This window comes from Algoriphagus sp. (assembly GCF_024305035.1).
Lineage (GTDB): Bacteria > Bacteroidota > Bacteroidia > Cytophagales > Cyclobacteriaceae > Algoriphagus.
Window position 1 is genome coordinate 1 of the sequence record NZ_JAMWZB010000012.1, and the last position, 115343, is coordinate 115343.

Consider the following 115343-nt stretch of genomic DNA (forward strand, 5'->3'; position numbering starts at 1 on the left):
CGATTAGATTCATGATTTTGAGTATTTTCCAGAAAGAAAACCTATCTTTAACTATTCTACAAGTTATTGACACAAATTGTCTTTATTTGGCTACGTGCAGTCAAACGGATACACATATAAAAAATTGATGTTCTTCAAAAAACCCCGCTATCAGCCTTCAATAATCCGATTTTTAACAGCTTTCTGCACCGCTTCGAGTTTGTTGTGGACTTGGAGTTTTTGGTAAATATTCTCGGTATGCTTGCGGACAGTTTTGGGAGAAATAAAGAGGTTTTCGGAGATTTGTTGATAGGTGAGGCCTTTCGAGGTTTGCTCTAATATTTCGATTTCTCTTTTGGTTAATTTGATTTCCTCTTTTGGCTCTTCGAAGCGAGGTGGATTACGCAGGAGCTTGAGTGTCTTCAGTGCAATCGACGGAGTCATTGCCGCTCCACCGTCAAGTGTATCCAAAATGCCTTGATACAGCTCAGGTGGGCTGACCTCTTTGAGAAAGTAGCCATTTGCTCCGGCCTGGATAGCCCTGAAAATATGTTCGTCGTTGTCAAACACCGTAAGCATGATCGTCTTGATTTGAGGATACTTTTTAGTGACTTCAGCGACTGTTTCAATCCCATTCATTTTAGGCATTTCAATGTCCATCAAGATCAAGTGGATATTGGGATCTGCCTGAAGTTTTTCCAAAAAGTCCTGCCCATTTAAAGCATAAAATTTTACTTCCAAATCCGGATAAATCGCGAGTTTCTCTACTATCGCTTTGAGCAAAAATGAGTTGTCTTCCGCTATTGCGATTTTAATCGACATGCTTTTTTAGGTTTAAATGATACTGATTTCAGTGCCACGATCCGGCGTACTCAAAATTTGTAAATTTCTTCCGATCCGCTCTGCTCGGATTTTCATATTTCCAAGACCATTTCCCAATGACTTTTGCTCAGAAATTCCCCTTCCGTCATCTTTAATTTGGACTAATAGCTTTTGTCCTTCACAAGTGATTAGAATTTTTATTTCCTTGGCGGCGGAATGTTTGATCGCATTATTTACTGCTTCTTGAATAATTCTAAAGTAATTTATTCCCTCCATTGAGTTCAGTGACAGCTCTTGCAATTCTACTTTTGGATCGACTTCAAGCGCAAATTTAGTGGCGGGGCAGGCTGAATTTGCTTTCTCAATCAATCCATAAATTCTCATTTGCAAATCTTCCAAATTAATCGTCTCCTTATTCATCGCCCAGATGGTATCCCTCAGTTCGTTTACCGTCTCTACCGTAAATTCGGAGATTTGATCCAGCTTTTCTGCAATTTTCTCTTTTGAAAGATCCGTGTACTTGAGATTTTTTAAGGTAGAAACAATAAAAGTCAACTGCGCGCCGATATTATCATGCAGGTCAGAGGAAATCCTACTCCGCTGTTCTTGAAGTTTTCGCTGGGTCTGCTGCTCGGCAAAAATGGTTTGCAACTTTGCCTCTTGCTCTAGATGCCGCGTTTTATTTTTTTGGCGGTAATAAATGAAAAAGCCAAGTCCCAAAGAAATCAAAAGGAAAAGCAGCAAAAGTAAAAGTTGATTATTTCGGCTTTCGACGACTAGTTCATTTTCGGCCAACCTCGCTCTCGACTCTGCTAATTGCCGCTCTTTTTGCTCCACCTCATAAATTGCTTCCAACTCCCCAATGGTTTTGATACGCTCAGCTTTAAAAATCGTGTCCTTTAAAGCAGCATATTGCTCCAGGTAATCCATGGCAGAGGATAACTCTCCCTTTGCTTTTCGAAAGCGGTATTCCTCATAGAGGTAATCTCGCTTTTTCTCGGTGGATTCACTTTTTTCTACAAAATATTGGGCACTATCGAGCATAAGCCTAGCTTTTTCCCACTGATTCTGATTATAGGCGATAGTGGCTAGATTGGTATAATTCGCTGCCAATCCATAGGAATTTTGCCGGTTTTTTTGATTAATCCTTTTGGCGATCTGCAACCATTTCTCCGCCTCTGGATACTTTTTTTGTTTGAGCAGTGTATTTCCGATATTGTTCCAAACAAAAAAGACACGAGTACTGTCCAATTCGCTCATCAAATCCAATACCTGAAAATGGTACTTTAGCGCGCTATCCAGTTTGCTCCAATCGTCAAAATTGATTCCAATGGCATTCAAGGCTATGGATTGATAGTAAGGATCAGGATTTTGGCTGGCATTTAATAATTCCAGCGCCTTCTTTCCATATTCTACACCAAGCTCAAAGTTCTCCATGTCATGATGAATCACTGAAATATCGGTCAAGTGGAAGGCCATCTTTGCCGTATCAGAAATGGATCGAGCAAAATCCAATCCTTGTTGAGCAAAATTTAGCGCTTGGTCAAAAAGTCCACTTGACTGATCCATTCGAGTCAATCGAATGTAAGTGACCGACCGAAGAGAGGGTATTTCATCGGTATAGTAGGGTAGAGCTTCCAAAAACAAGCGTCGGGATTCCTGAGTGTGATCTTTTAGATTTTGGTACTCTGCAACATAAAAGCGATAAACCCCAGAATCTGTAGGGGAGTATAACTTTTGCTTGGCTTCGGTCAAATAAAATTCTCCTGAGTCCAAATTGGAATACATCCTTCCCAGCTCTTGAATCAAGTCTTGAGAAAAGGCTTGCACTGATAAAATAAGGAGAAAAAAAACTGAATAGAAGCAGCGTTTCATATTGACTCTTGATGAAATCAGATTAAAAATATAAAATTCTTTCATCCAAAATTTAGAAACCTAGGGCATATCCCAAAAAACTTTCCAATTCTACCTATAAATGGAAAAGAGCCCTTGATTAGCAATCAAGAGCTCAATTTTAAAATTTTATTCGGAAAATTACCCGTAAATCTCTTCTAAAATCTGAGCAAGTCGAACACTCGCTGCAATCATCCGCTCCTCGGCTACTTTATAGTTGTTGTACATGTATTCGTAACTCAACCTTCTGTTTTCTGGCAAATCATAAACAATGGGACGTAAACTGACCGCTTCTTTTAACCAATCCTGCATAGACGCTGCCCGGTATTCTTTTTGTAGTTCGGGAGTAACCCGACGGTAAAGTTCGTCAGCTAGTTCTGAATAACTCATTCCCTGTCTTCCAATCATTCCACTATCCCAAAGGGCATGAAGGTTGGTCGGGTTTCCAAAAAATTCAATTTTTACATCATTTCCTCCACGATCTTCTCCCGTTCCCACATGCAGCGGCTGATGAATATCTTCCACCATATGAATGAGCATCTTAAGTTTTTCTGCTTCCTCCACCGCAGACAAACCTCCTGCTTTTAATTCCGCTTTCAATCGCAAAATAGCCTCATAAGCATCGCCTTCTTCTTCCTGATGCGCAGGGTCATATTCGCCATCTTTACTTGTAAGGTAATGCCATGTGGTGGCATAATCGTAGGCACGATCGGAGCGAACTTCATCCATCCAAGTCCCACTTCTGCCCAGAGACATCGGTTGGATTACTTTTTCTACTTTCTTCAAAGTAGATTTTTTCATTTGGCGTTCTGCCATCAGTCCGATAAGGTAATGGCCCAATTGTCCCCAAGCAAAGGATTGGGTTACAATCATGGTGAGGAAAAAAGCCGAGGCAAGAAATTTAAATTTTTTCATGTGTTTATAATTGTCTTTTAACGGTCACATGAAATACCCTGGATAATCATTCTCCTGTGTGTCGACTATTCGACATGGGTATTTCATGAGTTAATTTGGATACGAAAATAGGTGAGAATTTTTAAAGGGAGATTAGGAAATTATTATGCTTTCTCCAGCTCAGATACTGCCAACCAGGCCATCAATCCAGCACCGATTTCCAAGGCATCCTCATCGATATCGAAAGTTGGAGTATGGACACTGGAAACGATTCCCTTTTCTTCATTTCGGGTACCGAGACGATAAAAACATCCATCAATTTCCTGAGAATAATAGGCAAAATCCTCTGCTGCCATCCAAATATCCAAATCCAAAACATTTTCTTCCCCAAGGTATTCTTTGGCAGCGAGCGTCGCTCGAGCGGTCAATTCGGGATCATTTTGAAGAAAAGGATAGCCTTTTCGAATTTCAAAATCCACCTCTCCGCCCATTCCTTCTACCAGGCCTTTTGCTATTTGAAGCATTTTTTGATGAGCCTGAGCCCTCCAATCTTCATTTAAAGTTCTGAACGTACCTTGAATTTTTACTTCATTTGGAATCACATTAGTCGCTCCCAAAGCTTCTACTCGCCCAAAAGATAATACAGAAGGCACTTTGGGATTGGCTGCTCGACTAACCACCTGCTGCAAAGCGACGATCAAATGAGACGATATCAATACTGGATCAATCAAGGTCTCTGGCATAGCGCCATGACCTCCTTTTCCTTTGACTGTGATGTACAGTTCATCTGCACTTGCCATATAGATACCCTGTCTAAAGCCCACTTTTCCAGCAGGAATAAAAGGCATCACATGCTGTCCGATGATTCCACTTGGTCTAGGATTTTCCAAAGCACCATCTTTGATCATATAGGAAGCTCCACCTGGTGCGACTTCCTCTCCAGGTTGAAAAATAAGCTTGATCGTTCCTTCAAATTGATCTTTGACTGAATGTAAAATTTTGGCAGCACCTAGAAGTGACGCTGTATGGGCATCATGTCCACAGGCATGCATCACTCCATTTTTTTTGGATTTGTAGGAAACTTCGTTTGCCTCAATGATGGGTAAAGCATCCATATCTGCCCGGAGGGCGATGATTCGTTTAGTTGGGTTTTTACCTTCGATCAACGCTGTCCATCCCGTGGTTGCTTTTTGCTCCACCTGGCTGACTCCTATCTCAGCTAACTTTTGCCTAACAAATTCTGCTGTTTCAAATTCTTGGTAGGAAAGCTCTGGGTTGGCATGCAGATGCCTACGATTTGAAATAACTTCAGATTTTAATTCTTTGGCTAAGCCTTTAATTTTCTCCTTCAACATCGATCTCTTCTTGGCTTGGCACAGAAAATTCTTTTCTCAATATTCGATCTTGAATGATCCGGGCCGTGGGAAATTCTTCTTTTACTAAATTAAAATATTTTAAGGCCTCCACCTTGTAAGCATACCGACCAATTTTGACTAAGTAACGCGGTTGTTGGTATTGAATATCGGCCTTGATTTCTGGAAAAAGCTCTTCCAAATTATCCATGGTATCAAACGCTTGCTTCCGATCCAAACCAGAATAAACCAATACTTTATATCCATTGAAGTAGGGGTCCGATTTTCTTTTGTCGTATTCCTGCTTTGCCAGCTGGCTGAGCTGATCATCAATGGAGGTAGGCGAAACCTCTTCCTCTAAATTATCCGATTGGCTGATTCGCTCCTTATAACTGGGATAATTAGGCAAGAAAGTACTCAGGTTTTCGCTATAATTATCATAAGCTGCCGATTTATCCACAGCCGGACCGGAGCTTTTGCAAGCTCCAATGAAAATGACAAGTAAACTTATCCAAAGTACCCTCATGATTTAATTTTCAATGATTACACATTTCCCATCTTGGACGTCCTGCTCAATACTTTTGTACTTCACATCGTTTTTGACTGTCCCGTTGGTGTATTGAACGGAAACTTTGTCATTTCGTCCGTAGGTTTTCTCAGATTTTCGTGGGGCCACAACTGCTTGTTGTGCGGCTCTTCCTGCAGAGGCTGCAGCCGCCGCAGCTCGATTAGCTCCTGGGTTTAAAGAACTGGAAACCTCAGCTTTTGAAGCTTGAACCTTTGGCTCTGATTGGGGCCTTGGGGCTTGGGCAGCACTGACTTGATTGGGATCCTGTTTGGGCAAATCAGCTCGACTCAAGAAGGAAATCATATCCTCATTCAGCTTGCCAATAAAGCGCTTAAACATCTCAAAGGCCTCAAACTTATAAATCAATAGCGGATCTTTTTGCTCATAAACAGCATTTTGGACGGACTGCTTCAAATCATCCATGTCCCGGAGATGCTCTTTCCAGTTTTGATCAATAATGGCGAGCGTGACACTTTTTTCAAGAGATCGAATCAATTCTTTCCCCTCAGTTTCGAGCATTTTCTCTAGATTCACAACCACACCTATCTGCTTAATTCCATCAGAAATCGGCACCATGATATCCTTAACTGTAGCTCCACGTTCGGCGTGTACCCGTTGTAATATAGGAATGGCAGTCTGCGTGATTTTTTCATTTTTGGCCTTATAGGATTTAAAAGCCTCCGCATAAAGTTCCTCTGTTAATTTTTGGCTCTCTTTGCTCTTTAAATCATCAGCTGAAATCTGATAATCCAAGCCGAGCGAAGTGAAAATATTCATTCTGATATTTTCAATGTCCTCGGTGGATTTACCCATATCCACGATGCTTTCGCAGACATCGTACATAATATTGAGAATGTCCAGCTCTAATCGTTCACCTTTCAAGGCATTCCTTCGACGCTTGTAAACTACCTCCCGCTGGGAGTTCATCACATCATCATATTCCAGCAATCGCTTACGGGTGCCAAAGTTGTTTTCTTCCACTTTTCGCTGCGCCCGTTCAATGGATTTGGTAATCATGGAGTGCTGAATTACTTCTCCCTCTTCCAAGCCCATTCGGTCCATTAGTTTGGCGATTCGGTCTGAGCCAAAAAGTCGCATTAAACTATCCTCAAGCGAAACAAAAAACTGAGACGAACCCACGTCCCCTTGTCTACCGGCACGACCTCTCAGCTGACGGTCAACCCGTCGGGATTCATGTCTTTCAGTACCAATGATTGCCAATCCTCCAGCCTGTTTGGACTCAGGAGTCAGCTTGATATCGGTACCCCGACCGGCCATGTTCGTCGCAATAGTCACCGTACCCGGCTTTCCTGCTTCTGCAACAACATCGGCTTCCCGAGCGTGTTGTTTTGCATTCAATACCTGATGCGGAATTTTTTTCAAGGTCAGCATTCGGCTGAGCACCTCGGATATTTCCACCGAGGTAGTACCCACCAGCACAGGCCTTCCAGCAGCGACCAATTCATTGATTTCATCCACTACTGCATTGAACTTTTCCCGGACGGTTTTATAAACTTTATCTTCTCTATCGTCACGTTGAATCGGTCTATTCGTTGGGATCACCACCACATCTAGCTTGTAAATTTCCCAGAATTCGCCGGCTTCGGTTTCTGCAGTACCGGTCATGCCGGCAAGCTTGTGATACATCCGAAAATAATTCTGTAGCGTAATCGTCGCATAGGTCTGTGTCGCATCTTCGACCTTCACATTTTCTTTCGCTTCGATCGCCTGATGCAAACCATCCGAATAGCGACGTCCTTCCATCACACGGCCAGTTTGCTCATCGACAATTTTAACTTTTCCATCGACAATTATATATTCCGTATCCCGCTCAAACATACAATAGGCTTTGAGTAACTGATTGACCGTATGAATTCGCTGAGCTTTGACGCCGTAATCTTTAATGACTTCTTCTTTGCGCACCAATTTTTCTTTCTCGTCAAGTGTCTCATTCTTTTCGAGTTCTGCAATTTCCACACCGATATCGGGCATGATAAAAAAGCTCGGATCCTCGTTTTTGGTCGTCATCGTTTCGATTCCCCGATCAGTTAGATCGACCACATTGCTTTTTTCTTCAATCGTAAACAATAGTGGTTCGTCTGCCTCAGGCATGTTTCGCTTGTTATCCTGTAAGTAAAAGTTCTCCGTTTTTTGAAGGATCACCCGGATACCAGGTTCGGAAAGATACTTGATCAAGGGCTTGTATTTGGGCATGCCCCGATAGGCTCTGAAAAGTGCCAAGCCTCCCTCTTTTTCATTTCCTTCCGCAATTTGCTTCTTGGCAGTAGATAAAAATCCCTGAACTAATTTACGCTGCTCTTCCACTAAAGTAGAAACTCGCGGCTTCATCTGATCAAACTCGTGAACATCTCCTTTGGGAACCGGACCTGAAATAATTAAAGGTGTCCGCGCATCATCAATCAATACCGAATCGACCTCATCGACCATGGCAAAGTGATGCTTACCCTGAACCAAATCTCCGGATTCACGGGCCATATTGTCTCTCAAATAGTCAAAACCAAACTCATTGTTGGTACCATATACAATGTCACACCCATATGCTTTTTTCCTGCCGGGGGAATTGGGTTGATATTTATCAATACAGTCCACAGTCAATCCATGGAATTCAAAAAGTGGTGCATTCCACTCGGAGTCCCGCTTAGCCAAGTAATCATTGACCGTAACGATGTGGACGCCTCGCCCTGCAAGTGCATTGAGGTAGGCGGGAAGGGTAGACACCAAGGTTTTCCCTTCACCTGTAGCCATCTCGGCGATTTTTCCTTTGTGCAAAACCATCCCACCGATCAACTGCACATCGTAGTGGACCATATCCCAAACCACTTCGTTTCCTGCAGCTAGCCACTTATTGTGCCACGTTGCCCTTTCTCCATCGATATCCACATGAGGCTTTACGGCAGCCATTTCTTTGTCTTTTAGCGTGGCCGAAACAGTCAATTTCCCATTTTCTTTAAATCGTCGGGCCGTTTCTTTTACCACCGCAAACGCTTTAGGCATGACTGTTTCCAGGACTTCCTCCAGCGCTTGATCCCGGTCTTTTTCTACTTTTTCGATTTGAGTGAAAAGCTGGTCCTTTTCGTGGATTGCCTCAGAAGGAAGTTGTTCGATTTCTGCACGAAAAGATGAAATTTGATCGTCAAAACTCTTGAGATGGGCATTGATTACGGATTTAATTTCTCCGGTCTGCGCCCTCAGCTCATCATCACTCAGGGATTTAAACCCCTCAAAAATCTCATTGATTTCTTTTACTTTGGGAAGTAAGTCCTTTATATCTCGATCGGATTTAGTACCAAAAACTTTGGCCAATCCTTTAGCAATAAAATCTAGCATGTCTGTATTTTGATTCTGAAATCAGGGTTAAAATTAAGCCCTTTTTATTACAATTGATAATTAATGAAAGTACACCGTTTATCTAGGGGTTTAAAGGTCAATTTGACCGGCAAATACTTGCTTGGCAGGACCTATCAACCAAATGTCTTGGAAAGACCCATTGGCCTTCTTTCGAAAACGTACGGATAAATTCCCTCCAAGGGTTTTTATTTTCACCTTTGCTTCTTCCTCATCTTTTGCAAAGGCAAGAGCTGCTGCTGTCACACCGGTACCACAGGAAAGTGTTTCGTCCTCTACCCCTCGCTCGTATGTTCGAACAAAAATTTCGTCTGAATCCATCGCTTGAATAAAGTTGACATTGGTTCCCCCTGGTGCATAGTGCTGATCGTATCTGATTTTTCTTCCTTCAGCCACCACAGGGTATTTTTCGATCTGCTCAACAAAACGGATATGATGGGGCGAACCGGTATTCACAAAACAGTCTGAATTAACCTGATCTACGCCGGAAACATCTCCCATTTTCAATTCCACCAAATCTTCTTTAATACGAGCTTCATGTTCGCCATCAATGGCAAGAAAGTTCGTTTTTTCCCCAATAATCCCCAAAAAGGCTGCAAAAGCCACGGCACATCGGGCCCCGTTTCCACACATACTCTGCGATCCGTCTGCATTGAAATAAATCATCTCAAAATCAAACTGAGTATGGTTTCTGATCAGTATCAAACCATCAGCACCAATCCCAAATTTGCGGTCACAAAGCTGGGAAACCAAGGCTAAATTCTGATCATCAAAGCGGTTCTCCCGATCATCGATCATCACAAAGTCATTTCCAGTTCCCTGATATTTATAAAATCTCATTCCTTCTTCTTCGTTTTAAAATTTCTTGGGTTCAAAAACTTGTCCAAGCCATTCTCAAGCTACAAACTTAACCAAACTGGCAGAAATTCGGACGTATTGTCCGCCTTCAATTCCTATTTACTAATAGATTGATTATTTTGAGCTTTAATTTCTAATCGAAATCAAACGAAACCTTATTTTATTATGAAACTATCCCATGAATTGATATCCCGTCGCTCATTTCTTGCCACTAGTTCCAAAGCCAGTCTGGCCATGGGCTTAGTCGGTACCGGTGTCTTATCTGCCTGCAGCAATGATGCAAAAGGCGATGCCCAATCTATACTGGCTACTAGTTTTACCCAGACTCCGCTTAGTTTTGATTTCTCCGCACTGGAGCCGCATATTGATGCGATGACCATGGAGATCCACTTTACCAAGCATGCAGCAGGATATGCCAAAAACCTCAATGATGCTATCGGAGAAGAAAATGTGGACACCAATAAGCCACTAGAAGACGTTTTGGCAAATATTTCCCAGTACAGCACCAAAATGCGTAACAATGGTGGAGGGCATTACAATCACGAATTGTTTTGGCAAATCATGACTCCAGATGCAGCAGAAAGACCTGAGGGAGATTTGTCCGCTGCTATTGATGAAAGCTTTGGAAGTTTTGAGGCTTTTGTTCAGGAATTTGAAAAAGCTGCTGCCACCCGCTTTGGATCAGGCTGGGCATGGCTGGTAGTCGGTTCAGACAATAAACTTATGATCGGCTCCACTCCAAATCAGGACAATCCCCTTATGGATATTTCGGATTTCAAAGGAACCCCGCTTCTCGGGCTAGACGTTTGGGAACATGCTTACTACTTGAACTACCAAAACCGCAGAGCAGATTACATTTCAGCTTTTTGGAATATTATCAACTGGAACAAGGTCGCTGAGCGTTTCTCTGCATCGATGTAATTGGATTTTTGGAAAAAAAATCAAAAAAATTTCGTCCCCTTAAATCGCCTAAAAATGTAAGATTATCTAAGTCCTTATTAATCAACTTAAAAAACGAATCGCCTCTTTGGAAATTGAGGCGATTTTTTTTGCCTTTCACCTTCCCAGACCATTCGGATTTTGGCAAATGAAAACTTCAAAATATCCTATTGGCATGCAGATTGGACCGTTTGGGGTAAACCAATTTATTATTTACTATGAAAAAGCACCTTTTAACCCCCACATTATTGGCCTTAGTTGCCGGGACGGTATTGATCTCCTGCTCGGAAGATTCCGATCCACAGCCAGCCGATGGCAATGCAAATTCCCGTGTCTTTGCTACCGCTAGCGGAGGTTCCTCTGAATCTGCCAATGCCCGGGTAATCGTTAATGGATTTTCCTCTTCGGAATTTACCGTAGCCACCGGAGAAATGGAGTTTCGGTACGCAGCAAAAGCAGATATCGAAACCGGAATTGACCTAGGAAGCATCTCGCTGAAAACCAACCTCAACTCCAGCCTTCAGACTTCCGCATCTGAAACTAACTCATTGGCCTTAATCGCAAGTGGAGATAGTCAAGCTGCCTTAATTGCCGAGGGAGAAACTCCGGAGGGGAATTATACTGAAGCTGAGTTTTTGCTCCAGCAAAATACTGAAGTAGACTCCTCCGATCCCAAGTATAACAAAAGTCTCTGGATCGAAGGAGAAATCGAAGGAAGTCAAACCATCATCTGGTCCGAAACGGAAAAAGCAATCCAAGCCATGGCCGAGTCAAGCAATGGAGTGGTAGTAGAAGGACAAAGCGATATGATGCTAGAGTTTGATATGGAAAAACTATTCGAAGGAGTGAACTTTTCCCTCGCTGGAGATGGGAATGCTGATGGTACAATCGAAATCGGTCCGGATGGAGAAGATGGAAATGCACTCCTCTACAGTCGAATCATGAGCAATATTGAGTCGGCAGTTACCCTCAAAAGCAGAAACTAAAACCTATTCATTTCTTTCCTGATCAAAAGGCCGGATTTTCCGGTCTTTTTTCTTTATTTCAAGGTTCAAAAATAATAAACCATGCAGGATCCAAAATCACTCACTTCAGTGGCACTTTTTCACCAAACATTTAAACATCCCGTGCTTCCCAGCCCTCAAATTCCGGATGAGACCCGCTGTAATCTCCGCGTGTCGCTTTTATCAGAAGAGCTCAAGGAACTCGAAGAGGCAATTAAGGAAAAGGACCTGGTGGAGATTGCGGATGCCCTTTGTGATTTGCAATATGTGCTTTCCGGTGCAATTTTGGAGTTTGGCTTAGGCGAAAAGTTCAAAGATCTCTTTGATGAAGTGCAGCGCTCCAATATGAGCAAGGCTTGCCTCACCGAAGCAGAAGCTAAAGCAACAGTTGCCCACTACAAACTCAAAGGGACTGATTGTTTTTATGAAAAAGAGGGTGACTTGTATTTGGTTTTTCGGGAAGGTGACCGCAAAACCCTCAAGTCTGTCAATTATTCTCCGGCAGACTTGAAGGGAATATTGGAAAAATAAATTTACTCGCGGCGAAAAGGCTTATCCTGGTAATTTTTGAGTTCGATGATTTTGGAGGGAAGGTTAAAGCCCTCTGCTGAAAGTCGCTCCAAAACGCCGATGATGACTTCGCTTTTTACTTCCAAATCAGGAATTTCCCGATTAAAGGTATCCACCCAAAATGCTACCTGAATATTCAGTGTGCTTTCGCCTAGGTTTTCCACCCAGGTGCTGGGCTTTTTGAATTCCTTCAAAACACCCTTGATATTAACTATCTCGTCCAGAATGACACGCATGGCTTTTCTGTAATCGGACCCATAATCCAGTCCTATCGTAAATTGATAGCGTAGAAAGCCATCAATGGTGAAGTTGGTCAGTGGATTTTTGATAATGGAAGCGTTGGGAATAAATACATCTTTGCCGTCCGGTGTTTTGACTTGCGTATCCCGGAGATTGAGCATGATGACTTTCCCATTAATCCCATTAATATCCACGATATCGCCCACTCGAAAAGGCCGCTTAAAGGCGAGTAATATTCCTGCCAGAAAATTTTCCCCGATGTCTTTTAGGGCAAAGCCGATTACAAAAGCGGTGATTCCCGCACCTGCCAAAAGACCCGATACTACTCCAGTCAATCCGACAACACGGAAGACAATCATAAACCCGATCAGCAAAATAATCAGTCTAAAAATCACAGACAGAAAATTGGCCAAAAGAGGGTCATCCATTCGCTTGACCAGTTTGGATTTGAAGAATTTCTGAAAGTAATTGGCGATAAAAAAGAAAGCCAATAGGATCAGGATGGCAATACTAGTGATTTTAAGTAGCTCCTGAATTCTCAGCCAGTCAATATTCATCCTTGTCAAAAATTCCACGGAAAAGATGTTTAGTAGAATTCTAACATACGAAAACCACTGGAAATTTGCGAATTCAGAGAGATCTCACTTTTCTTATTGCGTAAAAATCTTCATTAGATTTCACTCTTTAGTTCCTTTACCCTCGATTTGGCCCAGAAGAATCAAAAGGCTAGAGTCCGATTGCCATTGAATCTGTTTATGCGCTTAGGTCGATAGAAGCGTGTATTTTAGTGGCTGAGGTGCATTTATTTCCGTCACAAAAATGAGCAGGCTAGGTTGCCGAGAAACGGTCTATTGAGAAAGGGGCCATTGGCATATGGCAATCAGTTTGTTACCTTGTGATTTTAGAACTTTGCCATAGGCCATTAGTCATAAATTAATGGTATTAAAATACAAGCGTATGCTGAATCTGCATGGCAAGCTTTACTCCGTGTTTCTTTCTCCCTGTCCATTCGTCCATCAGGTCTCCCGTGATAAGGCAACCCACCTTCACTCCATGTCCCCGTCTCATTTACACTCCGATGCCCGTGTAAACTTTGGAATTTGACCTGTTTTGCAGTCTTATCCCCTCTATGCTTGAAGAAGTTCGTGTCCCTCAGGTCAGCGCTTTGTTGCCGGCTTCCTTCAGATTCCACTTCACGATGGACGTCCTTGCTCTTGGCTAGTGGTTGGCCATTACAAACCCCCACAGTGGACTTCTACCATCTAGTTGGTTACCAGAAACGGCACAGAAAAGAAAAAAGCTTCCTTTTTGAGGAAACCTTTAATTGCTGATAATCAGCGGGACTTGAACCGCTACCTTGCATTGGGGCTGTTGAAAGAAAAACTTAGCTATTCCCATGAGGTGGCAGATCGTCAACTTGCCCACGTACCAAAAAGCAGTGTTGACCGTGCATATGATCGCGCTCAGTTTTTTCCTCAAAGAATAGAAATGATGCAACAGCAACGCTATGCGTACTACATTGATTCCGTGTACCTTGAGGGAATTCAAAAGATCCAATTTGAGGATCAAGGGAAGCGATCAAGTTAAGTTCGAATGGCCGAAGATCATTATTAATGCGGTGAATATTCCCGGTATTCACCGCATTTTTTGCGATATTTATATTGACGATGCGGTGAATAACTGATATATTTACCGTAAATCATGCGGTGAATAATGAATATATACCAACACAAGAAATGGCCGAAGTTCACATGGGATGTTAGCAAACTAGCTTCCTTATTGGCATCTGTACGCCACAAGCAGGGAAAACTTACTGGCCGGATGATCAGCCTAGGTTTTGACCTTCAAGAAGAGGCTATGCTGCAAACGATTACCCAAGACGTGCTTAAGACAAGTGAAATCGAGGGCGAACACCTCAATGTTGATCAGGTTCGTTCATCTGTCGCCCGAAAACTGGGTATGGATATCGGTGGATCAATTCCGGCTGATCGCCATGTGGAAGGGGTCGTTGATATGCTCTTGGATGCCACCCAGCATTACGAGAGTCCAATTAATGATGAACGTTTATTTGGTTGGCATGCGGCCATGTTTCCAGCAGGAAGAAGCGGTATGCATAAAATTACCGTTGGATCATGGCGAACACCAGAAACAGGTGCGATGCAAGTCGTTTCCGGTGCCATGGGAAAAGAGCGTGTGCATTTCGAAGCGCCACAATCAGAAATCGTTGCTCAAGAAATGGAAGCCTTTTTCAGCTGGTTCAATTCTGAAGTAGATATAGATCCCGTACTAAAAGCGGCTATTGCTCATTTGTGGTTTGTAACGGTTCACCCGTTTGATGATGGAAATGGGCGTATAGCACGAGCCGTGACAGATTTGCAGTTAGCACGATCAGATGAAAGTAAGCAACGCTTTTACAGCATGTCTGCTCAGATCCAAAAAGAAAGAAAACAGTATTACGAGATTTTGGAAAAAACTCAAAAAGGAGATCTTGATATCACTAAATGGTTGCTTTGGTTCCTATCCTGTCTTGGGCGAGCATTAGTCCAGGCAGAAGAAACTCTAAACTCTGTCCTTAATAAGGCGAATTACTGGAATTTCTTAAATACCAAATCACTCAATGAACGTCAGAAGCTGATGATGAACAAACTACTGGATGGATTTGATGGGAAGCTCACTACCTCAAAATGGGCTAAAATCACCAAGGTTTCGACAGACACTGCGCTAAGAGATATTCAAAATCTTGAAGAGCAAGGGGTACTTGTGAAACAACTAGGTGGTGGAAGAAGCACTAGCTATGAATTGGGAAGTTTAAGTTAAGAGGGGAAGCTTATTTACACAACTGTATATAGTTCTTAGTTTAGACTAGAAGGTTTTCCAGAGTTTTTTTCTTAGAACACTTGAATAGAATCCTTATCGTCCAGAATGATCCGCTTCTCAGGTTGGGTAAAGCGTATTCTTCCTTCAAGACGCCATTTCTGCAAAGTGCTTCTACCGGATATCCCCAGCTTTCGCATCGCCGCATTCGTGCTGATCCAGTTATCTTCCTGAATGCCTTGCGTCTCTTTGATCCGATTGACCACCGTTTCGCCTAGGGCATAAAAAGTCTACTCAAGTAGACAGATGACATTCAAGGTACTGGTGATTAGCTAGAAAACTATGAGAGAAATCTTTACTAAAATTTACACGATGGGTAATTAAATAAGATTCATAAACCGTACGAATGGCACAAGCTTCATTATAGGCGTCAGAAAAAATTTCTTTGTTGTACCTATGTTGTACCCATGATTTTAAAAGTAAGAGCTTCCTCGAAAGGGAAGCTCTAAATCGCTGATTATCAGCTGTACCAGGAGCGGGACTTGAACCCGCACGTCCAAACGGACACAAGATTTTAAGTCTTGCGTGTCTACCAATTCCACCATCCCGGCTTCACTGCGGTTTGAACCGAAGCTACTTGAAACAACAAAGCCCTTCTGCAAGGGCTTGATTGGAGCGAGAGACGAGATTCGAACTCGCGACCCCGACCTTGGCAAGGTCGTGCTCTACCAACTGAGCTACTCTCGCTTATATCAAAACTCAAATCTTCTTTTGAGTCATTTGTGGATGCAAAGGTAAGGTCCTCTTTGATTTTTACAATGATTCAGTGAGGAAAATTTTATAAAAAATATTCTTCTCTTCCAGTTCACTGATTTTCAATCTCCTTTAAAAATCATAGGACGCTATTATTTTGACCATTTCAGCGGTACTTCTTGCTCCCAGTTTTTTCAAAATATTCTTTCGATGGGTGGAAACTGTATTAATCGATATATTTAAAGCCTCGCTGATTTCTTTGGATCCTTGCCCCTCAAGAATCATGTTAACCACTTCTTTTTCCTTTTTAGTGAGTTTTACCTCTCGTCTACCGGGGGAGTTCTTACTAACCAATACACGGCCCCCTTCATCCTTGGTATAAGAATAGGTCCAGTCATACCCCTTAACCTTAGGAGGAGTCAACAGCTGCACAATGATGTGAAGATCCATCGCAAAATTTCCTTTCTCATCAATAAAATAGGGACGAACCTTACCCATCACCCAGATGATTTCTCGTGTCGTACGATGAACCCATCGGGTAGTGTAGGAAAACTCAAAGGTATGTCGCTCCGAAAGGCTGAGCTGATGAAAAGCTTCAAAAACCACTTTTTGAAAAAGGAAAAGCTCCTTGCGATCCTCCTCATGGATCATGGTAAAAGCAGCCTCCATTCCCTTTTTTCGAAAAACAGACTCCGGATACCCTGTTAGACTTTCAACTTCTCCGGTAAAAAATGCCAAACTCAAATTCCGATAATCAAAACAACAAATAAGCAAGCCTTCTCTCATTCCAATATTTTGGCTGAGAACTTCAAGATTATCGATTAACTTCTTTTCATTGGGATGAGCTTTAAATTCCTGTTTTGCCCAGTCACTAAAAAACTTGGTGTATTTATCCTGCTTTCGAAGATCCTTCAGTAAAACCTTATCCATTCAATTCTATACTTATTCGGCGATAATTTACAGATAAAATCCAATTTTCATCATTCAAGTTTCTTTTTGATCTCATGGAGCTTCAACAGCGCCTCAATCGGTGAAATGGCGTTGATATCGATTTGCTCGATCAACTCTTTAGCCTCGGTAAACTTTGGATCCATCTCAAACAAACTAAGTTGGTAATTGTTTTTTGGAATAGATTTGACGGACTCTTTTCCTTCCTGCATGGCTTTATCTTTTTCAAGGTGAGCCATTATTTCTGCGGCTCGGAGCACCACCGGATTGGGCATTCCAGCCATCTGTGCCACATGAATACCAAAACTATGTTCACTTCCTCCTTCTTTCAGCTTCCGCATAAAAATCACCTTGTTGCCTACCTCTTTTACTGCTACGTTGAAATTTTTAATTCGCGGAAAATCCTGCGTCAATTGATTCAGTTCATGATAATGCGTAGCAAAAAGTGTCTTTGCCTTAAAAGTGGGATGATTGTGTAAAAACTCCACAATCGACCAAGCAATTGAAATTCCATCGTATGTGGAAGTCCCGCGGCCAATCTCATCCATCAGCACCAAACTTCGATCGGAAAGATTGTTTAGAATACTTGCCGTCTCGGTCATTTCCACCATAAAAGTGGACTCTCCACGGGAAAGATTATCCGAAGCACCCACCCGCGTAAAAACCTTGTCAATAATCCCCACTCGGGCAAATGAGGCTGGTACAAAACTCCCCATCTGAGCCATCAATACGATCAGTGCAGTCTGACGCAAAAGCGCCGATTTACCAGCCATATTGGGCCCTGTGATAATCATAATCTGCTGACTATCGTGATCCAGGTAGATATCGTTGGGAATGTATTCCTCACCGGGCGGCAATTGCTTTTCAATCACTGGATGTCTGCCATCCTTGATTTCCAAACTTTCAGTATCGGAGACTTTCGGGCGGCAGTAATTATTAGACAAGGCGACTTTGGCAAAAGATAGCAAGACATCCAAGGTTCCAATAATTCGAGCATTTTGCTGAATTTCAGTAACGTATTTGGCAGCCTCTAGGACTAGCTCTTGAAAAAATTTCTGCTCCAATACAATCATTCGTTCCTCGGCATGAAGGATTTTTTCTTCGTAATCTTTCAATTCTGGGGTAATGTATCGCTCTGCATTCACCAAAGTCTGCTTTCTGATCCAATCCTGAGGCACTTTGTCTTTGTGCGCATGCGTGACTTCAAGGTAGTACCCAAATACTTTGTTAAATGCGATTTTTAGCGAAGAAATCCCGGTTTTTTGAACTTCTCGCTGCTGAATTTGCACCAAAAAATCTTTTCCCGAATTGGCCAAACCGCGGTATTCATCCAACTCAGCATCTACTCCGTCTTGGATAACGCCTCCCTGATGAACCAGCATCGGAGCATCTTCCTGCAACTCTTTTTCAATTTTTTCAAGCAGCTGCTCACAGGGATTTATTTGATCCGCTAGCTGTTTTAGCGTTGGGTTCTCCTGCTTTTTGAGCAATTCTTTGATAGGCAAAACAGATTTCAATGCCCGACGAATTTGATTCATTTCCCGAGGATTGGCCCGGCCGACGACGACTTTAGAAATCAGTCGCTCCAAATCGCCGATATGTCTAAGTTGGGCAATTATTTCCTCAATCAAGTCTTGATTTTCATAGAAAAACGCTACCACACGGAGCCGCTCCTCGATTTGTGATTTCACTTTTAGGGGCAAAACCATCCACTTTTTCATCATCCGCGATCCCATCGGTGTAACCGTCTGATCCAAAATCTGAATCAATGGAACCCCTCCCTCATGCTGAGCAAATACCAATTCGAGATTTCGAATCGTAAACTTGTCCAACCAAACGTATTTCTCCTCCGCAATTCGTGAAATTCCAGAAATATGCTGAACTTCCCGATGCTCAGTTTCCTCTAAATAATGCAAAATGGCTCCTGCAGCGGTGATCCCCAATTCCAACTCCTCAATCCCAAAACCTTTGAGGTTTGCGGTTTTGAAATGATTTTTCAACTTTTCGTAAGCAAAATCAAACTGATACACCCAATCCTCACAGGGAAAGGTGTTGAAGTCATTTTTGATCAGTTCTGCAGCAGTTTTTTTGGCTGCTTTGGAAAAAATAAGTTCGGCTGGCGCAAAACTCTGCAGCAGTTTTTCCAGGTAAGAGGCATTTCCCTCGGCGCACATGTATTCCCCAGTAGACACATCCAAAAAAGCGATCCCATGGTTTTCCTTCCCGAAATGAATGGAAGCCAAATAATTGTTTTTTCGGGTATCCAGTACCTGATCATTGTAGGATAAGCCCGGCGTAACCAGTTCGGTAACGCCCCGCTTCACGATTCCTTTCACTGATTTGGGATCTTCGAGTTGGTCACATATGGCCACCCGATTTCCCGCCCGAACTAATTTTGGCAAATAAGTATCCAAGGAATGATGGGGAAAACCCGCCAATTCAATATGCGAAGCCGCTCCATTGGCACGCTTGGTGAGTACGATGTCTAGCACCTTTGAAGCTTTGATCGCATCCTCTCCAAAAGTCTCATAAAAATCCCCCACGCGAAACAGCAGTAAAGCTCCAGGATGCTTTGCTTTAATCGCATTGTACTGCTTCATCAGTGGAGTTTCTTTTCCATCTTTGGACTTACTCATAGGTCGGATATATTTCTGTTAAATTTGGGGCTGTGAATAAAGTCTGAAAATAACCCATAAGCAAGGTAGATCAAAAAAGGATGAAGAAATTAAGCATGGACGAGCTTGAAAGGCTCTCAATTGAGGAATTCAAATCAGAACAAAAATCGCCAATTGTATTGGTTTTGGACAACGTCCGAAGTCTCAATAATGTGGGCTCAGCATTTCGCACAGCAGATGCCTTTCGGATCGAGAAAATATACCTTTGCGGGATCACCGGCACACCTCCACATCGGGATATTCAAAAAACCGCACTCGGCGCAACCGAGTCGGTTGATTGGGAATATTGCTTAAATACCATAGAAGCTGTTCAAAAACTCAAATCCGAAAATTACCAACTCTGTGCTTTGGAGCAAGTAGATCAATCCATTATGCTCCATGATTTTACACCGAGCAAGAATAAAAAGTTTGCTTTAATTTTTGGAAATGAAGTTTTTGGGGTGGAGCAAGCTGTTTTGCAAGAATGCGACCAAGTGCTTGAAATCCCTCAACTTGGGACAAAGCACTCGCTCAACATCTCTGTTTCCCTGGGAATTGCCGTCTGGGATTTGATGGTCAAACTTGAGCAATTCTAATCCAATTTATTCCTTGAGAAATCGATAGCGAATCCCAAAAGAACCTCGGAAGAGTAGCCCGTCATTGAATCCAATAATTGGAGCAGCTTCCATGTGAAAACCAAAGTCTTTTTTGGCAAAGGGATAATAATTGATTCCCAAAGGAACGACTACTCCATCCAGTAAATTGACACGAGCTCCCAATCCTAAATAGATCTGCTTGTCTTCATCAGACTTGACCATGTAGTTTCCTACCAGTTCCAAACTCAAATTCTCCACAAAATTATCGGTTCCAACCCGAAGTTCGGGAATCCAACGCTCTCCCAACTGCCTATTGACGCCAATAAAGGGCAAATTACTTTGGTGAAATGAAACAGTTGTCTGGGCAAAACCCGCCAACGAAATCAAACCTAAAACAGCGAGAAGTAATCCTTTTTTCATAGAATAAAATAAAATTGTTTAAAATAGATTAAAAGCCTAATTCACTTAACTTCAGGTGGGTTTTGATCATATTGCTGCTGGCTTTAGCAACAATTTTCCCAGATTTTTTAGTGATTACGGATTCCCAATGATTTAGGTTGCTTCCAGATCGTATTAATTTTGCCGAAACTTCCAATTCGTCTCCAATCTGGGCTGAAGACAAAAAATCAACCGAAAGATTGATACTAGTCATCAGATACTCTGATCCCGATACAAAATTGGCCATGCCAATTACATCATCCATCATCAGCGAAGCCACCCCTCCATGAAGGATTTTAGCAGGATTACACATTTCCGGCCTAACAAGGTATTCGACTTTGATACCTCCAATTTCTATCTCCACCAATTTTCCTGCTAGCCAATTTCCCGCTGCAGATGGGGTTTTATCTAAGGTTTTCCCGAGTAGTGATTTGAAAAAATCTAATTGGTTTGTTGACATTTGATTGTTTATTCATCCTGAAGTAACCTAAAATAATCCTCTAAAGTGGATTTCAGTGCCTCTTTTTCGGATTTAGATTGCCAAAGCGGTATTTTTTGATTTTTGATAACTAGTTCCAATTCTTCTCCATTTTCAATCCAAGGTTTCAAGGCTTCCACCTGCCGGAGATGATCAAATTTATTTCCATCAACCAGAGTCAGGATCGAAGAATCTTCGCCTGATTTTTGAATGGAAAAAGGAAAATCCAACTTAACTGGCTTCAAGTACAGGTAAGCTTCTCCTTGGTTGGGATTAAGAATAATCATCAAATGCAGGTCAGCTTCCTTCCTTTCATCCTGAAAACCTCCGTGCCGAAATAAAGTCATTCCGGCGTCGGATCGTACTTCCCGCTCATAATTAATAGCCTTGAGGTTCAGAAAAAACAGTCGAGCCGAATCGCTGATGCGAAAAGTCAAATCTTCACCCGAATTTGATGCTCGATGTGTATCGAAAAAAGATAAAATTAAGACCAATACCACAGACGCCAATCCGAAAATCTTTAAAATTTTAAGTAATTCCGGAGTAAGAATAGAATCTTTTGCAGCCATACTTAGGTTCTTTGCTCTTTGAGGAGCTTTTCTCGTTCCTCTAAAAGCAAACGCCAGGCCGATTGGATATGTTTTTCTTCCACATCAGTTTGACCGATTACCCAGCGAATAACAAATTTACCCTCGAGTTTGGTATGTGAAAAAAACACTTTTCCGGTGGAATTAACACGATTCATCCAATTTTCATTGAGTTGATTTTGCTTTTCCTCAGGATGATTTTCCAAGTTCATGCGAAAACAAATGGTATTGAAGTTAACTGGAGCCAAAATTTCCAATCCCAATTCGTTTTCTATCCAATTTTTCGCCTTTTGTGTCAAGTCTAAATGATTCCTAAGTTTTTCACGGATTCCTTCCAATCCGTAAGTCCGAATTACGAACCAAAGCTTTAGCGCCCGAAATCTCCGACCCAGTTGAATTCCCCAATCCCGATAATTATTAACCTGATCATCGAGTTGAGTTTTAAGGTATTCGGGAGTTAGGGAAAAAGTATTGACCAGATACTGGGGTTCTCGAATGAAAAACACGGTACAATCAAAATTGGTAAACATCCATTTATGTGGATTGAATACGTAGGAATCAGCACGCTGATGTCCTTTGATTAGATGCTGAAATTCAGGCAAAAGCAAAGCTGTGCCAGCAAATGCAGCATCAATATGATGCCAAAGACCATATTTTTGAGTGATTTGGGTGATTTCCTCAATTGGATCTACCGCAGTAGAGCTCGTGGTGCCCAAGGCAGAAACGACACAGAGGGGAATAAATCCTGCTTCTTGATCAGCTAAAATAGCACGATCAAGTTCGGAGGGAATCATAGCAAAATTTTCGTCAACCGAAATTCGAACCAAATTTTGAATACCAATCCCGGCTATTTTCACCGCCTTGTCGATCGAGGAGTGGACATGAGAAGAAGAATAAACCCGAAAAACCTGTCCTCCTGAAAATCCCTGTTCGTTGATTTGAAACTGGGTAATCCGCTCACGAGCGGTCAAAATCGCACTTAAAGTTGCTGTACTTGCCGTATCATGAATGACTCCTTTCCAAGAGGAATCGATTCCCTTTGCATCGCGAAGCCAATCACAGACGCGCTCCTCAAGCTCAGTGGCAGCCGGAGAGGTTAGCCAGGACATGCACTGTGCCCCTAAGGTAGACATGAGCATTTCAGCTAAAATCGATGGTTCCGAATTATTGGCTGGGAAATAGGCAAAAAAGGAGGGGTGTTGCCAATGCGTCATTCCCGGTAAAATAATTTTTTGAAAATCCTCCAAAATCTGATCGAAGGATTCCGGTTTTTCTGGAGCAGATTTTGGAAGGTGATTAAAGATTTCCTTGGGTTTTACTCCCGGAGTGACTGGATAATTTTCCTTTTCCTCCAAGTAATCGGCCATCCAATCCACCAAGCGATGGGCTTGTTTTCGAAATTCCTCTTTTGTCATGTTATCTTACGTAGGAGCCCGCATTCATATCAATGGATGTACCCGTGGCATGATCGGCCAATCCCGAACAGAGTAAAGCTACCATTGGGGCTATGTCCTCAGGTGTGGTTAATTGATTAAGCGCAATATCATTGAGTGCAAAGTCTTCTCCGTATTCAGCTAATATTTGCTCAGCCATATCTGTTCGTGTGAATCCCGGTGCGATCAAAAAGGCTTTGATTCCCTGCTTTCCGTAATGCCTGGCGATGGAGCGCGTCAAGCTGACCAAGGCCCCCTTTGAAGCAGCATAAGCCAAATAATCAGTCGTATCGCCACGAAAAGCCGCCCGAGAGGAAATCGTCACAATTCTCCCTTGATTATGGGTTTTTGCCTGATCAACAAATTCTTTGCAGAGAATTCCCACAGCAGTGGCATTTACGGCCATGGTTTTTTCCCAAATTTTCAACCAATCGGAAGTGGAAAGCGAATCTGGAGCGGCAGGTGAAATTCCAGCATTATTTACCAATCCCGTTAAAGGACCATATTGTTGTGTCAATTTGGGGATAAAGCCGACGACCTCTTGAGCTAAAGCAAGGTCACATGACTCAATAAAAGCCGGGTTTTTTAATTGACCCAAAAGCGTTTCTGCCTCATAGCGGTTAGAATTGTAGTGAATAATCACCTCAGCTCCAGAATCAGATAGCTGTCGGGCGATGGCTCTGCCTATTCCACGTGATGCTCCAGTAACTAAAATCCGCTGATTTTTTAGAGAAATTTGCATAAGAAAATGAGCTTACTGAGTCAACCAGTTGTTCCGAAGGGCCAAGTGCTGAATATGCGCCAAATGATGAATTCCATGCCAACTATATAAATGGGTAACTTCAGAAAGTGTGGGCGAGTTATTGTTTTCAGGATGATAGTAGGTCCGATCAAAGTCTTTAGCACTCATATTTTCCAAAAGGAAGGTCCATTTAAAATGAGTGCATTTCACGATTTCCAAACTGGGTAGAATTTGAAGCTGACTATCTGGCAAACTCGCCCAAGCTGCTTCATTATACGGTTTGATTTGGGGATTTTCTTCTGTGAGTGCAAGTTTAAATCTGATGTAGGCATTCATATGACTGTCTGCCAAATGATGAACTACCTGTCTGACAGTCCATCCTCCGGGTCGGTAGGGGGTATCCAATTTTGAATCGTCCAAAGCAATGACCGCTTCTTCAAGTAAATTGGGTAGGGTCTGAATCGTCTCTATGGCTTCCTTGAGCGTCTCATCGGTGGGATGGGTGGGAAGCTTAAATTTTCCGATGGGGTATTTTAGAAATTCGATATCTGTCATAATTCTATTCGATTCGCTAACAACGACGATGATGATCAAATCTACGTTTTTTGCTCCATAAGCCAAAAGGATATTTCCCCCAGTGTAAAGCCTCATTTTCGTCGAATCTTACCCATTTACTCAAAGAATATGTTTTTTCCAAATAGAATTCTTAGCCTAAATATCAAATTTTTATGAGCTAGAAATCAATTGATCCAATGGGAATAATTGAATTAAAACAAAGCATATAGTCAACCGCTAAATTCAGATTTTGGTTGGGGCCTTTACTAATTTGTCCAATTAAAATCACAGGCCAGTAGCTTCCTTTTCATTTCATAAAACAGATCCGGTTTTCATTTTTGCCCAAAGCCTGCCTACGCAGAGATGAACTAAAACGATTACCGTACACGATTCCCAGGTCTGGTCAAATTCTACCCTTGAGCAACAGGCAACTTTCTGAGTTTGATTTAAAATAAAGCTCATCGTCTTTGGGCTGGAAATAATGACGGGTAACGGGAAAAATTCCATGGCAGACCGTACAGAGCGAATCCTCAAAATCCAAAAGCGCAGCTTGACCAAGGCGACGTTCGACAGGAAAGATTAAATCCAAAAAATCTTTCAGCAAAAGTAAACGCATAGCCTAAATTATCTGTTATTCAATCTGCTGGTTTTTAAGCAGTATATTTGCACCAACTATTTCCTAAACAATTATATTGATGAATTCAATTGCCAAGTTCAACGATTACAGAACCAAGATGAATGAAAAAATCATGGCTGCTGACAATAAGGTCATTAAGCGTTTTTTCAACCTAGACACCAACGCTTATGCTGAGGGTGAATTGGATGTTAAAAGCAAGGAAATGATTGGCTTAGCTTGCTCCATGGTTTTGCGCTGTGATGATTGCATTAAGTATCACTTAGGCAAATGCTACGAAGTGGGTTTGACTAGCAAAGAAATTTATGAAGTATTTTCCATCGCCACTTTGATCGGAGGATCAATTGTCATTCCACATCTAAGAAGAGCTGCAGAATACTGGGAAGAGCTTGAAAATCAATAGGCCATCATGTTTAAAAGAGATCTGGAGCTAGAGAAGCGATGGGGCCGATTATTGGAAGGTCTGGAAGAAACCATTGGAAAAAAACCAAAGGATCTAAATGGCGTATTGTTTCTTATTGGGGTACAGGAACTTGGAAAAGGAATCAAGACATTTTCCAAAGAACAAAAACAAGATTTAATGCATATTGCCATTTGCAAAGTATTGAGCTTGGCAGGATTCTATGAGTTGGAATACATTGATCAAGAGGGATGGCCCCATTGGAAACTCATTGATGAGCTTCCTCACTTTGATATTCTGGAACAGGAGAAATTATTAAAAATCCAAATCTTAGAATATTTTGAAAAAGAATACCAAATAGAGATAAATTAATTCATGAAAATCATTTCATATAATGTCAATGGAATCCGGGCAGCCATCAACAAAGGTTTTGTAGATTGGCTTCAAAAAGAAAGCCCTGATATCATTGGTATTCAAGAACTTAAAGCAGATATTTCACAAATAGATCGTACCTTATTTGAAGACTTAGGTTATGAATTACATTGGTTTCCAGCGGTGAAAAAAGGTTACTCAGGAGTGGCAATCTTCACCAAAATCAAACCAAAATCCATCAAAGTAGGGATGGGCCTTTCCAAATATGACGACGAAGGCCGACTTATTCAAGCTGATTTTGATGGGTTTTCTTTTTTATCTGCCTATTTTCCATCCGGTACCACGGGGGATATCAGACAGGATTTCAAATATGAATTTTTGGATGATATGTATGGGTACATGCAAGATTTGAGAAAAACAAATCCCCATTTAATCCTAAGCGGAGATTACAATATTTGCCACAAACCAATCGATATTCATAATCCGGTATCCAATAAAAATTCTTCTGGATTTTTACCCGAAGAACGAGCGTGGATGGACAAGTTTACTGAATCAGGATTTATCGATACGTTTCGACATTTTAATCCAGAGCTTCCACACCAATATTCTTGGTGGAGCTATCGTGCCAATGCCCGGACAAAAAATCTCGGCTGGAGAATCGATTATCACATGGCTACATCAACCATGAAGGATAAATTAAAAAGTGCTTTAATTTTGCCTGATGTGATTCATTCGGATCATTGCCCCATCGTTTTAGATATCCATGAATAAAGACAAATGCATCTGACCCATAGATAATAATACTAATGAATTCTATAAAAATTTCTATTCCTTCCTTGATCGAGAATATAAAAATCATTGAAAGCTTCATCGACAATGCACGTGAGAAGTTTGAGATCAATGATGACATCTATGGGAATATTATGATTTCTGTAACAGAATGCATCAGCAACGCCATTATTCACGGAAATAAAAATGATAAGGAAAAACTGGTGCATTTGGAATTAAGGGCCGAAAAAGACCAATTACAATTTGTCATCGAGGATGAAGGATCAGGCTTTGATTTGGAGCGCTTACCGGATCCAACGGCTCCAGAAAACATATCCAACCCTGGAGGAAGAGGAATTTTCCTGATCAAACATTTGACTGACGAAGTCAAATTTGAAAACGATGGAAAAAAAACCATCCTGTCATTTTACATGGATTAATCATGGCCATTCTTTTCTTTGTCGAAGATTGCAAGTTTGATCTCAGCAAAAAGCTCAAACGTAAAAAATGGCTGAATACCATTGCCGAAGCGGAAGGATTTAAAATAAAAGAGTTGAATTTTATCTTTTGCTCCGATGAATACCTTTACCAGATCAACGTCAACTATCTCCAACACGATACCTATACGGATATCATCACCTTCGACAATTCGGAAAAAGAAAACGAAATAGAAGGAGACATATTCATCAGCATAGATCGGGTTCAAGAAAATGCTGCTCAATTTAACATTTCGGAAGAAGAGGAATTAAACCGCGTATTGAGTCACGGATTATTTCACCTTCTGGGATATCAGGATAAGAAAAAAACTGATGCTAAAATCATGCGAAGCAAAGAGCAATTAGCAATAAATTTATTTGAACAACTGTAATGTTCCACGTGGAACAGCAAATCAAGCATTCTTGATTCAAGCAAAGTTTCACGTGGAACATCTAAAAAAAATAATCATGTTTCCAAAATATGATGTCATTGTAGTAGGAGCAGGACATGCAGGTTGTGAAGCCGCCCACGCAGCAGCGAAAATGGGTTCATCGGTTTTACTATGCACAATGAATATGAATACCATTGCGCAGATGTCTTGTAATCCAGCCATGGGTGGCGTAGCCAAAGGCCAAATCGTACGAGAAATCGATGCCCTAGGAGGGATGTCTGGAATTATTTCTGATAAATCCATGATTCAATTCAGAATGCTCAATCGATCCAAAGGACCGGCAATGTGGTCTCCACGCTCCCAGAACGATCGAATGCGGTTTGCTGAGGAATGGCGTTTGGCTCTAGAAGAAACACCTAAAGTCGATTTTTGGCAAGAAATGATTACCGGACTTCTCATTAAAGACAAGCGGGTGATGGGAGTCAAGACAGGAATTGGGATAGAAATAGCAGCAGAAACAGTTGTGCTAACCAATGGAACCTTTCTAAATGGAATCATACACATAGGTGAAAAACAATTCGGAGGTGGGAGAACAGGAGAATCAGCATCCAAAGGAATTACCGAAGAATTGGTTTCAGCAGGATTTGAAGCAGGACGAATGAAAACGGGTACTCCACCACGGGTTGATGGAAGAAGTTTGGATTATTCAAAAATGGAAATCCAATACGGAGATGAGAACCCGGAGAAATTCAGCTATTCAGAGAAAACAAAGCCATTAACCGAACAACGGACCTGTTGGATTACCTATACCAATAAAGAAGTTCATGAGACATTAGAAACTGGATTCGACCGATCACCTATGTTTAATGGACGAATTCAAGGTCTAGGGCCTCGTTATTGTCCTTCAATCGAAGATAAAATCAATCGATTTGCAGAACGGGAACGTCATCAAATTTTTGTTGAACCCGAAGGATGGAATACAGTCGAGATTTATGTTAATGGTTTCTCTACTTCGCTACCAGAAGATGTACAATATAAAGCCATCCGAAAGATCGCAGGTTTTGAAAACGCAAAAATGTTTAGGCCGGGCTATGCTATTGAATACGATTATTTTCCACCAACCCAACTCAAACCAACCTTAGAAACCCAACTGGTGGAGAACTTGTATTTCGCAGGTCAAATCAACGGAACCACTGGATACGAAGAAGCCGCATCGCAGGGTTTAGTGGCAGGCATCAATGCTAGCTTGAAAGTACAGGAGAAAGAACCCTTTCTGCTGAAACGTTCTGATGCATACATCGGTGTTTTAATTGATGATTTAATCAATAAAGGTACCGAAGAACCTTACCGAATGTTTACATCCCGAGCGGAGTTTAGACTGCTTCTTCGTCAAGATAATGCCGATATCCGATTAACCGAATTAGGTTATCAAATAGGATTAGCAGATGAAAAAAGACTACAAAACGTACGCTACAAAAAAGAACAAACCGCACGTTTAATCAATGATTTAAAACAGAAAAAACTAGAACCTGACCAAATCAATAAAGGATTGGAAAAAATTCAAACCGCTCCAATCAAGGAAAAAATCACGATAGAAAAACTTTTGAAAAGACCACAAATAACTCTGGAAGTGATCAAGACTTTGGATGTTGAACTTGGCAACTATTTGGATCAGTACCAAGCAGACCAATTAGAGCAAGCTGAAATCCAAATAAAATACGAGAGCTACATCGAAAAAGAACAACAGATGGTGGAGAAATTATCCAATATGGAAAATTATAAAATCCCACAGCGATTTGATTATTTGGCTATACCGGCCTTATCTGCCGAAGGAAAACAAAAGCTTCATAAAATCCGCCCTGAGACATTAGGACAGGCATCGAGAATAAGTGGAGTCTCACCTGCAGACTTATCCATTTTAACCGTTTATTTAGGAAGGTAAAATGTTAGAAAGACTAAATAAATGCCCACTTTGCAAAAGTGGGCATTTTCTTAATGATCGAGAAATTACTGACCACGCCGTGAGTAAGGAAAATTTTATCATTTGCAAGTGTACCCAATGTCAGTTACTTTTTACCAATCCACGACCGACACAGGAAGAAATTGAACCCTATTATGAATTCCCAGAATACTATTCGCACCAAAACTCAACCACTACCTTTACTGAAAAAATATATAATCGTGTACGAAAAATCAATATTCATAAAAAAATAAAACTTATTGAATCTTTGGTACCTAAAGGAAGCATCCTGGATTACGGTTGCGGAACAGGATCACTTCTATTCGCATTTAAAACTCGAGGATGGGTTGTAGAAGGTATTGAGCCCAATAAATCTGCCAGGAAATTGGCTTCAAAAACTACTGGACAAAAAATTAATAAATCCCTTGATCCAAAACACTACAACTCAACCTTTGATATTATTACATTATTTCATGTACTCGAACATATTCACGAATTACGAAAAGGGATCAAAGGAATAAAAAAGTCTCTCAAAAAAAACGGATACCTTCTTTTAGCTGTACCCAATCATCAAAGCTATGAAGCAAAAAAATACAAGGACTTTTGGGCTGGATGGGACGTGCCCAGACATCTTTATCATTTTTCACAAACTTCCATGCAGAATTTAGCAGAGGAATTCGGCTTTACCATCGTAGAGACCAAACCCATGATTTTTGACAGTTATTATGTTTCCTTACTGTCTGAAAAGTATCAAAAACCAAACGGAAACTTGGCTTCCCATTATTTAAAGGCCTTGACCACTGGTTGGAAATCGAACCAGGGGGCAAAAGAAACCCAGGAATATTCTAGTCTATTATACCTTTTAAAGAAGAAGTGAAATACTTATTTAAAATATTGATATTCAGTTGTTTAATTCTATTTTGGAGTTGTGCAAAACAAAGCGCACCTACTGGAGGGCCACGGGATGAAGATCCGCCAAAACTTCTATCCATGAACCCGGAAGATCAAAGCCTAAATACAAAACCTGAAGTAATCACCCTGGAATTTGATGAATTTGTCAAATTGGACAATCCAAATAAAAATATCATCATCACTCCCAGAATCAATAAAGACGAATTGTTGGTTGAAGCTTTAAAGAATCAAGTTACTCTTGAACTTAACCAAGAATTAGAAGAGAACACGACGTATGTGTTTAATTTTCAAAAGTCCATACAAGACCTATCGGAAGGAAATCCTGCTGAAAACCTTAAATTGGTTTTTTCCACAGGCGATCAAATAGATAGTTTATCATTATCAGGGAGAGTAAATACCTACTTTCCAACCGGACGAGATGACTTTGAAGACATCTTGATTGGACTCTATCCGATAGGTGACACCACAGACTTATTTAGCGGACCCCCTTATTACATTTCACAATCTGATAGCCTAGGAAACTATAGTATAAACAACATCAAGCAGGGAGATTACAAGGCCTTCGTATGGAAAGATCAAAACAATAGCTTAAAAGCAGAATTCAAATCAGAAAAATACGATTTTTTACCAGATACCATTTCCATCGAAAAAAATCTAACTGATTTAATCTTTAATTTATCAGCATCAGATCTTACTGAATTCAGACTTCAGCGATCTTCATCGAGCACCGAGAGTTATGATTTGATTTTTAATAAAAACCCATTGGAAATCGAATTGACACATGAACAACTCGGTAAAAGCTTATTTTACACCACCGAAGACAAAAAAATTAAATTATATTCCACAGAAACTATTTCGGACAGCACCGCTGTAAAACTCCAACTGGCAGACTCAATTGGCTTTACAATAGACACAACCATTTGGGCGAAATTCCCGGAATCTGATCGGAAACCGGAAGAATTAACGTTTAGCGCCAATTCAGGAAAATCATTTCTAGAACGCTTAAAAGCAGAATTAACCTTCAATAAACCCCTCCGACAAATCAATTACGATTCACTGTACATTCCCCTTGACAGTGCCAAAAGAATTCAAATACAACCGGAAATGGTATCTTTCAAGGATTCTTTACGTCGAGATATTCTGCTGTTTGACATTCCAATTGCCGATACTTTGGAACTACAAATCTTTCCATTAACGCTAGCAGATTCCACATTTCAAGATTTCGAAGGTCAATTTAATGCAGAACCCCTTGTAGCTAATTACCGAAAAATAGACCCTGAAACACTCGCAGATCAGATTTCAGGGCGAATAAACTCACAAAATACACCTTTCATTGTTCGACTTAGGAATTCAAAGGAGGAAATCTACCGAGAAATCTATTTAGAAAATGAATCAGACTTTTCCTTTGAACGAATTGAAGCAGGCACCTATACGATTCAAGTAATTGAAGATAAAAATGGAAATCAAAGATGGGATCCATCAAATTATTACCAAAATAAACTTGCTGAAAAAGTCTACTATTATCAAAATCCAGAGAATCAAACCAAAGAAATCATCTTAAAAAGTGGCTGGACTACCGAAGATTTAATCATCGAACCTACACAATCCACAGGATTGGCAGAAAAAAAACCTGTGGATAAGCAAGAAATACAAGTGGATAAATAAAGGGAACATTGTTTACAAAAATGACTTATCCCCAGAGTCCATCAAACCTACTAAGGGTTTTTGGATCTATGGGGAAAAGTGCCAAGATCTACACATACACAAACAAACTAATCCACAGCAAACTTTCACACCAAGATAATAACTCCCTTAATCCACAAAAAAACCTCAATTCCATTAAATACCTCATAATCAATAGTAAAAATGTGAATAACATATGGATAAGCCGTAGATAAGGAAATAAAAAGGACCACTAACTTGTGGATCAAAACAAAATTGACTTTTATCCACATATTCACAGCCTTAATAACCTTAATAGTTTTTTTTAATTAAATAAAATAGTAAAGATATAGGGGTGTTGATGGTGTGAATAAGCCTTTGTCATTCAGTTTAATTTTTGACTATATTAGATGCAGTCAACTCAAAAAACTTGAAATGAATATCGATCGTCTTTTTGATTTAATTCCGTATCAGCTGAGCAAGTTTGATAAATCGGTTGCCCTTTCAAGAAAGGAAGCTGGAACATGGAAAAATTATTCCAGTCGTCAGTTCAAAGAAGTGGTAGACAATATGAGTTTGGCTTTCCTTGGGCAAGGAATTTTGGCTGGTGAAAAAATTGCCATTATTTCTGAAAACCGTCCAGAATGGAATTTCGTCGATTTGGCGCTTCAGCAAATTGGTGCGATTTCCGTTCCGATGTATCCGACAATTACCAGTGATGATTATGCCTATATTTTTGAACATGCTGAAGTCAAACTAATTTTTGTAGGTGATCGCATCATTTATGACAAAGCAGCCGATGTGGCAGGAGATCGAAAAATTTACAGTTTTGACCAACTCGAAGGAGTGGAGCATTGGACTTCACTTATGGAGGAGGGATTGACTGGGGATTTGGCGAATCTTGAAGCTGCCAAGGAAAGGGTAAAACCAAGCGATTTATTCACCATTATTTATACCTCGGGAACTACCGGACGGCCAAAAGGGGTCATGCTCAGTCATCACAATGTGCTCTCCAATGTCCTTTCTGTTTCCCATATCATGAGTCCTCCAGAAGGGGAATCAAAAGTATTGAGCTTTTTACCGCTTTGCCATATTTATGAGCGCACAGCTTCCTTTTGTTTTATGTATTTGGGTTATACGGTGTATTATGCAGAGAATTTGGAAACTATCGGCGACAACTTAAAAGAAGTACAGCCACATGTTTTCAATACCGTTCCCAGACTTTTGGAAAAAGTTTATGATAAAATAGTGGCAAAAGGCTATGAATTAACTGGAGTGAAGAAACAGCTATTTTTTTGGGCACTTAAGTTAGGATTGACCTATGATCCGGCTCAGGATATGGGTGCTTGGTACAATTTTCAACTTAGGCTGGCAAATAAACTTGTTTTTTCGAAATGGAGAGAGGCTCTTGGCGGAAATATCATGCAGATCAACTCCGGAGCTTCCGCTTTACAGCCTAGATTGGCTCGGGTATTTTGGGCAGCAGGAATTAAAGTTTGCGAAGGCTATGGATTAACTGAAACCTCTCCAGTGGTCACCGCTTCCATGAGCAACCAGGAGGAAATCCGCATTGGTTGGGTAGGAAAAATTGTCAAAGATGTCCAAGTTAAAATTGCAGAGGATGGTGAGATTCTTGTCAAAGGACCCAATGTGATGCTGGGATATTATAAACAGCCCGACATGACCTCTGAGGTACTTAAAAATGGCTGGTTTCATACCGGAGATATTGGTGAACTAGATGGCCATTTCCTCCGAATTACCGATCGGAAAAAGGAGATGTTTAAAACTTCCGGTGGAAAATACATTGCACCGCAGGCCATGGAGAATAAATTCAAGGAATCACCTTTGATTGAGCAATTAATTGTAGTCGGAGAGGGTAAAAGTTATCCATCCGCTTTGATTGTTCCCAGTTTTGAGGTGCTCCGCGAATACTGTAAGCGTAAAGATATCCCCTACACAAGCGATGAAGAGATGATAAAGCGACCGGATATTCTGGAAAAGTATCAGCAAGAAGTTGATTCCCTGAATAAATATTTTGGAAAATGGGAACAAATCAAACGATTTAAATTACTCGATCAAGCATGGGGTATCGAAACCGGAGAGTTAACCCCCACCATGAAATTGAAGCGGAAGGTTATTCATCAAAAATACGCCCGAACGATTGAAGAAATTTATACTGCTTAATCGCTTTGATTTGAATCAAAAAGTAGCTTTACCTCATTTACTTCCACCCGTCATTTTTTTCAAAACAAAATTCGGATAATAGCTTTTTACCTTTATTTTATTTTTTATATTCTTCATTAGATCTAATTTTTAGAATAATATTCTATTTATTAACTATTAACCAATAATAATTTGTGATGCATGCCTAATTAATTTTTGAAAATAGTATGCATGCCTACCATATTTTTTGTACCTTATTTCTCGAAATTTTACGAGTAGATCAATGAAACGAGAAGAGACGGTAGATTATCATATCAAGAGTGCCTGGCATGCAATTTCGCGCATGTACAATCAACACGCAGCTCAGGAAGGCTTCACGACAGCCATCGGTTTTGTATTAATTAACATCAATTCCAAAGAAGGAACACCTGCGACCAAAATCGCACCCATGATTGGATTGGAGACACGAAGCCTGACTCGAATGTTGAAGACTATGGAGGAAAAAGGATTAATCTTTAAAAAACCGGATCCACAGGACCGGCGGTCAGTTCGAATTTTCCTCACTGAGGAAGGAAAGCAAAAAAAGGAAGTCTCTGTCCGTACAATTAAAGAATTCAACGAACAAATCAGAGAGGTCATTGATGAGCAAGACTTGAATACGTTTTTTGCGGTATTTGAAAAAGTTCAAATGGTCATTGATCAATTTAGCGGAGCCGAAGCCAATAAGCCGATTTTCGAATTATAAAAAAATGCTCTGCGTAGACTGAAACCTACTAAAAACCCAAAAAAATGAATAAAACCATTAAAAAAGTAGCCGTATTAGGTTCAGGAGTAATGGGATCCCGAATAGCCTGTCATTTTGCCAATATAGGCGTACAGGTCCTTTTGCTGGATATTGTCCCATTCGAACTGACGGATGAAGAACAAAAAAAAGGATTGACCAAAGAAGATCCGATGGTAAGAAACCGCTTGGTTTCTCAAGCTCTGCAAAGCACCCTAAAATCCAATCCTTCTGCGATCTATGATAAAGCTTTGGCAGCTCGGATCAGCATCGGAAATTTTGAGGATGATTTGTCCAAAATCAAAGAAGTTGACTGGATTATTGAAGTGATAGTTGAGCGACTTGACCTAAAGCAACAACTTTTTGAAAAGGTAGAAAAATACCGGAAGCCCGGTACGCTGATTACCTCCAACACTTCGGGAATTCCCATGCACATGATGTGTGAAGGACGAAGCGAGGATTTTCAGCAAAATTTTGCCGGTACCCACTTTTTCAATCCTCCCAGATATTTGAGACTGTTGGAAATTATACCTGGACCTAAGACTAATCCTGAAATCATTGATTTTTTAATGGATTATGGTGATCGTTTTTTGGGAAAGGAAACAGTCCTATGTAAAGATACCCCAGCCTTTATTGCCAACCGGATTGGGGTTTATGCAATTATTTCAGGCATGCATACCATTGAAAAAATGGGTTTGGGCGTGTCTGAAGTAGATAAATTGACTGGGACGGTAATTGGTCGAGCAAAATCGGCCACTTTCCGAACGATGGATGTCGTTGGTCTGGATACAACGGTTAATGTGGCTAATAATTTATACCAAGCCCTTCCCGAAGATGAGTCGAGAGAAAAATTCAAACTGCCCAAAATTGTCCAGGTTCTTTATGAAAATAAATGGTTTGGGGACAAGACAGGTCAGGGATATTTCAAAATGATTCGACACCAAGATGGACGAAAAGAGCTAAAGGAAATTGATTTCAATTCCTTTGAATACAAGGATGTTGAAAAGCCTAAATTCAAAGCGATGGAATCCGCTAAGGATATTGAGGATCTGAAAAAGCGAATCAAGCATTTAGTCAATTTTGATGATCGAGCCGGTGAGTTTTATCGGGCTACTTTTTACGATTTATTCCGCTATTGTTCATTTCGAATTCCGGAGATTTCAGATGAACTCTATCGGATCGACCAGGCTGTCTGTGCAGGATTTGGATGGGACTATGGACCCTTTGAAAACTGGGATATTCTCGGAGTGAGAGAGACAGTTAAAAACATGATAGCAGCAGGTGAAAAGCCTGCCGATTGGGTCTCTGAAATGCTCGATGCTGGAAATGATTCCTTTTATACCATACAAAATGGTAAAAAACTGTATTACGACATGACCAGTAAGTCCTATAAGGAAATTCCCGGCATGGATGAATTTATCATTTTGGATACCTTAAAAGCCGCTGGAAAGAAAATTTGGGGAAATCTCGGATCTACCGTTTACGATATAGGTGATGATGTGATAGGATTGGAGTTTCACACTAAAATGAATTCCATGGGTCAAGAAGTGATCGAAGGAATAAACACCGCTATTGGAATGGCTGAAAAATCCCACAAAGGATTGGTGATCGGAAATGAAGGGGCAAATTTTTCTGCAGGTGCCAATTTATCAATGCTGTTCATGTTTGCTGGAGACCAGGATTTTGATGAGATCAATCTGATGATTGCCCAATTTCAAAATACAATGATGAGAGCTCGATATTCATCCATTCCTGTGGTCGTCGCTCCCCACAATATGGCTTTGGGTGGGGGCTGTGAGCTTTCACTTCATGCCGATCATATTCAGGCACATGCAGAATTGTATATGGGTTTAGTAGAAGTCGGTGTGGGACTGATTCCTGCAGGAGGCGGTACCAAAGAAATGATTCGTCGATTTGCCAATTCGGTCGTGGAAGGAGATGTGGAGCTCAATCAGTTGCAAGAATATTTTATGAATATCGCCCTAGCGAAAGTTTCCACCTCTGCTTTAGAGGCCCGAAATCTCGGTTATCTCAGAGCGCAGGACGGAATCACTTTAAATCGAAAACGTCAATTGGCTGAAGCGAAAGCCAAAGTACTCGATCTTTCTGCTGCGGGCTATTCCCAGCCTATTCAACAAACAAATATCAAAGTACTCGGCAAAACCTCACTTGCTCTTTTCGAAGCAGGAATTACCGGAATGAGATATGGTGCTTACATCTCTGAGCATGATGCTAAAATCGCCCGGAAGCTCGCTTGGGTAATGTCTGGAGGAGATTTGTCTTCTCCCACAGAAGTGAGTGAGCAGTATCTCCTTGACTTAGAACGAGAAGCCTTCTTAAGCTTAACGGGTGAGAAAAAGACACTGGAACGAATTCACAGCATTTTGTTTAAAGGCAAACCGCTGAGAAACTAGTCAGAATAAATAAGAATCCAGAAACAAGAACTGCGAAAAAAGGAGAGTAATCTAAATTCTTACAACCAGTCTCTTGGTTTTCTTTTAACCTCGAATTCAACTTTAAACTCAATTAAATGGACGCATACATAATAAATGGATATAGATCAGCGGTAGGGAAAGCTAAAAAAGGAGGGTTTCGGTTTTATCGGCCGGATGATCTCGCTGCTGATGTGATCAAGCATTTGGTGGCTCAAACACCGGGATTGGAAGCCAAAATGGTAGATGATCTGATCGTCGGAAATGCCGTGCCGGAGGCCGACCAAGGCATGCAAATGGGTCGGATGATTTCCCTTTTGGCTTTGGGAATCGACAATCCGGGTTTTGTTATGAACAGATATTGTGGCTCCGGAATCGAAGCGATCGCTTTGGCGGTAGGAAAAATCAAAGCAGGAATGGCCGATTGCATCATTGCAGGCGGAACTGAATCCATGTCGCTGGTCCCAATGATGGGCTATAAAACGGCCTTAAATTATAAAATTGCTACTGAAACCCCTTCTTATTACTTAAGTATGGGTTTAACGGCAGAAGAATTGGCCAAGGATTACAACATCACTCGAGAAGATTCAGATGCGTTTTCCGTTCGCTCTCATGATCGTGCCTTGGCTGCAATTTCAGAAGGTAAATTCAAAGACGAAATCGTTCCCATTGAAGTTACCGAAACCTATTTGGATGAAAAGGGAAAACGGAAAAATCGAACATTCACAGTAGATACCGATGAAGGCCCTCGCCCGGGCACCAGCATGGAAGTGCTTTCCAATTTAAAACCAGCTTTTAAAAACGGAGGTCAAGTAACTGCAGGCAATTCATCCCAAACTTCCGATGGAGCTGCATTTGTGGTTGTTATGTCAGAGCAATTGATGCTATCCTTAGGCTTAGCTCCGATCGCACGCATGATGTCCTATTCGGTTGCAGGGGTTGACCCGAGAATCATGGGAATCGGTCCTAAAGAAGCTGTCCCAAAAGCACTCAAGCAAGCTGGACTTTCCCTGAATGATATTGGATTGATTGAATTGAATGAAGCTTTTGCCACTCAAGCTTTGGCAGTAATCAGAGCCTTGGATATGGATGAGGAAATCGTCAATGTCAACGGAGGGGCGGTTGCTTTGGGTCATCCACTGGGTTGCACCGGAGCAAAACTTTCTGTCCAACTTTTCAATGAAATGAGACGCAGAAAGCAAAAATACGGAATGGTCACCGCCTGCGTAGGTGGTGGTCAAGGTGTAGCCGGAATTTATGAATTGTTCAAATAAACAGTAAAAGTCCAAAATCTTAAGTCAGAAAAAACTATGGCAACATTGTCAAAATCAATACAAGGAGGAGAATTCCTTATTCGGGAAACTCAGGCACAGGATGTCTTCATTCCCGAGCAGTTTAGCGAAGAGCAGAAAATGATGGCTCAAGCTTGTCAGGATTTTATCGATACGGAAATCACCCCAAATATTGAGGAGATTGACAGCATGAAAAATCCCGATTTGGTCCCCTCTATTTTTAAAAAAGCGGGAGAACTGGGTCTGCTGGGTATTTCGGTTCCCGAGCAATACGGAGGCATGGGAATGAGTTTCAATACGTCCATGTTGATTGCCGATATAATCGGTGCGGCAGGCTCCTTTTCGACGACTTATGGAGCTCATACGGGAATCGGAACTTTGCCAATTCTTTACTATGGTACCGAGGAACAAAAACAAAAATACCTACCCAAACTCGCAACTGGAGAATGGGCAGCCTGCTACTGTCTGACCGAACCTGACGCCGGATCCGATGCCAATAGCGGTAAAACCAGAGCCACGCTATCTGAAGATGGAAAATATTACCTGATAAACGGGCAAAAAATGTGGATTTCGAATGCGGGTTTTGCTGATTTGTTTATTGTCTTTGCCAAGATCGAAAACGACAAAAATCTCACTGCCTTCATCGTGGAAAAAACATTTGGTGGAATCACCATGAATGAGGAAGAGAAAAAGATGGGAATCAAAGGCTCTTCCACCCGTCAAGTATTTTTCAATGACTGCAAAGTTCCGGTCGAGAACATGCTTTCTGACCGTCAAAATGGATTTAAAATAGCTGTGAATATTCTCAACATTGGTCGCGTAAAACTAGGTGCCGGTGTTTTGGGAGGAGTGCGTACAGTCACTTCACTTGCCATTAAATACTCCACCGAGCGGAAGCAATTTGGGGTGAGTATCAATACATTCGGTGCAGTGAAGCGGATGCTGGCCGAAATGGCAACCCGGACCTTTGTTTCCGAATCTCTTTGCTACCGTGCCGGTCAGGATATTGAAGACCGAATGGCGGCATTGGTTGAAGAGGGCATGCCAGATGCGGAGGCAAAATTAAAAGCCCTGGAGCAATTTGCCATCGAGGCAGCTATTGCTAAAGTGCATGGGTCAGAAGTATTGGATTTTGTGGTGGATCAAGGCGTTCAGGTTTACGGGGGAATGGGGTATTCGGCAGATGCACCCATGGAGCGTGCCTATCGCGATGCTCGGATTTCTCGAATTTATGAAGGAACCAACGAAATTAACCGAATGCTGATGGTAGGGATGTTGCTCAAGCGGGCAATGAAAGGAGAAATTAATTTATTCGAGCCGGCCATGGCCGTTTCTGATGAATTGACCTCGGTCCCCTCTTTTGAAACAGTGGATACTTCTGAGCTGTTTGCAGCAGAAAAAGAGCTAATTAAAAAACTCAAGAAAGTATTCCTTATGGTTGGTGGAAAAGCGGCCATGGCACTGCAAGACCGAATCGAAGAGGAGCAGGAAATCATGATGAATTTGGCTGATGTGATGATCGAAATTTATGCAGCGGAATCTGCCCTTTTGAGAACCGAAAAACTAGTTAGTATTCAAGGAGAAGAAGCTTGCAAACATCAAATTGCCATGTCTCAGATTTATCTGACCGAGGCAGTGGATAAAATCAACTCCGCGGCCAAAGAAGCAATTGCCTCGTTTACGAAAGGAGACGAGCAGAAGGTGATGATGATGGGATTGAAACGCTACACCAAGATGGATTTGATCAATACAAAAGTCCTTCGACGACAGGTAGCAGACTATATGATCGAAGCGGGAAAATATCCTTTTTAATCCTTTGTATTGAAATTAAAAAACCCCTGAGTTGGCTAATTCAGGGGTTTTTGGATTCAATCAAATTCAGTTATTTCCCTTCTGGCTGGTATCGGGCTCGGTTTTCTTTGGTTTTATCAGATTACGAAGCATGGTTTTGGCTTCATTGACTACTTCGCTTTTTGCACCTTGAGTTTTTTTCTCCAACATTTTTTTGATACTATCCTGAGCGGATTCAGCTTTCAGCTTCAATTGTTGTTTGATACTGTCTTGAGCGGCTAGAAACTCCGCAGCTGCCTTTTCTTCTAGATTTTCTTTTTCTCCCTGAAGTCGAGATTTTAAAGCATTGCTAAGCAGCGATTCCATGCTGTTTCCTCCAGCAAGACTGACTTTGGGTTGATTGTAGGTCCCCGAGAGATTTAAGGCAATAGGAATTAAAGTCGATTCAGTGGCTTCCGTACCTGAAAGGCTTGCCAAAATCGAATTGGCCTGTGCTCCAAACTCCCCTGCAGGAACCTGCATATTAAGCAAATAATTGATCGATCCGTCAAATCCCGCTGTACCCTGAATTGTCGTTTCGTAATCCCAAAGTTTCAAAGTGAAGGGCTGCACATCCATTCGACCGTCTTGGATCTGAACGGGAATGGATAAATTTTTTAACTCAACCGTACTGGCATCTTTGAGTTTGGTCAAGCTCGTCACTCCTTCGAGTAGTTTACTTTCCCGAAGAGCAGCTTCTGCAATGTTCAAAATCCCATTCACGTCAATGGAGGAAAGCAAGGGCATCATATCCTGTCCTAATAAGCCAGAAAATGAGAAATTGGAATTGAAACGGCCAGTAATATCCTGGGCAATCGGAGCAAAAGCTCTTACACTACTGAATTTTTGAAAAGCTTCGGCAATGCTTAATTCCGCTACAGAAAGCGCAAAGTCAAATTTAGGCGCACTCAAATCCCTCGGATCATAGGCTCCATTAAGCTGAATCTGTCCTCCCAATGTTTCCATTCCTGCATCAAAAAATCGTAAAATGCCCTCACTTAGGGTCATTTTTCCTTGAGCTTGTGTTAGGGATAAGTTATCATACAGTACTTCATCAGCTTTAAAATCCATAGCAAAATTCACATTTTTAGGCAATGGAACTACCTCAAGCGCAGATTCTACTGAGTCGGCTGGATTTTCGGTCAACCATTCGTTGACATTAAATCTTGAGCTGCGCAAACTTAATTGCCCATTCAGCACCCCACTCTGGGAAAGCAAATATTCCATATAGTTGCTTAGGCTACCGGATGCTTGAACTGGACTTGTGCCTAAAACAGCATCAAACTCACTTAGATTCGCTTGTCGAGGATTGAAATCAAGCCTACTTTTTTTGATGGCTACCCCTTGCGGATATTCCCCGGAAACAAAATAAAATTCGGTAATTCCCATGGTTCCCGAGGCTTTAATGGCAGAATAGTTTTTAGTTGTCACCGCTTCGTAGGATCCGGAACTGCTCAAATCAGCTTGAATTTTTCCCCTCAATTCGGTGTCTTCTATCGGAATGATTTGAGTCAATTTTTCCAAATCTACTGCTCCAGCAAGCTTACCTTCCCAGTTGAGCTTTTCAAAATCCTGAATTTGGAATTTCCCTTCAATTCGTTCCTCCTCGAGCTCAAACCCGAAGGATTTCATGTCGACTAGAAAGTCTTGCATCGTCCCCTGTTTGTTGCTCAGTTTTGCCTGAGCATGGATATCTTCCAATGCGCTGGGAAATTCTTCGTTTCGAACCCTACCATTTTGAAAGTCAAATGTGGACTGAATAATAGGAAAGGTTTTGAGTGTGGAATCATAAGTTCCTCTAGCACTTGCATCAAATGAGAGATTTCCGGCCAATTCAGTTCCTTCAATAGGGAAAATAGAAGTGAGTTCAGCCAAATCTAATTTTCCTTGGAGTGTTCCCTCCATCAAATAATCGCGAAGATTTTCGAGTTGGAAATTCCCCGAAATTGGATTGCTCCCGACCAAAAGGGAAAAATCAGGAATCAAAACTTGGGTATTTTCCAAGTTGGAGGTTTCATTTTTTGCTCGAAAGTCTAGATTGATGGATTTGATCGGAGTGGGCAGATCGGGATATTGAAATTCTCCGTCGGTAATTTTTAGCTTGAGATCAAAACTTGGATACTGATCCTCAGCGTAAAGACCTTTGACAAAACCTCCAAAAGCCAATTCGCCTTCTGCACGAATCGCTGAAAACTGCTCCGAATACATGCCGGGAACTAGGGAAAGCACTTGCTTAAAATCTGTATCTGAACTTCCAAAATTCAGATCAAATTGAATCCCTTCTTCGGGTAATCCAATTAGCCCATTTAGATCAAACAAAAAATCATTCAGCGCAAAACGGCCTTCTGACAAAACAAAATCCATTTTCTCCAAGTCTACTTGCAAAATGGTTTCACCTTTGAAATTCTTGTTGCTTAGGTAATGGACATCTTCGTAAATGATATCCGCAATTAAAGCTTCAGCTTCCAAGGGCAAATCATACACGTCCAGTGTAAACTCTCCGCTTCCTTGAGCGGAAATATCCGCCAAGGCCAGCGTAAAATCCAAAGATCGATCATCATAGATTAAGTTGACCTTATCGGCAGTGATTTCCTTTATACCCAGCTTAAACTCGCTTTCTTGCTGTGCGGATTCTTCCCCACTTTCTTGGAGGATATCATAGTTTGCAGTCCCGTTTTCCAAAACCTTGATCAATACATCCCCGCCATTGATATGTAAAGCGGTTAGAGATGGATAGTCATCGAAAATGACTGATTTTAGGCTGAAATCCATTTCCAACTGATCGACTTGCATCAGCGTATCACCCTCAAATTCTTTCAAACCAACTATTCCAAAATCAGCAATTCCTGCACTTACGGATGGAAAATGGCGAAATAAACTGAGTGAAATTTTATCCGCATCAAAATAGACGTTGGCTTCGAGCTGCTCATCCAATTCTTGCTGGATTCGCGCTACGATTTGATCTTTAAAAAGATAAGGAACAGCCAAAGCAGTCCCGATTAACAACACAAAAATGCTGACAACGATACTAAGAGCCTTTTTCATTCTGAAGGTTGGTTTACCTAATCAAAACGAAGGAAGGTTATAATTGATTCATTCTAGTTAGGTTTGTTCAAATTCCGGGAAATGAAATTCCTTTAACTCTTCGGTAGAGATTCAAGGCATACTTGTCAGTCATTCCGGAAATGAAATCAATCAGCGATCGTAGAAGTGGATAAGGATTGACTTCTGCCCCCCAGCCTTTGAGCGGGAAGTCTTCAGGAAGCAAGCGAAGGATACTTTTGTCTTGTCCGGAAAATTGCTCGGTTTGGTAAAATTGATGATAAAGAGCCTGCCCAAAAACCGAGAGTAAGCCCTCCAATACCTGAAATCCAGCAGCTTCTTTTTCCAATACGATTTTCGAGCGGTAAATTTTTTGCACCGAAATCTCAGTGATTTGTTGAAGGGCTTTAGCTGAAGGAATGATATCCGTCAGCGCTTTATCAAAATTTCCCTTGCACATACTTTCCTCATAGTGGATAAAAGCCGCTACCGTTTCCTCAATGAGTTCACCTATTGCTAAAGCACGCAAAGCACCCAAATTTTGGGATTGACTCCGATTTTTGAGCTTTTCTGGATCAAATTTGTCTTTAAGTATTGGAGCCAAAAGCCTCACGGTCGTATCAAAATCCACCAATCCCATCGTGCAGCCATCTTCTAAATCAATGATGCTGTAGCAAATATCATCGGCCGCTTCAACCAAAAAAGCCAGGGGATGCCGAAACCAACATTCCTCACTGGATTGGCCGATTCCCAAAAAAGAACAAAGTTGTTCAAAATCAGCAAGTTGATTGATAAAAAAACCAAATTTCTTCTGACTTCTTCGAGCCACATCCCGATGACTGATCATGCTGGGTCGTGGATATTTGGTGAAAGCTGCAAGCGTAGCATAAGTCAGTTTTAGCCCAAATTGCTTGGAAACTAACATACGGAAACCCTGAGCATTTCCCTCAAAATTGCACAGATCAATCCATTGCTCAGGACGCACATGAGATTCCCAGACTTTTCCAGCAGGGTGGAATTTAAAAAAATCCGAGATCGCCTCCTCTCCCGCATGGCCAAAAGGAGGGTTTCCTATATCATGAGTCAATGCAGCTGCGGCTACTATACTTCCGATCTCCGAAGATGAAATCCCAGTTTTTTCCAGATTGGGATATTTTTCCAATAAATAGGAACCTGCAGCTTTACCCAGCGAGCGACCCACTGAGGAAACTTCCAGACTATGGGTTAATCGAGTATGGACAAAAGCTTGCTCTGGAAGCGGAAAAACTTGGGTTTTGTCCTGAAGATTTCGGAATGGAGCCGAAAAGATGATTCGATCGTAATCGACTTCAAATTCACTGCGTGCCGCCTGCGTGGCTATAAATCCCGGTTTGTCTCCAAATCGACCCCGGGCGAGGAGTCTTTCCCATTTCATCATGCCCAAAAATAAGAAGGGATTTATTCATAGCCTTGGATCAGTGGATAAGATTCTGGCATGGTGCTTGAAAATGTATGGGCTACACTAAACCAAAAACTCTTATGAAGAAGTATATTTCTTATTTGATGACTGCTCTGATTGCGGCGCTTACTTTTGGCTGCGACTTCAATGACTCCCCCAGCTTAGAGGAAGGTCAAGCCCGGGTGAATTTTTATTTAGTCGATGCTCCGGGAGACTTTGATGAAGTTTGGGTCGAGGTACTTGCCCTACGGGTCAAAGCCGGTGAGATTGATCTGGTCAACCAGGAGGATGAGGAAGATGAATCCGCTTGGGAAGAAATTCCCTTTGAAAATGAAAGCCAGATGATCAATTTGTTGGATTTGACGGGGAATAATTCCCAATTGCTTGGGGATGCTAATCTGCAAGCAGGTTCCATTCAGCAGCTGAGATTGATTCTCGGTGAAAATAACTATGTGGTCAAAGATGGGGAGGAATTCCCCCTCAAAACCCCAAGTGCTCAGCAGAGCGGGTTAAAAATTAAATTGAATGAGGAGATCGAAGCCGGAAGTTCTTACGATTTGGTGATTGATTTTGATGTGGCAAAATCCATCGTAGTAGCCGGAAATTCTGGAAATATTATTCTAAAGCCAGTTCTTCGGGCTTACCTGGATGAAACCGCTGGAATAATGGGTCAGGTACTTCCTCAAGAAGCCATGCCGATAGCTGTTTCGACCACAGTGGATGGCGAAGCGGTGACTACCTTTACCGACGAAGATGGAAACTTTAAAATTCAAGGACTTGATCCGGGAACGTATGCTGTTTTAATAACACCCAATGAAGGATTTGTGCCCGTGACCATAGAGGGAATCTTGGTTGATGAGGGAGAAATTACCCAAATTGATCCTGTGGTGCTGGAAGAACAGCAATAAGAAAATTTGAAAAGCCGGTTCGCCGGCTTTTTTTATGCTCCTAGAAATCAGCCTTTGTCAAAATTGGACTAAATTTACATCGTGAAATTTCTTCAAATCATCTTTCTGTCGGTTTTTTCTCTCGGTTTTTTGGCTTCTTGTTCGCCAAGCGACTCAAGCCCACAATCCTTACTTAATGTGGTTTTGGTAGATGCACCGCCAGCTTACGATTCAGTTTTTGTTGAGATTCTTGGAGTTGATGTGACCGTCAATGTTGCAGGAAGGGACACCGAGGCACAAACTATTTTTATTCCTTACGATTTGGGGGATAAGGAAATCAAAGTTTCGGATTTAGTGGCAGGAGAGGTATTGCTTTTGGGCAGGAGTGCTTTGCCACCCGGTCAATTGGTGGAAATGAAGTTGATTTTGGGTGATAGACATTTTTTGTGGGAGGATGAGGATCGTTATCCCATACCCTTTACTGATGGCTTCTCCAGGGAAATTCCCCTAGCTGTAAATTTGATTTTGGAGCCTGGGTTTTCTTACGACGTGATCGTGGATTTTGATTTGGAAAAATCCATTCAGACGATCCAGTCTGATCCACTTACTTTGCTTTTTACCCCGACTGTATCGGCCTTAATTCCTGGAACCTTCGGGGAAATTTCCGGAAACCTTGCTCCCAATACCTTGAGTCCTGCCCTAGTCGCAGCCAGTGAATCCGACACAGTAAGTACCCATACCAATGATTCAGGGAATTTTCTCTTGAGACTTCCTGCGGGGATATACGATCTTTTCATTGACCCGAAGAATGCGGATTATTTACCCGATACCCTCCAAAATGTGGAGGTGAAAAAGGGTGAATCCCTTTCCCTTGATCCCATTACACTGAGCCCTATTCCTGCTGAAGATGACTAAGGATGAGCACTACATGCGGCGTGCTTTGGAGCTGGCTGAGTGGGGAAAGGGTCATGTCAGTCCCAACCCATTGGTTGGCTGTGTCCTAGTTTATCAGGACAAAATCATCGGCGAGGGATACCATCAGCGATATGGCGAAGCGCATGCTGAGGTCAACGCCATCGCTTCGGTAGAGAATCAGGAATTACTCACCGAATCCACCGTTTATGTGACCTTAGAACCTTGTGCACATTTTGGGAAAACCCCGCCTTGTGCCCATCTTTTGGTTGAAAAAAAGGTCAAGAAAGTCGTGATTGCTGCGATGGACTCTAATCCTTTGGTAGGTGGAAAAGGGGTAGAAATTCTTAAAAATGCTGGAATAGAGGTGCATACAGGAATTTTGGAAAAAGCAGCACGTTGGCAAAATCGACGTTTTTTCACTCAGATCGAAAAAAACCGTCCTTACATTATCCTCAAATGGGCGCAAACCCAGGATGGATTTGTGGCCCGAAGTGATTTTTCGTCCAAGTGGATTTCCAATTCTCAAAGTCGACAATTGGTACACAAATGGCGCTCGGAAGAAGCTGCTATTTTGGTAGGGAAGAATACGGCCCTTTATGATGACCCTTCACTTGATGTGCGAGATTGGGTCGGGAAGAATCCGATTCGCCTGGTAATTGACCAAGACTTATCCCTGCGGTCAAGCTTGAAACTTTTTGACCAAACTAACCCCACCATTTGTTACAATGTAAAAAAGGATGAGCTCAAGAAAAATTTAGAATTCAAAAAGCTTTCTCCTCAATTTTCCTTGTCAGAACTAGTAGCTGATCTTCATGAGCGTAAAATTCAAAGCCTCATCGTCGAAGGTGGAGCCTTTGTTTTGAATCAATTTTTGCAAGCCGAACTTTGGGATGAGGCTCGTGTGTTTACTAGTCAAAATAAATTTACTGCAGGGATCAAAGCTCCTGCGCTTAGCTACGCTCCTTCAGAGCAAATTTGCATTCAAAACGATAATTTAGCCATTTACTATCATGTCTGAAAATTTATATATCCCCGAAACATCAACTAAATCTGAAACATACCAAGCGATTATTCCACAAATCGAGTCCTTGATAAGTGGGGAACCGGATCTTTACGCAAACCTTTCAAATATTGCAGCTGCCTTAAAGCAGAGTTTTAACTTTTTTTGGGTAGGATTTTACCTGGTTAAAGAAAATCAGTTGGTTTTGGGGCCATTTCAAGGACCGATTGCCTGCACTCGGATTTCTTATGGAGCCGGAGTTTGCGGGACTGCTTGGTCGGAGGGCAAAACCCAGCTTGTACCTGATGTGGATGCTTTTCCAGGACATATTGCCTGTAGTGCCGCCAGTAAATCAGAGATCGTGGTACCCGTTTTTAAGGACAGTCAGGTAGCGATGGTTTTGGATGTGGACAGTGATCAGCTCAATGATTTTGATGAGACAGATCAATTGTACTTGGAAAGGTTAATGGGAATTTTGGCTTCAAAAATTTAAAGGCTCTCCCCTATCCAAAATATGGATGAGGCTCGAAATTCTGTGATTCCTTCAGGCACTTCAACCATTGTGGCGTAGTGGATAGGCAAAATCAAATTTCCGTTCGAATTTTCGATTTCGATCGGCATGCCCTCCTTTCCATAAATTTCAATGGTCCCTGCAGCCAACCATTTTTTGAAAGGAGTTGATTTTATGGGATAAAAACGCCACTGGTTCTCGAAAACAGTCAAATCCATCCACTGAATAAAAGGATCGAGTTCAGATACGTGTTGATGAGCAAACCCAACTAAATGCGCCCCAGAATGCCCTGATGCATGAAGGTAATGAAGACCCTCTGCTAAAAATTCCTGCGGGTTGCAAGTTAGAAATCGAAGGGGGTACTGCTGTTCAAGGAGAGAAAGGTTTTTACGCTGAAATTCTTCCGTAGCTAGAATAACGTCTATTTTTACCCCCCAGCTCAAAACTTCATCTACACTTTCTTGGCAAACCAGCAGGGTGGGAACCCATTCCAAAAGTGAAGCCACTTGATCAAATTTGATCAGGTGGGTGTTCAGTATAAAAACCGCCGGCTCTTGCTGCTCTTTGACAAAATGATGTGAGGACATTAGAAATGGAGTTTTTGATAAAAGCGGAAAGCATTTTCGGATGCCAACTTTTGGAGTTGATTTTCAGTGAGTTGTTTTCCCAATTCCTTTAAAATCAAAGGGTATTTGGAAGCGTCTTCTGCTAAGGGGAAATAGAAGGGATGTCGGCTTTTGTCGGGGAAATCGGAAGTGTAGAAGAAATCAGCCCCAAAGCATTGCGCATTTTCTCCTCCGATCTTAATCCCGTGAAGCAGATGGTCAAAGAGTCGATTAGGGACTTCATTATCTAAAAAAGCCCGAAGAAAATTGACCCCGATGATTCCCCCTTCCTTGATGATTTCTTGAGCAAACTCATCACTCAGGTTTCGTTTATGATTCCAAATTGAACGAAAATTGGAATGACTGGCGATTACCGGAATTTTTAAATTTTGGTTGTTGATATGGGTTAAAATTCCTTCAGCTAAAAGGTCAGAGGTATGGGAAAGGTCAATCGGGATATTTTTCCCGGACATGTAATCCAAAAGCCTTTTTCCATCATCTTTCAATCCGATGCCCTCTGTATAATTGCCTCCTCCAAAACGATTTTCGGTATGATGGGTCAGGCTGATGTAGGCAAGACGACCCACTTTTTCTAAAATTAAATCAAATTGACGATAGATTTCTGTCCAGCTGGCGGCTTCATTGCCGATTCCAGCCGCATTTTCTATTGCTGCAAAAATTCCGATTTTGGTGGGATGAAAATCTGAACTCGGCTGATAGGCATAAAAAGTATCAGGGTATTTTTCGCTTAGCTCCCTGAATAAATCTGCCTGTTTAAGCCCTAACTGCATGGATTCGGTACGGACATCGGTATAAATTGCCGTGACTTGGACTTTGACATTTCCCTGCTTAAGAAAAGGGACTGCACAGGCAATTTCCTTTGGATTGAAAGGATCCCCGAAGGGATATTTTGCTAAATAGGAAAGCAAATCACAATGAAGATCAAAGACTGGAAAGGACATGGGAGGGCTTTTGGGCAAAGTAAACCAAAAAAATGGGTGTTTTTTAATACTTTTAGGTCGAAATTTGGTTTAATCACTGAGTACAACAAACTAGTTAAAAACAAAAATTATGGCTTTGACCCCTCCTTTTAATTTCAAAAAATGGATTGATGAAAACCGGCATTTGCTCAAGCCTCCTGTTGGAAATCAGCAGGTCTTCAAAGGCAATGATGATTTTATTGTCATGGTAGTCGGTGGTCCAAATTCTAGAAAGGATTATCACTATGACGAGGGAGAAGAATTTTTTTATCAGTTGGAAGGGGATATCTTGCTGAAAGTCATCGATGAGGGTCAACCTAAAGATATTGAAATCAAAGAAGGCGAAATATTTCTCCTACCTCCCAAAGTTCCACATTCCCCCCGAAGACCAGCAAACACGGTAGGCTTGGTAGTGGAACGATACCGAAGGGCTGGAGAGAAGGACGGTTTTATTTGGCATTGCGAAAACTGCGGAAATCTGCTTTATGAAGAATACGTCGAGCTGACTGATATCGTCAATCAATTGCCTCCGATCATGGATCGTTTTTGGAGTAATATGGAGCACCGAACCTGCAAAAAATGTGGGACGGTTATGGAAAAGTAGTGGCAATATCTGTTTCTGCATGTGGGAAAGCAATTTAATGCCCACCTTTAGGCCTTGGTCTAAGAATAATTGACCTCAAAAATTATGAACTTAAAAACAGTTGAATTCTCTGAGTCTTTTGCCAGAGAGATGGACTTCAAAGATTCGCTTGCACAGTTTAGATCCCGTTTTTACTTTCCCAAAGTAAAGGGTCAAGAAGCAATCTATTTTTGTGGGAATTCACTTGGTCTTCAACCCAAAATGGTTAAAGATTACCTAGACCAAGAGTTAAAAAACTGGGCAGAATTGGCAGTAGACGGTCATTTTCAGGGAGAGGATGCCTGGTATCATATTCGGAAAAAATCCAAACCGGCATTGGCCGAAATTCTCGGCGCTCAGGAACATGAGGTAGTGGCAATGAATAATTTGAGCGTAAACCTGCACTTGTTGATGGTATCCTTTTATCGCCCAACGGCTGAGCGATTTAAAATCATCATTGAAAAGGGAGCCTTTCCTTCCGATCAGTACATGCTGGAAAGTCAAGTCAAATTCCATGGTTTGAACCCCGATGAGGTGATCGTTGAGTTGGGCCCGAGAGCTGGAGAGTATACGCTTCGAACCGAAGACATTTTAGCTGAAATTCGAAATCAAGGGGATCAGCTCGCTTTGGTCAATATGGCAGGACTGCAATATTATACCGGACAACTTTTTGATATGAAAGCCATTACTGCTGCCGCACATGAGGTAGGTGCTTTAGCAGGTTTTGATTTGGCTCATGCGGTGGGAAATGTTCCTCTTCAGCTTCATGACTGGGAGGTAGACTTTGCAACTTGGTGTAGCTATAAGTATTTGAATTCTGGTCCGGGAAATGTTTCCGGAATTTTTGTTCATGAGCGATTTGCCGAACGACCTGACTTGCCGCGCTTTGCAGGCTGGTGGGGCCATGACGAAGGACAGCGATTTGCCATGGAAAAAGGGTTTTTGCCCATGTTTGGTGCCGATGGTTGGCAGCTCGCTAATTCTAATGTACTCGCTCTGGCTGCCCATCAAGCGTCTTTGGATATCTTTCAGGAAGCTGGAATTCAAAGATTGCGTGAGAAAAGTGAACAATTAACGGGCTATTTGGAGTTTTTAATAAATAAAATCAGTGGTGAATCTGGGATTTTAGAAATAATTACGCCTGAAAATCGAAGTCAAAGAGGCTGTCAGTTATCTTTGCTCATTCATCGCGGCGGTAAGACTGTTTTCGATGAGTGGTATCAGCAAGGGGTAGTGGGCGACTGGAGACATCCCAATGTTATTCGTTTGGCCCCTACGCCACTTTACAACAGTTTCATGGATGTGTTTCGCTTTGGCAAGATTCTGGAACAATCCCTTAAAAAATTCGCTTAACAAAGCGTGGGAAAAAAACTCCTCATGGAAAAAAACGAAATTACCATATTGGGCGCTGGTTTGATCGGCACCCTAATGGCCATATATCTCAAAAAACAAGGACTTGGCGTAACCGTTTACGACAAGCGTCCAGACAAGCGAAAAACGCTCGTCGACGAAGGGGGAAGATCCATCAATATGGCACTTAGCCATCGAGGATGGAAAAGCCTTGAGCAGGTGGGCCTAAAAGACAAAGTTTTACCTTTGGCCATTCCGATGTTTGGACGAAAAGTTCACGATGAACACGGCGGAACGGCTTTTATTTCCTATGGAAAAGAGGATCAGGCAATTTATTCTATTTCCAGGGGAAAATTCAATCAGCTGCTAGCCGAAGAGGCTGAGCGTTTAGGTGCTGAGATTCGTTTTGAGCATAAATTTTTGGATGTAAATTTTGAAAATCAGGAAATCATTTTTGAAACCAAGGAGGGAAAACTAAAGCAGACAGTTCCGGTAATCATTGGGGCAGATGGAGCATATTCTGCACTCAGAACGGCGATGCAAAAGCAAATTCGCTTTAACTATCGCCAAGAATATATTTCACATGGCTACAAAGAACTGACCATCCCTCCTACTGCAGAGGGAGAATTTGCGATGGATCCCAATGCGCTGCACATCTGGCCGAGGGGGAAGTTTATGCTGATCGCCTTACCTAATCCCGATCAATCTTTTACCTGCACCTTGTTTCTTCCTTTTGAAGGTACTAAAGTATGCTTTGAAAAAATCAATGATGAATTCGATTTGGAGCAGGTTTTTCGGTCCTACTTTGATGACGCCTATCATTTGATGCCGGATTTGAAAAAGGAATACTTTAAGAACCCGACTTCCGCCTTGATTAATGTAGAGTGCTATCCCTGGGTCAAAGGGCATAGTTTACTTCTTGGAGACGCTTCCCATGCGATGGTTCCTTTTTATGGTCAGGGAATGAATTGTGGCTTTGAGGATTGCTTTGTCCTGAATCAATTGATTGAGAAGTATGGGTTAAATTCTTGGGATTTGGTTTTTGAAAAATTCCAGAAAAAGAGAAAACCTGATACGGATGCGATCTGTCAGTTGGCCATGGAGAATTTTATTGAGATGCGGGATTCAGTAGCTGATCCGAAATTTATAATCCGAAAAAAGATCGAGGCCAAACTTCATGAGCTTTATCCCAAAGAATGGATTCCGCTTTATTCCATGGTTACTTTTTCGGATATGGGCTATGCCGAGGCCTATGCACAGGGAAAATTGCAAGAAGCCATCATGGATAAAGTCATGGCTGATCCTTTGATAACTGAAAATTGGGATAAGCTGGATTACTTAGATATCATAGACAAAATGGAAACGGCTAAGGCTGTTTAAACACCAAAAATTTTATGGAAAAACCTGATTTCAATACCAAAGAAGTAACTAAAATCATCCGTGGTCGACGCTCGATGTTTGTGGCTCAATTTAAGGAAAATGACCCGGTGGATGATGCGATTATAGAAGAAATGCTCGAAAACGCGAATTGGGCACCGACACATAAGTTAACTCAGCCTTGGCGCTTTATTGTGTACACCGGGGAAGGAATCAAAAAATTTGCGGACTATCAGGCGGATCTCTATAAATTGCGGGCAGAGAAAAATGGGACTCCATTTCTTGAGGCAACGTATCAGAAATTCAAAGAAAACCCGCTAAAAGCCTCTCATATTATTGCCATTTTGATGAAGCGAACAGAAGGTTCGGGGATTCCTGTGATGGAAGAAATTGCGGCGGTTTCCATGGCAGTACAAAATATGTATTTGACCGCATCTGCACATGGTCTTGCTGCCTATTGGGGAACAGGTGGACCTACTTTTTGGCCAGAGGCTCGAGAGGATTTCGGATTGGATGGAGAGGATTTGCTGATGGGATTTTTCTACGTAGCAAAACCGGCCACTGATCGCTGGCCGGAAGGAAAAAGAGCAGCCCTCTCCGAAAAAGTCGCTTGGATAAGAGAATAAAAAAAGGCTAGTCGAAAATTTTCGACTAGCCTTTTTTTAGGACTTGAGACTATAATTTGGAGCTTCCCTGGTCACACTGACATCATGGGGATGAGATTCTTTCACTCCAGCTGCGGTAATTTTCACAAACTTTCCGTTTTTCTGTAAGTCTTCGATAGTTTTTGTTCCGCAGTAGCCCATTCCAGCCTGCAATCCTCCCACAAGTTGATAAAGAACTTCGGCAACTAATCCTTTGTAAGGAACTCTGCCCACGATTCCTTCAGGGACCAGTTTTTTGATATTATCCTCTGCATCTTGGAAATAGCGGTCTTTTGATCCGGATTCCATGGCTTCTAGAGAACCCATTCCCCGGTAGGATTTGAATTTTCTTCCCTCGAAAATAATCATTTCGCCCGGAGCTTCCTCAGTTCCTGCTAGCAAAGAGCCGATCATAATGGAGCTTCCTCCCGCCGCCACAGCCTTTACCAGGTCTCCGGAGTAGCGAATACCTCCATCTGCAATTACTGGGACATTTCGATCTTTTAATGCCTCTGCACATTCAAATACGGCTGAAAGTTGGGGAACCCCAACGCCAGCGATAATTCGTGTAGTACAAATCGAACCAGGCCCTACTCCTACTTTGACGGCATCTGCTCCTGCATCGGCAAGGGCAATCGCAGCTTCGGGGGTAGCAATATTTCCGACGATGACTTCCAATTCAGGAAATGCCGCTTTGATTTTTTTACAAGTTTCGATCACACCTTTGGAGTGACCATGTGCGGTATCAATGGAAACCACATCCACGCCTGCATTTTTTAGCGCTTCGACACGCTCGACGATGTCTGAGGTGACTCCCACTGCAGCTCCGACACGAAGTCTGCCATATTCATCCTTACAGGCATGAGGTTTATCTTTTCTCTTGAGGATATCTTTATAGGTGATTAGCCCGGTCAACTTATTTTCATCATCGACTATTGGAAGCTTTTCGATTTTATATTCTTGCAGGATTTCTTCTGCTTGCTCCAAAGAAACCCCTGCTTTGGCAGTGATCAGATTCTCAATCGTCATGATTTCTTTGATCGGACGGTTGGGTTCTTTAATAAATCGAAGATCTCGATTGGTGATGATTCCTTTGAGCACTCGATTTTCGTCTACCACAGGAATACCTCCGATGTGATAATCACGCATGATATTCTCGGCATCTTTGACTTTTGCGTCGATATGCAGCGTGATCGGGTCTAAAATCATCCCTGCTTGCGAGCGCTTTACTTTTCGTACTTGTGCAGCTTGCTTTTCAATGGACATATTTTTGTGAATAAACCCTAGCCCACCTTCCAAAGCAATGGCAATGGCAAGTTCAGCCTCTGTGACAGTATCCATTGCCGCAGAAACTAAAGGAATATTCAGTCTGATTTTTTTGGTGAGTTGGGTGGAGGTATTGGTCTCGCGTGGGAGCACCTCAGAATAACCCGGAACGAGAAGCACATCATCATAGGTGAGTGCTTCAAAGAGAAACTTATCGGAATTTCGATTCATAGCAAATATTGGTTATAGGTAACCCTATTTGCCCGTCAAAGTTACAAACAAAAACTAATGCAAAACCACAACTTGAAAAAAAATCTATCGATTTACTCTTGAAATCTTTTCCTCTTTAGAATAAGATTCTATCATCCAGCTGAATTTTTGAATTAGAATTCACTGCAACTGCGCTAGCATTTACTTTTCTGGAAGAAGCAATTCGTAACTTTTTCCCCGAGGAATTCGAATGCTTCGCTCCCGAAGCCAAGGATTGTAAATTTTCAATTCTTTATACGTATACCCCCTGTCTTTGGCCCAACTTGCCAAATCCTTAATATTTTCACTTATCCGAACAGATTTTAAGGGGGGGTTTTGGTAAAAGTCTTCCGGGCCGAGGTTGAATCCATAGTCTTCTGGATTTTCAAAAATCACTTTGAAGGCTAATACCCGAAACAGGTATCGGCTGGTTTCATCATTGAGCAAAAGGTCATAATAATCGTCCTGTAGTTGTTCGCGTTGTCTTCTGGAAAATCCGCTTTGTCCCATGTTGTAACTTGCCGCCACCGCGGTCCAAGACCCAAAACGCAGATACGATTTGTTTAGATAGGCGGTGGCAGCATGGGTGGATTTTCGCCAATGATAGCGCTCATCCACGTCCCGACTTACCTCCAGACCGTATTCTTTTGCAGTGGCCGGCATAAACTGCCAAAATCCCTTGGCCCCTGCGGGGGAGGAAACATTCATCAAGGCGGACTCTGCGATCGCTACATATTTAAAATCATCGGGGATTCCATTGGCTTTCAAAATTGCAGACATTTCTTCCAAATATTTCCCCGATCGCTTCATCAGCAAAATCATATTGGATTGCCAATAGGCGTTGACGTAGATTTCCCGCTCCAATCGCTCAAAAATTTCCTGATCATCCAATGGCACTTTTTCGCCCGCAAAATCAAGTTGCTCTGGAATAGGAAAAATTCGAATTGAATCCACCCCCATACCCAATTGGGCCCCTTTTTCTTGGCCCGATAAGGGTATGACGGTTTGGTTGTCTGACTTGGAATTCCATCGTACCAAGCATAAAATCAAAGCCAATAGACTGAGTGAATACAGGACAATAAGGTGGATTCGCTGCATCAGAAATTAGGGCTGAGTAAATATTTGCTGTAGAAATCATCAATAACCTGAACGGCTTCGGTGGCATTTTCTACGACAGAAAATAGGTCCAAATCCTCTTCATTGATGTTATTATGCAAAAGAATGGTTTTTTTGATCCAATCAACCAGTCCGGACCAATAGTCCTTTCCGACTAAAACGATTGGAAATCTTCCAATTTTATTGGTCTGAATTAATGTTAAAGCTTCAAAGAGTTCGTCCATCGTACCAAACCCACCAGGCAAAACCACAAATCCCTGAGAATATCGGACAAACATCACCTTTCGAACAAAGAAGTAGTCAAAGGTGATGAGTTTGTCCCGATCGATGTAAATATTATTGAACTGCTCAAAAGGCAAAACGATATTTAGCCCGACGGATTTCCCTCCTTCAGCATGCGCACCTTTATTTCCCGCTTCCATGATACCTGGCCCACCGCCGGTGATCACCCCATACCCGTGACGAACCAGTTTGGCTGCGATTTCTTCCGCTGTTTTATAGTGTGCATGGTCTCTGGGAGTCCTGGCTGAGCCAAAAATCGAAACACAAGGACCAATTTTGGCAAGCTTTTCGAAGCCCTCAACAAATTCGGACATGACCTTAAAAATGGCCCAGGAGTCAGCACTTTTGATTTCGCTCCAGTCTCGCTCTTTAAAGGCTCTCCTGATTTTTTCCTCTTGATTTTTTTCTTCTGAATTACTCATATTTGTTCATTTATCTCTAGAAAACGATTCCCTGATCAAATCGTCCATACTTCTGGCTAAATCCCAAAACTCGGGGTTTTAACTGATTGATTTTCAATAAAAAAATTATTTGACAATGGAGAACCATTCATTCAATCTTGGTGTAATTTTGTACTGCATTTGACATAATTAATGAATCTATTCGAGAAATCTCAGGCGGTACTGGAAATTTTTGGTCTGTTTGAGCAGTCAAACGAGGCTCTGGCTAGCCAAGGAGGCTTAAGTTGCATAGCCGGATGTGGGCGTTGCTGTTCTAGTCCAAAGGTCAGTGCTACTCCAATGGAGTTTTTGCCCTTGGCATTTGACTTTTACCATCGAGGAATCGCCGAACAGGCATTGGAGCTTTTGGAAAGCTTGGATGAATCCGAGGCCTGCATGAATTATAGAAAGACGGCAGAAGATGGGAGTTCCGGTTACTGTTCCAATTATACCAATCGGGGCTTGATTTGTAGGGTCTTTGGGAGTGCTGCGAGGCGAAACAAAAATGGCATCAAGGAATTGATTACTTGCAAAATTTTAAAGGAAAATAAAAAAGAAGCTTTCGAGGAACTTACTGTCCAAATCAATCAAGGACTGCCCATTCCCATGGCTACTGAATATTATAGTCAACTGAATGATTTGGATCAATACCTTTCCGAATCTTATCCGATTAATGTTGCGATCCGCAAAGCGGTAGAGGCGGTGATTCGGTTTCAGTATTACCGCCTGGAAGAGGAAGCCATAAGCGCATGATTTTTTTGCTCAAGGCATTTCAAGTATATTCGAACTCAATTTATCTTTCACCTGTTTTTTAGAGTATGCTAAATGTCAGCGAAATCGTCCAAACAGTCAAAAGTCTCATAGAGACTCGCGTGAACCTAGTCAAATCCGAGATACAGGATGAAATCATGGGGATGGTCAGCCGGATAATTCTCCTGATGGCGATGGTGATTCTTGTACTTTTGGTTTTTTTATTTTTGAGCCTTTCCTTGGCTTTTTTTCTAAGTAGTGTTACCGAATCACCCTTTATGGGGTTTTTGCTGGTGAGTTTGTTGTATCTGCTGATGTTGTTGATCTTATACCTTAGCCGATACAATCAGGGAATTCAGCAAAAAGTACAAAATGGCATCAAGAGTTTTATTTTTGACAAACTCAAAGGACAGGATTCTGATGAAAAATGAATTGGAAAATAAGGCTGAAGAATTAGAGCAAACGCTTCAAAAGCAGCTCGATTTACTGAAAAAAGACTCTGAGGATTGGCTCAAAGTCGGTGGTGCTGTCTTGGTCGGTGGGCTTCTAGCCTACACGATCGTGAAGGCCAGTAAACGAAAAAAAAGTACCAAATCCCAGCGAGCCATCGAAGTTCTGGAGCGGGAAGGACTGCTTGACGATGAACTTCGCAAAAAAATCACCAAGCCAAAGAAATCCCGCTTTTGGCCAAGTATGAGTCAGCGTCTATTGATTTTGGGTTTGGCACTGGCAAAAGAGAATTTTTTTAAAGACTTAACCAACCCCGCTGGTGACCATGAGCAAAAATCAAAACCGGGTCGCTAAGACGCTAAGGCAACTCCAAAAAAGTCAACAAAAGGGGATCGCATGGTTAATTGATCCGGAGAAGGTTACCGAAAAAACTTGGGCTCATTTTTCTGAATTTGAAAAAGAGCGGTTAAATCCAGATTTAATTTTCCTAGGAGGAAGTACCTATTGTGGAAGCGATCTGAGGGGATTGATTCAGGAAATCAAAAGCCGATGTCCGCACATTCCATTGGTTTTATTCCCGGGTTCTCGGTTTCAGTTTTCCAATGAGGCAGATGCCATTTTATTCCTATCCCTGATCTCGGGACGGAATCCTGAATTTTTAATTGATCAGCAAGTCGAAGCGGCACTTTCGGTATCGCGATCAGGGCTGGAAGTGTTGCCTACCGGCTATATTTTGGTTAACAATGGGGAAATTTTGAGTGTACATCAGCGTAGCCAAACTCTTCCACTTTTACCTTCCGAAAAGCAGAAAATCCTTCAAACTGCATGGGCAGGGAAGCTTTTAGGCATGAAGTACATTTTTTTAGATGCAGGAAGCGGAGCTCAAGCTCCAGTGGCTTCTCAAATAATAGAACTGGTCAAAACCGAAATCCCATCCACTCCTTTATTGGTAGGAGGAGGAATGGACAATCTTCAGAAAGTACATCATTCATTTTCTGCAGGAGCGGATCTGTTGGTCATTGGCAACAGCATAGAAAAAAACCCCGGTTTTCTTTCCGAGGTTTTAAACTATCGCAACTGGTTTAATATCAGTCTAATAAGCAATTAAGGATTGATGAGGGATTCTCTTCTGCGCATTTTTCCAGCAGGAACCCCATACATCATTTTAAATCTTCTGCAAAAATAGGCCGTGTCTTTATATCCTACCTCTTTACCGATATCCCGGATGGATTTTTTGGTAGTTCTCAAAAGCTCTACTGCGGCTTCCATTCGCTGATATTCGATGTAATCCTGCGGATTTATTCCTGTCAACATTTTAAAATATTGCCCGACATAATCTTCGGATACATTGGCAATCTTTGCCAAGACCTTATTGGACAGGTCTCCGTTGAGATTAGTTTTTATAAACTTAAACAACTCGATCAGTCTTGGATCTTTGAAGTAGGTGACATTGGTAGATATTTCTTCTACAAAAAGGCGGTTTTTTAAAATATGCCGCAACAATTCGATGACCAGTAGCTCCGTGAGTGCTCTCAGGGATCGTTCCTTACCTACAGAACTCACTTCCTGTTCCTTCATCAGGTCCTCGATAAGCATCGCAAGGCGATCATTGAATCGGATGATGAACGGGGGAATGTCCAGAGAGTTAAAAAAATTGACCACGTCAAAGACCTTGGATTCAAAGCTCACCGCAGAGATGCAGTCATTTTCAGCATTTTTAATATCGCGAAAACTAATTGTTTGTAAGTATTTTCGCTTGGTATCCCGAAAATCTTCCATATCAATTTCGGAGATTTTAGGACTGTTGCCAAAAGTTAAAGAGGTTGATTTCTCCCCTGGTAAAAATAAAATTTCACCTTCATTGAGGACTTCTTGTTCTTCTCCAAATTTCAGGCTCCCATGATGGAGCAAGATCAACATATTATCAAATTCCTTGTGATCAGAAATGGTCACCGGCTTTTCAATTTGATAATTAAATCCGCGTAAAAATCGGATATTTACCGATTCGATTACCTTGTTGTAATATTCCATTAAATTTTTGGATAAATCTGAATGCTCAAAAATATAACTTTTCCAATTTACTAACCGTAAAAAAGGGAATAAAAAATTAATAAAAGTTAAAAAGGGCATAATTTTTTGTAATTAGGCCCTTCCTCTATACCATTTTCTTATCTCAAGAGGCTTCTTGATATCACTATTTTTTGAATTTCTGAAGTGCCTTCATAGATCTGTGTGATTTTGGCATCCCGCATGAGTCGTTCGACATGATATTCTCTTACGTACCCATAACCCCCATGGATTTGAACCGCTTCGGTGGTCACGTTCATGGCCACTTCTGAGGCATATAACTTCGCCATTGCCGAAGCGTGTGCATAATCTTCTCCTTGATCCTTAAGCACTGCAGCCTTGTACACCAGCAACCGTGCGGCTTCAATTTGAGTAGCCATGTCGGCTAGTTTAAATTGGATGGCTTGATGCTGACTAATCGGTTTCCCAAATGCCTTTCTTTCCTTGGAGTATGCGAGCGAAAACTCGTAGGCACCGGCTGCAATTCCCAAAGCTTGGGCAGCAATCCCGATTCGACCTCCATTCAGGGTTTCCATAGCAAAATTGAATCCAAATCCTTCTTCTCCGATTCGATTCTCCACAGGTACTTTGACGTCAGTAAACATCAAGGAATGCGTATCAGAACCTCGAATGCCCATTTTGTCTTCCTTTTTTCCGATCACAAACCCATCCCAGCCTTTTTCTACGATAAAAGCTGAGATCCCTTTGTGACCTTTGCTGTGATCGGTCTGGGCAATGACCAAATAAACCGAAGCGGAGGATCCATTGGTGATCCAATTTTTAGTCCCATTTAGAATGTAGAAATTTCCCTCGCGAACGGCTTCGGTCCGCTGAGAGGTTGCATCAGAGCCTGCTTCTGGTTCAGAAAGACAAAATGCACCTAAAATTTGTCCAGAGGCTAAGGGCTTTAAATAGTTTTCTTTCTGTTGTTCGGTTCCGTATTTTTCCAATCCCCAACAAACCAAGGAATTATTAACAGACATAGCTACGGAAGCAGAGGCGTCGATTTTGGACAATTCCTCCATGGCAATTACATAGGACAGAGTATCCATACCTCCTCCATGGTAGTTGGGATCGACCATCATTCCGAGAAAGCCCAATTCGGCCATTTTCTGAACTTGTTCTGCCGGGAACCTTGCCTCGATATCTCGGTCAATTACTCCTGGCAACAACTCTTTCTGTGCAAACTCTCTAGCCGCTTCCTGAACAGCCAAATGCTCTTCTGTTAATTGAAAATTCATATCCTTTTTTTGGGTTTACTTTCTCGTTGGGAATTTATGTTAAAAAAAGAAAAGGGGCAAAATGTTGCCCCTTTCCGAATTTTATTTTGATTTGAATCAATCTCGATTCCCAAAGAAAACAAAAATGTAATAAGCTAAAGTAGCAAGTGATGCAAGCGCTGCAACTACATAAGTCATCGCGGCCCATTTCAAAGCGTCTTTTGACATGGCATACTCTGAAGCGGTTACAATGTTTCGGTTTTGTACCCAGGTAAGAGCCCGATTGGATGCATCAAATTCAACCGGTAAGGTGACCAACGTAAATAAGGTCATGACCGAGTAAGATCCTACGACAATGTATCCAATCAACGGAACGGGCAATCCGAGCGCAAATCCACCAAATAGAGATGCGATCAAAACCACATTTAGAATTTTACCGGAGATATTCTGAATGGGGACCAGGGTCGAACGTAGGTTGAGCCAAGCATAATTTTTGGCATGCTGAACGGCGTGACCGCATTCATGTGCAGCTACCGCTGCGGCTGCAGCATTTCGGCCATAATACACATCCGGACTCAGGTTGACTGTTCTATTCATCGGATTGTAATGGTCAGTCAACTGTCCTTCAACTGAGAGCACCTGTACATCGTGGATGTTGTGGTCAGCCAGCATCAGTTTGGCTATTTCTGCTCCGGATAGGTTCGCCTCCAAAGCGGTTTGCGAATATTTTTTAAATTTACTTTTTAGTCGGCTACTGACGACAAAGCCTAGTATTGCAAAGACGACTACGATTAGGATGATCATATTATTATTAGGGTTTGCAGGATTGAATACGAAGTTAGGGTTTGACGGGTTTTATCCAAGCTTCTTTTTTCATCACGATGGCCCAGCTAATCAATCCGCCTAAGAGAATTAGAATCACTTGGGTGCCGTGAATAATAGCTGCGAATATTTTCCCGTCTTCTTCTGCTATTCCGAACTGTATCAAAATGAAGGCCACTAGTGCATGAAAGGTTCCTATGCCCCCCTGTACGGGCGCGACCATGCCAATACTGCCCATCACCATGACCAGAAGTACTTCACCTACCGACAAATTGGCAGTACTTTGGATTCCAAGCGAAACGGTATACATGGTCAGAAAGTAAATGATCCAAATGACCACGGAGCTGATCCAGAATCCGGAAGGGTTTTTTAATTCTCCGATCCGTTTGATGCCTCCAATAAGTTCCCTTAAAAACTGTTGGAGCTTTTGGATGAGGCTATGCTGTCTAAATCGTCTGAGTAAAACCCAAAAAAACACAACTAGGCTTAGAGCAATAGTTAGGAAAAGCGGTAAGTTTTTGATCAACGTTGACCCCAAAGAATCTAAGTCCACCAGTTGCCCAGCTAACCTAAGAAAAAGCTCTCGCTCTACTGTAAAAGCCAAAAATATTGTACCCATTAAAAAAAGTAAATCAATGGATCGCTCCAAAATGACTGTTCCGATCAAATGTCCCATGGAAATGCCATTGCTTCTCACCAAAACCCCACATCGAGCAACCTCTCCCGCTCTTGGCACAACCAGGTTCGCCAAATAACCAGCCATCACTGCATGATAGGCATCCCCGGAGCTGACTTTCTTTCCCTCATCCTCGCGAATTAGCAAGGTCCATCTCCATCCTCTAATCCAGAAGCCCAACAAGGAGATCGTCAGCGAAAGCCCAATCCAAAACCAATTGCTGCTTTGAACCTGACCAAGGAGTTCTTCAATTTCAATGTCCTTGTAAAGAAACCAAAATATCCAGCCTGCTAAAGCCAAGGATACAGTTACTTGTATAATTTGCTTTAGCCTTTTGTTCATGATCAAATCAATTGGTTCTGATCATCTGGAAAAATGACCATCGGCTTAAATTTTTTTGCTTCTTCGAGGTCCATACTGGCATAGGAAATAATGATCACGATATCACCCACTGCCACTTTTCGCGCAGCCGGACCATTGAGGCAAATTTGTCCGCTTCCCCGCTCTCCTTTGATTACATACGTTTCCAGGCGTTCGCCATTGTTGACGTTGACGATTTGGACTTTCTCATTTTCGATTAAATGAGCCGCATCCATCAAGTCCTCATCGATCGTGATGGATCCCACGTAGTGAAGCTCCGCCTGAGTGACTTTCACCCGGTGGATTTTTGACTTCATGATTTGAATATGCATTGGCTTAGTTTTTCAGGCCGCAAAATTAAGCATTTATTGGCAGGTTATCGATCAAACGAATTTCTCCTACAAAAGCTGCTATGCAGAGCGAAGATTTTTTGGCTGGATCATAGGCATCCAATAGTTCAAATTTTTCCTGGTCAACCAAAGCAAAATAGTCAAGGGTCACTCCCTCTTCTTTCTCAAAAAGAGTTTCTGCGGATTTTTTCACCTTTTCCCAAGCATGCCCTTTGATTAACAGGTCTTTGGCGTCTGAAAGGCTTTCATACAAAAGCAAAGCTTGCTTTCGCTCGGATTCACTGAGCCTTCTATTTCTGGAGGACATCGCTAAGCCATCAAGCTCCCTTCTAGTGGGAACGATTTCCAGCTGGACCGGAAATGAAAGTTCCCGCACCAAGCTTTGAATTATGGCAACTTGCTGTAAATCCTTTTGTCCAAAAAAAGCAATATCCGGCTGGATCATGTGAAAAAGCTTGGAAACAATAATTCCCACTCCATTGAAATGTCCAGGTCGAGATGCCCCTTCCAAAATCTGCTCCAAAGAACCAAAGTCCAATTTAATTCTTGGTTTTGAAGGATACATGGTTTCAACTGTGGGCAGAAAAACCGCATCCACACCCGCTTTTTCCAAGAGCTTTAAATCCTGCTCTAGGCTTTGTGGGTACTTGGCAAAATCTTCAGGATTATTGAATTGGGTTGGATTGACAAATATGGAAACGAGGGTATAATCACACTTTTCCAATGATCTGCTGACCAGATCCAGGTGTCCCTGATGCAAGGCACCCATGGTAGGCACTAAACCGAGGGTTTGGTCAGAATGAATCAACTGGAGGCGGATTGCTTGCCACTGGGCGGGCCTAGGGATTACTTGCACAGATTTGGAGATACTTTTGGGTAAATAGAGGCAAAACTAGATTAATATCCAGAAAAACAAGGCCTTTTAGGGTTTTTTTATTATCTTTGTGCCGTTGTTTATCACTTTACATCAAAATTTAATAACATGTCTAAATTACGTATCCTCTACGTTGCCAGTGAAATCAACCCTTTTCTCCAAACTTCAGAAGTCGCCAATTTCCTAAGATCCCTTCCCCAAGCTATGCAAGAGCGAGGAATGGAAATCCGTATTTTGGTACCGCGGTTTGGATTGATCAACGAGCGGAAGAACCGACTCCATGAAGTGGTTCGACTATCTGGGATCAATATTGCTGTAGGGGAAGAAGAAAAGCCACTTGTCATCAAAGTTGCTTCCATTCCCAATGCCAAATTACAGGTTTATTTCATAGATAACGAGGACTATTTCCAGCGTAAAAGTGTATTTCACGATAAGCAACAGAAGTTTTACGAAGACAACGATGAGCGAGCGATCTTTTTCTGCAAAGGCGTCATCGAAACGGTAAAAAAACTTGGCTGGGCTCCAGATATCGTCCATTGCAATGATTGGATGACCTCCTTGATTCCGATGTATTTGAAAACGACCTACAAAAACGAGCCACTTTTTAAAGATACCAAATCAGTTTTTGCGATCTATAACAATGGATTTTCCCATACCTTTGGGGATGATTTGTTAAACAAGGTTAAGATGGTGGACATAGATGACGCTATTTTAGCACCTTTGAAGAGCAAAGACTTTACGGGCTTTATCCGAATGGGCATGGAGTATGCCGATTTGGTCGTAAAGGGCAGCGAAGTCTCTGCCGAATTAAACCAACTAATTGAGGATTTCTCTAAAGATAAGAAGTTTGACATCAGCATTGAAGAAGAGGAGCAAGCTCATGAAGAGCTATACGGCATTTACACTAATCTCGCCGGTTAAGTGGGCCCTTTCGGCCCTTACATCAATTATTCTAGTTACATCTTGTTCTGATCCGGCTACGGTTGGGATTGAATTGGCCCCGGGCAACAATCAAGTAGGAGTTTCCTTTGCCGAGTTCAATTTACCAGCCGAGGTAGTGTTGCTTGACTCGTTTAGTACGACGAATCAACGTATACTTATTGTGGGTGAAGAAGAGGATGATTTTTTTGGTAAAACATCGGGCACAGGATATACCCGTATGTACATCAATTCTGGCGAAGACAGACCTGAAACAGAAGCAATTTTGGATTCTATTTTCTTTACTCTGGATGTAGTCAGTGTGAATGGTCAAAATTTGGATGAACCCAAATATTATAGTGTTCATAGATTGACCGAACCCATTTTGGATACGCTGTATTACAATTTTAATTCTTTGGCATTTGAAGCAGATCCCATAGCCTTTGAAGAGATTATTTTTGGAGAAACCAAAGACACCACGGTCAATTTGCAAGTGGAGGAGGAGTTTGCCGAGGAAATTTTTGGGAAAATGAAGCGAGGTCCTGAGTTTGAAAATCTCTTTTCCTTCCGAGATTATTTTCCAGGTGTGGCCTTAAAAGCCCGGGAGGGAGATAATACGACTTCTGGTATCAGTCTAGGGTCAAATACAGCTATCGTAGCTTATTTTCATTATCCGGGAGATACCATTGCTGAAAGCTATCGAATCAGTACGCTTTCTTCTCGAAGTTTTAATGGCGTAGAAAATGATCGAACGGGAACGCCTCTTGAGCAAGTTATTGAAAAAGGAGAAAATTACGATGTTGGAGCCATTGTGGGGGCTAAGGCAAATTTAGGGCTAATGATTAAATTAGATACCAGTCCCATTGATGCGTTTTTGGACTCCCTATCTGGTGTGGTTTTCAATCAAGTAATGGTGGAGTTTGAAGAAATTGAGGAGTACCCTGAAACTCAAGTGCCTCTTTTTTCAGGTTATTTTTATTTTACCGATGATCAAAACCAATTTATTTTTCAAAATGAAGCCGTCACTCCGTTGACTGTACAGCGTACAGGGCAGCCACAGGTTACCGAAGACGAAGAGGGAAATGTTTTACCAGGAAACCAAGCCCCTGCTCAGATTCTTTTTGATGAAACTACAGACACGTATAGGGTAGATGTTACCTCATATGCCAATGCGGTTTTCCAAAAAGAACTAATAAACAATGATTGGTTGTTCTATGGAGGGATCTTTTCGAAACGCGGGACGATAGAAGACGACTTTAAACGTTCCTTTAGACAGTTTAAAGTCAATCAGAATAATATTAAGGTGAAAGCGATCTACTCCAAAACGCGGTAAAATTCCCATTTTAAAAATCTTTCCAAATCCACTTTCAAATTTTAAGAAAGTGGATTCTTTTTTTTGGCATGAAAGCTGTTTATTTGTGGAAGTTCTAACTACCTAAAAGAATTTTTCAATATGTGTGGAATTGTAGCATACGTGGGACAGCAAGAAGCGCTGCCCATTATTATCAAAGGCCTTCGCAGATTAGAGTATAGAGGATATGACTCAGCGGGAGTGGCGCTCTTAGATGCCATAGGCTTGAGTATTTACAAGAAAAAGGGCAAAGTTTCTGAATTAGAAAAGCACTTACAGTCTAATGGTGAAATTCGCTCCAAAATCGGAATCGGACATACCCGATGGGCGACACATGGAGAGCCGAATGATACGAATGCGCATCCACATTATTCTTCCTCAGAAAAGCTCGCAATGATTCACAATGGGATCATTGAAAACTATGAGGTATTGAAAAAGGACTTGATCCAAAAAGGGTATCAATTCCAATCCGAAACAGACACGGAAGTTTTTATAAAGTTCATCGAGGATATTCAGCTGCATAACCAATGTTCCCTGGAGGAGGCACTTCGACTTGCTCTTCACAAAGTGGTTGGAGCGTATGCGATTGTTTTGATCAACAAGGAAGAGCCGGACACCCTAATTGCTGCCAGAAAAGGATCTCCCTTAGTCATTGGGGTGGGTGAAGATGAATATTTCTTGGCATCCGATGCAACTCCGATCATTGAATATACCAACAAAGTGGTCTATCTTGATGACTATGAAATTGCTGTAATTCGGAACAACCGCCTCCAAGTCAAAACTATTGAAAACGTCGAAACCAATCCCTACATCAACCAGCTGGAAATGGAACTGGAAGCGATTGAAAAGGGTGGCTTTGAGCATTTCATGCTTAAAGAGATTTACGAACAGCCCAAATCAATTGCGGATTGCCTGAGAGGAAGACTGGATGCTAAATCGGGTCGTTTGGTTTTGGGTGGACTTCGGGATTACATGAATAAATTCCAAAATGCAGAACGGATTATCATTACTGCCTGTGGAACTTCTTGGCATGCCGGGTTGGTCGCTGAATACTTATTTGAGGAGTTTGCCCGAGTTCCTGTGGAAGTGGAATATGCATCAGAATTTCGCTATCGAAACCCGGTCATTAATGACAAGGATTTTGTGATTGCAATCTCTCAATCCGGAGAAACTGCTGACACGCTCGCTGCAATTGAATTGGCCAAATCCAAAGGTGCAACGATCTTTGGGGTTTGTAATGTCGTGGGTTCCTCCATTCCGAGAATGACCCATGCCGGCTCCTATACCCATGCTGGACCTGAAATCGGCGTGGCTTCGACCAAAGCATTCACCGCCCAAATCTCCGTTTTGGCAATGATGGCCTTGAAACTTGGTTATCAGCGAGGTACCCTTCCAGAAAGCAGATACATTCAGCTTCTTCATGAGCTAGAGGCAATTCCATCTAAGGTTGAAAAGGCGCTCAAAAGCAATGAGGTAATCCAATACATAGCTGGAGAATACAAAGAGGTTAGAAATGCACTTTACCTGGGAAGAGGATATAATTTTCCGGTAGCGTTGGAAGGGGCTTTAAAGCTGAAAGAAATTTCTTACATCCATGCCGAAGGCTATCCTGCCGCAGAGATGAAACATGGACCGATTGCACTCATTGACGAAGAAATGCCGGTAATTTTTATTGCCACACAGGATAGTTCTTATGAAAAAGTGGTCAGCAATATTCAAGAAGTAAAAGCAAGAAAGGGAAAAGTAATTGCAGTAGTAACTGAAGGAGATACGCAAGTCAGAAGAATGGCTGATCATGTAATTGAAATTCCAGAAACGCATGAAGCTTTTGCTCCCTTGGTGGCCGTAGTACCTTTGCAATTACTCTCCTATCACATTGCCGTGATGCGGGGATGTAATGTGGACCAACCCAGAAACTTGGCAAAATCAGTAACGGTGGAATAATCCTTAATTAAGGCCTCAGATCGAGGCCTTAATTTTTTTCACTACAAGCGCCAACTGTAAATGCAGTCACCCCTGCATTTTGAGCATAACAATCATTGGAATAGGTCTTCCCGTCACAGCCACATACCGGAGCGTAGATTTCATAGCAGGCGGCTGTTTGATTAATTTTAGATTCATCAATGCAGTCGTGAAGATTTTGCTCTTCGGCACATTGGATCCAAAGCAAGGAAGCCAAACCAAGCAGGATAATTTTAAAGATTTTCATTTTCTTTCGCCTTTGATGTATAAACGGTAAAATAACCCAAAACGCTACCAATCAGGTACGTTTTAGGAATTTGATTTTAATTCTCAGGCCATAGCTGAGCAGTGTTTACCGCTGCAAATTAATCCTTACTTTTGCAAAGCGAACGAAAACATCATGCTGGACAAATTACAAGCACTTAAAGATCGATTTGAAGAAGTAGGACAGTTGATTATTCTACCGGAGTCCATGTCAGACATGAGTAAATATGCCAAACTGACCAAAGAATATAAAGACCTGGAGAAGGTGGTTGAAGCCTACGATGAATATAAGCTCATCCTTGAAAATATTGATAGCTCTAAGCAAATCTTAGACAAAGAGAAAGACCCTGATTTTCGGGAAATGGCCAAGGCTGAACTTGATGAATTGCGGGAGCGAAAGACTCGGTTGGAGGAAGAGCTCAAGCAGCTTCTCATCCCCAAAGACCCCAATGATTCCAAGGACTGTATTTTAGAAATCCGGGGTGGGACTGGAGGCGATGAAGCGGCTATTTTTGCCGGAGATTTATTCCGGATGTATGAGCGATTTTGCGAGATGAAGGGATGGAAGTTAACCGTACTTGATTTGACCTTTGGATCTGCTGGAGGCTATAAGGAAATCATTGCGACGGTATCGGGAGCGGATGTGTATGGTATGCTCAAATACGAATCCGGAGTTCATCGGGTACAACGTGTGCCCGCTACAGAATCTCAGGGCCGCGTACATACTTCAGCGGCTTCGGTAGCGGTTTTGCCGGAAATGGACGAAGTAGAGGTACACCTTGACATGAACGATATCCGAAAGGATACCTATTGCTCTTCAGGTCCCGGAGGCCAATCGGTTAATACGACCTATTCGGCAGTACGACTAACTCACAATCCTACCGGTTTGGTTGTGACCTGTCAGGACGAAAAGTCTCAAATCAAAAACTTTGAAAAGGCGCTTAAGGTGCTTCGTTCCCGACTGTATGAAATCGAGCTGGCCAAGCACAATGAAACCGTAGGAGCTCAGCGAAAATCAATGGTCGGAAGTGGTGATCGATCAGATAAAATCCGAACCTACAATTATCCCCAATCTAGGGTCACTGATCATCGGATCAATAAAACGGTTTATAATTTGCCAGATGTGATGGAAGGAAACATCGAGGAATTCATTTCTGCGCTCCGGTTTGCAGAAAATCTTGAAAAAATGAATACTTCGGGCTTAGAGGAGTAAAAAAACGCGTGAATAAATTTTTCGGCATCATTGGTGTTTGTAAATGAAGCCTTGTATCTTGAATAATTAACCATCAACCCTTTATGATCATTGCCGGAGAACGATCCATTAGTCTTGTCACTTGGAATGAAGCCCACTTTCATCAGCTTTATCCCCTTGCCAACAATCCCAAAATTGCGATGAATCTCAGGGACAGTTATCCTCAGCCCTATACCATTCATGACGCCAGACATTGGATAGAGCATAATCAAAAGTTTAATCCCCCTCAAAATTTTGCCATCGAATTCGAAGGGAAACTAGCCGGAGCAATAGGATCCGAACGGGGGAAAGATGAACTGCGAACCAATATGGAAATTGGTTTTTGGGTAGGGGAATCCTATTGGGGAAAAGGAATCGCCACCGAGGCAGTCAAACTGTTTACCAGTTATTTATTTGAAAAATTTGACGTGCAACGGGTTTTTGCTCAGATATATGACTTTAACGTTGAATCGATGAATGTTTTGGAAAAAGCAGGGTATATCCCCGAAGCTATTTTGAAAAAAGCTTTTATCAAAAGAGGCGTGATCGGTGACCTTTTCCAGTATGTGAAAATTCGGGACGAAGAATAACGCTCACCCTATTCCACCACTATTTTTTTGACCACTACCCCCGACCGGCCTTTTAATCGGACGAGTAGCACACCTTTTGGCAAATCCTGAAAAATAACTAGGGTTTGACCACTTAAAATTGGTGTGGAAACGATGGATTGACCCAATTGATTGATGACTTCTGCTGAATTCCATTGAGAAAGATTTTCGGACTCAAGAAAAATTTGACCCGAACTTGGATTGGGATAAACCAAAAGAGAAAGCTTTCTATCAGGTTCTAAGGAAGTGATAAAACTTACCGTCACGGGCAAATGACTTGATTCACTAAATCCACAGGAGTTTTGGGCTCTGACGCTGAGGGTAAACTCTCCCTCATTTTGCCAAATTACCCGGATGGATGCAGTGCCCTGTCCTTCCAGGATTGAAGCTCCTTCCCCTTCGATCGTCCACTGATAGCTAAGGTCGCCGACGGGAAGAATTTCATAAACTTTTTCTCCTGGTGCAGTGATTCCTTCACCAGTGATAGGGCCAGGAGTTTCTGCTTGGGCTTTGACCAGAATCGGTTTTGATACAGCTGTTCCTTTCCCACAGGAATTATTCGGAACAACTGAAATGGAATGATCTCCTGCTTCCTCCCAAATCACCAAAACCGAAGCCGTTCCTTGACCATTGAGGATTTCACCGCCGCTGACTGTCCAATTGTAGTCCACGCCGGATTGATTGTTGACCGAGTAGGAATATTCCTGCTCTATACAAACCGATCCCTCTCCCTCTATTGGTTCCGAAACTGTAGGAATATCATTGACAATTACTTCCAGGTAGGAAGTTTCTCCTGCACCGCAGAAATTTTGTCGGCTAACAAAAACTCCATTCCTGCCGGGAAAAGTCCATACTATTTCCACTTCATTACTACCCTGTCCGGCTATAATTTCTCCCCCGTCCACTCTCCAAAAGATTTGAGAACCTTCAAGGATATCGTCAGTAATGGAATACCGTTCTGCGCGTAGGCATGAGGTCTCCGGTCCTGAGATAGGACTTAGGTTTCCAGTGGGAGGCACGCAGGAATAGCTTAAGATTGTCCCGTCATCTCCCACTGCGTAGGCAATAAGTGGATTTCCAGCACTGATTCCAGTTAAATCGCGACTGGTCCCAGAGGGAATGACCACCCACGTTTCTCCTCCATCGCCGGTTTGCATGGTCAGCCCATTTTTTCCAGAGATAAACCCGACCTCACTTCCAAAAAAATCTACATCCAACAGGTCTTCATCGGTTTGAATTTCAATTTGTCGCCAAGTAAGAGCCTTGTCAGTAGTTTTGAAAATGCTTCCATTTTCTCCGACGACAACAGCAGTCGTTTCGTCTAGCTTAGCAAGGCCATGGAAGTTATTATCCGTCAAGGATGGAAGGGTTGTCCAGACCGCACCACCGTTGGAATAGGAAATCTGCCCGTTTTCGCCCACCGCAATTCCAAATTGAAAATCAAAAAACATGATTTCTTTGAGGTCATTCTGGGTATCCGATTGAATTTCAGTATTCCAAGCTCCTCCAGAATTAAATGAGGAAGTCACTCTACCCTCATTTCCAGAGGCATAAATTACAGAGGTGGCGAAAAGATAAAACCCGTTGATCGACTGTGGGAAAGGAGGTGTCAGGTCTATCCAAGCCGAACCGGCATTGGAGGTGCGCAGGAGTTTTCCGCTTGAAGTGGTCAAAAAGCCATAACTGTTATTCCAAAAGTTCATTCCGACCACATCCGAATTTTCCGGCAAAGGTCGGCTGATGATACTTTGGCCGGCATTGGAAGTAACATAGAATGCGCCATTTTCTCCTCCAATAAACCCGTATCGATCGGTTTTAAAATCTGCAGCTTTAAAATTATTCCGAACTCCAGCCATTCGCTGTGTAAATGTGGATCCGGCATTGGTAGAGGAAATCAGATAACCATCCTGACCGACAGCATATAATGTATTCGTGTGGGGGACGAAATCTAGATCATAGACGTTTCGAGTATTGGTCGCCCCGAGGTTGGCTTTGGCAAAACTACCCCCTGAATTAATGGATCGAAGTGCAGTGGCATTTTCTCCTACCACGCTGAGGATTTTGCTATCGAGTGGGCTGATTTCGATTTTTTTCAAATTGCTGTTTACCCCAGAAACCAGGGCAGTCCAAGTTTGGCCTGCATCTTCTGTTTTTAGGATCGTTCCTGCATCTCCTACTACATAGCCAACCAAAGCAGAGGAAAATGCCACTCCATGGAAATCGGTAGTTTGGCCAAGTTCCAATTTTTCCCAAGCATTTCCCCCGTTTTGAGAACGAAGCAAAGTACCGGAATCCCCTGCCAAATACAGGGTATCTGGGTTCCATTTAAAAAAACCATTGAGGGACAGAGTTTGTCCAGAAGCGACCGTAGTCCAGGATTCTCCTTGGTCCGTACTTTTGAATATATTTCCACCCTCTCCTACGATTATCCATTCTAGTTCGGAAACTTGGCTTATCTGTTTTAGGTTCACCTCTGTTTCCAAGGTAATTTCTTTCCAGGTTTGTCCAGAATCTGTCGTTTTGAGCAGAAGGCCATTTTCACCGACAGCCAACCCAAGCATTTCATCATCAAAGGCAATAGACAAAACTCTTCCTTCAAACCGGTAAGGTAATTCTTGCCAACTTTGGGCTCTATTATGAGTTCGAATGAGTAAATTTTCACCTCCAGAGAAAGCGACGGAATCATTGACCCAAAAGATGGTCTCTAAATCCAATCCCCAGCCCTGAAGTCTAGTCCAGGTTTGCGCCAGACTATCTGCCAAAGATATCAGGCACATTAGGGGAATAAGGAAGAAAAGTTTTTTCATCGCCAATCTCAAGATCAAAACAAAAATAAGTTATTTACGCACTTCTCAAAGCTCTTGGCAGGTTTGAATTATCCAAGATCAATAAATTCTATTAAACAATTCTACTATGGATGGAAGTTTTTAGATTTATTGGAATAAACGCTACTTACTATGAAATTTACATTTCCTGCCATTTTAGTATTCCTATTTATGTCCTCTTGCGGCTCTGGAGAGCGGGTTTCTAAGGAAGTTTTTGAAGAGGTAAATGAGTCGATGGAGGTCAAAAAATTAAATGAGGCAGAAATCTTTGAAGCGGCAATGGTTTGGGGCGACTCCATCAGCACAGAGGCGCAACAGCAACTCCTCGGACAACTCCAAGAAGCAATTGCGGAAAAAGGCGTTCCTGGGGCGATTGAGTTTTGTAATGTCCAGGCTTTGCCCATTTTGGATCAGGTGAGTAAAAAGTATGAGGTAGAAATTAGGCGTGTGTCTAATCGATATAGAAATCCAGTCGATCAACCTTCAGAAATGGAAGAGCGAATTTTGGAAACGTATGAATATAATGTAGAAAATGGGCTAGAGTCTACACCCAACTTGCAGAAAATCGATGAGGGGAAAGCCTATTTATATTCCAAAGCGATCGTGATCCCTGGGGGTCTTTGTCTGAATTGCCATGGTGACCCACAAAAAGATATCAGTGCCCAAACTCTAGAAAAGATTAATGCGCTGTATCCCCAAGACAAAGCTACCGGACATAAAGTGGGAGATTTAAGGGGAATGTGGTCGATTAAAATTCAAAAACGTGAAGTCGTTAAACGGATGTAATTTTTAAAAGGAAATCAAGCTATCAATTGGGACCGATGATTGTTTTCATCTGTTTATCATTGATTTTCAGGGGTCAGATGGAATCTTCGCATTTATTATGATCATCCCTCTGTGTGTCGCTTTAGTCATGCTCGATTTCATCTGTTTATAATTGTTTTTTAGCGGTCATATGGAATCTCGCAATTCTAATCATCCCGGTGTGTGACGGGTACGTCATGCTCGATTTCATCTGTTTATAATTTGTTTTTGAACGGTCAGATGGAATACCCTGGATAATCATTCTCCTGTGTGTCGACTATTCGACATGGGTATTTCATCTGTTTATCATTGATTTTCAGAGGTCATATGGAATCTCGCGGTTCTAATCATCCCGGTGTGTGACCGGTATGTCATGCTCGATTTCATCGGTTTATTTTTACCCTTAAAAAAGTGGAAAATTCGTTTTTATCGCATCAATGCTAACCTTTTATTTTGCATATTCTAATTTTAAACGTTAAGAATTCTTTATAAATGTCATAAAACAGTCAGGATTTAAATGAATTCAGTAAGAAAATGTTGGGGCTAAAGTTGAACTTTATTGTACAATTTTCATTAACCCAAAATTTCATTATATGAAGAAATTTAACTCTGTTAAGCTTTTTTATTTAAGCTTATTGTTGGTTCTGGGCCTAACGTCCTCAGCCATAGCACAGACCCGGGAGGTGTCTGGAACAGTTTTGTCAGGAGAGGATAATCTCCCCTTGCCGGGAGTTTCTGTCCTAGTCAAGGGTACTTCGTCTGGTACGGTTACCGACATAGATGGTAAATATACCGTGTCAGTTAGCAGTGATGATGCGGTTTTGGTCTTTTCATTTATTGGATTTACTACTGTGGAGATTCCGGTAGGAAATCAAAGTGACATTGAAATCACCCTTAACCCCGATACACAGTCATTGGAGGAAGTGATCATTGTAGGATATGGCGAGCAAAAAAAGGAGACCATCACGGGCTCTGTGGCCAGCGTTAAAGGGGGTGAGTTGGCCAAATCTCCTACGCTTAATCTGACCAATTCCCTAGCCGGAAGAATGGCCGGTGTGGTCGCTGTCAATAGAAGTGGGGAGCCAGGGTACGATGGATCTGGCATCCGTATTCGAGGCTCCAATACCCTAGGAAACAATGATGCTTTGATCGTCATAGATGGGATTCCTGCACGATCCGGAGGGCTAGACCGGATTAATCCAAATGATATTGAGAGTATTTCAGTCTTAAAAGATGCTTCAGCAGCTATTTACGGAGCACGTGCGGCCAATGGAGTTATTTTGGTGACAACCAAAAGAGGTCTCGATGGAAAGCCAGAATTGACCTTCCAGGTCAATCAGGGTTTTGCTCAACCCACGGTAATTCCTGAATTAGCGAATGCGGCTCAATATGCCGAGATGCTCAATGACTTGGATATTTACGGATTGCCGGTAAGTGAGTGGGATGCGGCTAATCAAGCCTATCAAACGTCAGGGGAATATACCCGTCCAAATGGTCAGGTAAGAAATGCGCCCTATACTCCTGAAGATTTGGAATTGTATAGAAACGGAAGCGACCCTTGGGGTCACCCTAATACTGACTGGTATAGGGAAACACTCAAAACCTGGTCTCCTCAATCCCGCTACAATCTCCAACTTGTGGGTGGAAGTGAAAATGTAAAATACCTGACATCATTGGGCTACCAAAATCAGGATGCTTACTATAAAAACTCCGCGACTGGATATAAGCAATATGATTTCCGAGTCAACCTGGATGCAAAAATCAACGAGTACATCAATGTCACCCTGGGTGTACTTGGAAGAGAGGAGTTTAGATTTTTCCCTACTCGTGGGGCAGGTTCTATATTCCGAATGCAAATGCGAGGAAAGCCCAATCAACCGGCTTATTGGCCAAATGGCCTACCGGGTCCAGATATCGAAAATGGAGAAAACCCAGTGGTCATCACCACCAACCAGACCGGATACGATCACGATACGCGAGATTACTTCCAATCCAATGGTTCGATTGTATTTAAAATCCCAGGAGTTGAAGGCCTAAAAATCACCGGAACGGCCGCTGTGGATAAAACCATGCGGAATTTAAAAAGATGGGAGATTCCGTGGACTCTTTATGAAATGGGAAGTGGATTTGAAGAGGATGGCGTAACCCCAGTATTGGTACCCAGTAAGCGAGGACCAGCCGAACCCAGACTTCGTCAGGAAAATATCAATCAATTAAACATTCTGGTCGGTACTACCGCTACCTACGATAAAGTAATTGCAGAAAAGCATTCGATCAACCTTTTGGCAGGATTCAATAAAGAAACGGTGGAGGGGAATAATTTCAATGCTTTTAGAAGGTACTTTATTTCCACCGCGATTGATCAGATGTTTGCAGGTGGTGACTTGGAGAAAAACAACGGTGGGGGTGCATTTGAGCAGGCACGAATGAATTATTTTGGACGTGCGGCTTATAATTACAATGAAAAATACTTGGCCGAGTTCCTATGGAGATATGATGGTTCCTATATCTTCCCTAAAGAAACGCGATTTGGCTTTTTTCCTGGGATCATGCTGGGTTGGGTAGTTTCGGAAGAAAATTTCTGGAAAACCGCCATTGGGGAGAAATTTGACTTCTTCAAAATCCGGGGTTCTTGGGGACAAATGGGTAATGACCAAGTAGGAGCATATCAGTTTCTTTCCACCTATGGATTTAACTCCTATATCATAGGAGGTGTTGAAACCAAAACCCTGTTCGAAACTCGAGTACCCAACCGTGGCATTACTTGGGAAATTGCGAATAACTCTAATCTAGGATTTGAAGGACAATTGCTTCAGGGTAAAGTTTTCTTTGAATTTGACCTGTTCTATAATAAGCGAACCAATATTCTTTGGCAAAAAAATGCTTCAATTCCGCAGAGTACCGGGATCAATTTACCACAGGAAAATATCGGAGAGGTGGAGAACAAAGGGTTTGATCTGAACATGGGTACTCGCGGGAATTTTGGAGAATTCCAATACTCATTCAGCATCAACGGGGGTTATGCCAAAAACAAAATTCTGTTTTGGGATGAAGCTCCCGGAGCTCCTGAATGGCAACAATCTACCGGTAAGCCGATGAATACCTTTTTGGTCTACCAATACGATGGCGTCTTTAGAAGTCAAGAAGAAATCGACTCCGAAACGTTGGACTACACAGCGCTGACCAATAATCTACGGCCTGGCGATATGAGATATGTGGATTACGATGGAGATGGCAAAATCACTCCAGATGATCGTGTTCGGATGGACAATAACGATATTCCGCTTTTCCAAGGGGGAGCCAATATCAACGCCAGCTGGAAGAATCTGGATATTGCCATTCTTTTTCAGGGAGCACTCGGAGCAAGACAGTATGTGAGTGCAGGGGAATCCGGAAATATCGGAAACTTCCTTTTGGATATTTATGAAAACCGCTGGACCATTGATAATCCAAGCAGCGTGCATCCAAGAATCGCAAACCGAAGCGACCAGTATTATTCCAATGGAAACACCTATTGGTTTAGAAGCACAGATTACCTGAGACTGAAAAATGTCGAAATCGGCTATAATCTACCCCAGGCAATGGCCGATCGAATTGGGGTAGGCAATCTGAGGGTATACCTAAACGGTCTCAATCTACTGACTTGGGACAAGTTAAAAGTGTATGATCCGGAATCTAACAATTCCACCGGTCAGTACTATCCACAAGCTAGAATTATTAGCACCGGTCTTTCTGTCACTTTCTAATCTAAGCGAATCATGAAACTAATTAATAAAACGTTCCTATTTATATTCATTGCAGGGCTGATTTCGGTTTCTTGTAATCATGACTTTCTGGATACGCGGCCTCTTGGTGAGGTGTCCGAATCTTCCGTTTGGGCTGATCCAGCTCTTGCGGATGCCTTTGTAACGGGCATTTACCAGGGATTTGGAAATGGAGGCTTTGACGAGCAAATGCTCGCTTCGCTCACTGATGAAGCAATCTTTACCCATCCTGGAAGAGGAATCAACACCATTACTGAATCCCGATCCAATCCTGCAGATATCGGTTGGGTAAACAATACCATTTGGTGGGGAAATATGTATAGCCGAATCAGGGCTGCCAATATTGCCATCTCCAAATTAAGCGAACCGGAATTTACCGATCAGGATGCGGCAGATCGATTAATGGGTGAAGCCAAATTTCTTCGTGCCTACTATTACCATCAGCTGATGCGTTATTATGGGGGTGTGCCCATTGTGGATCGACCCTACGAACTAGGCGAGGAAACCTATTCCGCTCCCCGAAATACCTTTGAGGAAGTGGTGGATTTTATTGTTTCTGACTTGGATGAATCAGCCACCTTGCTAGCCGGTAGAGCGATGGCCAATGGGCGTGCTTCCCAGGCTGCTGCTTTGGCCTTGAAGTCACGGGTCTTGCTCTATGCGGCCAGTGATTTGCATGATGCCCCTACCGCACAGGCAAAATCGCCGGATATGGCCGCTTATGGCAATATTGAATTGTTGGCTTACACCTCCGGAAGTCGGGCAGAGCGCTGGCAACGGGCACAGGCAGCTGCTAAAGCGGTATTGGACTTGACTACAGGTAATGGAATGGGCTTAACTGAACCCGTTTCTCATGAAGAAGGAATTCAAAATTACATGAACAATTCTTTGGCTAGAAATGGAGGAGAAAGTGAGATCATTTTGGGTCGCTATTTTATCAATGCCAAACAGGAAAATGGCGGTCGTCAGGGTCTTTTCAACGGTCCAAATGGCTATAACAACTGGGCAGGAAATACCCCCGTTCAGCTTTTGGTGGATGACTATGAAATGATGGATGGAACCGAGTTTTCATGGGAAGATGAAGAACATTCCAGCAATCCGTACGAAAATCGTGACCCCAGATTCTATGCATCCATCTTATACGATGGGGCACAGTGGAAACCCCGCTCTTCTGCCAATCAGCCTAGGGATCCACTTGGTCAGATTCAAACAGGAACTTACGAGGTGACCAATTCCTCTGGAGAGGTTGAAACTCATTTTGGATTGGACACCAGAAATTCACCGATCGAAGACTGGAATGGAAGTTATACCGGATATTACATCCGCAAGTTTATCGATCCGGATCCGGCCATTGTGGATCAAAACACTTGGCAGGAGGTCCCCTGGCCGATTTTAAGATATACCGAGGCGGTATTGAATTATGTGGAGGCTTCGATCGAATTGGGACAGGAAGAGGAGGCCCGCAACTGGCTAAACCAGATTCGATTCAGAGTAGGCATGCCTGCAATCACAGATTCTGGGGATGCACTGCGAGATCGGTATCGCAATGAGAGGCGAGTAGAAATGGCCTATGAAGAACAGCGTTATCATGATGTGAGGCGATGGATGATCGCTCCGGAGACACTAGGAAGACAGGCTAATGGAATTAACATTACGGGGACACTGAAGCCCGGAAAAAGCGTTTCTGTTTATCGCTATGATCCGGAATCCTATGACTATGTCTATGAGGTCATTGATATGGATCCAGGAAAAGAAAACCGAACTTGGTTGGATAAGATGTATTACTTACCCATTCATCGGGATGAAATCAACAGAAATGAAAACCTGATCCAAAACCCGGGCTATTAATCGAATAAATTCTGTTTAAATTAGACTCAGCCATTTCACAGTGAAGTGGCTGAGTTTCTTAATTTCCAAATGCGTAGAATTACCTTCTCTTTTTATTTTGCCTTGATTTTGCTTTTAATTTCCTGCCAAAAGAATGCTTCGGAAATAAAAAGCAGCCCAGAAGCTAGCCCAAAACCCCTTTTTGAGCTTCTCGAGCCAGGCGTTTCTGGAGTGAACTTTACTAATCGAATTGAAGAATCTTTGAATCTCAATGTACTCATGTATGAATACCTCTATAATGGGGCAGGGGTAGCTGTAGGAGATCTTAATGGGGACGGCTTGGACGATCTTTATTTTTCCGCCAATGTCAGTGGACCAAAACTATACCTCAATCAGGGAAATTTGATTTTTAAAGACATCACGGAAACGGCAAAAGTTCAAGGAATCCCGGGCCCATGGAATACTGGGGTGGTTTTTGCAGATGTCAATGGGGATGGTTTATTAGATATTTACCAGTGTCGATCGGGGGCACTGCCTCCGGGAAAGCGAAAAAATCTACTTTTCATCAATCAAGGTTCCGATGAAACCGGCACTCCAATATTTGAAGAAAAAGGAGCTGAATTTGGAATAGACTCCAGCTCTCCCAGTACTTCGGCAAGCTTTTTTGATTTTGATCGGGATGGAGATTTGGATCTTTTTTTACTAAATCATAACACACGTTCCATCCAAAATCAGGACGTTTCACGGACGATGAAGCTTTTAAAAGAAAAGAATGAAGCGGGATCGCAGCTTTTCGAAAACCGAAATGGAGTTTTTGTTGAAATCACAACAGAGGCAGGGATTTCCAGTTCTGTTTTTTCCTACGGTTTGGGCATTTCAACAGCCGATATCAATAAGGATGGGTGGCCTGATATTTACATCGGAAATGATTATGCCATGCCTGATTACCTTTACATCAACCAAAAGGACGGCACCTTCAACGATGAGCTGAGCGAAAGACTCGGGCACATTTCCAACTTTTCCATGGGCAATGACATCGCCGATATCAACAACGACGGACTGCCGGATATTTTTACACTAGACATGCTGCCAGAGGATAATTATCGCCAAAAACTTCTGTTGGCTCCTGACAACTACGAGGTCTTTCAGCTAAACCTTGATAAAGGCTGGCATCATCAGTACATGAGAAATATGTTACATGTCAACGATGGCACGGGGAAATTTCAAGAAGTTGGTCAATTTTCTGGTCTTTCCAATACTGATTGGAGCTGGGCAGCGTTATTTGCTGATTTTGACAATGATGGTTGGAAGGACCTCTTTGTCAGCAATGGGTATTTGAGGGACTATAATAACCAGGATTTTTTGATGTACATGGAAAATTACGTGCAGACATCCGGAGGGAAACTCAAACGCGAAGATTTACTGGACCTGGTGAAAACCATGCCCTCGACTGGACTTTCCAATTACATCTTTCAAAATCAACAAGATCTGCAATTTGAAAATAAAACCGGGGAGTGGGGATTCGATATTCCACTCACCAGCAATGGAGCTGCGTATTCGGACCTAGACAATGACGGAGACCTAGACTTGATCGTAAATAACATTAATTCCCCAGCTTCTATTTTTGAAAATAAGAGCAATGAGCTCCAAGCCCAAAACTATCTCAAAATCAAACTGCTTGGAGAGAATAAAAATACCTTTGCCCTAGGCACTCAAGTTAGCGCCTATTCAGGTCATGAGGTCCAGTATCTGGAGCAAAATCCTTACAGGGGTTTTCAGTCCTCTGTTAGTCCTGTTTTACATTTGGGTTTGGGCGAGGAGAGTTCCATTGACTCGCTGGTGATATCCTGGCCTGAGGGTAGCGTTAAAATTCTTCGATCAGTTTCTGCCAATCAGACCTTAGAAATCGATCCAACTACCGGAGAAGAGTATAAAAGGGAATCCCCTAAAAAACGATCGATTTTATCCAAGCAATTTGAGGTTCACCTCAAAAAGGGAATTCAGTCTAATGATTTTAAAAGACAGCCGATGCTTTTGCATCCCATTTCCAATCAGCAGCAAGCTTGGACGATGGCTGATTTTGACCAAGACGGTCATCCCGATTTATTCGTCGGAGGAGAACGAGGCGTTTCAGGGGGGATTATCTATCACCTGACCAGTTTCCAGTCCAAAGCCCTCGATTCTGCTTCCTTTGAGAGAGAATCCCCTGCCGAAGATAGCCATGCAGTGGCTTTTGATGCCAATGGAGATGGAAAAACGGATCTTTTGGTAGCCGGTGGTGGTCTGCACCAATTTCAATCCGGGGCTAAGGAGTGGGAACCTCGACTTTACCTCAATGAAGGAAACAGGCGATTTATGCGAGTTGAAAATGCATTCCAAGGATTTTCCTGTCCAGTGAGTACCATTCTCACTTATGATTTTAATGGTGATGGAGCTGAGGATGTCCTTTTGGCTTCGCGGGTCACGCCGGACCAATATCCTTTATCCTCTGGAGCCCAGATTTGGATCAATGACCGTGCAGGGAAGTTTACCGAAGAAACCCAAAAGTATGCTCCCGAATTATTCGAGTTGGGAATGATTACCGATGCAAAGTTTGTGGATTTGGACCAGAATGGCTCCGATGAATTAATTCTTGTCGGGGAGGCAATGCCCATTTCTATTTTTGAAAATCAGGGTAAACTCTGGGAAGAAGCTACTGAGCGGTACTTTGAAACTCCACTAATTGGTTTTTGGAATCATATCCAATCTGCAGACTGGGATCAAAACGGAAACATGGAATTGATTGTCGGAAATCTTGGGAGAAATACCCAACTCCGAGCTTCAAATGAAAATCCTATGGAGTTGATTTTCAAGGATTTCGATGAAAATGGATCGATGGATGCGGTATATGGGTTTCCGGTTCAGGGAGAAATTTATCCTTTGGTCAGCCGAGGTGAATTACTGAGTCAAATGCCGCTGTTGAAAAAACGCTACTTGGATTTCAAAAGTTATGCTTCCCTAAAATTTGAAGATCTCTTTTCCCAATCCGAGCGATCAGATGCGGAAATAATCCAAATCAACGAACTGGAAACCGTTTATCTGAGAATCAACAGTTTAGGAAAATTTGAAAAAAAACCATTACCCCAAGAGGTACAGTTCAGTCCTGTCTTTGCCTCTCATGCCATGGATTTGAATGATGATGGAAATCTTGACCTGATTCTCGGAGGAAATATGGATTTTGGTAAAATTAGTCTCGGAAAATATGATGCTTCCAGAGGATTGATTTTGCTTGGTGATGGAACAGGAAAGTTTCAAGCACTTAGTCCAGAACAATCGGGAATCTCTGTGCTAGGAGATACTCGTGGAATTACCAAAACCGAGGATTATCTGATCTGGATCGAAAAAAGCAAAGCCGTTCATTTTTATAAGCAAAATCTAACACCCAACTGATAAACTCAAATGATTAAAAAGACTGTATTTCTTTTATTCTTTACGCTTGCCGCTAGGTATTGGGAGGATTCCAATTTTGAGCCCTATACTCAACAAATTCCAGGAACCGAGGTGCAATTTGATTTGGTTCCTATTCCAGAGGGAAGTTTTCTTATGGGTTCGGATGAAAGTCCATTTGAAGACGAGAAGCCAACCCATGCGGTAAAAATCGACGCATTTTGGATGGGTACCCATGAAATCACCTGGGATATTTTTGAGCTTTTCCTAGACAAAAATTATGAACTTGCCCTTACCGAAGAACCGATTAGTGAATTGGTGGATGGCTTAACCCGGCCCAGTATTCCCTATTTGGATATGACTTTTGGAATGGGAAAGGAAGCAAAACCTGCTGTGGGCATGACCCAATACGGAGCGATTCAATTTTGCCATTGGTTGTATTTGAAAACAGGGATTTTTTACCGGCTCCCTACCGAAGCCGAATGGGAATATGCCGCTAAAGCAGGATCTGAGACCCAATATTTTTATGGAGATGATCCGGAGCTTCTGGGTGAATATGCTTGGACGGCAGAAAACTCACCGGAATCCACTCAAAAAGTGGGACAGAAAAAACCCAATCCTTGGGGGCTTTATGACATTTACGGGAATGTCATGGAATGGACATCGGATCAATATGATCCAAATTTTTACCAAAACTCTCCCAAAGAAAATCCAGCAAATCCTGCCGAGAAACTTTATCCCCGTGTGATACGGGGAGGGAGTTTTAAACATAATTCCGAAGAAATCAGCTCCACTAAACGGTACGTCAGTGATCCAAAATGGAAGCAAATTGATCCTCAGATTCCCAAAAGTCAATGGTGGTTTCCTGAGGCGCCTTTTTTGGGTTTGCGGGTAGTCAGACCGCTCATCCCTCCAAGTCCAGAAGAAATTCAAGCCTATTATACTCAGGCACCTATATCCGATTATTAACCTAAAATAACCTTGCCATGAAAAATCAAAACACCAGAAGAGATTTTATTAAAACATCTGCTTTGGTCACAGGAGGTGTTCTCGCCTCTCCATTTGTCCTTCCAGGGGCGTATGCTGCTACTGAAAACCACCTCAAACTTGCCGTTATTGGTTGTGGAGGAAGAGGTACCGGTGCGGTATTCCAAGCTTTGGAAACCGGTCATCCCATCAAGCTGGTGGCCATGGCGGATGCATTCCGTGATCGGTTGGACACTAGTCTAAAGCCGATGTTGGACAAGTATGGCACAGAAAAAATCGATGTTCCCGAAGAGCGAAAATTTGTGGGGTTCGATGCTTACAAACATGCGATTGCGGAAGCTGATGTCGTAATTTTGGCTTCTCCTCCAGGATTTAGACCTTCCCATTTTGAAGAGGCTGTGAAGCAGGGGAAGCAGATTTTTATGGAAAAACCCGTGGCGACTGATGCCGCAGGGATACGAAAAGTATTGGCCTCAGCTGAAGAAGCTAAAGCGAAAAAACTCAATGTGGTCGTAGGCTTGCAGCGCCACTATCAAAACAATTACCGGGAAACCATCAAGCGGATTCATGATGGTGCCGTAGGAGATATTGTAGGGGGTCAGGTCTATTGGAATGACGGAGGTGTATGGGTACGTGAACGGCAACCGGGACAAAGCGAAATGGAATATCAAATGCGAAATTGGTATTATTTCAATTGGCTCTGCGGAGATCATATTACCGAGCAGCACGTACACAATATTGACATTGCCAACTGGGTCAAGCAGTCCTATCCAGTCAAAGCAGAAGGCACCGGAGGTCGTGCGGTTCGTACAGGAAAAGATCATGGAGAAATCTTTGATCACCATGTGCTTACCTTTACTTATGAAGACGGGTCAGTGATTCACAGTGAGTGTCGGCATTTCCCTGGAGCTGCCAACCGGGTAGATGAATCTTTCCAAGGAACCAAAGGGAAAGTTTATCTCAGTGCCGGAAACCATGGGGTCTTGACAGATTGGAAGGGAAATTCAATTTATACCCATGATCGAGAAAACAATCCAAACCCCTATCAGCAAGAGCATGATGAGCTTTGGGCAGCAATCGTCAAGGGGGAATACAAATTTGCCGACGCTGAAAATGCCGCCAAAAGTACAATGACCTCCATCATGGGTAGATATGCTACTTACTCTGGTAAGGTGATGACTTGGGATGAAGCGTTGAATGGAACGGTGGATTTATTCCCAGAGGAACTTTCCTGGGATGCGCTGCCAAAAATCCTTCCCGGAGATGATGGCTATTATCCACATGCAGTACCTGGTAAAACCAAAGTGATTTAAGCCATGGAAAGACGAGGATTTATCAAAAAATTGGGCTTGGGAAGTACAGTTTTAAGCCTTTCTGGAGGCTTAAGTATGGGTGCCTTGGCTAAAAATCAGAAAGCCGCCACGTTCAACATGGATTTTGCGCCGCATTTTGGAATGTTTCGAAATTCTGCCCCGGGAGGAATTGAGGATGAATTACGATTCATGGCCGATCAGGGTTTTCGCTCGCTGGAAGATAATGGTCTTCTCGGTAGGTCGGTGGCGGATCAGGAAATGATCGGAAAATTACTTTCTGAGTTAAACATGCGCATGGGGGTTTTTGTCATTGACGGTGGAGATAACTGGAAGGTATCCTTGGCTACTGGAAAGCAAGAGTTTTTGGATACCTTTTTGGCAACTTGTCGAAAATCCGTTGAAGTTGCCAAGCGGGTCAATGCCAAATGGATGACGGTTGTGCCCGGATATTTTGAGCGAAATCTTCCTCTTGGTATTCAAACCGCCAATGTTGTGGAGGCGCTCAAAAGAGGCTCTGAAATCCTTGAGCCCCATGGGTTGACGATGGTATTGGAGCCTCTGAGTGATAATCCTGACCTCTTCCTTCGTCATGCAGATCAAACATTTATGATCTGTAAAGCGGTGGATAGTCCAGCATGTAAGATTCTATACGATGTTTATCATATGCAGCGAAACGAAGGCAACCTCATTGCCACGATGGAGAAAACCTGGGATGAGATTGCTTACATCCAAATTGGAGATAATCCGGGCCGAAAGGAACCAGGTACTGGAGAAATTCATTATGGAAATGTCTTTAAGTATATTCATGAAAAGGGGTTTGATGGAATCCTTGGGATGGAGCATGGCAATGCCTTTCCTGGAAAAGAAGGGGAAGAAGCCTTGATTGAAGCGTATCGAAAAGTGGATATTTCCTAAAAAAATTACTATGTTGAAAAAAAGTATCGGAGCGCTGTTGATTTCAACAGCGCTTTTTTCCTGCCAACCCAATTCAAAAGAAGTAGTTGTAAAAGAACCAAACGGCTGGGAAATTATGGATACTCCCGTAAAATCATCTTTACGGGGGCTCTCTGTGGTAACCGAAGATATCATTTGGGCAAGCGGGAGTGGAGGAGTTTGGCTTAAGTCCCTGGATGGTGGACAAACTTGGACTCACGGAATCATCGGCTCGTTGGATAGCGTGGATTTTAGATCCATTTACGCCTTTAATGCTGAAAAGGCGATTGCAGTTGCTGCCGGTCAGCCCGCCGTTATTTATAAAACTGAAGATGGAGGAGAAACATGGTCGAAAAAACACCAAGAACCGGAAGATGCATTTCTGGATGGAGTTAGTTTTGCTGATTTTAATCGAGGATATGTCTTTGGAGATCCGGTTGAAGGAAGGTGGACCATTTTGGAAACCAAAGATCAGGGAGAGTCTTGGAACTTGATTGACTCGCTTCCTTTAGCTGAATCGGGGGAAGCGGGTTTTGCTGCTAGTGCATCTTCACTTTTAGCACGAGGAGATGAGCTTTGGCTGGGAAGCGGAGGAACAGTGTCCAACCTTTATTATTCTCCCAATCGTGGAGGAACCTGGGAAAAGTATAAAAGCAATCTATCACAAGGGAATGCCTCGCAGGGGATTTTTTCATTGACCCAAGCTGGAAATGGCGAAATTATCGCAGTTGGAGGGGATTATTCCCAAGAGGATGAAATCAAGGGTAATGCTGGATTATTTTTGATACCGGATCAGAAGTGGATTCAACCCTCCACCCCACCGGCTGGATACCGATCAGGAATTGCGTATTTTCCGCATTTTCATTGGGTCATTGCCACCGGACCATCGGGGAGTGATTTCTCTTCAGATGGAGGAAAAAATTGGACATCGTTTAGCTCAGAAGGTTTTCACGCAGTAAGCCGTGCGCATGCCGGCGGAGCAATTTGGGCCTCAGGTGCGGGAGGAAAAATCGGACGATTAACCTATTGAGAAAAAACCTGGGTATTCTTTGCAAGAGGCCGTTAAAGACGATTTAAAATTTGAATTTTGGAAAAGAATCCACCCTTTTCAGCGTGCAGAAAGGCCTGAAGTATTATATTTAGGGACAAGTTTTTAAACTGCCCAGTTCAATCCTTCGAATAACTTAACACCATGTTTGAAATTATTCCGTCTATTTGGCTCATCAATGGAAAATGCGTTCGCCTGAAAAGAGGTGATTTTACGACCGAAGAAGTGATTTCCAACAATCCCCTGTCTATTGCTCAGGAGTTTGAATCCATCGGTCTAAAACGACTCCATTTGGTAGATTTGGATGGGGCTCGAAGAGGAGAGCCTAAAAATTATCATATTCTAGAAGCTATTGCCGGCTATACCGATTTATTGATTGATTTCACCGGGGGCATCACCACGGATGGAGACGTGATCAAATGTTTTGAGTTTGGTGCAAAAACGGTTACTATATCTTCGGCAGCGGCCAACCATCCAGAGCGATTCGGGCAATTTATCCTTTCCTACGGAAGGGAAAAAATTAACTTGGCTGCTGATAGTAATCCAGTAGATAATAAAATTAAAATCCGCGGTTGGTTAAAGAAAACCAGCATTGATTTATATGATCATATTGAGTTCTTCTACGAGAGAGGACTAAAATACCTCAAATGCTCTGATGTTAGTCGTGATGGAGTGATGGAAGGGCCTAATTTAGAACTTTATAAAAAGATCATTGCTCGCTTCCCAAATATTCATGTAGCAGCTAGTGGAGGGGTGCGTGGAATTGATGATTTTAAAGCCCTCAAAGATATCGGGGTCAAAGCTTCCGTTTTTGGGAGGGCATACTACGAAGGAAAAATCACCTTGAAAGATCTTGAAAAATTCATATCGGAATCCTAAAAAAAAGAGACTCAAACGAGTCTCTTTTTTAGCTATTAAGAAAACACAAATTAGTCTGCTTTGAATTTGTCCACCACATAAAGAAAAATATTAAATGATAGCGTGGACGAAACAGGTTCCGGAGTTTTTTTTCCTTCTTCGCCAAGTATTAGTTCTCTTCGGATGGGAGTATTTTGAGTAGGAAGATTTTTTGTTTTTTGGGTAACCACCACTTTGGGAATGATAACTTCTTGAGAAGTAGCATGATCCTCTACAATCGGCCGATCCAAAGGTTTTAAAGGCTCCATTTCTACCTTCTCTTGTTCAGTTTGAGCAGAAGACTCTTTGGCAAATACACAAATTCCCAGCAAAATCGTTGCGAGTAAACTCACTTTTTTGAAAGGAAATATTGTAAAATTGAACATAATTAATATTAGATTACTAATGATTAACTTACAGGTTTGATAAAAGGTTTCTAAAAATAAGAAAAATTTCTTCTATGCAAACGATTGACTTCGAAGAATTCGCCAAAATTGATATCCGAGTAGGCACCATAGTACAAGTTGAAAATTTCGAAAAAGCACGAAAACCAGCGTATAAAATTTGGGTGGACTTTGGTCCGGAGCTAGGGGTGAAAAAATCCTCCGCTCAAATAACGGCCCTTTATTCAAAGGAAAGTTTGATTGGTCGTCAAGTTATCGCGGTGGTTAACTTTAAACCACGACAGATTGCTGATTTTATGTCAGAAGTCTTGATCACAGGGTTTTCGGATCTGGATGGAAATATTGTGCTGAGTAGTACGGAACGCCCCGTTTCCAACGGGTCAAAACTTCATTAAATTCACTGATCAATTTTGTAGCTAAGCTTCCTCTTTGAGCAGTTCTAAAAGCTCCTCCAGATAGCCCCTGTCATTGGACAATCTCGGGACTTTGTGCTGCCCTCCCAATTTTCCCTTTTTGCCCAGCCAATTCTCAAAAAGACCCGGTGAGGCAAAGTGAACCACAGGGGGCTTTAATGCCAAATCTTTGTATCGCTTCGCATCGTAATCCGAGTTGATTTGCCGTAACTGATTATCTAGTAGCTGAATGAATTCCGTTTTGTTTTTAGGTGCTTTTTTGAATTCGATGATCCACTCATGTGCGCCTTTATTTTCCTCGGAACTAAAATAAATTGGGGCTGCCGTAAAATTCAAAATGGTTGACTCGGTTTTTTCAGCCGCAAAGGAGATGGCATTTTCTGCATTTTCTACGATCACTTCTTCTCCGAAGGCATTGATAAAATGCTTGGTTCTTCCTGAGATCTTGAATCGAAAGGGTTGGGTAGAGGTAAACCGAATCGTGTCTCCAATTTTGTACCGCCATAATCCTCCATTGGTTGAAATCACTACGGCATAATTTTTTCCTATTTCAACTTCTTGTAGGGGTATGATATGGGGGTTTTCTTGGCCCCATTCGTCCATGGGAATAAATTCATAAAAAATCCCATAGTCCAATAATAGGAGCATTTCCTCTGAATTGGGCTGATCTTGAATCCCAAAAAATCCTTCAGAAGCATTGTAAGTCTCCATGTAGCGCATTTTTTCCGATGGAATCAATTCCTTAAAAAGACTGCGATAGGGACCAAATGCTACCGCACCATGGAAAAACACCTCCAGGTTTGGCCAGACTTCGAGAATATGAGTAGCTTTTTTGAGCTCTAAAATCCTTCGAAGCAAAACCACTGTCCAGGTAGGAACCCCTGCAATACTCACCACATTTTCATTCATGGTTTCCCTGGCCATTTTTTCTATTTTAGCCTCCCATTCACTCATCAGCGCTGTTTCCAGGTTTGGTGTACGAACCAGTTGTGCCCAGATGGGTAAGTTTTTCATAATTACCGCAGAGATATCGCCTGCTTTGGCTGTGCCCTGAGGATTCAATGGGTTTTTTTCAAGCGTACCTCCAATGGTCAGATTCTTTCCCGAAAAAAGCTTCGAATTGGGATAGTTTGACAAATAAAGCGAAAGCATATCTTTGCCGCCTTTATAGTGGCATTCCTCTAAACTTTCGTCTGTGACCGGAATATATTTGCTGCGGCTAGAGGTCGTGCCCGAGGATTTGGAAAACCATTCGATTTTTGAATTCCAAATTACCCCTTGCTTGCCTTCCATTGTCCGGTCGATGTAGGGTTTAAAACTATCGTAATCAAAAAGGGGAACGCGAAGAGCAAAATCCTGATAATTTTTGATTTCGGAGAAATGATATTTCCTGCCAAATTCAGTTTTACGTCCCGCATCGAGAAGTTCAAATAAAACCGTCTTTTGGGTTTGGATCGGATTTTTCTTAAAGTTTTCGATTTGTCCGAGTCGTGTTTTAAAAACCCAAGACATGAAGCTGTTCAATACTTCCATTAGTTAAAAATTTTTCGCTTTAGCTCAAACTGACTTCCCAAATATACTTTTCTGACCTGTTCGTCAGCGGCGAGCTCTTCAGCAGTTCCGGCCTTCAATAGTTTTCCTTCAAACATCAAATAAGCCCGATCAGTGATTGAAAGCGTTTCGTTGACATTATGATCGGTAATCAAAATACCAATATTCTTGGTTTTAAGCTTGGCTACAATGGTTTGGATTTCTTCAACAGCAATGGGGTCTACTCCAGCAAAAGGCTCATCTAGCAATACAAATTTAGGATCCACGGCTAAGGCACGTGCAATTTCAGTTCTTCTCCGCTCCCCTCCCGAAAGCACCATTCCGAGGTTTTTTCTAACATGGGTGAGACTAAACTCCTCCAATAGACTTTCCACTTTTTCTTTTTGCGCTTGCTTGGAAAGCTTGGTCATCTCCAAAACTGCCATGATATTTTCTTCTACGCTTAATTTCCTGAAGACCGAGGCTTCCTGGGCAAGGTAACCGATGCCCAGTTTGGCCCGCTTATACATGGGGAGTTCCGTGATATTTTCCTCTTCTAAAAAGATATTTCCTTCATTGGGCTTTACCAAACCCACGATCATATAAAACGAGGTGGTTTTTCCTGCTCCATTTGGCCCCAATAATCCCACAATTTCGCCTTGCTTGACTTCCACGGATATGTCATTGACGACCCGTCGACCTTTATATATTTTAATTAAATGCTCAGCTCGAAGTTTCATATTCGTGCATTTTTATTTAGGGTAGAACTGATTGACTTGGCCAGTTGCTCAATCAAGTGGCCCGAAAAATTAGGTTTAAAAAGCTTTAGGGAAAAGGTTTTCATTTTAATCAAATTTGATGTCTTTAACATACAATTGCAAACTGCTTTTATCTCTAAAAAAGTTTTCCCGCATTTCAGCAACAATATCGAAGCGCATTCTACCTCTTAACATATTTACTGTGGTCAAATCCGGGTCTTTTGTACGGTCAGCCATCCCAAATGCTAAGCAAACTGGCGTGGTGACTTGACCGTCCTGTACGATTTTAAAGCGAAGATGTTTTTCTTTCAACACGGCCACATCCTCGGCATACACATTGGAGATTCTAAAAACAGGTTCAGGATTTCCCGGACCAAATGGAGCCATCTGTTTTAGAATATTATAAAATTTGTAGTTGATTTGATCCAAAAGCAATTCGTCATCGATTTCAATCACAGGCTTGCGATGAATCTCTTCAATTCTGCTTTTGACCACTGATTCAAATTTAGCTTGAAATGCCGGAACCCGGTCTACAGGAAGCGTCAAACCTGCCGCATACTTATGTCCACCAAACTGATCCAAGAGGTCACTGCACTCAGCAATGGCCTCATAAATATTGAAATCAACCACCGAGCGGGCACTTCCGGTAGCCTTAGCATTAGACTCGGTGAGAATGATAGTCGGCCGATAGTATTTTTCGATACATCGGCTGGCTACGATCCCGATGACCCCTTTGTGCCAATCCTCCTTGAAAAGAACAGTACTGCTCCATTCTTGGTCTGATTCCCGAGCAGCGATCATTTCAAAGGCTTCTTTAGTGATATTTTCATCAAAATTTCGACGAGTGGCATTGACTTCATCGACAACTTTAGCCCGCTCCATGGCCGACTCTAAGTCTGCTGAGATCAAAAGTTCCACCGAGGCTTTGGCATGTTCGAGTCTGCCTGAGGCATTGATCCGGGGACCTATTTTAAATACAATATCAGAGATGCCAATTTCTTTTTCGATTTTACTTCGCAGAATCAAGGCTTTAAAACCTGGGCGGGGCGTATTGTTAATTCGATCCAAACCGTAATAGGCTAGAATTCTGTTTTCTCCCGTGATCGGTACGATGTCTGCGGCTATACTGACCACCAGCAAATCCAAATAGCTGTATAAAACAGACTCATCCATTCCCCGATGCTTAGCAAAAGCTTGAATCAATTTAAATCCTACGCCGCAACCGCTGAGCTCCTTGTAGGGATAGGCACAATCACTGCGCTTGGCATCCAAAACTGCCACCGCATTTGGTAATTGCTCTCCAGGAGTATGATGATCACAAATGATAAAATCCACTCCCAGCCTTTTGGCCAAATCTACTTTGTCTATGGCTTTGATGCCGCAGTCTAAGGCAATGACTAAAGCAAAACCTTGTTCTGCAGCGTAGTGAACACCCCGTTCGGAAATACCATAGCCCTCCTTATAGCGATCGGGAATATAAAACTCCAAGTGGGGGTAGAAGCCAATCAAAAAACTATAAACCAATGCTACGGCCGTAGTTCCATCCACATCATAATCCCCATAAATCAAGATTTTTTGATTTTGAGTCATCGCTTCTTCGATTCGATCTACGGCGACACGCATATCCTGCATTAAAAAGGGATCGTGAAGCTGACTTAAGCTGGGGCGGAAATAGTCTTTGGCTTGTTCGAAATTCTCAACCCCGCGATTGATCAACATATTCGCCAAGGTGGGATTGACATTGATTTCTTTTCCCAGTTTTTCGACGATTGCTTGTGTTGCTTTGGGTTTTTGTTTCCAGACGTACTCCATGTGGCTAAATTACGAAAGTATTTGGGATGAAGTCTTGACCGATTATGCCCAAAAAGGAGGAATTACTAAAATTAACTACGCAATCGTGCTGATGGCTTTGTGCTCATTGACTTAGCTTCTTGTACTCAAACCAATAATATGCAGGAAATATAAGAGCCTTTAATTTCCAGTCATTTTTTTGGCGGAGCGAAAGAGTGGAATTCTCATGAACTTTTCGGTACATTTTTCCTGCTAGGAGCGTATGTCCGATTAGCATCAAAAAAAGAACTGCATAAATGCTCAATTCCTGCATGATTAGCCTTTTTTCATAACCAAAGCCGCCCAATTTTCCTTGCTTTCCTGAGAAAGAAGGTGTAAATCCAAAGGCTTGCAGTGATCCACCAAATCCTGAATATCTTCGGTATAAAAGCCGCTAAGGAGTAAATAGCCCTCGTTCTTCAGCAAACTTGCATAAATATCCAATTCGTCAAGCAAAACATTTTTGTTGATATTGGCTAAAATAATATCAAAAGGTCCTATTGGCTGAACCGAACGGATGGTCCCCAATCCCATTTGGATAGGCAGGCTATTCAAGACAAAGTTTTCATTCCCATTGTCCACACACCAATCGTCGATATCAAAAGCCTGAATTTCATCAGCACCTAGTAAATGAGCCATGATCGCTAGGATTCCCGTTCCGGAGCCTACGTCTAGTACACGCTTGCCCCGATGATCAATTCTGCCTTGGAGTCTCAGCATTTGAAAAGTCGTCGCATGATGCCCTGTGCCAAAGGACATCTTTGGATTGATGATAATCTCATGCTGGAACCCACTTTGCGAAGGATGAAAAGAAGCTCGGACATAGACCAAATCATCCACGGCAATGGGGTCATAGTTTTTTTCCCATTCTTCATTCCAATTGGTTTTCTGAACGGTATTTTCTTGCAAGCGGATTGCTGCAACTTCTCGATACCGATTCAGGATTTCTTCAAAAACCTGCCGATCAAACTGATCAATTTCGGCATAAGTATCAAAACCTTCTTCTGTCTCCAAAAAAGAATCATAGCCGATCTCAGAAAGCTCGGCTATGAGGATCTCTCGGAATTCCTCCCGACAGGTAATTTTTAATTCCAAGTAATCCATTGGTTGAAATTAATAGGATTTGGCGATGGTGATGAAGTCTCTTGACTTTAAAGATGCCCCGCCAATCAAACCCCCGTCCACATCAGGTTTGGAAAGAAGGTCTGTGGCATTTCCGGCATTCATACTTCCTCCATAAAGAATGGATATTGAGTTTGCCACCTCTTGTCCATATTTGCTCGCGATGTGTTTTCTTAGCGAAAGGTGCATTTGTTGCGCTTCATCGGAAGTTGCAGTTTTCCCGGTACCAATGGCCCAAATTGGCTCATAAGCAATGATCACCTTGGAAATTTCTTCAGCAGTAAGTCCAAAAAGACTATCGGTCAACTGAAACTTGACATTGGATTCATGCGTGCCTGCTTCACGGATTTCCAAGGATTCACCACAGCAAAAAATTGGAGTCAAGCCGTTGGCTAGAGCTTGTTTCAGCTTTTCGGTCAGTATGGCATTATCTTCTTTGAAATATTCTCGACGCTCTGAATGACCTAAAATCACATGGCTTACCCCAAAGGAGGCTAAAATTTTAGCTGATACCTCACCGGTATATGCGCCTGACTCTTTGTCTGAACAGTTTTGAGCACCAAGAAAGACATTGGGGGTATCACCAATTAGTTTTTTTACCGGGTGGAGATGAGGAAAGGGTGGATTGATGACAAGTTGTACGTCAGAAATATTTTCATCTTTAAACATGTTGACGATTTCAGAAGTCAATTTTTGACCTTCGTCGAAAGTCATGTTCATTTTCCAGTTGCCAGCTATGATTTTCTTACGCATTTGCTTTTAAAATTTTGTTAGGTTTGAGAAAACTAAAAGGTATAATTTTCAATAAAATTACGCAAAATGTCCGGTTGGGGAAAAAAATACCCACATGAGCAACAAAAAAAGCCCTGGTCTTTTGAAGAGGCTAAGGAAAAGCTGCAGGCTTTCTGCGCCTATCAAGAGCGTTGTATTTGGGAAGTTCGCCGAAAAATGTACGAGAAAGGAGTCAAGGAAGAAGACAGGGATGAATTGATTGATATTTTAATTGCCGAAAAATTTTTAGACGAAGAGCGCTTTGCCCCAGCCTTTGCCCGAGGTAAGTTTAGGATGAAAAAATGGGGAAAAACTCGGATCCGGCAGGAATTAAAAATGCGGCAAATTCCGGAATCCTTAATCCGAAAAGCGTTAAATGAAATTGATCCGCAGGAATACTTTGATACCTTGGCTAGGGAGACTGAAAAGAAATGGGAGAAAACATCAGAAGCAGATTTGTACAAAAAGCGCTTTAAAGTCATCGGCTACCTGATGCAGCGGGGATTTGAACAGGATTTGGTGCAGGAGGCGATAGCGAGTTTAATTGATTAGATTCCAAAAATTGATTTTTATTATATCGAGCTTGAATTAATTCTAATATTTCATCCGAGTCAGATTCGAGATCATGTGATATTCTCAAGCTGTTTTTAGTCAATAAATTACAAATATTTTTTGTGATTAAATTTCCAGTATTGAGATAAATAATTTTGGGAGGAGTCCCGTAAATTCCATTCAGATCAATAAAATCAGAGTCAAAAGAAACAATGGCAAAGTTGTTTTTCCTTGAATAGTGAAAATCTCCAAGTCAGAAGAGTTTTTTAGTCCACAAACCTCACTTGAGTACTTCCAGAAAATTGCTGGGGAAGGATTTTTAAAATTTTTGGTGAAATATTCTGGTCAAAAAGTAAATTCAGATCGCTGAAATCAACCGACGTTCTTTGTCGGCAGCAAAGGCTAAACAAGCATCAATCATTTCATCTGTTTATAATTGTTTTTTAGCGGTCATATGGAATCTCGCAATTCTAATCCTCCCGGTGTGTGACGAGTATGTCATGCTCGATTTCATCTGTTATTTCCTCAAAATCAGTTTTAATTTCCTCACGACTCATTCCATTTGCATCCAATTTAAAATGTCATAGACCGAAATTCTAGTGCCTTTCAGACAAGGCTTGCCAAATCTTTTTTCAGGTCGATTTCTAGATATTTTTTAAAGTCCATTAATGAAATTATGAAAAACTTTCGGATAAAATCGGAGAGATCTGATCCTTTTTTTGTTTTACTATTCTGAAACAAACCCCATCATAATTTTTGCCGAAAGCAAGGAAAGCGGAATGCCTCCTCCCGGATGGACCGAACCTCCGCAGAAGTAGAGGTTTTTGATATCGGAGGAGTAGTTGGCGTGACGGAGAAAAGCCGCAAAGCGATTATTGGAGCTATTGCCATAAAGGGCACCATTTGAACTGGAAGTCTTGGATTCGATGGTCCGGGGTTCGAGAATTTCCTCTACCTCGATCAAAGGTTCCAGATCGGTTTTCAACACCCGATTGACCTTTTTGATGATATTTTTTCTTGCTTCTGCAATTAGCTGATCCCAATCTTGTCCCTGATTATTGGGCACATTGATCATCGTAAACCAATTCATACAGCCCTCAGGCGCATCATCGGGCTTTTGCGTAGAAGTAATGTTGATATAGACCGTAGGATCTTCGTAGATGCTCCCTTTCTTAAAAATATGCTCAAATTCTGTTTTGTAATCTTCAGAAAAGAGAATGTTATGAAGCCCTAGCTCCTTGAATTCCTTTTTTACTCCCCAATAGAAAATCAACGCCGAGCTGGATTTCGGTTGCTCCAGCAGCTTTTTAGGTTGCTTTTGCTTACGCAAAATCGTTTTGTAGGCATTGACCATGTCCATGTTATTCACCACTACGTCAGCGGGAAAAGTTTTTTCCTGGACTTTGATTCCGATGGCTTTCCCTTTTTCCACCACGATTTCATCTACCTTAGCATTAAAGTGAAATTTGGCTCCAAGGTCCAAGCCAAGTTTGTATAAACTCTGGGTGATATCGTGCATGCCTTTTTTGGGAAAATAGGCTCCGATATTAAATTCTAGGTGGGGAATGATATTGAGCGTGGCCGGAGTCTGATAGGGGTCAGAGCCATTGTAGGTGGCATATCGATTGAAAAGCTGCACAAGCTTTGGATTGGAAAAACGCTTCGCATTTGCCTCGTGCATAGTGGAGAAAATGCCCAATTTCCCCATTTTCAGGTAAGACTTCATCGCTTGGGTATTGGTCCAAGTGCTGACTTGATGGAGGGAGCGATGCATAAATAGCGGCGCTAGATGATCATAAATATATGCGGAGCTCTTCAAGGCTTCTCTGACATGTTGAGCAGGTTCGCCGAGTTTGGTTTCTACTTCTTCTGCAAATCGATTGATATCTGCCCAGGCTTTGATCTGCTTGCCATCTTCCCAAAAATAATGACAGGCCACTTCCAGTTTTTCGTAATCAAAGTGCGCTTTCGGGTTTTTGCCTACTAGACGAAAAAGCTCTTCTACTTGCTCAGGTAGGGTAAAAAGAGAGGGCCCAGCATCGAATCGGTAGCCCTTAATTTCAATTTCGGAAAGCTTTCCGCCCGGGTAGGAATTGGCTTCGAAGACTTCCACAGAAAACCCCGCATGGGCTAAGCGGATGGATGAAGCTATTCCTGCTATTCCTGATCCAATGACTAGTGCTTTTTTTGGCATAGACAAAAATAACAGAAATCCGCTTTCGAAGGTTTCGGATACTAGTTAAGTAATTTTATTCTAAAATTCCGTAAAATACATTTTTTAACACATAAAATACTTTTATATTTATGTAAACCAAATCAAATAACATGAAAACTATTTTTACCCGAAGCTTTTTGGGATTAGTGATCTCAGGGCTTTTATTCAGCGCATGTAGCCAAATGGCTAGCTATGAAAATGAAGATTTGCAATTGGAACAAGCCAAAGTCGATAAAGATGGCGGGTTTGTATTGACGCCTTTGGGTGGTGGTAATGAGAATGCTAGTCTTTCAACTTGTGGAGAGTGCGTGGCAGAACCTGCAATTCAAGATTTTAAGACCACAATAAATAACAACGACAATTATGCTGATGTAGAAGTGTGGAATGATATGGAAAATTGGTATATCAAGGTTACAGCAAATGAATCCAATACAATGGAGGAAATTCAATTATCTTATCCTTTTTCCTCGTCTTTGAATGGACCAAATCAAAATTGCAATTACGTGGTAGATTACAACATTTCCTTCGATAATAATGGCGTACCTTTTACAACTCATACTTTTGAATTTCCACTTGGTACATTCGAGGAAGATTGGAATAAGTGTGATTTGGAATCTTTTGCGCTAAGAGTTGCAGGAATTTCCGGTCAACCAGTATTTCTCCAGGGTCCAGATGACACAGTTAACGGTACTTATCAGCAAGGACAGAATACCGAAACATTTTCTTGCGAAGAAGTCCCTACTCCTGTTAGTTACGCATTGCATGAAATTTGTTCTGAGTGTGACGAAGCTTTATTTAGTTACCAAACTGAGGATAATCAAAATATCACTTTCAGTTATAATCACGGAGAAGAGGTTGAAAGTCTAACTATAGCCTTTACATTCCCTCAAGTGTTGGATTTGGAGCTTAATGAAAACGGTGAATACGTTGCCCCTGATGGCAAAGTGTACGGCGTAAATAACCCAACCAACCAGACTGTATTTACTTGGACAGGAGCTGTAAGCTGCAAAGCAACTGAGTCAGAAACTTTTGAATTCTCCATGATTGCTGATTGCAGTGCTCCGCAATCAAATGATGGCAAAGCAAATATTTGGACTGATGCCAAAATTATCGGAATTAATGGAGAGGCATTAGTAGATGATCCCGAAACCTTAGAAATTGATGAAAGTGAAATCGACCTAAAGGAGGACCTTTCCAATATTGTTTTCGAAGGTTGTCCAGTTAACTGAATAAGATCGGAATAATTCCAAAAAACTCCCTCTTCCTCACCGAAGGGGGATTTTTTTGCTTAGGCTCCTTAGAATTTGCAACCCGAAAGAAAACTAAGGCTTTTGAAATTGAAGATTGATCAAATCCCGAACAGTACCGAATTCCTTTTCTTGATCCAATTCTATTATTTTTAGGCATCCAACCTATTCTACTATGAAATCAAGCCTGTTCTCCGTATTCATAATCTTCTCACTGGCCTGCTCCCCGAAAACGGAAATCCAGAATCCTCCTTCTCAACTCTCCGGAAACCCTATTTTCGAAGGCTGGTATGCTGATCCGGAGGGAGTGGTTTTTGGGGATGAATACTGGATTTACCCTACTTTTTCGGCCCGATATGAAGATCAGCTCCATTTTGATGCTTTTTCGTCTAAAGACCTCGTGACTTGGGAAAAACATGAACGGATTCTCGATACTGCAGCCATCAAATGGGCCCGACAAGCGATGTGGGCACCCGCGGCTATTGAAAAGGATGGAAAATACTTTCTCTTTTTCTCTGCCAATGATATTCAAACCCCCGAACGTCCTGGTTATGATCCCAATAATGACATCAATCACTTTGGAGGAATCGGAATTGCCGTTGCGGACAATCCTGGGGGGCCATTTCAAGATTACCTGGGCGAGCCACTGCTATCGGATTTTTACCATGGCGCACAGCCGATTGATCAGTTTGTATTCAAAGATGTGGACGGAACCCATTATTTCTTTTATGGAGGCTGGGGACATTGCAATTTGGGAAAACTCAATGCGGATTTTACCGGGTTTGAGCCTTGGGAAGATGGTGAGCTTTTTCATGAAATTACCCCAGAAGGATATGTAGAAGGTCCTTTTATGTTTTTAAGAAAAGGGATCTACTATTTGATGTGGTCCGAAGGCGGCTGGACCAATGAGAGCTACAAAGTGGCCTATGCAATGGCTGATAAACCGACTGGACCTTTTGAGCGGATCGGAACGATCTTGGAAAAGGACAGCATCGCAACTGGAGCCGGCCATAATTCCGCCATTCAGAAGCCCGATTCGGATGATTGGTATATGATCTATCATCGCCGACCCATTCCCAATGAAGACCGGGATCATCGGGTGACGTGCATTGATGTGATGGAATTCAACCAAGATGGGACGATCAAGCCCATCCAAATGACTTTTGAGGGTGTCGCTGCTAATCCGATCGACTGAAAATCTGAAGGCTAAAGTTTGGTTCTTCGGAATTTATAATTCTTAGGTTTTATCGTAGGATTTCCAATCTGAAAATACCTGAGCCATATCAACAAAAAAGCCCTGAGAAATTAAATCTCAAGGCTTTTTTCATCGGTTATCAAATCCGCATTATATCTTCTCAAAAATTCGTCTAAAACTCGTTGCTTCCGCAATTCGGCCATGTAAATCGGCAATAGCCACACGCTCCTGCTCAGTGGTATCCCGATGACGAATGGTGACGGTATTGTCTTCCAAAGTCTGATGATCCACCGCGATACAGAATGGCGTACCAATCAAATCTTGTCTGGCATAACGTTTTCCGATAGAGGCGGCATCTTCATAGATAATGTTGAAATCGTACTTGAGCAGGTCCACGATTTCCTTGGCCTTTTCAGGTAGTCCGTCCTTTTTGGTCAAAGGCAAAATCGCAGCCTTTACCGGTGCAATGGCCGGGTGGAATTTCAAATACGTTCTGCTTTTCTCCTCTGCTTTTTCTTCCGTGTAGGCATTGCAAAGCGTCAACAAAAACAGGCGGTCTGCTCCGATCGAAGTTTCGATAACATAAGGAATGTAATTTTGATTGACCTCAGGATCGAAGTATTGCTGTTTCTTTTTAGAAAATTCCTGATGGGATTTCAGATCAAAGTCTGTTCTAGAGTGAATTCCTTCGACTTCTTTGAAACCAAATGGGAATTCATATTCAATATCCATGGCCGCATTGGCATAGTGCGCCAACTTTTCATGGTCATGTTTTCTTAGTTTTTCCGCTGGCGTACCCAAAGCCAAATGCCAGTTCATTCGGGTTTCTGACCACTGCTTATACCAATCGAGTTCGGTACCGGGACGCACGAAAAACTGCATCTCCATTTGCTCAAATTCCCGCATACGGAAGATAAACTGACGGGCTACGATTTCATTCCGAAAGGCTTTTCCGATTTGGGCAATGCCAAAAGGAACCTTCATCCGGGCTGTCTTCTGCACATTCAGAAAATTCACAAAAATCCCCTGCGCAGTTTCTGGGCGCAGGTAAATGGTAGAGGCATCTTCGGCCACCGAACCTACTTGTGTAGAAAACATCAGGTTGAACTGACGCACATCGGTCCAGTTGGGGGTGCCGCTGATAGGACAGGTAATCCCTGTATTGACAATCAAATCTCGAACTCCCGCCAAATCTTCAGCCTCTAGCAATCTCGCCAGAGCTGCAGTGAGTTGCTTGGCTTCTTCTGCTTTCCCCTCTTTTTCCAACTTGGCAGCATGTTCTTCAACCAGCACGTCGGCACGGTAACGCTTCTTGCTGTCCTTATTGTCGATCATAGGGTCATTGAAGGAATCCACATGACCAGATGCCTTCCAGGTGGTCGGATGCATAAAAATAGCCGCATCAATTCCCACAATGTTTTCGTGAACGCGCGTCATGGTTTCCCACCACAGTCGCTTGAGGTTATTTTTCAGTTCGACCCCATAAGCTCCGTAGTCGTAAACTGCCTGCAGTCCGTCGTAGATTTCTGAACTGGGGTACACAAAGCCATACTCTTTGGCATGGGAAATAATATCTTTTAGTTGGGCGTTTTCCGCCGGTGTTGCTGTCTTTGCCATAGGATGCAAAATTAAGGAAACAAATTGATTTGGGGGAGGATGGGAGGGAAATTGATGGACCAAGTTTAAGGTGGGACAAAATGAAAAACCCAAATCTTTCGACTTGGGCTTTTTTCAAACTTTTGATAGTAGACTTCTTCCCTTATTTCTTACTCTCTGCCACTGCATGATGCGCTGCTCTTGCTGCAAAGGCCATATAGGTCAGTGAAGGGTTTTGAGTCGAAGTAGAAGTCATGGATGCGCCGTCAGTCACATAGACATTAGGTACGGCATGCAATTGATGGTTGGCATTGAGCAGGGAAGTTTTGGGGTCCTTGCCCATTCGTACTCCGCCCATCTCATGAATATCCAAACCAGGAGCCTGCTTGCTGTCACTGGATCGGATATTGGTAAAGCCAGCCTTGGTAAACATCTCGGTCATCTGCTCGATGTAATCTTTGACCATTTTCTCATCATTGTCATCGTAATCCACAGATATTTTGAGCTGCGGCATTCCCCACTCATCTTTAAGATTGGGATCAAGGGCGACATAGTTGCTTTCTTTTGGAATCGTCTCTCCCATCATATGCGATCCCACATACCATGGGCCGTATTGGTCTGGGTTAAGCAAATTGTTTTTCAGTTCCAATCCGACGCCTTCTGTATTCGCTCGAGCACCTCTTCCTGCTGAAAAACCAGCAGCATAGCCTCGGAGGAAGTCCGTCTCTTGCTTGTACACGTTTCGGAATCTGGGGAAATACCCGCTGGTCGGACGCCCTCCGGCAGTAGTGTATTCATCAAAGCCCTCGTACTCTCCAGAAACACGTGCTCGGTAATTGTGAAAGGCCACATATTTTCCCAATAGGCCGTTGTCATTGCCAAGCCCATTGGGGAATCGGTTGGAGGTAGAGTTCAGTAAAATGGCATTGGTATTCAACGCTGCTGCGTTTACAAAGATCACATCGGCAAAAAATTCCTCCATTTCTTTAGTCAAGCGGTCGATGATTCGTACGCCAGTAGCCTTTCCCTTTTCCTCATCATAGATGATGGAATGCACGACCGCATCCGGTCTGAGTGTGAGATTTCCGGTCTTCAAAGCCCAAGGAATAGTCGATGAATTGGAAGAAAAATATCCTCCAAAAGGACAACCCCGCTGACAAAGGTTTCGATTTTGACATTGAGCCCGGCCTTGCTGCGCAAAAAAGTCCAAATTTCCGTTGATGTGAGCGCAACGGGCTGAAATCATGTGCCGCTCTCCACCGTAATTCTTTTTCAGCTGTTCGGCAAAGTATTTTTCGACCACATTCAATTCATATCCGGGCAAAAATTCCCCATCAGGAAGTGTCGCCAAACCATCCCTATTTCCGGAAACTCCGGCAAATTTTTCTACATGGCTATACCATTTTTCCAGATCCTTGTAGCGAATCGGCCAATCCACTGCAAAGCCATCGCGAGCGGGCCCTTCAAAGTCAAAGTCGGACCAGCGCTGCACCTGTCTGGCCCAAAGTAGGGATTTTCCTCCCACTTGATAGCCTCGAATCCAATCAAATGGCTTTTCCTGCACATAAGGATGCTCTTTGTCTTTTACAAAAAAGTGCATGGCATCCTCTCGGAATGCATAGCACTTGCTTATGACCGGGTTTTCATTTTTGATATCCTCAGGAACTTGTCCTCGGTGCTCAAATTCGTAGGGAAGCTTATTGGTCGTCGGATAATCTTTGATATGCTCCACGTTTCGACCGCGCTCGAGCATCAGGGTTTTAACCCCAAGGTCGCAAAATTCCTTAGCGGCCCAAGCCCCACTGATACCTGAACCAATGACGATGGCTTGATAAGTTCGTTCTTTTTTGCTTCTGAGATTCAGATTAGCCATTGATTCGTGGTTTTTGGATGTCTGCAATTAATACTTTCCCTTGGTAAGCTCCGGGAATGAGTGAGTAGGGAATTACTTCAGTTTGGATGTATTCGGAAGCCATATAGCCTTGAATGGTGAGTCGTTTGGTTGTGGAAAGGAAAAAATTTACATCGTTCAATTTTTGGTCTTCCGGAGCATTTTCACCCTCCAGGTGTAGTCCTTCCAGGACTTTTTCTTCTCTTTCTTTGGTGGAAAGCTTTGAGAAATTCTTACCTGCAAAACTCGGAAATGCGCGTAATCCATTCATAAATCGAGCTTGAGTAGACTCCTCCATGCAGTCATTGACCATGACGAGAATAAAATCAGGAACAGCAATTTCTAAAGCGCCTCTGATTTCTCCAGAGGGAATGATGGTATCAGAGATGATGCCCAAGAGTTCCTTTTCAGAGGTGGTGACCTTTAATTTTTCGTAAGCGGTTAGGATATCATCCGAGCTGAAATCGCAAGAGGGAATCAGGGCGAGCCCACCCGATATCAGGGCGATATGCCGCAATGCGTGTCTTCTATTCATGGCTTATTGGGTTTTAAAGCAATTGACTCAAAAAGTAGGGATTTTTCAATCAAAATCCCAGCTCAACAAGCCAATCGGAAAGAATCCATTTTAATCGGTTTAGATCAATTTGATTTTGGCCAGCCCTTTTCAATTACTTGGTCAAAATCCCTAGTTCGGCAGCCGTCGCAGCATTTCCATCTGCGGTTTGTAGGGCTTTTAATTTGATATATTTAGCTTCTTTGGCTTGAAAGCGAACAACTTGTTCAATCGGACTATTGACCACATTGGAAAATTCTCCTTCGGAGACCGGCACCCAATTTCTTCCGTCTTGACTGATCTCGAATAAATAGCGGGTGATATGGCCACTCGGATATCGAGACTGCATCGGAAAATAAGTGAATCCTGTCAGCTTAATTTTTTCGCCTAAATCCACGGATATTTCATTGTTTTGAGCTGTGAAATAGGAAGTTGGATTTTCATCTATAGCCTGTTCTGCTTCACTAATCCATTTTGTTTTTGCCTGTTCTAATATCTTTTGTAACACCTCACTTTGGTTTCCGTTTCTTACATCTTTGGAAACCACCTTTAGCATGCTGGCTTGATTGACCATAAAGGGTTTGGAGTAAGGCTGGGATGGCTCCCGATGGTCTAAGCTGTACCAGATCTCAATACCCTCATCCGGAGGAGTTAACGTTACGTTGCCTGATTTTTCCCGGGAAATTGCTGGAGGCAAAAGTAATTTTGGAGCGTTGAAAACGCCAATCTCAGCGATCACCGGAATTGCTTTTCCTTCTTCAAACACAATCCTGATTTTTTGTGCTGTCTGATCGGCAAACCGCAAGATCCGCTTATAGCCTATGGTGGTCCCCGCTGTGATTTTTTCCCAACTTCCATTGACTTCCTTTTCCAAAGAAAATGCCTTCACCCGCTGACCCAAAGGCGTATATTCCTGTAAAAGCAGGCGATTGAAGCGTATCTCTTGTCCGAAATCGACTTCCAAAAAAGCCTCATCTTCTCCATCCGGTACTGTCCAATAGGTTTGGTAATTTCCATCTGCTGCCAAATCCGCTTCATATCCGGTTCCGCGTTCGGTATTTGCAGAAATCCGAGCGCTTTTGACCAAATTATCGGCAAAATCTTCCCGGATTTTATCAGCCATTTTCAGGATGGCTTTTTCATCATTTTCATGGATCAGCCCTCGGGTATCTACCGGAAAATTGATCAGAAGGGAAGAATTTCTCCCGATGCTTTTGTAGTAGATTTCCATCAGCTCGGGAAGGCTTTTCACCTTGTGATCTTCATAGCGATGATAATACCAGCCTGGACGAATACTCACATCGGATTCTGCCGGCACCCAATGCGTTCCATTCTCCTGTCCGGTGGCCCATTCACTCGCATACTCAGGCATTCCCGCATAGATGGAATCCCGCATGAGATTGGACCAAGTGGTTTCATAGGCAAAGCCATGCTCGTTGCCTACCCAGCGCACATCCGGACCTGCATCTGAAAAGAGCATGGCGTGGGGTTGCAGCTCTCTGACCAAAGCATGGGTGTTTTCCCAATCGTAATAGGTCAACTTATCCACTTTACGTTCTTCATTGGCCCCACCGTACCAGCCATCACCTCCATTGGCCCCATCAAACCAAACCTCGAATATTTCCCCGTAATTGCTCAGCAATTCAGTCAACTGATTCCGCATGTAAGTGATGTATTCCGGCTTACCGTAGTCGGGATGATTCCGGTCCCAAGGGGAGTAATAAATTCCTACTTTCAACCCATATTCTCGGCAGGCATCCACAAATTCCTGAATCAAATCCCCTTTTCCATCCCTCCAAGGACTGTTTTTAACCGAGTGTTCGGTATACTCTGAGGGCCATAGCACAAAACCGTCATGATGCTTGGCAGTGATGATTAAGCCCTTCATTCCAGCTTCTTTTGCAATTCTTGCCCATTGTCTCGCATCGAGTGCGCTGGGGTTAAATTGCTCAGGTTTTTCATCTCCAAACCCCCATTCCCTGTCTGAAAAGGTGTTCATGTTAAAGTGGACAAAGCCGTAAAACTCCAGTTCCTGCCAAGCAATCTGCCGCTCGTGCGGAATAGGAAAAACCGGTTCGGGCGGGGCAGCTTTTTCTTGACAAAAAGTAAAAAGAAATAAAAGTGAAACAGGAATAAGCTTTTTCATAGTGCGGTTTTGAAGCTGCATTCTATGAAAAATGAATGGTTTTGAAAAGGAAAAAATGACCGAGCTCAGGGATAATATTTCCCACCAATCAAAGAGTTCAAAACAAAACAGGAGAAAGCATGTATTTTCGGGGTATGAAAAAATTATTACTGCTTTTAGCTCTTTTGCCTAGCCTAGAAATCTTTGCTCAAAGCAAAATTCTTATTCAGGATGGAATCAGCTTTAAACCCCTTTCGGAAGTAGTAGTCCGAGTCGATGATCGGGAGTATTTTTCTGACCAAAATGGTTTGGCTACGATACCCGATGAGGGTATTTTCAAAGCTCTATTTTTTAAGGAGGGCTATGCTTCTATAGAACAAGAAATCCGGTCAAGCAAAACTGAGATTTATCTTTTTCCGCTGAGTGTTTCGCTCTCTGGGGTGACGGTCAGTGCCTTCGAAACGGATCGACCGCTTCTTCAGCAATCGGCCTCCATTAGTTTGATCGGAGAGCAGGATTTTAACCGGTTTAATGAAACTTCCATCGTCAACTCTTTCAATACCAAACCGGGCATACGAATCGAAGAGCGTGCTCCGGCAAGCTACCGGGTTTCTATCCGTGGGAGTTCACTTCGGGCGCCTTTTGGAGTCAGAAATGTCAAAGTGTATTGGAATGAAGTGCCCCTTACCGCCCCGGATGGTACCACAGCCTTAAATCTTTTGGACTTAAGCAATATACGAACAGCAGAAGTCATCAAAGGCCCATCGGGAAGTATTTATGGAGCTGGAAACGGAGGCGTGATCAATCTTAAAAATTCAGCTAATCCCGGCGTAGGAACTGCTAGCTCTGAGTTTGCTTCGGGATCCTTTGGACTCAGTCGGGGCAGACTAGCGATCTCTCAGCCTATCGGAAAGGGAGGAATTGAAGCGGCTTTGGTGACCCAAGAAAGTGATGGCTACCGGGAACATTCAGCGATGAAGCGAAGGGTGTTTCAGTTGGGAGGATTCTTCCCTGTGAACCAAAAGCAGGAAGTCCGCACGCAACTTTTGGTTTCTGACTTGGATTATCAGATACCCGGTGCGCTTAATTCGGAGCAATTAGCAGAAGATCCCACGCAAGCCCGGCCGGGTTCGGTCAATCAGAACAGTTCCATTTCTCAGCAGTCTATTTTGGTCACCTTTGGGCATTTATATCAGATTTCAGACAAAATTGAAAACAATACGACACTGTATCTGAATACCAATGACTTTGAAAATCCCTTTATTCTGGATTATAAAAAGGAATTGGGCTTCGGCTATGGGGGAAGATCCCGCTTCACCTTTGATTGGAATTTGGCCGGAAGGCCTTTTCGCCTGATTGCGGGAGGAGAATATCAGCAAAGCCTGACCGATGCGCAGAATTTTGGTAATCGAGATGGAGTGGCGGATACGGTTCGATTTGCCGATAAATTAAAAGCCACTCAAGGCTTTTTGTTTCAGCAAGCTGAATGGGAGATTTCGAATCAGTTTTTGCTAACGCTCGGGTTAAGCCAAAACTTTTCTTCCTTTGAAATCGACCGACAAATCGACGCCAGCGGCGGGGCCACGGGAGTTCAAACACGAAGATTTGATCCGCTGTTGATTCCAAGACTTGCGGTCAATTACAGTTTGAATGAGTTTTCAGCATTGCGCGCTTCGGTGAGTAGTGGCTTTTCTCCGCCGACAATTGACGAAGTCAGAACCAACGAGGGGAGCTTGAATCTGGACTTGGAAGCTGAGCGAGGGACCAATTATGAACTAGGATACCGACTGGGTAAAAATCGGCTTAACTTGGATTTGACGGCATTTTATTTCCGGCTAAACGAAACGATCACCACCTTCACCAATGAGCAGGGTGTGGTGCTTTTCCGCAATGCAGGTTCCACGGATCAGAAGGGGATCGAGGCATCGGTGGATTATTCTATTATCCAAAACTCAACGGGTTTCGTGCGAAATCTGAAAATGGGTTCGGCCTTTACCGGACATTATTTTACATTCAAAAATTATCGGCAACAGGAAAATGACTTCTCAGGAAATGACCTGACAGGCGTCGCGCCAAATACGCTGGTGAACACGCTGGATGCCCGATTTTCCGGGTCTACTTACCTCAATTTTACCCATCAATTTACGGACGAAATCCCTCTCAATGATGCCAATACGGTCTATCAGGACGCCTATAATTTGATTGGGATTCGGCTGGGATTTATTGAGCAGGTCGGAAGAAGGACAGATTTAGAAATCTATTCTGGCGTGGATAATTTGCTGAATGAAAGTTATTCTTTAGGAAACGATCTTAATCCATTTGGAGGCCGATATTATCAGCCTGCACCAACCCGCAACTTCTATTTTGGGATGAAGGTAAATCTCCGTTATTGAGTGAAAACCAGAAGCCCTTCCTCAGTTAGTTGAGTTTGAAAAACCTTCAAATCTCCACAAAACCCCATTTTGAGCATTCCTGTTTTCAGGTCAAATCGGTATTGATGTAGGGGACAGATAATTTCGCCTTGGCCATTGATATGAGCTTGGATGAGCGAGGCTCCTCGATGTGGACAGCTGCTTTGGAAGGCAAAAAAAGTATTTCCAATTCTCAAAACACCGATTTCTTCCTCATCCAATAGCAGACGTTGGATTACCCGATCGGGAAACAACTCCTGGACCGATTCCAGGGAATTACCAAATAAGAATTGCTTCATGGTGCAGAGGGGTTCAATCCGATCAAAACATGACCATTCGAAAGAAAAGACTGGCAAAGCCAAAATTGTTTTGGTAATTTTCTGAAAACAGTCATTACTCCCATGAAAAAATATCTCTTTATTCCACTTTCTCTGCTTCTCTGCTGGGCAAACGCCCAGTCTCTGGAGGGTGCTTGGAAACTTACTCATCAAAACGGAGAAGAAGTTACCGATGCCGAGTACATCAAAATCTATCAAGATGATTACTTTGCCTTTGGTGCCAAACAAGTCTCCGATAATCACTTTCTGGGTGCTGGTGGAGGTCCATTTAGCTATTCGGATGGCAATTATTCGGAAACGCTTGACTTCTACACCAAGAACCCGGAATGGGTGGGGAATACCAACGAATTCAATTTGGACTGGGCTTCAGAAGACAAGATCGTCATATCTACCCGAGCCAATGGAAGCTCTATGATTGAAATCTGGGAACGAATTTCTTCCAATACGGATGAACTCACCCGCAACTGGGTCATCACCGGAAGAAAACGAGGTGAGGAAGTGGCAAGAAGTACACCCGGTGCTCGGCGGACTATCAAAATTTTATCCGGAGGCCGATTCCAATGGGTGGCCTTTAACTCCGAAACCGCAGAATTCTCCGGAACAGGTGGAGGAACCTACACCGCAGAAAACGGTAAATACGTGGAAAACATCACCTTTTTCTCCCGGGATGATTCCCGTGTTGGGGCAAGTTTAAATTTCAACTATGAAGTGATCGATGGAGAATGGCATCACAGCGGGATGAGTTCCACCGGAAATCCCATCTATGAAATCTGGACGCCGTATGCTATTGGATATCCTGGAGCAAGAAAATAATCGAGCTGAATTTCAGTGAAAAAGAGGCTGTCTCAAAAGTAAAACTTGTCACATTGAGCGAAGTCGAAATGTAGCCCAGGGTGCTGGAAACGGCTTTCGATTTCTAGCCTCTCGTCTCTCAAGTGCTCAAGTTGACAAAAAAAACTATTTATGAGACAGCCTAATTTTATTGAAACAGGAATTACTGTAACGGCTGTTCCAATAATTGACTTGGCCGGGAAAAAACTAATATTCAAAAGGATGTAAGTGAGAGTCGATCTTCATTTTGAAAAAATGGACTTTGACTTTCTTTCGGACAGGTAGCTTTACCAATTGATTGATTTGGGTTGCAGGCAAGCTGAGCGGAGTCGAAGCACTACCTCCATAAACTTCGAAACATATCAACTCGATTTGGAGATTTCCAGCTAGGTGCTCAGTATAACCCTGACCAGGCTTAGGGACAACTTCCTATCTTACTTATGCTTCCACCGCATACAGCTCCTTCAGCTTTCCGACAGTATAATCCACCTCCTCAATCGTATTGAATCGGCTGAAGGAAAAACGGACCGAATCCCGCTCGGGCTGATGGTTTAGGGCGCGTAATACATGTGAACCAACTGTCGCTCCCGAGCTGCAAGCGGAACCTCCTGAAGCTGAAATTCCCTCCAAATCCAAATTGAACAACAACATTCCTGCGTTTGCTTCAGATGGAGGAAGACTTACATTCAAAACGGTGTAAAGTGATCGATCCAAATCTTCAGAAAGCCCATTAAATTCCACGCCAGGAATATCAGCTTTCAATTTTTCGATAAAATGCTTTTTCAGGGCTTTCACATGGACCTCATGCGAACTCATATCTTCGTAGGCGATTTCGAGTGCCTTTGCTATTCCGATGATTCCGATCACATTTTCAGTTCCTCCGCGCATATTTCGCTCTTGCGCCCCTCCGTGAATGAAGGGGTGGATTTTTTTGTCTTTTCGAACGTATAGAAATCCTGAGCCTTTGGGACCATGAAATTTATGCCCCCCAGCTACGATGGCGTCCACGGGCAAATTTTTCAAATCATGCACATAATGCCCCATCGTCTGTACGGTATCGGAATGAAAAAATGCCCCGTATTCTTTGGCCAAGCTTCCGATTCGATTCAAGTCATTGAGGTTGCCAATTTCATTATTGGCATGCATCAAAGAGATCAAACTATTGGGATTGGCTTTTAGTAAAATTTCCAATTGATCCAAATCGACTTCACCTTTGTCATTCACATCCAGCATACTCAATTGAATGTGGCCTTTTTGCTCACAAACCTCCAAGGTATGCAATACCGCATGATGCTCGATCGGAGAGCTGATGGCATGGTTAATCCCATGCGTCTCAATTCCACAAACCAAAGCCGTATTGTCCGCTTCTGTGCCTCCGGAAGTAAAAAAAATTTCAGATGGAGTCGTATTGAGCAACTCGGCCACTTTTTTACGGGATTTTTCGATCGCAGTACGAACTTCCCTTCCGTGACTGTGCACCGAAGAGGGGTTTCCGTAATGGTTTTTCATAAAAGGCAGCATGGCTTCGATCACTCGATCGTCCATGGCTGTCGTGGCGGCGTTGTCAAAATAAACTTTCATCTTACTGGGTTGGGTTTTTATCAGATCAGGGAGGCACTCACCACCTCTTTGATGTCTTGCATGATTTTTTTGGCCAAATGTTCTGCAGTAGCCTCTGATTCAGACTCCGAATAGATTCGGATGATGGGCTCGGTGTTTGACTTTCTCAAGTGAACCCATTCTTTTTCAAACTCGATTTTTACCCCGTCAATGGTATTGATGGGATGTTTTTTATATTTCTCCTGAATGGCTTCTAGGATTTTATCCACATTGATCTCCGGAGTGAGTTCGATTTTATTCTTCGAAATATAATAATTCGGATAGGTGGCTCTCAACCTGGAAATGCTCTTCCCAAAATTAGCCAAATGGGTCAAAAACAAACCGATTCCCACTAATGCATCCCGTCCATAATGGGAGGTAGGATAAATAATTCCTCCATTTCCTTCCCCACCGATCACTGCCTCGACCGTTTTCATCTGATTGACTACATTGACTTCTCCTACTGCTGCAGCAGTATAGGTTCCGCCTCTTTTTTCGGTCACGTCACGAAGTGCCCGCGTAGAGGAAAGGTTAGAAACGGTATTTCCAGGTGTTTTCGAAAGCACATAATCCGCTACGGCCACTAAGGTATATTCCTCGCCGAAAGCAGAACCATCCTCATTGATAAAGGCCAAGCGATCCACGTCCGGATCTACGACGATTCCCAGATCAAAATTTCCTTTTTCCAATTTCTGAGAAATATCTCGCAAGTTTTCAGGAAGTGGTTCTGGATTGTGTGGGAAATGACCATCAGGAGTACAATACATTTCCTCGATGACTTCCACTCCGAGGGCTCTAAGTAGTTTGGGCACTACGATTCCACCAGTGGAGTTAACCGCATCTACGACGATTTTGAAGTTACGGGCTTTAATTGCTTCTACATCCACCAGCTCCAAATCCAACACATGCTGAATATGGCGATCCATGTAATCATTGATGGCGGTATAAGCGCCCAGTTTTTTAACCTCCGCAAAGGTAAAATCCTCCTGCTCTGCTTTGTCGAGGATATCTTTTCCTTCAGCATCAGAAATAAATTCACCTTTACTATTGAGTAATTTTAAGGCATTCCACTGAATGGGATTATGGCTGGCAGTGAGGATGATTCCTCCTCCGGCTTTTTCCAAGGGAACAGCAAACTCAACTGTAGGAGTCGTGCTCAGTCCCAGGTCTAGGACATGAATACCCAAGCCCTGCAAAGTGGCAGAAACCAGTCTGGAAACCATATCTCCAGACAATCGTGCATCTCGGCCGATGACTACCTTGGCATTCCCGGTTTTCTCCAGGACCCAAGCGCCATAAGCGGCAGTAAATTTGACAACATCAATTGGAGTGAGACCCTCTCCAGCTTTCCCTCCAATGGTTCCCCGGATCCCGGAAATTGATTTGATTAGTGACACGTACAGATAATATTTAGGTGAAAAACTGCAAAAAATCCCGCCTTTTGGCAGGATTAAAATTATTTGAATTTAGCAAGAACTTTATCTACTTCATTGTCAGGATTGCCGCAACTGCTGTTGGCATCCACGGTTTTACCGCAGTAGCCGCAGGTTCCACCGTCCTTATTTAAATATGGATTTTGAGAGGCACAGGTGCCTTTGAATTCCCCGTTTTTCAAGAATAAAAGCCTTACAGACATCAAAACGAAGAATAATGCCACAAAGCCTACTGTAATTAATACTGTTGCCATAACGGATAAATTTGCGCAAATTTAAAGCTTTACTTCGAAACGACCACAATTCAAACTTAGTTTCCCAAAACATGTCTAATTTGAGTAACCGTGCAGAGCAACTAGCTGCCTTTGATCGGCTATTGACCATCATGGATGAACTGCGTGCCCAATGCCCTTGGGACAAAAAGCAAACTACAGAAAGCCTCAGACATCTGACCATTGAGGAGACCTTTGAGCTTTCGGATGCCATTTTGGAAGGAAATCCTGAAGAGATCAAAAAGGAGCTAGGAGACATTTTGTTACACCTTGTTTTTTATGCCAAAATCGGATCCGAAGAAGGTAATTTTGACATGGCTTCCCTAATTCATACGCTTTGTGAAAAACTAATCCGAAGGCACCCTCACATTTATGGAGATACTCAAGCCAAAGATGCCCAGACGGTCAGTCAGAACTGGGAAAAGATCAAACTTCAGGAAAAAGGCAATACCTCTGTTTTGGGTGGTGTTCCAAAATCCCTTCCCGCTTTGATCAAGGCGATGCGGATTCAGGAGAAGGCCCGAGGAGTGGGTTTTGACTGGGAGGAAAAGCAACAAGTTTGGGAAAAGGTAGAGGAGGAAATGCAGGAGTTCAAAAATGAATTTAATGCGGCAGAGGAATCTCAAATTGACAAGGTAAAAGCCACTGCCGAATTTGGAGATGTGCTATTTTCCTTGATTAATTATGCCCGGTTTATCGATATCAATCCTGAAGAAGCCCTGGAGCGGACCAACCTGAAATTTATCAAGCGATTTCAATACTTGGAAAATGCAGCCAAAGAAGCCGGCAAAAATCTCAGTGAAATGACCTTGGCCGAAATGGATGTCTTTTGGAATGAAGCCAAGAAGCTGTAAAACACAGTAGGCCTAGTCAAAGGGTGGAGTTGAAATTAAATTAAAATGAAATCGAGCATGACAAATATTCACACCCTGCGATGACTATCCCTCTTAAAAATTCCCTGTGACCCTTGAAATTATGCCTGGAAAAAATCGAAGTTTGAATGGGTAAATTCTCTCCTTTGATCAACTAACTTTACGTCCCTAAAAATAATTAATATCAATGGCTAATTCTATTATTTATACCTCAGAAGCTCCTGCTCCAATCGGGCCCTATTCCCAAGCAGTTTTGGCGGGAAATACGCTATATGTATCCGGACAGATTCCTTTGGACTCTGAAACGGGCGAACTCATCAATGAAAACATCACCGAGGAAACCCATGCGGTGATGAAAAATCTGGAAGCTGTCTTAA

General features: G+C 42.5%; 104 protein-coding genes and 2 tRNA genes (1 of these 106 running past the window's edge). 53 read left to right on the forward strand and 53 right to left on the reverse strand.

From position 1 onward, the window contains the following. Nucleotides 1-150 precede the first annotated feature (150 nt). The 7 genes from Q0L00_RS08170 to dapF all read right to left on the reverse strand — a co-directional run bounded on the left by Q0L00_RS08170 (nt 151) and on the right by dapF (nt 9714). Complete coding sequence (locus Q0L00_RS08170; RefSeq protein ID WP_297336389.1) at nt 151-801, reverse strand: response regulator transcription factor; 651 nt, start codon at nt 799-801, stop codon at nt 151-153. A 12-nt stretch (nt 802-813) separates the two neighbouring features. After that, the gene (locus tag Q0L00_RS08175; protein WP_297336390.1) at nt 814-2676 is read right to left on the reverse strand and encodes a tetratricopeptide repeat-containing sensor histidine kinase; all 1863 of its coding nucleotides are present in this window, start codon (nt 2674-2676) and stop codon (nt 814-816) included. Nucleotides 2677-2835: 159 nt separating this feature from the next. Next, nucleotides 2836-3609 (reverse strand): S1/P1 nuclease, encoded by a 774-nt coding sequence (locus Q0L00_RS08180; RefSeq protein WP_297336391.1) that lies wholly within the window; start codon nt 3607-3609, stop codon nt 2836-2838. Nucleotides 3610-3752: 143 nt separating this feature from the next. Next, nucleotides 3753-4943, reverse strand: coding sequence for a M20 family metallopeptidase (locus tag Q0L00_RS08185; protein ID WP_297336392.1), 1191 nt, complete (start codon nt 4941-4943; stop codon nt 3753-3755). Next, a complete protein-coding gene (locus tag Q0L00_RS08190) occupies nt 4924-5466 on the reverse strand; it encodes a hypothetical protein (RefSeq protein WP_297336393.1) in 543 nt (180 codons plus the stop codon). Before Q0L00_RS08190 ends, Q0L00_RS08185 begins: the two co-directional genes overlap by 20 nt. Nucleotides 5467-5469: 3 nt before the next feature. Beyond that, nucleotides 5470-8856, reverse strand: coding sequence for a preprotein translocase subunit SecA (secA, locus tag Q0L00_RS08195; protein ID WP_297336394.1), 3387 nt, complete (start codon nt 8854-8856; stop codon nt 5470-5472). A 90-nt stretch (nt 8857-8946) separates the two neighbouring features. Further along, nucleotides 8947-9714 (reverse strand): diaminopimelate epimerase, encoded by a 768-nt coding sequence (gene dapF / locus Q0L00_RS08200; protein ID WP_297336395.1) that lies wholly within the window; start codon nt 9712-9714, stop codon nt 8947-8949. A gap of 183 nt (nt 9715-9897) precedes the next feature. Between dapF and Q0L00_RS08205 the strand changes: the two genes are divergently transcribed. From Q0L00_RS08205 to Q0L00_RS08215, 3 genes are all read left to right on the forward strand, one after another. Continuing rightward, nucleotides 9898-10653: a superoxide dismutase gene (locus Q0L00_RS08205; RefSeq protein ID WP_297336396.1), complete on the forward strand. Its 756-nt coding sequence runs from the start codon at nt 9898-9900 to the stop codon at nt 10651-10653. 236 nt (nt 10654-10889) lie between these two features. Further along, the gene (locus Q0L00_RS08210; protein ID WP_297336397.1) at nt 10890-11657 is read left to right on the forward strand and encodes a hypothetical protein; all 768 of its coding nucleotides are present in this window, start codon (nt 10890-10892) and stop codon (nt 11655-11657) included. 81 nt (nt 11658-11738) lie between these two features. Further along, nucleotides 11739-12206, forward strand: coding sequence for a nucleoside triphosphate pyrophosphohydrolase family protein (locus tag Q0L00_RS08215; protein ID WP_297336398.1), 468 nt, complete (start codon nt 11739-11741; stop codon nt 12204-12206). A 2-nt stretch (nt 12207-12208) separates the two neighbouring features. Here the strand turns inward: Q0L00_RS08215 and Q0L00_RS08220 are convergent, their stop codons facing one another. Beyond that, entirely contained in the window at nt 12209-13042 is an 834-nt protein-coding gene (locus Q0L00_RS08220) for a mechanosensitive ion channel family protein (RefSeq protein WP_297336399.1), read from the reverse strand. Between the two features lie 385 nt (nt 13043-13427). After that, nucleotides 13428-13553 (reverse strand): hypothetical protein, encoded by a 126-nt coding sequence (locus tag Q0L00_RS08225; protein ID WP_297336400.1) that lies wholly within the window; start codon nt 13551-13553, stop codon nt 13428-13430. Nucleotides 13554-13793: 240 nt separating this feature from the next. On the opposite strand from Q0L00_RS08225, the gene Q0L00_RS08230 reads away from it, so the two are divergent. After that, nucleotides 13794-14072, forward strand: coding sequence for a hypothetical protein (locus Q0L00_RS08230; protein WP_297336401.1), 279 nt, complete (start codon nt 13794-13796; stop codon nt 14070-14072). 126 nt (nt 14073-14198) lie between these two features. Continuing rightward, the gene (locus Q0L00_RS08235) at nt 14199-15302 is read left to right on the forward strand and encodes a Fic family protein (protein ID WP_297336402.1); all 1104 of its coding nucleotides are present in this window, start codon (nt 14199-14201) and stop codon (nt 15300-15302) included. 71 nt (nt 15303-15373) lie between these two features. Here the strand turns inward: Q0L00_RS08235 and Q0L00_RS08240 are convergent, their stop codons facing one another. The 5 genes from Q0L00_RS08240 to mutS all read right to left on the reverse strand — a co-directional run bounded on the left by Q0L00_RS08240 (nt 15374) and on the right by mutS (nt 19636). Beyond that, nucleotides 15374-15565, reverse strand: a complete 192-nt coding sequence (locus Q0L00_RS08240; RefSeq protein ID WP_297336403.1) for a DNA-binding protein — start codon at nt 15563-15565, stop codon at nt 15374-15376. Between the two features lie 261 nt (nt 15566-15826). After that, a tRNA-Leu gene (locus Q0L00_RS08245) sits at nt 15827-15910 on the reverse strand. Nucleotides 15911-15970: 60 nt separating this feature from the next. Next, nucleotides 15971-16046: transfer RNA gene (locus Q0L00_RS08250), tRNA-Gly, on the reverse strand. Between the two features lie 138 nt (nt 16047-16184). After that, on the reverse strand, nt 16185-16982 hold the full coding sequence (locus tag Q0L00_RS08255) for a helix-turn-helix transcriptional regulator (RefSeq protein ID WP_297336404.1): 798 nt from the start codon (nt 16980-16982) through the stop codon (nt 16185-16187). Between the two features lie 50 nt (nt 16983-17032). Beyond that, nucleotides 17033-19636 (reverse strand): DNA mismatch repair protein MutS, encoded by a 2604-nt coding sequence (mutS, locus tag Q0L00_RS08260; RefSeq protein ID WP_297336405.1) that lies wholly within the window; start codon nt 19634-19636, stop codon nt 17033-17035. An 80-nt stretch (nt 19637-19716) separates the two neighbouring features. On the opposite strand from mutS, the gene Q0L00_RS08265 reads away from it, so the two are divergent. Beyond that, entirely contained in the window at nt 19717-20250 is a 534-nt protein-coding gene (locus Q0L00_RS08265; protein WP_297336406.1) for an RNA methyltransferase, read from the forward strand. Nucleotides 20251-20256: 6 nt separating this feature from the next. On the opposite strand, the gene Q0L00_RS08270 is transcribed toward Q0L00_RS08265, so the two are convergent. From Q0L00_RS08270 to Q0L00_RS08300, 7 genes are all read right to left on the reverse strand, one after another. Further along, complete coding sequence (locus Q0L00_RS08270; protein ID WP_297336407.1) at nt 20257-20670, reverse strand: hypothetical protein; 414 nt, start codon at nt 20668-20670, stop codon at nt 20257-20259. A 28-nt stretch (nt 20671-20698) separates the two neighbouring features. Next, nucleotides 20699-21148 carry a PaaI family thioesterase gene (locus Q0L00_RS08275; protein ID WP_297336408.1) on the reverse strand — a complete coding sequence of 150 codons (450 nt, stop codon included), beginning with the start codon at nt 21146-21148 and terminating at the stop codon, nt 20699-20701. Nucleotides 21149-21156: 8 nt separating this feature from the next. Then, nucleotides 21157-21735, reverse strand: coding sequence for a hypothetical protein (locus Q0L00_RS08280; RefSeq protein ID WP_297336409.1), 579 nt, complete (start codon nt 21733-21735; stop codon nt 21157-21159). A gap of 2 nt (nt 21736-21737) precedes the next feature. After that, nucleotides 21738-23168, reverse strand: coding sequence for a pyridoxal-dependent decarboxylase (locus Q0L00_RS08285; protein ID WP_297336410.1), 1431 nt, complete (start codon nt 23166-23168; stop codon nt 21738-21740). A 1-nt stretch (nt 23169) separates the two neighbouring features. Then, a complete protein-coding gene (locus tag Q0L00_RS08290) occupies nt 23170-23928 on the reverse strand; it encodes an SDR family oxidoreductase (RefSeq protein WP_297336411.1) in 759 nt (252 codons plus the stop codon). A 12-nt stretch (nt 23929-23940) separates the two neighbouring features. Then, nucleotides 23941-24579, reverse strand: coding sequence for a YfiT family bacillithiol transferase (locus Q0L00_RS08295; protein ID WP_363318528.1), 639 nt, complete (start codon nt 24577-24579; stop codon nt 23941-23943). A 307-nt stretch (nt 24580-24886) separates the two neighbouring features. Continuing rightward, a complete protein-coding gene (locus tag Q0L00_RS08300) occupies nt 24887-25099 on the reverse strand; it encodes a hypothetical protein (protein WP_297336412.1) in 213 nt (70 codons plus the stop codon). 79 nt (nt 25100-25178) lie between these two features. Between Q0L00_RS08300 and Q0L00_RS08305 the strand changes: the two genes are divergently transcribed. The 13 genes from Q0L00_RS08305 (at nt 25179) to Q0L00_RS08365 (ending at nt 40539) form a co-directional block, all read left to right on the forward strand. Continuing rightward, nucleotides 25179-25520 carry a carboxymuconolactone decarboxylase family protein gene (locus Q0L00_RS08305; RefSeq protein WP_297336413.1) on the forward strand — a complete coding sequence of 114 codons (342 nt, stop codon included), beginning with the start codon at nt 25179-25181 and terminating at the stop codon, nt 25518-25520. A 6-nt stretch (nt 25521-25526) separates the two neighbouring features. Further along, nucleotides 25527-25889 carry a hypothetical protein gene (locus tag Q0L00_RS08310; RefSeq protein ID WP_297336414.1) on the forward strand — a complete coding sequence of 121 codons (363 nt, stop codon included), beginning with the start codon at nt 25527-25529 and terminating at the stop codon, nt 25887-25889. A 3-nt stretch (nt 25890-25892) separates the two neighbouring features. Next, a complete protein-coding gene (locus Q0L00_RS08315; RefSeq protein ID WP_297336415.1) occupies nt 25893-26660 on the forward strand; it encodes an exodeoxyribonuclease III in 768 nt (255 codons plus the stop codon). A gap of 35 nt (nt 26661-26695) precedes the next feature. Further along, nucleotides 26696-27097: an ATP-binding protein gene (locus Q0L00_RS08320; protein WP_297336416.1), complete on the forward strand. Its 402-nt coding sequence runs from the start codon at nt 26696-26698 to the stop codon at nt 27095-27097. A 2-nt stretch (nt 27098-27099) separates the two neighbouring features. Further along, on the forward strand, nt 27100-27525 hold the full coding sequence (gene ybeY, locus Q0L00_RS08325; protein WP_297336417.1) for an rRNA maturation RNase YbeY: 426 nt from the start codon (nt 27100-27102) through the stop codon (nt 27523-27525). 76 nt (nt 27526-27601) lie between these two features. Further along, nucleotides 27602-29467 (forward strand): tRNA uridine-5-carboxymethylaminomethyl(34) synthesis enzyme MnmG, encoded by a 1866-nt coding sequence (mnmG, locus tag Q0L00_RS08330; protein ID WP_297336418.1) that lies wholly within the window; start codon nt 27602-27604, stop codon nt 29465-29467. 1 nt (nt 29468) lies between these two features. Continuing rightward, nucleotides 29469-30362 (forward strand): class I SAM-dependent methyltransferase, encoded by an 894-nt coding sequence (locus Q0L00_RS08335; RefSeq protein WP_297336419.1) that lies wholly within the window; start codon nt 29469-29471, stop codon nt 30360-30362. Continuing rightward, the gene (locus tag Q0L00_RS08340) at nt 30359-32062 is read left to right on the forward strand and encodes an Ig-like domain-containing domain (protein WP_297336420.1); all 1704 of its coding nucleotides are present in this window, start codon (nt 30359-30361) and stop codon (nt 32060-32062) included. Before Q0L00_RS08335 ends, Q0L00_RS08340 begins: the two co-directional genes overlap by 4 nt. 432 nt (nt 32063-32494) lie before the next feature. After that, nucleotides 32495-34243 (forward strand): long-chain fatty acid--CoA ligase, encoded by a 1749-nt coding sequence (locus tag Q0L00_RS08345; RefSeq protein WP_297336421.1) that lies wholly within the window; start codon nt 32495-32497, stop codon nt 34241-34243. A gap of 262 nt (nt 34244-34505) precedes the next feature. Further along, on the forward strand, nt 34506-34967 hold the full coding sequence (locus tag Q0L00_RS08350; protein ID WP_297336422.1) for a MarR family transcriptional regulator: 462 nt from the start codon (nt 34506-34508) through the stop codon (nt 34965-34967). Nucleotides 34968-35011: 44 nt separating this feature from the next. Continuing rightward, nucleotides 35012-37417 carry a 3-hydroxyacyl-CoA dehydrogenase NAD-binding domain-containing protein gene (locus Q0L00_RS08355; protein ID WP_297336423.1) on the forward strand — a complete coding sequence of 802 codons (2406 nt, stop codon included), beginning with the start codon at nt 35012-35014 and terminating at the stop codon, nt 37415-37417. A gap of 116 nt (nt 37418-37533) precedes the next feature. Next, on the forward strand, nt 37534-38709 hold the full coding sequence (locus Q0L00_RS08360; protein WP_297336424.1) for an acetyl-CoA C-acyltransferase: 1176 nt from the start codon (nt 37534-37536) through the stop codon (nt 38707-38709). Nucleotides 38710-38745: 36 nt separating this feature from the next. Then, the gene (locus Q0L00_RS08365) at nt 38746-40539 is read left to right on the forward strand and encodes an acyl-CoA dehydrogenase family protein (protein WP_297336425.1); all 1794 of its coding nucleotides are present in this window, start codon (nt 38746-38748) and stop codon (nt 40537-40539) included. Nucleotides 40540-40605: 66 nt separating this feature from the next. Here the strand turns inward: Q0L00_RS08365 and Q0L00_RS08370 are convergent, their stop codons facing one another. Then, nucleotides 40606-43602, reverse strand: coding sequence for an AsmA-like C-terminal region-containing protein (locus Q0L00_RS08370; protein WP_297336426.1), 2997 nt, complete (start codon nt 43600-43602; stop codon nt 40606-40608). Between the two features lie 67 nt (nt 43603-43669). Continuing rightward, nucleotides 43670-45013 carry a dGTP triphosphohydrolase gene (gene dgt / locus Q0L00_RS08375; RefSeq protein WP_297336504.1) on the reverse strand — a complete coding sequence of 448 codons (1344 nt, stop codon included), beginning with the start codon at nt 45011-45013 and terminating at the stop codon, nt 43670-43672. Nucleotides 45014-45117: 104 nt separating this feature from the next. On the opposite strand from dgt, the gene Q0L00_RS08380 reads away from it, so the two are divergent. The 4 genes from Q0L00_RS08380 (at nt 45118) to Q0L00_RS08395 (ending at nt 48332) form a co-directional block, all read left to right on the forward strand. After that, nucleotides 45118-45945 (forward strand): DUF4382 domain-containing protein, encoded by an 828-nt coding sequence (locus tag Q0L00_RS08380; protein ID WP_297336427.1) that lies wholly within the window; start codon nt 45118-45120, stop codon nt 45943-45945. Between the two features lie 81 nt (nt 45946-46026). Beyond that, the gene (locus Q0L00_RS08385) at nt 46027-46839 is read left to right on the forward strand and encodes a DUF4382 domain-containing protein (protein ID WP_297336428.1); all 813 of its coding nucleotides are present in this window, start codon (nt 46027-46029) and stop codon (nt 46837-46839) included. Continuing rightward, the gene (gene ribD / locus Q0L00_RS08390; RefSeq protein ID WP_297336429.1) at nt 46832-47857 is read left to right on the forward strand and encodes a bifunctional diaminohydroxyphosphoribosylaminopyrimidine deaminase/5-amino-6-(5-phosphoribosylamino)uracil reductase RibD; all 1026 of its coding nucleotides are present in this window, start codon (nt 46832-46834) and stop codon (nt 47855-47857) included. Before Q0L00_RS08385 ends, ribD begins: the two co-directional genes overlap by 8 nt. Continuing rightward, nucleotides 47850-48332: a GAF domain-containing protein gene (locus Q0L00_RS08395; protein ID WP_297336430.1), complete on the forward strand. Its 483-nt coding sequence runs from the start codon at nt 47850-47852 to the stop codon at nt 48330-48332. Before ribD ends, Q0L00_RS08395 begins: the two co-directional genes overlap by 8 nt. Here the strand turns inward: Q0L00_RS08395 and Q0L00_RS08400 are convergent. Together Q0L00_RS08400 and Q0L00_RS08405 are read right to left on the reverse strand one after the other, a co-directional pair. Then, the gene (locus Q0L00_RS08400; RefSeq protein WP_297336431.1) at nt 48329-48937 is read right to left on the reverse strand and encodes a thiamine pyrophosphokinase; all 609 of its coding nucleotides are present in this window, start codon (nt 48935-48937) and stop codon (nt 48329-48331) included. The genes Q0L00_RS08395 and Q0L00_RS08400 overlap by 4 nt on opposite strands. Continuing rightward, complete coding sequence (locus Q0L00_RS08405) at nt 48937-49917, reverse strand: membrane dipeptidase (RefSeq protein WP_297336432.1); 981 nt, start codon at nt 49915-49917, stop codon at nt 48937-48939. Before Q0L00_RS08405 ends, Q0L00_RS08400 begins: the two co-directional genes overlap by 1 nt. A gap of 109 nt (nt 49918-50026) precedes the next feature. Between Q0L00_RS08405 and Q0L00_RS08410 the strand changes: the two genes are divergently transcribed. From Q0L00_RS08410 to Q0L00_RS08425, 4 genes are all read left to right on the forward strand, one after another. Next, on the forward strand, nt 50027-50539 hold the full coding sequence (locus Q0L00_RS08410; protein ID WP_297336433.1) for a 3-hydroxyanthranilate 3,4-dioxygenase: 513 nt from the start codon (nt 50027-50029) through the stop codon (nt 50537-50539). Between the two features lie 84 nt (nt 50540-50623). Beyond that, complete coding sequence (gene kynU, locus Q0L00_RS08415) at nt 50624-51910, forward strand: kynureninase (RefSeq protein ID WP_297336434.1); 1287 nt, start codon at nt 50624-50626, stop codon at nt 51908-51910. Nucleotides 51911-51934: 24 nt separating this feature from the next. Next, nucleotides 51935-53287, forward strand: coding sequence for an NAD(P)/FAD-dependent oxidoreductase (locus tag Q0L00_RS08420; RefSeq protein WP_297336435.1), 1353 nt, complete (start codon nt 51935-51937; stop codon nt 53285-53287). Between the two features lie 14 nt (nt 53288-53301). Next, nucleotides 53302-53910, forward strand: a complete 609-nt coding sequence (locus tag Q0L00_RS08425; RefSeq protein WP_297336436.1) for a nitroreductase — start codon at nt 53302-53304, stop codon at nt 53908-53910. 36 nt (nt 53911-53946) lie between these two features. Here Q0L00_RS08425 and guaB read toward each other — a convergent pair whose 3' ends face one another. The 3 genes from guaB to Q0L00_RS08440 form a co-directional block, all read right to left on the reverse strand. Then, a complete protein-coding gene (gene guaB / locus Q0L00_RS08430) occupies nt 53947-55425 on the reverse strand; it encodes an IMP dehydrogenase (protein ID WP_297336437.1) in 1479 nt (492 codons plus the stop codon). A 180-nt stretch (nt 55426-55605) separates the two neighbouring features. Further along, nucleotides 55606-56541, reverse strand: coding sequence for a lytic transglycosylase domain-containing protein (locus tag Q0L00_RS08435; RefSeq protein WP_297336438.1), 936 nt, complete (start codon nt 56539-56541; stop codon nt 55606-55608). After that, entirely contained in the window at nt 56541-57263 is a 723-nt protein-coding gene (locus Q0L00_RS08440; RefSeq protein ID WP_297336439.1) for a TIGR00730 family Rossman fold protein, read from the reverse strand. The genes Q0L00_RS08435 and Q0L00_RS08440 overlap by 1 nt, the downstream gene beginning before the upstream one ends. A 171-nt stretch (nt 57264-57434) precedes the next feature. On the opposite strand from Q0L00_RS08440, the gene Q0L00_RS08445 reads away from it, so the two are divergent. From Q0L00_RS08445 to Q0L00_RS08460, 4 genes are all read left to right on the forward strand, one after another. Next, nucleotides 57435-58034: a YkgJ family cysteine cluster protein gene (locus Q0L00_RS08445; protein WP_297336440.1), complete on the forward strand. Its 600-nt coding sequence runs from the start codon at nt 57435-57437 to the stop codon at nt 58032-58034. Nucleotides 58035-58099: 65 nt separating this feature from the next. Then, nucleotides 58100-58462, forward strand: a complete 363-nt coding sequence (locus Q0L00_RS08450) for a phage holin family protein (RefSeq protein WP_297336441.1) — start codon at nt 58100-58102, stop codon at nt 58460-58462. Next, nucleotides 58452-58835: a hypothetical protein gene (locus Q0L00_RS08455; RefSeq protein WP_297336442.1), complete on the forward strand. Its 384-nt coding sequence runs from the start codon at nt 58452-58454 to the stop codon at nt 58833-58835. Before Q0L00_RS08450 ends, Q0L00_RS08455 begins: the two co-directional genes overlap by 11 nt. Beyond that, nucleotides 58807-59589, forward strand: coding sequence for a geranylgeranylglyceryl/heptaprenylglyceryl phosphate synthase (locus Q0L00_RS08460; protein WP_297336443.1), 783 nt, complete (start codon nt 58807-58809; stop codon nt 59587-59589). Before Q0L00_RS08455 ends, Q0L00_RS08460 begins: the two co-directional genes overlap by 29 nt. Here Q0L00_RS08460 and Q0L00_RS08465 read toward each other — a convergent pair. From Q0L00_RS08465 to panC, 6 genes are all read right to left on the reverse strand, one after another. Further along, nucleotides 59586-60512, reverse strand: a complete 927-nt coding sequence (locus tag Q0L00_RS08465; protein WP_297336444.1) for a helix-turn-helix domain-containing protein — start codon at nt 60510-60512, stop codon at nt 59586-59588. The two genes, Q0L00_RS08460 and Q0L00_RS08465, sit on opposite strands and share 4 nt — an antisense overlap. 137 nt (nt 60513-60649) lie before the next feature. Beyond that, nucleotides 60650-61789 (reverse strand): acyl-CoA dehydrogenase, encoded by a 1140-nt coding sequence (locus Q0L00_RS08470; RefSeq protein ID WP_297336445.1) that lies wholly within the window; start codon nt 61787-61789, stop codon nt 60650-60652. A 96-nt stretch (nt 61790-61885) separates the two neighbouring features. Beyond that, on the reverse strand, nt 61886-62572 hold the full coding sequence (locus tag Q0L00_RS08475; RefSeq protein ID WP_297336446.1) for a zinc metallopeptidase: 687 nt from the start codon (nt 62570-62572) through the stop codon (nt 61886-61888). 34 nt (nt 62573-62606) lie between these two features. Further along, nucleotides 62607-63608 carry a lysylphosphatidylglycerol synthase transmembrane domain-containing protein gene (locus tag Q0L00_RS08480; protein ID WP_297336447.1) on the reverse strand — a complete coding sequence of 334 codons (1002 nt, stop codon included), beginning with the start codon at nt 63606-63608 and terminating at the stop codon, nt 62607-62609. A gap of 2 nt (nt 63609-63610) precedes the next feature. Next, nucleotides 63611-63958: an aspartate 1-decarboxylase gene (gene panD / locus Q0L00_RS08485; protein ID WP_297336448.1), complete on the reverse strand. Its 348-nt coding sequence runs from the start codon at nt 63956-63958 to the stop codon at nt 63611-63613. A 25-nt stretch (nt 63959-63983) separates the two neighbouring features. Further along, nucleotides 63984-64832, reverse strand: a complete 849-nt coding sequence (gene panC / locus Q0L00_RS08490; protein WP_297336449.1) for a pantoate--beta-alanine ligase — start codon at nt 64830-64832, stop codon at nt 63984-63986. Nucleotides 64833-64958: 126 nt separating this feature from the next. On the opposite strand from panC, the gene Q0L00_RS08495 reads away from it, so the two are divergent. The 3 genes from Q0L00_RS08495 to glmS all read left to right on the forward strand — a co-directional run bounded on the left by Q0L00_RS08495 (nt 64959) and on the right by glmS (nt 69063). Next, nucleotides 64959-65771, forward strand: coding sequence for a glycogen/starch synthase (locus Q0L00_RS08495; protein ID WP_092790395.1), 813 nt, complete (start codon nt 64959-64961; stop codon nt 65769-65771). Continuing rightward, complete coding sequence (locus Q0L00_RS08500; RefSeq protein WP_297336450.1) at nt 65731-67101, forward strand: DUF4270 family protein; 1371 nt, start codon at nt 65731-65733, stop codon at nt 67099-67101. Before Q0L00_RS08495 ends, Q0L00_RS08500 begins: the two co-directional genes overlap by 41 nt. A gap of 120 nt (nt 67102-67221) precedes the next feature. After that, entirely contained in the window at nt 67222-69063 is a 1842-nt protein-coding gene (gene glmS, locus Q0L00_RS08505) for a glutamine--fructose-6-phosphate transaminase (isomerizing) (RefSeq protein WP_297336451.1), read from the forward strand. A 28-nt stretch (nt 69064-69091) separates the two neighbouring features. On the opposite strand, the gene Q0L00_RS08510 is transcribed toward glmS, so the two are convergent. Next, nucleotides 69092-69328 carry a Kazal-type serine protease inhibitor family protein gene (locus tag Q0L00_RS08510; RefSeq protein ID WP_297336452.1) on the reverse strand — a complete coding sequence of 79 codons (237 nt, stop codon included), beginning with the start codon at nt 69326-69328 and terminating at the stop codon, nt 69092-69094. A gap of 153 nt (nt 69329-69481) precedes the next feature. On the opposite strand from Q0L00_RS08510, the gene prfA reads away from it, so the two are divergent. After that, the gene (gene prfA / locus Q0L00_RS08515) at nt 69482-70558 is read left to right on the forward strand and encodes a peptide chain release factor 1 (protein ID WP_297336453.1); all 1077 of its coding nucleotides are present in this window, start codon (nt 69482-69484) and stop codon (nt 70556-70558) included. Between the two features lie 83 nt (nt 70559-70641). After that, a complete protein-coding gene (locus tag Q0L00_RS08520) occupies nt 70642-71166 on the forward strand; it encodes a GNAT family N-acetyltransferase (protein ID WP_297336454.1) in 525 nt (174 codons plus the stop codon). 8 nt (nt 71167-71174) lie between these two features. On the opposite strand, the gene Q0L00_RS08525 is transcribed toward Q0L00_RS08520, so the two are convergent. After that, a complete protein-coding gene (locus Q0L00_RS08525) occupies nt 71175-73991 on the reverse strand; it encodes a YCF48-related protein (protein WP_297336455.1) in 2817 nt (938 codons plus the stop codon). A 150-nt stretch (nt 73992-74141) separates the two neighbouring features. Between Q0L00_RS08525 and Q0L00_RS08530 the strand changes: the two genes are divergently transcribed. The 9 genes from Q0L00_RS08530 to Q0L00_RS08570 all read left to right on the forward strand — a co-directional run bounded on the left by Q0L00_RS08530 (nt 74142) and on the right by Q0L00_RS08570 (nt 88990). Continuing rightward, nucleotides 74142-74795, forward strand: coding sequence for a DUF3365 domain-containing protein (locus Q0L00_RS08530; RefSeq protein ID WP_297336456.1), 654 nt, complete (start codon nt 74142-74144; stop codon nt 74793-74795). A gap of 611 nt (nt 74796-75406) precedes the next feature. Next, nucleotides 75407-78559 (forward strand): TonB-dependent receptor, encoded by a 3153-nt coding sequence (locus Q0L00_RS08535; RefSeq protein ID WP_297336457.1) that lies wholly within the window; start codon nt 75407-75409, stop codon nt 78557-78559. Between the two features lie 12 nt (nt 78560-78571). Next, on the forward strand, nt 78572-80425 hold the full coding sequence (locus tag Q0L00_RS08540) for a RagB/SusD family nutrient uptake outer membrane protein (RefSeq protein ID WP_297336458.1): 1854 nt from the start codon (nt 78572-78574) through the stop codon (nt 80423-80425). A gap of 69 nt (nt 80426-80494) precedes the next feature. Continuing rightward, a complete protein-coding gene (locus Q0L00_RS08545) occupies nt 80495-83833 on the forward strand; it encodes a VCBS repeat-containing protein (RefSeq protein WP_297336459.1) in 3339 nt (1112 codons plus the stop codon). Nucleotides 83834-83842: 9 nt separating this feature from the next. Continuing rightward, on the forward strand, nt 83843-84799 hold the full coding sequence (locus tag Q0L00_RS08550) for an SUMF1/EgtB/PvdO family nonheme iron enzyme (RefSeq protein WP_297336460.1): 957 nt from the start codon (nt 83843-83845) through the stop codon (nt 84797-84799). 17 nt (nt 84800-84816) lie between these two features. Continuing rightward, the gene (locus Q0L00_RS08555; RefSeq protein WP_297336461.1) at nt 84817-86130 is read left to right on the forward strand and encodes a Gfo/Idh/MocA family oxidoreductase; all 1314 of its coding nucleotides are present in this window, start codon (nt 84817-84819) and stop codon (nt 86128-86130) included. 3 nt (nt 86131-86133) lie between these two features. Next, on the forward strand, nt 86134-87045 hold the full coding sequence (locus tag Q0L00_RS08560) for a TIM barrel protein (RefSeq protein WP_297336462.1): 912 nt from the start codon (nt 86134-86136) through the stop codon (nt 87043-87045). A gap of 10 nt (nt 87046-87055) precedes the next feature. Beyond that, on the forward strand, nt 87056-88093 hold the full coding sequence (locus Q0L00_RS08565; RefSeq protein ID WP_297336463.1) for a YCF48-related protein: 1038 nt from the start codon (nt 87056-87058) through the stop codon (nt 88091-88093). Nucleotides 88094-88255: 162 nt separating this feature from the next. Continuing rightward, nucleotides 88256-88990, forward strand: a complete 735-nt coding sequence (locus Q0L00_RS08570; protein WP_297336464.1) for a 1-(5-phosphoribosyl)-5-[(5-phosphoribosylamino)methylideneamino] imidazole-4-carboxamide isomerase — start codon at nt 88256-88258, stop codon at nt 88988-88990. Between the two features lie 50 nt (nt 88991-89040). On the opposite strand, the gene Q0L00_RS08575 is transcribed toward Q0L00_RS08570, so the two are convergent. Beyond that, nucleotides 89041-89361, reverse strand: coding sequence for a hypothetical protein (locus Q0L00_RS08575; RefSeq protein ID WP_297336465.1), 321 nt, complete (start codon nt 89359-89361; stop codon nt 89041-89043). A 107-nt stretch (nt 89362-89468) separates the two neighbouring features. On the opposite strand from Q0L00_RS08575, the gene Q0L00_RS08580 reads away from it, so the two are divergent. Further along, nucleotides 89469-89807, forward strand: coding sequence for a tRNA-binding protein (locus tag Q0L00_RS08580; protein WP_297336466.1), 339 nt, complete (start codon nt 89469-89471; stop codon nt 89805-89807). Nucleotides 89808-89828: 21 nt separating this feature from the next. Here Q0L00_RS08580 and Q0L00_RS08585 read toward each other — a convergent pair whose 3' ends face one another. From Q0L00_RS08585 to tpiA, 5 genes are all read right to left on the reverse strand, one after another. Then, nucleotides 89829-91358 (reverse strand): GH3 auxin-responsive promoter family protein, encoded by a 1530-nt coding sequence (locus Q0L00_RS08585; RefSeq protein WP_297336467.1) that lies wholly within the window; start codon nt 91356-91358, stop codon nt 89829-89831. Further along, nucleotides 91358-92095 carry an LPS export ABC transporter ATP-binding protein gene (gene lptB / locus Q0L00_RS08590; RefSeq protein WP_297336468.1) on the reverse strand — a complete coding sequence of 246 codons (738 nt, stop codon included), beginning with the start codon at nt 92093-92095 and terminating at the stop codon, nt 91358-91360. The genes Q0L00_RS08585 and lptB overlap by 1 nt, the downstream gene beginning before the upstream one ends. A gap of 105 nt (nt 92096-92200) precedes the next feature. Next, nucleotides 92201-93925, reverse strand: a complete 1725-nt coding sequence (gene recJ, locus Q0L00_RS08595) for a single-stranded-DNA-specific exonuclease RecJ (RefSeq protein ID WP_297336469.1) — start codon at nt 93923-93925, stop codon at nt 92201-92203. A gap of 294 nt (nt 93926-94219) precedes the next feature. Then, nucleotides 94220-95047 carry a 50S ribosomal protein L11 methyltransferase gene (prmA, locus tag Q0L00_RS08605; RefSeq protein ID WP_297336471.1) on the reverse strand — a complete coding sequence of 276 codons (828 nt, stop codon included), beginning with the start codon at nt 95045-95047 and terminating at the stop codon, nt 94220-94222. Between the two features lie 9 nt (nt 95048-95056). Beyond that, entirely contained in the window at nt 95057-95818 is a 762-nt protein-coding gene (gene tpiA, locus Q0L00_RS08610; RefSeq protein WP_297336472.1) for a triose-phosphate isomerase, read from the reverse strand. Between the two features lie 66 nt (nt 95819-95884). Here tpiA and Q0L00_RS08615 point away from each other — a divergent pair, with 66 nt between their 5' ends. Continuing rightward, nucleotides 95885-96388, forward strand: a complete 504-nt coding sequence (locus tag Q0L00_RS08615; RefSeq protein WP_297336473.1) for a regulatory protein RecX — start codon at nt 95885-95887, stop codon at nt 96386-96388. On the opposite strand, the gene Q0L00_RS08620 is transcribed toward Q0L00_RS08615, so the two are convergent. The 3 genes from Q0L00_RS08620 to crtD all read right to left on the reverse strand — a co-directional run bounded on the left by Q0L00_RS08620 (nt 96315) and on the right by crtD (nt 98582). Further along, entirely contained in the window at nt 96315-96602 is a 288-nt protein-coding gene (locus Q0L00_RS08620) for a DUF5615 family PIN-like protein (protein ID WP_363318531.1), read from the reverse strand. The genes Q0L00_RS08615 and Q0L00_RS08620 overlap by 74 nt on opposite strands. Before the next feature lie 339 nt (nt 96603-96941). After that, nucleotides 96942-97040 carry a DUF433 domain-containing protein gene (locus Q0L00_RS19690; protein WP_363318532.1) on the reverse strand — a complete coding sequence of 33 codons (99 nt, stop codon included), beginning with the start codon at nt 97038-97040 and terminating at the stop codon, nt 96942-96944. A 75-nt stretch (nt 97041-97115) separates the two neighbouring features. Continuing rightward, a complete protein-coding gene (gene crtD, locus Q0L00_RS08630; RefSeq protein WP_297336474.1) occupies nt 97116-98582 on the reverse strand; it encodes a 1-hydroxycarotenoid 3,4-desaturase CrtD in 1467 nt (488 codons plus the stop codon). A 131-nt stretch (nt 98583-98713) separates the two neighbouring features. On the opposite strand from crtD, the gene Q0L00_RS08635 reads away from it, so the two are divergent. After that, complete coding sequence (locus tag Q0L00_RS08635) at nt 98714-99832, forward strand: hypothetical protein (protein WP_297336475.1); 1119 nt, start codon at nt 98714-98716, stop codon at nt 99830-99832. Nucleotides 99833-100025: 193 nt separating this feature from the next. Continuing rightward, nucleotides 100026-101045 (forward strand): glycoside hydrolase family 43 protein, encoded by a 1020-nt coding sequence (locus tag Q0L00_RS08640; RefSeq protein ID WP_297336476.1) that lies wholly within the window; start codon nt 100026-100028, stop codon nt 101043-101045. 150 nt (nt 101046-101195) lie between these two features. On the opposite strand, the gene Q0L00_RS08645 is transcribed toward Q0L00_RS08640, so the two are convergent. The 4 genes from Q0L00_RS08645 to Q0L00_RS08660 form a co-directional block, all read right to left on the reverse strand. After that, nucleotides 101196-102662 carry a glycine--tRNA ligase gene (locus tag Q0L00_RS08645; protein ID WP_297336477.1) on the reverse strand — a complete coding sequence of 489 codons (1467 nt, stop codon included), beginning with the start codon at nt 102660-102662 and terminating at the stop codon, nt 101196-101198. 142 nt (nt 102663-102804) lie between these two features. Then, on the reverse strand, nt 102805-104514 hold the full coding sequence (locus tag Q0L00_RS08650) for a GMC family oxidoreductase (RefSeq protein ID WP_297336478.1): 1710 nt from the start codon (nt 104512-104514) through the stop codon (nt 102805-102807). Further along, nucleotides 104507-105067 carry a gluconate 2-dehydrogenase subunit 3 family protein gene (locus Q0L00_RS08655; protein ID WP_297336479.1) on the reverse strand — a complete coding sequence of 187 codons (561 nt, stop codon included), beginning with the start codon at nt 105065-105067 and terminating at the stop codon, nt 104507-104509. Before Q0L00_RS08655 ends, Q0L00_RS08650 begins: the two co-directional genes overlap by 8 nt. Nucleotides 105068-105200: 133 nt before the next feature. Further along, nucleotides 105201-107231, reverse strand: a complete 2031-nt coding sequence (locus Q0L00_RS08660; RefSeq protein ID WP_297336480.1) for an alpha-L-fucosidase — start codon at nt 107229-107231, stop codon at nt 105201-105203. Nucleotides 107232-107365: 134 nt separating this feature from the next. Between Q0L00_RS08660 and Q0L00_RS08665 the strand changes: the two genes are divergently transcribed. Beyond that, entirely contained in the window at nt 107366-109603 is a 2238-nt protein-coding gene (locus Q0L00_RS08665) for a TonB-dependent receptor (RefSeq protein ID WP_297336481.1), read from the forward strand. Here Q0L00_RS08665 and Q0L00_RS08670 read toward each other — a convergent pair. Next, nucleotides 109597-109920 carry a Rieske 2Fe-2S domain-containing protein gene (locus Q0L00_RS08670; RefSeq protein ID WP_297336482.1) on the reverse strand — a complete coding sequence of 108 codons (324 nt, stop codon included), beginning with the start codon at nt 109918-109920 and terminating at the stop codon, nt 109597-109599. The two genes, Q0L00_RS08665 and Q0L00_RS08670, sit on opposite strands and share 7 nt — an antisense overlap. 102 nt (nt 109921-110022) lie before the next feature. On the opposite strand from Q0L00_RS08670, the gene Q0L00_RS08675 reads away from it, so the two are divergent. Beyond that, nucleotides 110023-110772: a hypothetical protein gene (locus Q0L00_RS08675; protein ID WP_297336483.1), complete on the forward strand. Its 750-nt coding sequence runs from the start codon at nt 110023-110025 to the stop codon at nt 110770-110772. A 456-nt stretch (nt 110773-111228) separates the two neighbouring features. Here Q0L00_RS08675 and Q0L00_RS08680 read toward each other — a convergent pair whose 3' ends face one another. From Q0L00_RS08680 to Q0L00_RS08690, 3 genes are read right to left on the reverse strand one after another with little or no spacing between them, the layout of a single operon-like run. After that, complete coding sequence (locus tag Q0L00_RS08680) at nt 111229-112371, reverse strand: cysteine desulfurase family protein (protein ID WP_297336484.1); 1143 nt, start codon at nt 112369-112371, stop codon at nt 111229-111231. Between the two features lie 20 nt (nt 112372-112391). Further along, nucleotides 112392-113786 carry a phosphoglucosamine mutase gene (gene glmM / locus Q0L00_RS08685; RefSeq protein ID WP_297336485.1) on the reverse strand — a complete coding sequence of 465 codons (1395 nt, stop codon included), beginning with the start codon at nt 113784-113786 and terminating at the stop codon, nt 112392-112394. Nucleotides 113787-113845: 59 nt separating this feature from the next. Continuing rightward, nucleotides 113846-114076: a hypothetical protein gene (locus tag Q0L00_RS08690; protein ID WP_297336486.1), complete on the reverse strand. Its 231-nt coding sequence runs from the start codon at nt 114074-114076 to the stop codon at nt 113846-113848. A gap of 71 nt (nt 114077-114147) precedes the next feature. On the opposite strand from Q0L00_RS08690, the gene mazG reads away from it, so the two are divergent. After that, a complete protein-coding gene (gene mazG / locus Q0L00_RS08695) occupies nt 114148-114948 on the forward strand; it encodes a nucleoside triphosphate pyrophosphohydrolase (protein WP_297336487.1) in 801 nt (266 codons plus the stop codon). A gap of 205 nt (nt 114949-115153) precedes the next feature. Continuing rightward, a protein-coding gene (locus Q0L00_RS08700; RefSeq protein WP_297336488.1) for a RidA family protein crosses the window boundary here: on the forward strand, nt 115154-115343 show its start. 191 nt of this gene lie beyond the right edge of the window; the window shows 190 of its 381 coding nt (coding positions 1-190); its start codon is at nt 115154-115156; the stop codon falls past the right edge of the window.

What these genes read in the sequence shown, in the direction of transcription:
- Q0L00_RS08170 (WP_297336389.1), bottom strand. Translation starts at nt 801, where the DNA reads ATGTCGATTAAAATCGCAATAGCGGAAGACAACTCATTTTTGCTCAAA.
- Q0L00_RS08175 (WP_297336390.1), bottom strand. Translation starts at nt 2,676, where the DNA reads ATGAAACGCTGCTTCTATTCAGTTTTTTTTCTCCTTATTTTATCAGTG.
- Q0L00_RS08180 (WP_297336391.1), bottom strand. Translation starts at nt 3,609, where the DNA reads ATGAAAAAATTTAAATTTCTTGCCTCGGCTTTTTTCCTCACCATGATT.
- Q0L00_RS08185 (WP_297336392.1), bottom strand. Translation starts at nt 4,943, where the DNA reads ATGTTGAAGGAGAAAATTAAAGGCTTAGCCAAAGAATTAAAATCTGAA.
- Q0L00_RS08190 (WP_297336393.1), bottom strand. Translation starts at nt 5,466, where the DNA reads ATGAGGGTACTTTGGATAAGTTTACTTGTCATTTTCATTGGAGCTTGC.
- secA (WP_297336394.1), bottom strand. Translation starts at nt 8,856, where the DNA reads ATGCTAGATTTTATTGCTAAAGGATTGGCCAAAGTTTTTGGTACTAAA.
- dapF (WP_297336395.1), bottom strand. Translation starts at nt 9,714, where the DNA reads ATGAGATTTTATAAATATCAGGGAACTGGAAATGACTTTGTGATGATC.
- Q0L00_RS08205 (WP_297336396.1), top strand. Translation starts at nt 9,898, where the DNA reads ATGAAACTATCCCATGAATTGATATCCCGTCGCTCATTTCTTGCCACT.
- Q0L00_RS08210 (WP_297336397.1), top strand. Translation starts at nt 10,890, where the DNA reads ATGAAAAAGCACCTTTTAACCCCCACATTATTGGCCTTAGTTGCCGGG.
- Q0L00_RS08215 (WP_297336398.1), top strand. Translation starts at nt 11,739, where the DNA reads ATGCAGGATCCAAAATCACTCACTTCAGTGGCACTTTTTCACCAAACA.
- Q0L00_RS08220 (WP_297336399.1), bottom strand. Translation starts at nt 13,042, where the DNA reads ATGAATATTGACTGGCTGAGAATTCAGGAGCTACTTAAAATCACTAGT.
- Q0L00_RS08225 (WP_297336400.1), bottom strand. Translation starts at nt 13,553, where the DNA reads ATGAGACGGGGACATGGAGTGAAGGTGGGTTGCCTTATCACGGGAGAC.
- Q0L00_RS08235 (WP_297336402.1), top strand. Translation starts at nt 14,199, where the DNA reads ATGAATATATACCAACACAAGAAATGGCCGAAGTTCACATGGGATGTT.
- Q0L00_RS08255 (WP_297336404.1), bottom strand. Translation starts at nt 16,982, where the DNA reads ATGGATAAGGTTTTACTGAAGGATCTTCGAAAGCAGGATAAATACACC.
- mutS (WP_297336405.1), bottom strand. Translation starts at nt 19,636, where the DNA reads ATGAGTAAGTCCAAAGATGGAAAAGAAACTCCACTGATGAAGCAGTAC.
- Q0L00_RS08265 (WP_297336406.1), top strand. Translation starts at nt 19,717, where the DNA reads ATGAAGAAATTAAGCATGGACGAGCTTGAAAGGCTCTCAATTGAGGAA.
- Q0L00_RS08270 (WP_297336407.1), bottom strand. Translation starts at nt 20,670, where the DNA reads ATGAAAAAAGGATTACTTCTCGCTGTTTTAGGTTTGATTTCGTTGGCG.
- Q0L00_RS08275 (WP_297336408.1), bottom strand. Translation starts at nt 21,148, where the DNA reads ATGTCAACAAACCAATTAGATTTTTTCAAATCACTACTCGGGAAAACC.
- Q0L00_RS08280 (WP_297336409.1), bottom strand. Translation starts at nt 21,735, where the DNA reads ATGGCTGCAAAAGATTCTATTCTTACTCCGGAATTACTTAAAATTTTA.
- Q0L00_RS08285 (WP_297336410.1), bottom strand. Translation starts at nt 23,168, where the DNA reads ATGACAAAAGAGGAATTTCGAAAACAAGCCCATCGCTTGGTGGATTGG.
- Q0L00_RS08290 (WP_297336411.1), bottom strand. Translation starts at nt 23,928, where the DNA reads ATGCAAATTTCTCTAAAAAATCAGCGGATTTTAGTTACTGGAGCATCA.
- Q0L00_RS08295 (WP_363318528.1), bottom strand. Translation starts at nt 24,579, where the DNA reads ATGAGGCTTTACACTGGGGGAAATATCCTTTTGGCTTATGGAGCAAAA.
- Q0L00_RS08300 (WP_297336412.1), bottom strand. Translation starts at nt 25,099, where the DNA reads ATGCGTTTACTTTTGCTGAAAGATTTTTTGGATTTAATCTTTCCTGTC.
- Q0L00_RS08305 (WP_297336413.1), top strand. Translation starts at nt 25,179, where the DNA reads ATGAATTCAATTGCCAAGTTCAACGATTACAGAACCAAGATGAATGAA.
- Q0L00_RS08310 (WP_297336414.1), top strand. Translation starts at nt 25,527, where the DNA reads ATGTTTAAAAGAGATCTGGAGCTAGAGAAGCGATGGGGCCGATTATTG.
- Q0L00_RS08315 (WP_297336415.1), top strand. Translation starts at nt 25,893, where the DNA reads ATGAAAATCATTTCATATAATGTCAATGGAATCCGGGCAGCCATCAAC.
- Q0L00_RS08320 (WP_297336416.1), top strand. Translation starts at nt 26,696, where the DNA reads ATGAATTCTATAAAAATTTCTATTCCTTCCTTGATCGAGAATATAAAA.
- ybeY (WP_297336417.1), top strand. Translation starts at nt 27,100, where the DNA reads ATGGCCATTCTTTTCTTTGTCGAAGATTGCAAGTTTGATCTCAGCAAA.
- mnmG (WP_297336418.1), top strand. Translation starts at nt 27,602, where the DNA reads ATGTTTCCAAAATATGATGTCATTGTAGTAGGAGCAGGACATGCAGGT.
- Q0L00_RS08335 (WP_297336419.1), top strand. Translation starts at nt 29,469, where the DNA reads ATGTTAGAAAGACTAAATAAATGCCCACTTTGCAAAAGTGGGCATTTT.
- Q0L00_RS08345 (WP_297336421.1), top strand. Translation starts at nt 32,495, where the DNA reads ATGAATATCGATCGTCTTTTTGATTTAATTCCGTATCAGCTGAGCAAG.
- Q0L00_RS08350 (WP_297336422.1), top strand. Translation starts at nt 34,506, where the DNA reads ATGAAACGAGAAGAGACGGTAGATTATCATATCAAGAGTGCCTGGCAT.
- Q0L00_RS08355 (WP_297336423.1), top strand. Translation starts at nt 35,012, where the DNA reads ATGAATAAAACCATTAAAAAAGTAGCCGTATTAGGTTCAGGAGTAATG.
- Q0L00_RS08360 (WP_297336424.1), top strand. Translation starts at nt 37,534, where the DNA reads ATGGACGCATACATAATAAATGGATATAGATCAGCGGTAGGGAAAGCT.
- Q0L00_RS08365 (WP_297336425.1), top strand. Translation starts at nt 38,746, where the DNA reads ATGGCAACATTGTCAAAATCAATACAAGGAGGAGAATTCCTTATTCGG.
- Q0L00_RS08370 (WP_297336426.1), bottom strand. Translation starts at nt 43,602, where the DNA reads ATGAAAAAGGCTCTTAGTATCGTTGTCAGCATTTTTGTGTTGTTAATC.
- dgt (WP_297336504.1), bottom strand. Translation starts at nt 45,013, where the DNA reads ATGAAATGGGAAAGACTCCTCGCCCGGGGTCGATTTGGAGACAAACCG.
- Q0L00_RS08380 (WP_297336427.1), top strand. Translation starts at nt 45,118, where the DNA reads ATGAAGAAGTATATTTCTTATTTGATGACTGCTCTGATTGCGGCGCTT.
- ribD (WP_297336429.1), top strand. Translation starts at nt 46,832, where the DNA reads ATGACTAAGGATGAGCACTACATGCGGCGTGCTTTGGAGCTGGCTGAG.
- Q0L00_RS08395 (WP_297336430.1), top strand. Translation starts at nt 47,850, where the DNA reads ATGTCTGAAAATTTATATATCCCCGAAACATCAACTAAATCTGAAACA.
- Q0L00_RS08400 (WP_297336431.1), bottom strand. Translation starts at nt 48,937, where the DNA reads ATGTCCTCACATCATTTTGTCAAAGAGCAGCAAGAGCCGGCGGTTTTT.
- Q0L00_RS08405 (WP_297336432.1), bottom strand. Translation starts at nt 49,917, where the DNA reads ATGTCCTTTCCAGTCTTTGATCTTCATTGTGATTTGCTTTCCTATTTA.
- Q0L00_RS08410 (WP_297336433.1), top strand. Translation starts at nt 50,027, where the DNA reads ATGGCTTTGACCCCTCCTTTTAATTTCAAAAAATGGATTGATGAAAAC.
- kynU (WP_297336434.1), top strand. Translation starts at nt 50,624, where the DNA reads ATGAACTTAAAAACAGTTGAATTCTCTGAGTCTTTTGCCAGAGAGATG.
- Q0L00_RS08420 (WP_297336435.1), top strand. Translation starts at nt 51,935, where the DNA reads ATGGAAAAAAACGAAATTACCATATTGGGCGCTGGTTTGATCGGCACC.
- Q0L00_RS08425 (WP_297336436.1), top strand. Translation starts at nt 53,302, where the DNA reads ATGGAAAAACCTGATTTCAATACCAAAGAAGTAACTAAAATCATCCGT.
- guaB (WP_297336437.1), bottom strand. Translation starts at nt 55,425, where the DNA reads ATGAATCGAAATTCCGATAAGTTTCTCTTTGAAGCACTCACCTATGAT.
- Q0L00_RS08435 (WP_297336438.1), bottom strand. Translation starts at nt 56,541, where the DNA reads ATGCAGCGAATCCACCTTATTGTCCTGTATTCACTCAGTCTATTGGCT.
- Q0L00_RS08440 (WP_297336439.1), bottom strand. Translation starts at nt 57,263, where the DNA reads ATGAGTAATTCAGAAGAAAAAAATCAAGAGGAAAAAATCAGGAGAGCC.
- Q0L00_RS08445 (WP_297336440.1), top strand. Translation starts at nt 57,435, where the DNA reads ATGAATCTATTCGAGAAATCTCAGGCGGTACTGGAAATTTTTGGTCTG.
- Q0L00_RS08450 (WP_297336441.1), top strand. Translation starts at nt 58,100, where the DNA reads ATGCTAAATGTCAGCGAAATCGTCCAAACAGTCAAAAGTCTCATAGAG.
- Q0L00_RS08455 (WP_297336442.1), top strand. Translation starts at nt 58,452, where the DNA reads ATGAAAAATGAATTGGAAAATAAGGCTGAAGAATTAGAGCAAACGCTT.
- Q0L00_RS08460 (WP_297336443.1), top strand. Translation starts at nt 58,807, where the DNA reads ATGAGCAAAAATCAAAACCGGGTCGCTAAGACGCTAAGGCAACTCCAA.
- Q0L00_RS08465 (WP_297336444.1), bottom strand. Translation starts at nt 60,512, where the DNA reads ATGGAATATTACAACAAGGTAATCGAATCGGTAAATATCCGATTTTTA.
- Q0L00_RS08470 (WP_297336445.1), bottom strand. Translation starts at nt 61,789, where the DNA reads ATGAATTTTCAATTAACAGAAGAGCATTTGGCTGTTCAGGAAGCGGCT.
- Q0L00_RS08475 (WP_297336446.1), bottom strand. Translation starts at nt 62,572, where the DNA reads ATGATCATCCTAATCGTAGTCGTCTTTGCAATACTAGGCTTTGTCGTC.
- Q0L00_RS08480 (WP_297336447.1), bottom strand. Translation starts at nt 63,608, where the DNA reads ATGAACAAAAGGCTAAAGCAAATTATACAAGTAACTGTATCCTTGGCT.
- panD (WP_297336448.1), bottom strand. Translation starts at nt 63,958, where the DNA reads ATGCATATTCAAATCATGAAGTCAAAAATCCACCGGGTGAAAGTCACT.
- Q0L00_RS08495 (WP_092790395.1), top strand. Translation starts at nt 64,959, where the DNA reads ATGTCTAAATTACGTATCCTCTACGTTGCCAGTGAAATCAACCCTTTT.
- Q0L00_RS08500 (WP_297336450.1), top strand. Translation starts at nt 65,731, where the DNA reads ATGAAGAGCTATACGGCATTTACACTAATCTCGCCGGTTAAGTGGGCC.
- glmS (WP_297336451.1), top strand. Translation starts at nt 67,222, where the DNA reads ATGTGTGGAATTGTAGCATACGTGGGACAGCAAGAAGCGCTGCCCATT.
- Q0L00_RS08510 (WP_297336452.1), bottom strand. Translation starts at nt 69,328, where the DNA reads ATGAAAATCTTTAAAATTATCCTGCTTGGTTTGGCTTCCTTGCTTTGG.
- prfA (WP_297336453.1), top strand. Translation starts at nt 69,482, where the DNA reads ATGCTGGACAAATTACAAGCACTTAAAGATCGATTTGAAGAAGTAGGA.
- Q0L00_RS08520 (WP_297336454.1), top strand. Translation starts at nt 70,642, where the DNA reads ATGATCATTGCCGGAGAACGATCCATTAGTCTTGTCACTTGGAATGAA.
- Q0L00_RS08525 (WP_297336455.1), bottom strand. Translation starts at nt 73,991, where the DNA reads ATGAAAAAACTTTTCTTCCTTATTCCCCTAATGTGCCTGATATCTTTG.
- Q0L00_RS08530 (WP_297336456.1), top strand. Translation starts at nt 74,142, where the DNA reads ATGAAATTTACATTTCCTGCCATTTTAGTATTCCTATTTATGTCCTCT.
- Q0L00_RS08535 (WP_297336457.1), top strand. Translation starts at nt 75,407, where the DNA reads ATGAAGAAATTTAACTCTGTTAAGCTTTTTTATTTAAGCTTATTGTTG.
- Q0L00_RS08540 (WP_297336458.1), top strand. Translation starts at nt 78,572, where the DNA reads ATGAAACTAATTAATAAAACGTTCCTATTTATATTCATTGCAGGGCTG.
- Q0L00_RS08545 (WP_297336459.1), top strand. Translation starts at nt 80,495, where the DNA reads ATGCGTAGAATTACCTTCTCTTTTTATTTTGCCTTGATTTTGCTTTTA.
- Q0L00_RS08550 (WP_297336460.1), top strand. Translation starts at nt 83,843, where the DNA reads ATGATTAAAAAGACTGTATTTCTTTTATTCTTTACGCTTGCCGCTAGG.
- Q0L00_RS08555 (WP_297336461.1), top strand. Translation starts at nt 84,817, where the DNA reads ATGAAAAATCAAAACACCAGAAGAGATTTTATTAAAACATCTGCTTTG.
- Q0L00_RS08560 (WP_297336462.1), top strand. Translation starts at nt 86,134, where the DNA reads ATGGAAAGACGAGGATTTATCAAAAAATTGGGCTTGGGAAGTACAGTT.
- Q0L00_RS08565 (WP_297336463.1), top strand. Translation starts at nt 87,056, where the DNA reads ATGTTGAAAAAAAGTATCGGAGCGCTGTTGATTTCAACAGCGCTTTTT.
- Q0L00_RS08570 (WP_297336464.1), top strand. Translation starts at nt 88,256, where the DNA reads ATGTTTGAAATTATTCCGTCTATTTGGCTCATCAATGGAAAATGCGTT.
- Q0L00_RS08580 (WP_297336466.1), top strand. Translation starts at nt 89,469, where the DNA reads ATGCAAACGATTGACTTCGAAGAATTCGCCAAAATTGATATCCGAGTA.
- Q0L00_RS08585 (WP_297336467.1), bottom strand. Translation starts at nt 91,358, where the DNA reads ATGGAAGTATTGAACAGCTTCATGTCTTGGGTTTTTAAAACACGACTC.
- lptB (WP_297336468.1), bottom strand. Translation starts at nt 92,095, where the DNA reads ATGAAACTTCGAGCTGAGCATTTAATTAAAATATATAAAGGTCGACGG.
- recJ (WP_297336469.1), bottom strand. Translation starts at nt 93,925, where the DNA reads ATGGAGTACGTCTGGAAACAAAAACCCAAAGCAACACAAGCAATCGTC.
- prmA (WP_297336471.1), bottom strand. Translation starts at nt 95,047, where the DNA reads ATGGATTACTTGGAATTAAAAATTACCTGTCGGGAGGAATTCCGAGAG.
- tpiA (WP_297336472.1), bottom strand. Translation starts at nt 95,818, where the DNA reads ATGCGTAAGAAAATCATAGCTGGCAACTGGAAAATGAACATGACTTTC.
- Q0L00_RS08615 (WP_297336473.1), top strand. Translation starts at nt 95,885, where the DNA reads ATGTCCGGTTGGGGAAAAAAATACCCACATGAGCAACAAAAAAAGCCC.
- crtD (WP_297336474.1), bottom strand. Translation starts at nt 98,582, where the DNA reads ATGCCAAAAAAAGCACTAGTCATTGGATCAGGAATAGCAGGAATAGCT.
- Q0L00_RS08635 (WP_297336475.1), top strand. Translation starts at nt 98,714, where the DNA reads ATGAAAACTATTTTTACCCGAAGCTTTTTGGGATTAGTGATCTCAGGG.
- Q0L00_RS08640 (WP_297336476.1), top strand. Translation starts at nt 100,026, where the DNA reads ATGAAATCAAGCCTGTTCTCCGTATTCATAATCTTCTCACTGGCCTGC.
- Q0L00_RS08645 (WP_297336477.1), bottom strand. Translation starts at nt 102,662, where the DNA reads ATGGCAAAGACAGCAACACCGGCGGAAAACGCCCAACTAAAAGATATT.
- Q0L00_RS08650 (WP_297336478.1), bottom strand. Translation starts at nt 104,514, where the DNA reads ATGGCTAATCTGAATCTCAGAAGCAAAAAAGAACGAACTTATCAAGCC.
- Q0L00_RS08655 (WP_297336479.1), bottom strand. Translation starts at nt 105,067, where the DNA reads ATGAATAGAAGACACGCATTGCGGCATATCGCCCTGATATCGGGTGGG.
- Q0L00_RS08660 (WP_297336480.1), bottom strand. Translation starts at nt 107,231, where the DNA reads ATGAAAAAGCTTATTCCTGTTTCACTTTTATTTCTTTTTACTTTTTGT.
- Q0L00_RS08665 (WP_297336481.1), top strand. Translation starts at nt 107,366, where the DNA reads ATGAAAAAATTATTACTGCTTTTAGCTCTTTTGCCTAGCCTAGAAATC.
- Q0L00_RS08670 (WP_297336482.1), bottom strand. Translation starts at nt 109,920, where the DNA reads ATGAAGCAATTCTTATTTGGTAATTCCCTGGAATCGGTCCAGGAGTTG.
- Q0L00_RS08675 (WP_297336483.1), top strand. Translation starts at nt 110,023, where the DNA reads ATGAAAAAATATCTCTTTATTCCACTTTCTCTGCTTCTCTGCTGGGCA.
- Q0L00_RS08680 (WP_297336484.1), bottom strand. Translation starts at nt 112,371, where the DNA reads ATGAAAGTTTATTTTGACAACGCCGCCACGACAGCCATGGACGATCGA.
- Q0L00_RS08690 (WP_297336486.1), bottom strand. Translation starts at nt 114,076, where the DNA reads ATGGCAACAGTATTAATTACAGTAGGCTTTGTGGCATTATTCTTCGTT.
- mazG (WP_297336487.1), top strand. Translation starts at nt 114,148, where the DNA reads ATGTCTAATTTGAGTAACCGTGCAGAGCAACTAGCTGCCTTTGATCGG.